Source organism: Motiliproteus sp. SC1-56 (genome assembly GCF_017309075.1).
In the GTDB taxonomy this organism is placed as follows: domain Bacteria; phylum Pseudomonadota; class Gammaproteobacteria; order Pseudomonadales; family Balneatricaceae; genus Motiliproteus.
This window is the reverse complement of sequence record NZ_JAEMGS010000009.1, coordinates 57,672-171,998: the sequence shown is the minus strand read 5'-3', so window position 1 is coordinate 171,998 and position 114,327 is coordinate 57,672. Positions and strand designations below refer to the sequence as shown.

Genomic DNA, 114,327 nt, shown 5'->3' with positions numbered 1-114,327 from the left:
CTGCGGGACATCGGTATCGACGCCTACCTGGTAGCCTCCAGCCTCAAAGGCGTGATGGCGCAGCGACTGGTGCGGCGCCTGTGCAAGCAGTGCCGTCAGGCCGCACCCATGACCGCCGAAGAGGCGCAGATGCTCAGCGCCCCCCACCTGGAAGGGAGCGAGTGCTTTCACGGGCGCGGCTGCGAGGCCTGCAACCACACCGGTTACCGGGGCCGGGTAGGGGTCTACGAACTGGTGGTCATGGACAGCGCCCTGGCACAACTGATCAACGAGCAGGCCGGCGAAGTGCAGATTCAACAGCACCTGCAGACCCGAATGAGCTCGCTGCTGGAGGAGGCCCACCGGCTGGTGGGGCAGGGCGTGACGTCGGTGAGCGAGGTGCTGCGTACCATCCGCAGCGACTGATCTATGGCCGCGTTCAAATACCACGCCCTTACCACCCAGGGGAAAGCACGCTCCGGAGTGATCGAAGCGGATTCCCCCCGCCAGGCCCGAGCCTTCCTGCGCGAGCGGGGGTTGCTGCCGACCGAGGTCAATGTCACCGGCACCGAGAAGCAGCAGCAAAGCCGTGGCTGGCGGCTTGAGCGCTCACTGTCCGGTCGTGATGTGGCCCTGATTACCCGCCAGCTCGCCACCTTGCTGGAGTCGGGGATGCCGCTTGAGGAGGCGCTCTTCGCCATTACCCGTCAGACCAACAGTCACCGGGTCAAGACCACGGTGCTGTCGGTGCGGGCGCGTATTCTGGAGGGGCAGAGCCTGGCCTCGGCCCTGGCCGACTACCCTCGCAGCTTCAACGATCTTTACCGCGCCATGGTGGCGGCGGGGGAGGAGTCGGGCCACCTGGCCGAGGTGCTGATCCGCCTGGCCGATCACGGTGAGCGGCTGCAGCGTATCCACAGCAAGGTGCAGGTGGCGCTGATCTACCCGGTGTTGCTGACCCTGGTGGCGGTCGGGGTGATCGTCCTGCTGATGACCTACGTGGTACCCAAGGTGGTGGAGCAGTTCGAGCACGCCGAACAGACCCTGCCCCTGCTGACCCGCCAACTGATCTTCGTCAGCGATGCCCTGCAGCATTACGGACTGCATGCCTTGGGTGTGCTGGCAGTGCTCGTTGTGCTGGCACGGTGGTGGCTGCGCGACCCGGGCCGGCGCAAGGCCTGGCATCGCCTGCAGCTGCGCCTGCCCCTGGTTCGCACCTTCGTGCTGGGTCAGCAGTCGCTGCAGTTCTCGCGCACCCTGGCGATTCTGGTCGGTAGCGGGCTCGATCTGCTGCAGAGCCTGCGGGTCTCCACCGGTCCCATGACCAATCTTCACCTCCGGCAGGCGGTGGTGAACGCTACCACCCTGGTGCGCGAAGGCTGCTCCCTGTCCCGGGCGTTGGAACAGTCGGGGCCGTTTCCTCCCCTTCTGATCTACATGATCGCCAACGGCGAGCGCAGCGGCGAACTGGAGAAGATGCTGGACAAGGCGGCGGAAAGCCAGGAAGCGGAGTTCGAGACCCGGGTGGCCTGGATTCTGGGCCTGTTCGAGCCGGCCCTGATTCTGGTGATGGGTGCCATCGTGCTCTGCATCGTGTTGGCGATCCTGCTACCCATTCTGGAACTGAACAACTTGACCTCGTTTTAAAGGGAGAAAAAGCGCCGATGGCGAAGATCGACAAGCGACGCGCGCAGGGCTTCACCCTGCTGGAAATCATGGTGGTTATCGTAATTCTGGGGCTGCTGGTGGCGGTGGTGGCCCCCAACGTGCTGCAGAACCAGGATAAGGCCATGGTGGAGAAGGCCCGTGCCGATGTGGCGCTGCTGGAGCAGGCGCTGGATCTCTACAAGCTGGACAACTTCAGTTACCCCACCACCGACCAGGGCCTGGAGGCGCTGGTAAACAAGCCCCAGAGCGGCCCCGAGCCCAAGCGTTACAACAGCGAGGGGTACATCAAGCGCCTGCCCACGGATCCCTGGGGCAATCCGTATCAATACCTGCAGCCCGGCGAACACGGCGCGGTGGACGTCTACTCGACGGGCGCCGACGGCGAGCTGGGTGGAGAAGGCCTTGCGGCAGATATCGGCAACTGGTAACAGCCGCGGCTTCACCCTCCTGGAGCTGATGCTGGTGGTGCTGATTATCGGCCTGCTGGCGGTGACGGTGTCCCTGGCGCTGCCGGATTCGACGCGCCAGCTGCTCGAGCGGGATGGGCGCCGGCTGTACGCCCAGATCGGCCTGGCCGCCGAACAGGCGGTCTACCGCAACCAGGACTACGGTTTGCGGGTGAACAGCCAGGAGTACGGTTTTTTCAGACGGCAGGGGGAAACCTGGACCCCCGTCGACCCGTTGTCGCGTCTGAGCGCGCAGCCTTTGGCCGAGGGGGTGAGGTTGAGCCTGGCCATGGGCGGACAGCGACTGGATCTCGACCAGGAGCAGCCCCAGGTGCTGATCGTCAGCGACGGACAGCTAAGTCCTTTCGCCTTGAGTCTCAGCCATCCGGACGTTGCCCGCACCCTGCAGATCGAGGCCAGTTTCGGCGGTGACCTGCGTCTGCGCGAGGTGACTCCGTGATACCAAGGGCTGAACGCGGCGTCACCCTGCTGGAGTTGTTGGTGGCGCTGTTTATCTTCTCCCTGGCGGCCGGCGCCCTGCTGAAGGTGGTGGGCGAGCAGGGGCGCCACGCCGAAGCGTTGGAAGTGCGCTACTTTGCGGAGTTGCTCGCTCACAACCACCTGGTTGCCCTGCACCTGCAACCGGCTTGGCCTGCGTTGGGAGAGCGCAGCGAGATCCTGGAGATGGCCGGGCGCAGCTTTCGTGTGATCGAGCAGGTGGAGAAGACCGATACGCCCACCGTGCGCCGGGTGACGGCGCGGGTGCGTCTTGCTGAGGGGTCCGCCTCGGTGCTCAGTGAACTCCAGGCTTTTATGGGGCCCACGCCGTGAAGCGGCAACATGACTTGGCGCGGGAACATGGCTTTACCCTGCTTGAAGCGCTGGTGGCCGTGGCGCTGCTGGCGGTGCTGGGGCTGGCGGCCGCACTGACCCTTAACAGCAGTATTCGCAGCGAGCGCATTGTCGGGAGCAGTATCGACGAACTGCAGCGCCTGCAGCGGTCTTTTCAGTGGTTGCGGCGGGACCTGGAGCAGGTGGTGACCCGGCGTGGCCGCACCGAGCAGGGCGACTACCGCGAGCAGTCGCTGGGCGCCAGTGAGTCGGGACAGGGTGTCGAGGAGGGGGTGGTGCTGGATTTTTACAAGACCGGGCGGCGCATCCTCACCCGGGTGCCGCCCAGCGCCCACCTGGAGCGGGTTCGCTACCGGCTCGAGCAGGGGCGGCTGATTCGCGACAGCTCGCCCTTTCCGGACGCGCCGGCCGGGGAGCGCTGGTACAGTGCCATCCTGATGGAGACGCTACTGGGGATGGAGGTGCGTTATTTCTCCGAACAGACCTGGCATGACCAGTGGCCGCCAACGACTGCCGGCCCTGACGCCGGCCCCCTGGCGCTGCCCCAGGCCTTGCAGATCACCCTGGAAACTGAACGCTACGGGCGGGTGGAGCAGACCGTGCTGCTTCACGAGAGCTTATGAAACGTGTAGGACCAACGCCGCCGGCAAACGCACGAGGGGTCGCCTTGGTGGTGGTATTGCTGGTGGTGGCGCTGATGTCGATTGTCGCCACCCAGCTCGGCTCCCGGGTCCACCTGAATATTCAGCAGGCTGGCAACCGCGCTCAGTACGAGCAGGCATACTGGTATGCCCTCGGGGGTGAGCGGCTGGCGCGGGGGCTGATCGAAGCGGCGCTGCAGGCCGACGACCGGATTCACCGTGACCAGGCCTGGAGCAGCGCCCTGTTGAGCTACCCCATCGACGGCGGCATGATGCAGCTACAGATCGATGATCAGCGCACCTGCTTCAACCTCAACGCCCTCTCGGTGCTGGTGACGCCCCAGGATGCGCAACAGGAGCAGCGTCCCAAAACCCTGCGCCAGTTCGAGCGCCTGTTTCAGCTGCTCGATATCGAAACCGCCCGTGCCCAGTCGATGATCGAGCCCCTACGGGACTGGCTGGATGCCGATACCCTGCCCACCGGCTTGGACGGGGCGGAGGATCTTTTCTACACCAACCTCTCGCCCCCCTACCTGCCGGCCAACGGCCCTTTGGTGGGGTTAAGCGAGCTTAATTTCATCGATGGTTTCCAGCCGCCGGGGGAAGCGGAGGAGACGCTGCAGGAGAAGCTGGCGCGGCTTCGGGCGCTGTTCTGTGCATTGCCCGATACCAACATGCAGCTCAACCTCAACACCCTTCAGCCAGACCAGTTCCCGGTACTGGCGGCTCTTTTTCAAGGTCAGTTGTCGGTGGACGAGGTGAAGGGGGTGATGGAGGGTCGCCCGACCGAGGGGTTTGCGGATGTGGACGCCTTCTGGTCGCAACTGCAGAGCGACGAGGAGCAGGCGGCGACGCTGGATCAGACGGTGAAGGAGCAGCTCAGCGTCTCCTCGGATTTTTTTCTGGCCAGGGTGGAAGTCAACTATTACGATTCTAATTTCATCCTGTATACAAGGATTTATGTGCGTGAAGGAAAACCGGTCACCTATCGGCGCCACTACGGAGTACTGAATGGATAAGCGGTTGCTGGTCAGGCTAGGGGTTACGCCGAATGACCCGATTGAGTGGCTCCTTTGGAGCCAGGATGAAGCACGGGCCCTGGAGAGCGGCGAGCTTTCAGGCCCTGAGGCGCTCAGTCAGCTGGGAGCGCTGGCGGTGGAGTCCCCCTGTTACGTGCTGGTGCCCCAGGAACAGGTGCTGTTGAGCGAGGTGCAACTACCTAATCGCAGTCGCGCCGCCCTGGATTCGGTGCCTTTTCAACTCGAAGAGCTGCTTTGCGAGGAGCCCCAGACCTATCACTTTGCCCTTGGTGAGGCGGGGGAAAGCAACCGCTATCCGGTGGCCGTGGTGCTGCGCGAGCAGATTCGCGCCTGGGCAGGGTGGCTGCGTGATGCGGCCTTACCGGTCAAGGGCGTATTCGCCGATGCCCAGGTGCTGGACGTGGAAGGCGACGCCCTGGTGGCCCTGTCCCAGGGAAACCGCCTGTTGATCAAGGGGCAAGGGTGCGCCGGCTTGGCGTTGCGGAGCGAGGAGCTGGAGAGCTGGCGGCCGCTGCTGGAAAAGAGCGCGGCGCTGAACACTCGGGAAACCACGCCCGAGCGGGCACCGCTGGAAACCCTGGCTGAAACCATGTCCCTGTCGGTTGGGGTCAACCTGCTGCAAGGGGCGTTCAAATTGCGGGACCCGGTGGCCGATCTGCTGAAGAACTGGCGGGTCCCGGCCATTCTTGGGCTGCTGCTGCTGGGGTTGGGCGTGGGTGCCCTGGTTGTCGAAAACGTACGGCTGGGCGCCCGCCTCGATGCACAGCAGGCGCAGGTGAACGCCGTCTACCGTGAGGCGCTTCCCGAGAGCCAGCGTATCGTGAATCCACGGGTTCAGATGGAGCGCGCCCTCGACCAGTTGCGCCTGGGCCAGCGGGGAGCACCGCTGTTGGGCGTTCTCGAAGAGACTATTCCCGCCTTCTCCGCGGCCCCCGGGCTAAGCCTGAAGGGGCTGCGTTACGAGCGCGGCCAAGCACAGCTGATAATGGAGCTGGAGGCGCCGGAATACCAGCGTTTGCAGGCCTTCAACGCCAAACTGCAAGAAGCGGGTCTTGCCAGCAAGCTGGGACGTTTCAGCACCCGCGAGGGGGTTACCCTGGGCCAGGTTTCTATCGAGGGAGTGCTCTAATATGCTCAGTGCCCGTTACCAACGCCTTTCCAGCCGGGAAAAGCTGCTGCTGTGGCTGGGGGGAATCACCGCTGCGCTGTTGCTGGGGTATCTTCTGATCTGGCGGCCGCTATCGGTTCAGAACCAGCAACTGCATCAGCAGGTGGCCGAAAAGCAGGCCTTGCTGGGATGGATGCAGAGCGCAGCGGCGGAGGTAAAGCAGCTACGACAGCACACCAGCGTCTCGAATACGGCTGGCATGCCCGTGCAGCAGCTGATCACCCGCCATGCCGCCCGCCTCAAGCTTAAGCCCGAGCGGATGCAGAGCCGCAGTGACCTGGAGGCAGACCTCTGGCTGGATGGCGCGGCTTTTAACTCAATAATGGCGCTGGTCGAGGCGTTGAGTCGCGACGGCGTGGCGGTGGAGAAAGCCAACCTGAGGGCCACCTCGAAGGCGGGCCAGGTAGACGCGCACCTGGTATTTTCCCGTTAGAGTTGGTTTGGGCGACGGCGCCTGCCTTCTGCAATACTTCCTGCAAAGATTCTTTGCGCCCTTCGGGTGCCGACTTCGCAATGGAGGCTTGCGATGTATACGCAGATGATGATCCCCGTCGATCTGGCGCACGTCGAACGCCTGGAAAAGGCGCTGCAGACCGGTGCCGACCTTGCCAAGCTTTATGACCTGCCGGTCTGTTACGTGGGTGTCACCGCTGATACCCCCGGTGCGGTTGCCCATAACCCCAACGAGTATGCGAAAAAGCTGCAGGCTTTCGGTCAGGCCCAGGCGGAGAAGTACGGGCTGAATAAGTTCAGCACCAGCGGCTATGTCTGCAATGATCCGGCGGTGGACTTGGATAAAACCCTGCTGAAAGCTGCAGACGAGCAGGGGGCTGACCTGGTTGTCATGGCTTCCCACGTACCGGGGCTGGTGGAGCACCTGTTCGCTTCTAACGCCGGCTACTTCGCCTCCTACGCCAAGGCTTCGGTGCTGGTGGTGCGCTAGATTGTTGGCAAGGGTCCAACGGCAAGGGTCCATCGGCAAAGGGCGGCATTCGCCGCGGAGTAACCGGCGCGTGTGGAGCACAGGCCTGTCTCCACTGGATAAAAAACCGCAGCGGCAGACCGGTGCGGTTTTTAGGTCTAAGGATCAGGGGTTGCCCTGTTCCTGTTCGGGACGCTTATCCTTGTCTTTCTCTTCCCCGCCGCAGGATCCGCAACAGCTCATCGTAATTGCCTCTGTTCAGAATAATGAAGATGCAAGCCTAACCGCCTGCCAGACGGCTGCCCTTGATACGGATCAAGCGCGAGCTTCTGCGGGTAGGGGCCGGTGCCGCGCCCCGACCGCAAGGGGCAAGGGGTCAGGGGCAAGGGATCAGGAGCAAGGGATCAGGAGCAAGGGATCAGGAGCAAGGGATCAGGAGCAAGGGATCAGGAGCAAGGGATCAGGAGCAAGGGATCAGGAGCAAGGGATCAGGAGCAAGGGATCAGCGCGCCAAGGAAGCCTGCGATTGAGTCTCAGGAGGCAGGGGCGTCTTCGCGGTTATCTTCACAGGGGTAAGCGCTCGCGTAGGCGCGAGCGACCAGCGCCAGCGCCGTCTGATCGCGTGTGGGCGGGGTGGCTTGCAACCACTGGATAACAAGGCGGTGTTGTTCGCCGAGTCCGATGTCGGCGGGCAAGCAGGCCTGTACTCCGTCAACCGGGCCGAGGGCCAGGGCGTCCTCTGCCGCCAGCAGGTAGCCGAAACAGCGCCCGGCCGCTGCCGCCGAACCGCCCCGGCACCAGTCTTCCAGGTCGCTTCGTTCAGTCAGGGCCGAGGCCGGGTGTGGGGCCAGGAGCAGGAGCGCCAGCGAGACACTGGCGGGGCTTGGAAATCCGTTATGCATGTGATCAGCATTCCCTTATTGGAAGATCAAAACCGGCGCATCGGGGCTGGCAGCCGGCCGCTATTTCAGTTCCGGTTCGCTGCCCGCTTGTTCGATTTTTCCCCGGCGCTGCAGCCAGCGGCCCAATTGCCAGCAGGCCAAGGCCCAGGTGGCGCCGGCTGTCCATCCCGCCAGCACGTCGGAGGGCCAGTGGACCCCCATGTAGACCCGGCTGATGCCCACCGCGATGGTCAGCAGCGCCGCCAGCGCGATGAAATATAGCTTGACCCGGCGCTGGTTCTCCACCCTTGCCAGCAGCGCCGCCAGGGTCAGGTAGGTGATTGCCGCCATCATGGAGTGGCCACTGGGAAAGCTGGTGGTGTAAACGTAGGACTCGTGTGGCACCAGGTCGGGCCGGGGACGGTCGAACCCGTACTTGAGCAGCAGGCTCAGAATCATGCCGCCGCCGACCGCGGCCGCCACCAGCAGGGCCGTACGGTGTTTCTTGACCAGTAACAGGTAGCCGATGACCGCCAGGGTCAGCGCCGTCAGCACGCCCATGCCGCCCAGGGCGGTAAAATCCCGGCCCAGCTCCTCCAGCCATTTCGGTCCGATGGGATCATGCAGGTCGGCGGGGTTTCGCATCGCCAGCAGCAGGGCTTCGTCCAGGTTCTGGGTTTCCCCTTCTCGCACTTCCTCGGCCAGCTTGATAAACCCCCAGGCTCCGCCGCCAATGACCAGTACCATTAGCAGCAGGGAAAGCTCCAGGTTGGCCGGCCAGCGGCTGTAACGGCTGAAAAAGTCGCGGCGGGGGGGCTTTGAGGGCTCATGATCGGTCATGGCGCGCTCCGTGTCAGTGTATTGCGGCACTCGGGGTCTTCGGCCCCCGCCGTCCGGGGCGGCGTCACCGGCCGCGGGGGTGCCAAAGAAGAATCGTCTCAGCGGTGGATGATTTCAAGCACGGGAGCTGGCTTTCACGACGATGCGGAGCCCGCCTTCGGGCGGGCTCCGCGGACGGGGGCTTGCAGCCCCCCTTCAGGCGCTGGCGCAGTGTGCCAAGGAGGGCGGTTCCTGCGAACGCCAGAAGCGATTGAGCAGGGGTTTGACGCTAATGCCGTGCAAGACGATGGAGAGGGTCACCACGATCAGCGTCAGGTGGGTCAGCTCCAGCGCCAGGTTTTCGGGCAGCCCGTGCTGGATGGCGTACATCAGGTAGTAGAGGGTGCCGATGCCGCGGACACCGAACCAGCCGATCATCCCCTTGAGTCTGTCGGGCGTGCGGCTGAAGGCCAGACCGATAAACACGCTGAGCGGGCGGGCAACCAGGAACAGAAAGAGGGCTGTTGCTACCGCCCGCAGGCTCCAGGAATCCAGGAACAGGGTGCCTCCCACAAGCAGAATGAGAATCACCACCGAGAGGCGCTCGAGGTGCTCTTTGAATACCAGTGAGCCGCCGCTGACGGTGGTGTTTGCCATGCTCCCGGCTTCGCCCGTGCCGGTTGGCTCGCAAGGTTGACAGAGCCGGTGCTCGTGGTGGCGCAGCGCCACGGCGGCGAAGAACACCGCCAGTGAGCCCCAGGCCTGCGCCAGATCGCTCAGGCCGTAGGTGGCGGCGATCAGGCCCAGGCCGATAAAGTCGTCCAGCAGCGGATAGTTAGGATCACGGCGGCGCAGCGCCCATCCCAGCTGTCCTGCGGCGGTTCCCAGCAGCAGGCCGATGGCAATGCCGGCTCCGGTGGCCCAGAGCACGTCGGTGAACATCCATTTCATGCCCAGTCCGCCGATTTCGTTCAGGCCCAGCAGCCCAAGGCCGAGCATGACGAAGGGGAAGGCGGTGCCGTCGTTCATGCCGGCTTCGCAGGTCAAATTGAAGCGCAGTCGGTCGCGGTCTCCGGGGTGGCGTATCTGTACGTCGCTGGCCAGTACTGGATCGGTCGGGGCGAGGATGGCGCCGAGCAGCACCGCCGCCCCCAGTGGCAGCCCCAGTACAAAATGGCCGAAGAGGCTCATGATGCCCACCGTTGCCGACATGGAGACAAAGGCCATCAGAATGGGGGCGCGCCAGCGGGGCAGGGAGATCGGCACCGGCATCTTGATGCCGGCGGCAAACAGGGATATCAGCACCGCGACTTCGGTCAGGATCTCCAGCAGGGCCGATTGCTTAAGCGGGTTGATGTGAAACAGGGACAATACGGTGGGGCCGACGGCAACTCCCACCGCAAGGTAGATAATGGCTGAGGTGACGGGAAGACGCTTGATGGAAGGTGCGGTAAAACCGATGACCAATAACAATGCACCGACCAATAGAAACCATTGGCTGTGATTCATGATTCATCCTTGATAATGACGGCAGGGAACGTTCGTTTCCCAAAAGGCGCGCATAAACAGCAATAAAAAGGGCTGCCCGCCAGCGCTGCAGCGGACAGCCCCGGGACAGGCTACTGGGAACTCTTATCTTCTGTCATCCCAGCGTCGCTTGACTCAGACTGCATCTCCTCAAACGCACTGAACTCAGCCTGATCAATGGTGCCGCTGCCGTCTCCGTCCAGCTGCATCCACTGGCTTTGAAGCTCAGGCGAGCTTTCAGCTTCCATGGCGCTGATCGCACCGTCTTGGTCTTGGTCCAGCATCTGGAACTGGCTGTGCCCTTTCTCTGCATCGCCGGCGACAACGGCAGACGAAAACAGTGCGGCGGTCATCAAGCCGGCAAGACCTGTGATTGAACGATGTTTCATGACTTCCTCCTTGGCGGTTTTCCGTGAACGTTCGCCAAGGGTATTGCAGGTGGCATGCCAGTTGCTCAAAGCTTTTGAAGATCAACAAATTGCCTAAATGGTGCCGGTTGAGCGGCTCGATTCTGGCGCAGGCTTTGTTGTTTTTTTCATACACTTTTTGCCATGTTTTTTTTAAGTTGTTGAAATAATTTGGATTTGGTCTGTTCCTTATTAGCGACAGCGGGCATTTCACCAGGTTAGAGGGGGCGTGATGGCAGCACGGCGTCAAGGCCGCCTTGGGGTCAATCGGGATCTTTCCCCACGGCATCTTCTTCGAAGGCGCTGAACTCGGCACGGTCTACGGTGCCGCTCTCGTCCGTGTCGTAGCGGGTCCACTGCCTGCTCAAGCGCCGGTCTTTGCTGCCTTCGCTGGCGCTCAACTGTCCGTCCTGGTTCTCATCCAACTTATCGAAGGCTTCCATGCGCAGGTGGAAAGGGTCGGTTTGAGCGGGTGCCGCATCGCCGGCGGCCAGGGCCGATGCGGAAAGCACCAGCGTTGCCGTCAATCCGGTCATGCGGGCCAGGGCCTGAATATTCATGATCGCACTCCCTGTGGATGTCCAGGTTCCACTGTGCTGAAGCTTAAACCGTGCCATTTGAAGATAACATTCTGATTTATATGGCCTAATGCACATAGGCAGCGCCCCTTGTCCAGTTGGATGGGCGCGATGGCCTGTCGCTGGCAAAAGACATAATCAGGCGAAAATTCGTATTTTCTTGATTTTAAAGCCTAATAATTGTTGTTGCCCGGCGACGCAGGCAAAGCCCGGCTCAGGGTCCATACTTCCCTCGGACCCAATCGCAGGCGTGCTTTCACTCCGGCAGCAGCCATGAAACAGCCCTTCCGACTTCCGCCCTCCTTTCCCATGCTGCTGCTGGTGGGGTTCGTGTTGGTGGCTATCCCCCTGATGGGAGGGATTGTCGGAATGAGCGATGCGTTGCGAAAGATGGCCAACGAGGGGCAACGGGCAGTTAACGTTACTGCCGACATCACCCGGCTCAGCCGTCAGCTCACCGAAAATGCCGAGGACCTTAAGTGGACGGCGGGCCAGTACTTCGTGCTTGAGGACCCCGCCCTGATTGAGCGCGTGCGCAGGGCCCACGAGGCGTTCGGCGCCTCCTTGGCGGGCCTGCGTCGTATCCCCTGGAGTTCGCAGCAGTTGGCGCTGTTGAGCCGCCTTGAAACCTTGGAAAAGGGACTGTTTGCGCGCCTGCAGGAGGCACCGGACACTGGGGTAAAACCCTTTGAGGCTTTCCGCCTGGATTTCGAGGGGCTGATGGAGGTGGTGATCGGTGTGGTGGATCAGGCGACCCAGGTGGTGAACGCCCAGGTCCTGAGCATGGACCGCACCGCCAGGGAGATTCAGCGGGTTTTGATGTGGCAGGTCGGTGGTTTGATTCTGCTCTCGGTCGTGCTCGCGGCGGTTCTGTCCAGGGTCCTCAGCCGCCCGGTGTTTGAATTGGCGGCGGCTATTCGCCGGCTGGGCCGTAATGATCTGGAAACCCGGCCCCGGGTGCGGGGGCCGCGGGACATGGTCTACCTGGGCCAGCAGCTGGATTGGCTTCGATCGCGGTTGCGCGAGCTGGAAGAGAAAAAACTGTTCTTTTTTCGCGAGGTCTCCCACGAGCTGAAGACACCCCTCACCAGTCTGGTGGAGGCCTCGGCTCTGCTGAACGATGACGTGGTGGGCCCGCTGGGTGAATCGCACCGGGAGATCGTCAGCATCATGCAGAGCAGCTCCGCGGAGTTGAAGCATCGGATCGAAGGCCTGCTGCGCTATAACGAGGCGCTGAACCAGCCCCGCACGGCCCCCTCTCTCTTCAGGCTGCGCGCCCTGCTCAGCGAGGTGGGCGAGAACTTCGATCTGCAGCGACACACCAAGCGGCTGCGCTGGGTGACCGAGGTACCCGACGTACAGCTGAGTTCGGACCCTGCACGCCTAGCCATCGTCCTGGAAAACCTGCTTGCGAACGCAGTCAAGTTCAGCCCCGAGGCGGGTACCGTCGCCGTGCGCGCAACCCAGGATCAGGGCTGGCTGTATCTGCAGGTGTCCGATGACGGCCCGGGTGTGGAGGAAGCAGAACACGAGCATCTGTTCCAGCCGTTTCACAAGGGGGCCCGAGCCCGGGAGAGCGGTTTGCAGAGCAGCGGCCTGGGGCTGGCCATCGCCAAGCGTTACATGGAAGAGCTGGGTGGCGAACTGAAGCAGGTCTCCCCGCCGGGGGAGGGCGCCTGTTTCGAGCTGGCGCTGCCCGTATCCAAGGAGGTCATGCCCCATGACGCAGCGAAAGCCTGAAGCCGCGCTGGGAGGCTGGTCGTGAGCGGCGTCCGGCGCTCGGTGCTGCTGGTGGATGATGACGCCAGCCTGTTACGCCTGCTCTCCATTCGGCTGCGTTCGGCGGGCTACCAGGTGCAGACGGCCAGTTGCGCAGAGCAAGCCCTGGCCCAGGTAGGCGTTTCCCGCCCCAGTGTGGTGATCACCGACCTGCGAATGGAGGGGATCGATGGCATGGCGCTGTTCAACGAACTTCACCGCCAGGACCCGGCGTTGCCGGTCATCGTGCTGACGGCCCACGGCACGATTCCGGATGCGGTGCAGGCGACCCAGCGGGGGCTCTTCGGGTACCTGACCAAGCCCTTTGAGGACCAGGCGCTGCTTGCCCTGCTGGCGCGGGCGGTGGCGATGCCGGGTTCGATGGCCGAGCCCGCAGCCCCGGTGACGGAGGTGGACGAAGACCGGCACTGGCGTCGGCAGATCATTACCGCCAGCCCGGCCATGGAGGCTCTGCTGGCCGAAGCGCGGCTGGTTGCCGCCAGCGATGTGAGCGTTCTGATCCAGGGCGCCTCGGGCACCGGTAAGGAGGTTCTGGCGCGGGCGCTGCATGAGGCGAGCCCGCGCTGCAACAAGCCTTTTGTGGCCATCAACTGCGCGGCGATCCCCGAGCAGCTGCTGGAATCGGAGCTTTTCGGCCACGCCAAGGGGGCTTTTACCGGCGCCGCCAGCGCCCATGCAGGGCTGTTTCAGAAGGGGGCGGGGGGCACCGTGTTCCTCGACGAGGTCGGTGATATGCCCTTGCCGTTACAGGCCAAACTGCTGCGCGTGCTGCAGGAAAAAGAGCTGCGACCGGTCGGTTCGACCCGCTCGATCGCAGTCGACGTGCGCATCATCGCCGCTACCCACCGCGATCTGCAGCGGGCCATTGCAGAAGAGACGTTTCGCGAGGACCTCTACTACCGGCTCAATGTGGTCAACCTGGCTATTCCGCCGTTGCGCCAGCGGCGAGAGGATATTCCCTTGCTGGCCCGCCATTTTCTTCGCACCCAGGGTGAAAAACACCCGCACCGGGTGACCGACTTCAGCAACGAGGCATTGGAACTGCTCACCGGCTGTGACTGGCCCGGCAACGTACGCCAGTTGTTGAACGTGGTTGAGCAGTGCTGCGTGCTTGGCACCACTCCCTTGGTGCCGGCCTCCCTGGTAAACCGGGCGTTGCACGAAAAGCCCAGCGGTATCCTCACCTATGCCGAGGCTAAGCAGCGGTTCGAGCGCGACTACCTGATCCAGCTTCTGAAAATCACCAACGGTCAGGTGACGGAAGCGGCGCGCTTGGCGGGCCGCAACCGGACCGAGTTCTATCGGCTGCTGCACCGAAACCAGTTGACCCCGGGAATGTTTAAAGCGGCGGATAACGGCGCCCCGCCTGCCGTACCCGGTTCGGGCGACTGAGCGCAGGGCGGCGAAAACCCCCGGGGACTTCGAACCGGGGGCTTTCGGGAGAGAAGCCGTTTAGCCGGACTTGAGCTTGAAGCGGGTGGTCAGCTGCTTCAGTTCGGCGGCCTTGCCGGCGACCTGCTGGCTGGTGTCGACGATGGCCCGGGTCTGCTGGGTAGTGTCGTTAACCGAGCCCGAGATGGCTTCCATGCTGGACGCCATCTCCTTGACGGTGCTGGAGAGCTCTTCAATCGCGACGGCAATCTGGTCGGTGCCGGAGGATGCAATCTCCACCTGTTGCTCTATGGTGGCGACGGCCTCGGCGGCATCGGCGCCGTGGGCGTTACCCTCTTCCGCGCGCTCCTTGCCTTGCTCGATCGCGGCAATGGCGCCCTGCGTGTCACTCTGCAGGCCGTGGACGATCGCGGTGATCTCATCGGAGGCCTTGACCGTCTTTTCTGCCAGCGCCCGTACTTCGTCGGCGACCACGGCGAAGCCGCGCCCGGCGTCACCGGCCCGGGCCGCCTCGATGGCGGCGTTAAGTGCCAGCAGGTTGGTCTGCTCGGCGACGCCGCGGATGACCTCGATGACCACGTCGATGCGTTGGGACTGCTCCCCCAGCTGCACCATCTTGTTCGCGGTCTCGGCCACCACCTGGGTCACGTCGTCCAGAGCGCGAATGGCGCGGGAAATCACCTGCCCCCCTTCGCGGGCGCTGCGGCGCGCCTCGCGGGTGGATTCGTTGACCTGGTGGGTCGTCTCCGCGACTTCGCTTACGGTGGCGCTCATCTCCTCGGTGGCGGCCGCGAGCGAGGTGGTGCGGTCGGCGACGTGCTGGTTCCCCTGGGCGATGTTATTCACCGCCCCGGAGAGGTCATGGGACAGTGCGCTCAGCTCGGTGCTGCTGTCTGCCACGTGGCTCACCACTTCCTGCAGACCGTCGCTCATGCGGTTGACCGAACGGGCCAGGTCGCCGAACTCATCACGGCCGCGGTCGTCCATCTTGACCCGCAGGTCGCCGGCGGCGACCTGCTCGAGGGTCTCCATGGTACGCCGCAGGCCCAGCCCCGCAGAGCGTCCGGTGGCCAGCAACAGGCCGGCGATCAGCCCCAGGGCCACGGCCAGGGTGCCCAGGATCATCGGCTTGGCCTCTGCGGCGGCACCCTGGGACCGGGCATGGGCCCGGGGCATCAGTTCGTCTTCGATCAGCCGCTCCAGTGAAGCCGCGGCCGCGATCAGGGTGCTCATCTCCCCGCTCAACTGCTGCTCGCGCAGCACCAGGTCTGCGTAGCCTTCACTGACCTGGCTAAATAGCGTTCCGTACTGGTCACTCAGGGCCACATACTTGTCGAAGCCAAAGTCCACCAGGTTCTGGCGAAGTTCCGCCAGTAGATCCTGGGCCTGCCGGGCGTCGGCAGGGGCGGCGGCCAGCAGGAAGTCCTTTTCAGCCTGGCGCACGGACTGGAAAATACCGGCCAGCCCGGAGAAGTTGGAAACCCCCCGGTTGAGCTCCTCGGCTGTGCGGTTCAACTCGCCCACCAAGCCCTCGGCGGGGGTCAGCCCGAAGTCCTGCTTGAGCGTCAGCCAGCTGTGAAAGGTCTGCAGGTAGCTGTCGAGCCCTTCCAGAATCGGTTGGATCAAGGGGGCGACCTCGGCTTCGGTCGCTGCCGTGGCCGCCTCAGCCAGTGCGTCCCGGTACTGCGTTGCCACCCTGTCCAGCTGGGCCTGAAGCGCCGGCAAGTTGTCCGGGCGCAGATGGGCGGCCCGGTCACTGGTGGCGTAGAGTTCGATCTGCAGCTCCATGCTGCTGTCAGCCAGTTCGCCCAGGCGGGTGAGGTGCTGCTGGGATTGCAAAATAGCGCTCATCGCCAGCAGCGACATCACGGCCAGACCGCCGATACAGACCAGGGCGATTAGCATCACGGAGGTGATTTTCTGTTTAAACGAGAGGGACATGACGACTCCGGTTGTAGCGAGAAGCGGGGTTCAGGTTGTTTATCACTATCGGCCGCGCAAATACACGCTTGATGGGTATGGTGACGCTACCGGGCCTGTTTTGGGGTGAATCTCACTTATTGAGTTCGTGTAGGGAAGGTCGGGCTAAGCGACCCCCTAGGGGGCCGCCGCGATCAGGTTAGGCACTGCGTGATGCAAGCCTTATTGCGGCCGCCCGGCTTCAGCCATGGGGGAGGCAGCATGCTGTCGCCGGGGGATCAGCAGGGCCAGCAGCAAGCCTATCAGGGCGCCCAGCACCAGGGCGGCGATGAGCTGCAGTGCGATGCGCTTGACCGCCGGGCTGTTCAGGGTGGCCGTGTCGGGGGGGGCGAGGGGCTCCCAGAGGACGCTGGTGGTGCTCAGCACCTGCTTTGATACCAGTTGGGCCACTGCCGACACCTGGGCTTGAACCTGGTTGGCCAGGGCGATGTGCTGTTTGAGGTGGTCGATAATCTCGTTCTTGTTCAGCAGCGCCTGTGTCGCGGCGTTTTCCGCGCTTAAACGGGACAGACGCATCTCTACCTCAAGAATTTTTTCCGAGATTTCAATGCGTTTGTTGATGATGGCTGCTCGTTGCTCGTTGCTCGGAGTCGGAGACGGACTTTCCGATTCGCAGCAACGAATCGAACATCTGGTCGGAGATCTGGGGCGCATAGACACCGCGGGCTTCCGAGCGGGCCAGCTCGTTTCCTCGTTGCGCCTGGAGATCCCGGGAAGCGGAGGCAATATCGGTATTGAGCAGCTCCAAGCTGTCGTCGTAGACCTGTACCAGGTTGCGCAGCCGGGTGAGCTCCAGCATGAGGTTGAGGCGCTTGGCGGCCAGCAGGGATTCGCTGATGCGGTCCGTTGAGCTTTCCTCCCGATCGATCGCCGGCGGCACCATGGAAATCAGGTCATTTAACTCGGTTTGAATCGAGTCAAGATTCAACGCGATCTCTGATAATTTCTGGGCATCGGCCCCGCTGAATGCGGATAGGTTAGCAACCCCGTAGTTCTGAAGATCTGCAATTGATAGATCAAGCAGCTTTAAATAGCCTTCGAAGCGAAAAACCTCCTTGATGATGCTGGCATGCTCGTCCAGCACAAAGGGGGCCCCTACCGCCTGGTATCTGATTTCCAAGACGCTTTTGTCGTTCACCGCTTGATGGGACCAGGCCTTGGGGATCGCCATCAGGTAGTTTTTTATCACCTCGGGGGGCGCGCTTGTTTTATTCGGGTCCACGTGCAGCACCGCGTATTTACGCGCTTCGCGCTGAATGTGGGCCAGCCCCTCATTCAGCGTTTCTATCTTGGCGTCGCTGAGCTTGCGCTGCTGAAGCTCTGCTTCAAGGGCTTCGCGCGCGCTGTGGGTCAGGCCGTTGCCCGGGTGAATGCGGGTTGCCGCCAGAATATCCTCGTGAGCCCCCACCGCGTCCGCGGCTTGGCGCAGCACTTCATTACCGGTCAGGTCGGCGATGATGAAGCGTTCTCCATTAGGATATTCTCCATTAGCGGCGCCTTCAAAAGTAAATATAACAGGGAGTTGATAAGCGGAAGGTAAATAAAACGAGTGTTTAAATAAATGGAAGCAGGCGACCAGAACCGCCATTAATGTAGAGGCGAAAACAATTAGCAGTTTTCGGCGCCACAATTTGTGAAATAAATCTCAAAGGTTAATTTCGTCGTGCTGTGGCTGCTCCATGCCAAGGGAGTTTGGTAGGTAGGGATTGATCTGCGACATATTTTTACTACTTGGGTCCTGGTTTTTATTTAGGTGGGCAGCGAGAAGGAATCTTATCCACGGCTAGATTTGAGAGGCTCTCTATATTCTCAAATAAAAACCCGGCAGGAAAGTTTATTTCCCTAGATGCGGTATCGGCGTTTTTTCCGGGATTGAATTTAAACTTCGGCCCGGCTCCGGCGTAGACCGGGCGGGAGGGGGCGGAGCCGGAAAGTCGGGCGAAGAATGAGGGTGGAGGCGTGAGAGAAGAGGAAACCGGCGCTTGGGTGCGGGGGCGCTCAAGGCAGGAGGGGGCCGCTCCTGGTGGAGCGGCTCACGCTTAAGTGGCCAGGGGGTTATTAGGTTACTGCCGTTCGATATATTCGGCGTCCTGGCTGGGGGGCGGCTTGCGGCGGGACTTTTTGGGAAGTGCGAAGTCGCTGAGGCCGCGGACCCGGATCGAAACCTCCGCAACCTGCGGCAACTGCTCGCGCAGGCTCTGTTCCAGCTCGGCGGCGATCAGCTCCGCCCGTTTGAGCGCGCAGTCCATGGAGGCGCGGGCGGTGACGAACGCATTGAGCCGTTGATCGGCTCGTTGCTCGGGCGGGAGACGGCTGAGCAGGTATTTTTTCTCGGTCAGAATGCGGGGCAGCAGGCCGGATGCGGCGCTGTCCTGCGCCAGCACGATATCGGCAAACAGCAGGGTGCGGTGGTCGTCCATGATCAGGGACTGGACCTTTTCACAGTGGTGGACCGCCGGACGGGCGGCGACCAGCGCTTCCAGGGCCCGTTCGGCCTTGCGGTCGCGGACATCGGTCAGGTAGCGCAGGTAGAGGGCGCCCAGGTAAAAGGCGACGGCCCCCATCAGGATCGCCACCAGCAGCGCCGCCAGGGCATCCCACAGCGGGTTGCCGGTGAGCCAAGTCAGCAGGATACCGAGCCCTGCAAGCAGCAGGCCTGCCAGTCCGGCAGTGCTCTGCACCACGATCACGGACAGGGTGATATCGCCGCCACTTTGTAAAAAACGGATCGGGTTGTTTTCGCCGTTATCCCGCATGCACTCGAGGTAGGCCGTGGCCGCCAGCCACAGGCTGTAGCCTTGGATCAGCAGCGCCCCTGTCAGCGCCAGCAGGGCCGGCCAGCCGACGGCGTCGCGGCTGCCGTCGCGGATCTCCAGCAGGTTCAGCAGCGCCCAGGCCAATCCCAGACCGCAGCCGATGGAAAAGAGCCCCACCGCGCTCCAGAGGTTGAGGCGGTAGTGCATCTGCCCGCCGCCATAGGCATAAACGTGGCGGGCCGCGGCGCCGTCGCGAGGGGTGCCGCGGTAAAGAATCACCTGGTTAACGGCGTCGAGCAGACTGTGCAGCGCTTCGCTGACCAGGGCGGCGGAACCGGTCAGCAGGCCGGTAATCAGCTTGAATAGACCGCCCGCACTGTATGAAGCCAGGGCGATTTTGATAATCCGGGCAGGGCTGGATGCAGCCATCGGTTGGGTTCCTTAAAACGTGGTGGTTCGGCTTTGGCTAGTGTAGGTCACGGGGGGCGGGGCTTGGCCCGCCGTGGCATGGGTCCTCGTACCCCGGTGCGGCTGGTCCGGACGGCTTTTCACGCCCGGGCTAGCCTTTGTTTTCCCCGCGGGGGAGGGCGGAGTCTGCGATCTTGTCGTCGCCCCGGGCGGGGGCCATGATCCCGTGCTTGAGCAGCGCCCGGAGAAACTCGGGGCGCTCCTGGAACCTGGCCAGGCGTAGCTCACCGGCATTTGCGCCCTGTTGCAGCAGCAACCGAAACAGGGGCAGGTGGTTCTGTTCCAGGCTCAGTACCAGCAGTGCGTAGGAATCCCTGCGGGCCATGTCGGGGCGCAGCAGGAGCAACTGGCGGATGCTTTCCCAGTTGGCGGCGGCGCCGGATTTGATCAGTTTACGCAGCGGGCTGTTGCCCGCTTGTGCGGGGGGCTCGTCTGCACCCGCGGCCAGCACCTTTACCATCAGCTCGGCATCACCTTCGGCGTAGTGCAGGGCATTGCGGCCCTTGTGGGTTGAAACGCCGGGGTCAGCCCCCGCCTGTAACAGCCTGTCCAGAATTTCGGGCCGCTGGTGGCTGACCGCCAACAGCAGGGGGGTCTTGCCGGTCCGGTCCCGGGCCTCAATGTCGGCGCCGCTTGCCAGTAGCGCCTCGACTACCGCGACCTGCCCGGCGGCGGCGGCCCGGTGCAGCGGGGTATAACCGAAAAGGTCGCGCCCGTCGACCGGCGCACCGGCCTTCAGCAGCAGACGGGTCATCGCCCTGTCACCGGCTTCGGCGGCCAGGTGCAGGGGCTGGCCACCGAGGTCGCGGCGTGAACCCGCGGAGAGAGGGGCGCCAATGTCGATCAGCCACTGTGCGGTCTTCACCTGACCACCGGTCACGGCCCAGTGCAGCAGGGTGCGGCCGTCCTCGGTGGCCTGGCCGGATTTGGCCGCCGTCAGTGCGCAACGGCGTAGTCGCGGTGTGCCCTTGAACGCGGAGCGGGCCAGCTCGGCAGGGCTGCAGTCGTCGGGTTTCAGCGCTGAAGCCGACGCGTGCGGGGCGTGATCAGCCCCGGGGGCGGCAGGGGCTGGTTCGTTGTCCAGGCAGTCACGGGAGTAGACGAGGGTGCCGTTACGTTCGCAGCTCGGCAGGGTGCTGGCGAGGGTGCCGGAGGCGAGGCTTAACAGCAAGAGCAGTACAACTATGGGCATTACAGCGGTTGACCTTATCGGGGTTCAAGTTGGGTTTTCTGACGCTCCAGGCGCTCGCGGATCAGGCGCAGGTGCAGACGCAGGTTGTACTGGGCGTCGGCATAGGATTTGGGAACCGGTACCTGCATTACCTCTTTTTCCACCTGCAGCAGATCGTCCAGCAGCGCTTTGGCTTCGGCCGGGGTTTTGATCTCTTCGGCCCGGAAGTCGAGCTCGCGCAGGCGGTCGTACCAGCGGTAGATTCGCGAGCGGATCCGCCAGCGGTAGGTGGGGGGCAGCACCTTGGAGAGGGGCAGCATCAGGGTGATGATCGGGATCGCCAGTACCATCAGCCGGTCCACCAGGCTGGCTGCCCAGAAAGGCATGTAGCGCTGCAGAAAAGGGGGGCCTTTGCGGTAAAACCGCTTGGCTTCTTCATTGAGGGGAAAATCAATGAAATCGGCGGAGGGGAACTGGTCAGTGGTCTCAAACAGACCGCCCCTGTCGTGTACCTGGCGCGCCACGTCGAGTAGCAGGGGAACCAGGGCCGGGTGAAAATTTTCCCCGACCACGAGGGTGGCGGCGGGCGCGAGCAGGTGGAAATCCCGCTCCGGAATGTTGGCGGCCAGGTCGACGCTGCCCTCGGGCAACTCCAGCGCCGAGAGAAAGCGGTGTCGGCGCTGGTAGGCCGGCGCCCGCGCGAAATCCATCAATTGGGCGTTCGGGTTGTTTAAAAGCTCTCTTAGCAGCTGGGAGCGGGGGGCGGTGACCAGAAAGAGGGCGTCGATCTCTCCCTGCTCCAGCGCTGTTGCGGCGGCTTTGCCGGCGAGCGCATGCAGGTCTGTGTTCGTTTCATTCAGGCCGTTTTCTGCCAGCAGGCGCTGCACCACCGCGCGGGTGCCGCTGCCCGGCGCGCCGACAGCCAGGCGCATGCCCGCGAGTTGTCGGAGTTTTGTGATCTCAAGCCCCGGGCGGTGAAATACCCAGAGCGGCTCAAAGTAGAGACTGCCCAACGCTTGCAGGGGAGCGTCGGGGTCATCGGGTTGAATGCCGCCCTGAATGAAGGCCAGGTCGACTTCCCCGGCCTGCAGCAGGCGCAGGTTTTCCACTGAGCCTGCACTGGCTACCACCTCCAGCTTCACCCCCTCGGGCACCAGCTGCTCGCGGTACTGCTGGGCAAATTGGAAGTAGGCGTTCTCCGGATTGCCGGTAGCGATACGGAGGTGGCGGGGCGGGGCGGGATCGACGAACTGGTAGGCGATAAAAAAGCCGATGACGAGCAGCAGCACACCACCGCCGTAGAGCAGGTAGCTTTCCCGGTGCGGGTGGCGGTGGGCGGGTGGCTTCATCGGCGGATCCTGTGAACGCTTTCAGGGAATTATGGCCAGCCGGCGAGGGGAATCAATAGACGCACATCAAGGGCTGGTGAATCAGCCGTCGCAAATTAGGGGCATAAAAAAACCGCGGCCTTAGGCCGCGGTTTTTGGACTCGGGGTCGACTCAGGGAAAGAGGTGCTTGACGCCGTCGCGCTCTTCTTTCAGTTCCTGCTCGGTGGCTTCCATCTTTTGACGGCTGAATTCACCGATTTCGATACCCTGGACGATTTCGTACTGGCCGTTCTTGCAGGTGACCGGGAAGGAGTAGATCAGGCCTTCTTCGATGCCGTAGCTGCCGTCGCTGGGAATGCCCATGCTGACCCAGTCGCCTTCGGCGCTGCCCAGCGCCCAGTCGCGCATGTGTTCGACGGCGGCGTTGGCGGCGGAAGCGGCGGAGGAGAGACCACGGGCCTGGATGATGGCGGCGCCGCGCTGCTGGACGCAGGGGATGAACTCGCTCTTGTACCAGTCCTCGTCAACCAGATCGGTAGCTGCCTGGCCATCGATCAGGGTGGTGCTGATATCGGGGTACTGGGTGGCGGAGTGGTTGCCCCAGATGGTGACCTTCTTCACGTCGGTGGTGTGCTTGCCGGTCTTGTTGGCCAGCTGCGCCAGGGCGCGGTTGTGGTCCAGGCGGGTCATCGCGGTGAACTGCTTGGGATCGAGGTCCGGCGCGTTCTTCTGGGCGATCAAAGCGTTGGTGTTGGCGGGGTTGCCGACAACCAGCACTTTGACGTCGCGGCTGGCGTGGTCGTTCAGGGCCTTACCCTGTACGGAGAAGATGGCGGCGTTGGCTTCCAGCAGGTCCTTACGCTCCATGCCGGGGCCGCGGGGGCGGGCACCGACCAGCAGGGCGTAATCGGCGTCCTTGAAGGCGACGTTGGCGTCGTCGGTCTGGACGATGCCCTGCAGCAAGGGGAAGGCGCAGTCTTCAAGTTCCATGGCCACACCCTTGAGGGCGTCCAGCGCCGGGGTGATCTCCAGCAGCTGAAGGATGACCGGCTGGTCATTGCCCAGCATCTGGCCGGAAGCGATGCGAATCAGCAGCGAGTAGCTGATCTGGCCGGCGGCACCGGTGACTGCGACGCGTACAGGTTGTTTCATGGAAGGTCCCCTTTCGTTGTTAAGGTTTTGAGGGCCCGCACCGCTGGTGGGGCTCCAGAAAGCTGGCGCGATTATAGCAGCAAGCGCAAAAAATTAGCGAGCGGGCGCCCGGGGATTAAGACCAATGGCGTAGGCTCCCAGCGCCCCGGCCCGCGCTAACCCTCGAGGTCCAGGGCGAGGCGAAAGCCCCAGCTGCTGAGGCTGGCGTTGGCCGGGTGGCGGTAGCGGCTGGCGGAGCGGATCAGCCTGGGGGTGTCGTACCAAGAACCCCCGCGCATCACCCGATACTGGCACTGGCCCTGGGTCCAGGCGCTGCCGTCATCGGGAGCCCGTGTGTAGGAGTCGTTGTAGCAGTCGGCGACCCACTCGTAGGCATTGCCGTTCATGTCGTAGAGGCCAAAGGGGTTGGGGTCGAAGCTGCCGGTGGGGGCGGTTTGCTTGCCGTCAAAGGGGGAGCCGCAACCGTCACAGGCAGCGTTTCCCTCGCCCACGGTATCGCCCCACCAGAAGCGGCTGGCGTTGCCGGCCCGGGCCGCGTATTCCCACTCGGCTTCCGAGGGCAGGCGGTAGGCGAGCCCGGTCTGGCGGCGTACCCAGTGGGCGTAGGCGTTGGCGTCGTTCCAGCTGACGTTGATAACCGGCCGCTCGCCTCGGCCCCAGCCTTCGTCGTCGGGCAGGTCGCGGCCGGTGCTGAGGGCGAACAGGTCGTACTCGGCGAAGGTGATTTCCTTCTCCGAGAGGGCGAAAGCCCGGGGAATGCTTACCGGGTGCACGGGCAACTCGTTGTCATCGCCGTCACCGTCGATGTCTCCCATGCGAAAGGTGCCCGCCGGCACCACCACCATGTTGGGTCCGAACACATCAGGAAGAATCTCATCTTTGAATACCGCACCGGCCTTGATTACCGCGCCTTCTGGAATCGTCTGCTCGTCCGCGGCCCTGCTCGTTAGGGCGGCGCGCGTCTCCACCGGTTTTGCGCGGGGCGGTGTCTTGACCGGTGCGGGCTCCAGGCTTTTCCGGTAACTGGCCAGCAGCTGGTTCAGGCCGTCCAGCAGCGCCGGGTCCGGCCGGGTCGATTCAAGATCTGCCAAGGCGTCGGCGAGCGCCTTCTCTCCCGCGGGGGAGGCTGGGGCTGCCAGCTGCCGCTGAATCTGTGCCACCTGGTCGAGCAGGGCGCGCAGGCTTCGCTTCTGCTGTTCATTGGCCAGCAGATAACCGGCGGCGGCACCGGCGGCAAACAGTAGCAGGCCGCCAGCCGCTGCGCGCCAGGCGCCGCTGCGCGCCGGCCTGGTCTGGGGGGCTGTAGATGACTCGGCTGGCGGGAGGCTCGTGCCCGTTCTGTCTTTCCCCCGGGATGGAACCGGTGTCGGCTCTTCGGTAAACAGCTGCTCGATCAGGGTGACGGCGCTGTCCGGGCGCTGCGCCGGGTCGGCGGCGAGCGCCCGGCGCAGCAGTGCCCACTGGCGCTCCGAAAAGCCCGGCGGCGCCGGCACCGCCTCGGGGTCGCGGCTCTCTACCGGAACTTCAGAAATAAACGGCGGACGTCCGGCAAACAGTTGATACACCAGGCAGGCAAAGGGGTAGATGTCGGCGCTGGCGGCGAGGGGCACCTGCTCATAGGCCTCGGGCGGGTGGTATTCGGTATTCAGCAGCCGGTGTCCCTGGCGCTGGATCTGCTGCAGCAACGGTTGGCGGAAGGCCAGGTTCACCAGCTTGGCGCCGGCCTCCCGGGTGATGATGATATTCCAGGGACTGAGGTCGCCGTGGGTGATGCCTTGCTGGTGGGCATAGTCCAGCCCCTGGGCGATCTGGGTCAGGATGATGCGTGCGCGCTCGGCGCTGAGCTGGTCGTAGCCGTCTTCCAGCAGGATGCGGGCGAGGCTGCGGGTAGCCACCGGCTCCATGGCGACAAACAGCCAGCCTTCGCGGCTCAGGAAGTACCCGTAGGTGCGGGCGATGTGGCGGTGCTCGAGTGGTTTGCAGCGGGTGACCTGGGTCTTGAAGGCCTCGACCGTGGCGGCCTCCTCCAGCAAGGCGGGATTCACGATCTCCAGGGCCACCCGGGTGTTGGCCTCGCTCTGCTCGCCCAGGCTCAGGTCATCGGCATGCCACACCTGGCCGATCGGACTGTTGCTGACCGGCTTGATGAGTTTGAACTGGTGGTGTTCAGGGCCGATGACCAGCCCTTTACGCAGGGTGGAAAAGTCGAGGGGAAAATCGTCGCTCATTACTTCCTTACACTCCGTTGCCGGGACAGCTGTAGTTTGCAGTTAATAGTAGTCCATCACCCTCTTGCGCCGCACTGTCCTCATCCCTCGGTGTCGAGCGGAGGAAAGCTTTTCACCAGCTGGTCGATCGCCTGCATCTGTTGCAGGTAGGGCTCGAGTTTGGCCAGGGGCAGGGCGCAGGGGCCGTCGCACTTGGCCTGCTCGGGATCGGGGTGGGCTTCGAGGAAGAGCCCGGCGATGCCCTGGGACATGCCGGCGCGGGCCAGTTGGGCGGCGAGCTGGCGGCGGCCGCCCGCCGAGTCGCTGCGCCCTCCTGGCATCTGCAGGGCGTGGGTGGCGTCGAAGATCAGCGGGTAGCCGAACGCCTTCATCACCGAGAACCCGAGCATATCCACCACCAGGTTGTTGTAGCCGAAGCAGGAGCCGCGTTCGCACAGGAGCAGTCGCTGGTTACCCGCCTCTTCGCACTTGCGCAGGATGTGCCCCATCTCCTGGGGGGCCAGGAACTGGGCCTTCTTGATGTTGATGGCGGCCCCCGTGCGGGCCATGGCCACCACTAGGTCGGTCTGCCGGGAGAGAAAGGCCGGCAGTTGAATGATATCGGCCACTTCGGCGGCGGGGGCGGCCTGGTGGGGTTCGTGAACGTCCGTGATGATGGGGACCTGAAACTGGGTCTTGATCTCCTGCAGCCACTTCAGCCCCTGCTCCAGGCCGGGGCCGCGAAACGAGTTGATGGAGGAACGGTTGGCCTTGTCGAAAGAGGCCTTGAACACGTAGGGAATGCCCAGGCGTTGCGTCACCTCCACGTAGTGCTCGGCGATTTTCATCGCTAGGTCACGGGACTCAAGCACATTCATGCCGCCAAACAGAACGAAAGGGTGCTGGTTGGAGATCTGCAGGCCGGCGACGTCGAGGGTCTTCTGGTTCATCGGTGGTCTCACTGGCTGTAGGGATAGTGGCGACATTATAGGGTAGAGCCGGGACCGAACCCAGCCCGGGGGTCAGGGGATCACGGTGGGGAAATCGGCGGCAAAGCTGGCGATCCACTCTCGGGCCGCTTGCTGGGTACTCAGCTGACGTCCTTCCCGTCGGCGGACGGCGGCCTGGTAGCAGTTGATGTGGCAGATCTGCTCCATGAGTCGCATTTTGAAGGCTTGCTCGGCATCCAGAAAACGCAACCCCAGCTCGTAATCGTCGCGGCCAAGGCGGTGCCAGGCGACCAGCATGTCGGCCCAGGCGTCGGGTTGGACGGTGGGGATGCGCACCCGCAGGAAACGTCCCACGGCCACCTTCTCCCGCCAGCGCAAGCGCAGGCCGCCCGCCGGCACCGGACCGCCGGGCGCCATGTCAGGCGGGGGGAGTGATTCCAGGGTGATGGGAATCTCCCGGGGGTGGTCGATATACTGGTCGTGTGGCATCAACGGTTCCCTGGCAATGGCTGGGCCCTCGGGGACGGGGACTGTGCTGGCGGTGATCGTCAGCCATTGATCCCCTGTCTCATAATTAGCCACAGCAAATGTGGTGCCATGTTCCGCCAGAGCACTTGAATGCAGCGTCTGAACGCGTCTTGAAAGGAGCAAACAAACTATGCGAGACGATATCCGCCCGGAGCGGGCGCGGGGGAGCGGCGAGGCCTTGCCGCCACGGGAGGAGGAGATCGCGGTCCAGGAAAAAGCCTGCCGCGCACTGGTGTCATCGTTTGACACGCTACTGCTGTCGACGTTGGACCAAGAGGGGGCGCCGGAGCTCAGTTACGCTCCGTTTGTGGAGGGTGCGGACGGCGTTTTCTGGATCTATATCAGCGCCTTGGCGGCTCACACCCGAAATTTGCGGAAAGATGCCCGTTGTGCGGTGCTCTTCATTCGCGACGAGCGGCAGAGCCGCAATCTTTTTGCCCGCGAGCGGCTCAGTCTGCAGTGCCGCGCCGAAATCGAGGATGTGAAGGGGGCCGCGGGGGCGGCAATGGTCAAGGCCCTGGAGGCGCGCCACGGCGAGACCGTCAGTCTGCTGCGGTCGCTGCCGGATTTTCAGCTGTTTCGCCTGACCCCGAAGCAGGGCCGTTACGTGGTGGGGTTCGGTCGCGCCTTCGAATGGCAGCCCGGCGGCGCACTGCAAGCGATCGGCCCGCCGGGGTCGGTTAGCTGAGCAGGGCGATGGCGAACCCGCCGCAGGCCAACAGCCCTCCCAGAGCTCCCCCTGCGGAGTAGCGGAATCGCCGTGCCAGGTATTTCTGACTGCGGGTCGAAAGAATAAAAGGATAGTGCCGGTTGGGGGGGCGGCTTAGAACGTGCATGGTCGGAACTTCGGCCAGCTTGCCGCGCCGCTTCGCCGCCTCGTGCTGGGCGGCCTGGCGCACCATTTCCCACTCCTTGAGGTCTATTTCGCCGTCGCGGTTGCGATCAAACTGCTTTAGCAGGTGCCGGTAGTCTTGCTTCCACTCGCGGATCACCTCGCCGGTCTGTTCCCGGTGGCCGGGTAGCTGGCGCCCACCGCCTACGGTTTGTAGGTGACCCAGTGCATAAATAACGTCGTGCCGATGGATGAACTTTTCCCTGTACCGGTAGCGACTCCCTCCCGCAGACAGGCTCAGAAGCGAAAGGCCCCCATGGGCGCTCTTTGCGGGATACTCGCTGTGGCCGTACCACGTCCGGCTGTGTTCGGTTATGACCTCGGCAGCCTCGGGATCGACAATACAGGTGTCGCTGTCGTCGTCGATCTGAAACCACTGCTCGCTGCTACCCTGGCGTACCGTCTGCCAACGACCGTGTTTACCGCTCTTGCGGTAGCGCTGTACCTTGTACTGATACCAGACACAGGGCACCTGGCTCAGTGGCGATAAAAGCTCCCCCGTCTCGCCTCCGATCACCGCGCCTTTGAGCTCCACGTAGCCCTGGGCGGCGGAGCGTATTTTGGAGGTCGGGGTATCTTCGATCAGCCGCGCCCGCCGCAGAAAGTAGAAGCACAGCACGGCCAGTATCAGCGCTGCCACGGCCGTGAGCGCCAGGAAGAAAGCGACCTCGTTGCCACCGAGGGACGCCTTCCACTGACTGAAGCTCACGAAAAGAGGGCCTTCATGTCCACGTCGGCCTTTTCGGCTTCGGAGAATTCCAGCAGGTCAAAATCCTTGAAGCCCAGCCCGCGGGCCACCATCAGGTCCGGGAACTGCTCGATGCGCACGTTATTGAGGTTAACAGAAGCATTGTAAAACTCGCGCCGGTCGGCGATATCCTGCTCCAGCCCGGTGATTCTCAGCTGCAGATGCTGAAAGGCTTCGCTGGCCTTGAGCTCTGGGTAGGCTTCGGCCAACGCGAACAGGTTGCCCAGCCCCAGCCGTAACTGGGTCTCGGCGGCGCCCAGGGCCTGGATGTTCCCCTCCTGACGCGCCTTGGAAACCGCCGACCGAGCCTGGGTCACCGCGGCCAGGGTCTCTTTTTCGTAGCCCATGTACTGCTTGCAGGTCTCCACCAGCTTGGGCAGCTCCTCGTGCCGTTGCTTGAGCAGCACGTCGATATTGGCCCAGGCCTTGGACACATTGTGCTTGAGGCTGACCAGGTTGTTGTAAATAAGCACGAGATAAAAAATCAGGACGCAGGTCAGGGCGATAATGATCAGGGTGGTGATATCCATATTCGGCTTCCTAGAGGTTCGCTGGAAATTCGCATAGTACCCCATCCCGGGCGGCAGGCCGGGACAAGGAAAGGAACCCTTGAGCTGGGTCAGGCTTGCGGAAAGAACTGGGCGCGGTGATTCGAGCGCGGGGGCGCCTACTTCGCTGTCGAGGTGTCAGCGAAAAACGGAAGTTGGAACATGACCGGCGCAAACGAAAAAGCCCCGCGTATGCGAGGCTTTCAAATTCGAATGGTGGTGAGGGGTGGATGGTTCCCCTTCGGGCCGTTGCGCGCCGCGCAACGTCGTCTCGCTTCGCTCGGCTCGAACCACCGAGGCGGTGGCTCTCACCCACCCCTTTTTTGGAGTGGGCCGCAAACGAAAAAGCCCCGCGCAGGCGGGGCTTTTAAATTCGAATGGTGGTGAGGGGTGGATTCGAACCACCGAAGCTTGCGCGTCAGATTTACAGTCTGATCCCTTTGGCCACTCGGGAACCTCACCACGGGAGGCGCGTATGGTAGGGATTTTTTTCTGGGCTGTAAAGGGCTTTTGCCGGTCAATTTACAGCCAGGGTCAGGTGGCGAATCAGCGTTATCAACGGCGCCGGGTAGACGCCGAACCAGAGGGTGGCCGCCACCAGGATTCCGGTCACCGTGTGGCTGCTCCAGTGAGGTGCGCTCGCTTCGTCGGACTCGGGGCCGGCATCCTGGTGGGTCATCATCAGAATGACCCGCAGGTAGTAAAACAGACCGATGCCGCTGGCGATCACTACCACCAGCAGGACCAGCCACAAGGACTCCTCTACCGCCGCGGCGAAGATATAGAACTTGCCGACAAAACCGATGGTCAGCGGAATGCCCGCCAGGGAGAGCATGGCCAGGGTCAGGGTGGTGGCCAGCCAGGGGTGGCGCCAGAACAGCCCCCGGCAATCTTCCAGGGTTTCGGCTTCGCGGTCCTCGCCCGAGAGTCGCACCAACACGGCAAAGGCCGCCAGGGTGGAAAACAGGTAGGCCACCAGGTAATAACTTACCGCCTCCACGGCCAGCGCCGTGCCGAGCGACTGGCTGACGGCCAGCAGCGCGACCAGCAGGTAACCGAAGTGGCCGATGGAAGAGTAGGCGAGCAGGCGCTTGAGGTTGTCCTGCAGCAGCGCCAGCAGGTTGCCCGCCAGCATGGAGGCGATGGCGATCAGGGTGAGCGCCCACACCAGCGGGCCGATCAGGTAGCCCTCGCTGAGCAGGTAGAACCGTAGCAGCAGGGCAAAGAGCGCCCCTTTGGCCAGGGTCGCCAGCAGCGCGGTGGCGGGTAGTGGAGCCCCCTGGTAAACATCCGGGGTCCAGAAGTGGAAGGGCACCAGGGAGAGCTTGAAGGCGATGCCGGCCAGGGCCAGGATCAGGCCGGTGAGGAGTAGCGGGTTTTGCGGCCCCGGCAGGCGGATCAGGCCCGGTTCGAGGGGGGCGAAGGCCAGGGTGCCGCTGTGCAGGTAGATCAGGGCGATGCCGAACAGCAGCATGGCCGAAGCGGCGCCGGAGAGCACCAGGTATTTGACCGCCGCCTCCAGGGACGGGGTAAACCCGGGCTTGAACGGGTAGCCGACCATAATCACCAGGGGTAGCGACAGCAGTTCCAGCCCCAGGAAAAGCGAGACAAAGTGGTTGCTGGCCACCAGCACCAGTGCCCCCATGACCGCGAGCAGAAACAGCAGGTAGAACTCGTCGTTAAGTGAGGTTTGCCGACGCCAGTGCTCGTGGCACAGGGGCAGCAGCAACAGCGCCGTGACCAAGGTGAGGCCGCTGAAAAACAGCGCGTAGCTGTCCATGATCAGCAGCGGGGTAGCCTGCTGAGGAAGGACTCCGGCCACCGGCAGCAGGCTGACCAGCGCCAGCAACAGGCCGCCCATGGCGAGGGCAAAGCTGAGCTGGAGGTTGCGGTAGAAACCAATCAACAGCACCAGCCCCACCGCCGTCAGAGCGAGAAGGATCAGGGGGAGCAGGCTGAAAAGTGCGTCGGCGGTCATGGTCAGCGCTGGCTCCAGTGTACGGTTTCCAGGGAGACGGCGGCGGTCCGTTGCAACTGATCCAGCACCGGCCCGAGACTGTCGATCAGCGGTTGCGGATAGAGACCCATCCACAGCAGCCCCAGCATCATCACCGCCATGGCGGTCACTTCACGGCGGTCAAAATCCACCAGGGCGGGGGCGCTGGGCGCCGGCCCGTGAAAGGCTTTCTGAATCATGATCAGGGCATAGACGGCGGCGGTAATCAGCCCCAGCGCCGCGATCAAGGTCATGGGCAGGTTGACCTGAAAACTGCCGGCGAGCACCAGGAACTCGGCCACGAAGTTACCCAGGCCCGGCATGCCAAGCGAGGCCATGGCGAAAAACAGGGCGATAAAACCGATGCGCGGCGCGTAGCGCCACAGACCACCCATTCGGGACAGCTCCCGCGTGTGCAGCCGCTGCTGCAGGGCACCGGCGAGCATAAAGAGGGCCGCCGAGCTCAGGCCGTGGGTGAGCATCTGCAGCACGGCTCCCTGCAGCGCCAGGCTGTTCCAGGCATAGACGCCCAGCAGCACGAACCCCATGTGGCTGATGCTGGTGTAGGCGATCAGGCGCTTGAGGTCGGTCTGGGCAAAAGCCACCACCGCGGCGTAGAGGATCCCCGCGACGCCGAGCCCCATGGCGATGGGACCGAAGCTGGTCAGGCTGTCGGGAAACAGCGGGATCAGAAAGCGGATCAGCCCGTAGGCGCCGGTCTTAAGCAGCACGCCGGCGAGGATAATGCTGCCCGCGGTCGGTGCCTGGGTGTGGGCGTCCGGCAGCCAGGTGTGGAGGGGGAAGGCGGGGAGCTTGACCACGAAGGCGATAAAGAACCCCAGCATCAGCCAGAATCCGTGGGGGCTGCGATCGCCGCTGCCCAGCAGGTCGAAGTAACTGAAGCTGTAGCTACCCTGCTCCTGCTGGTGGAGAAAGGCCAGCCCTAAAATTCCGACCAGCATCAGCAGGCTGCTGGCCTGGGTGTAGATAAAAAACTTGATGGCCGCGTAGTGGCGCGCCTCGTGGCCCCAGATCCCGATCAGAAAGTACATCGGGATCAGCATCACTTCCCAGAAGAAGAAGAACAGGAACAGGTCCAGGGCGGTAAAGACCCCCACCACGCCGGCCAGGCTCCAGAGCAGGTTGGCGTAATAGAACCCTTCCTGCTGCTCGATCTCCCACCAGGAAGCCGCCACTGCCACCAGCCCCAGCACGAGGGTGAGCAGCAGCAGCAAGAGGCTGAGCCCGTCCAGCCCCAACAGCAGCTGAATGCCGAAGCGGGGAATCCAGGCGTGCTGTTCCAGCAGCAGCCAGGCCCCTTCGCCGGGCTGCCAGGGACCGCCCGTCGCCCGCCCCAGCAACGGCAGCAGCCAGAGCAGGGCCAGCCCCAGCACCGCCAGCGCCACCCAGCGGGCCGCCTGGGGGTGCAGGCGCCCCAGCCCCGCGGCCAGCAGGCCGCCGCCCAGCAGCAGGGTGATCAGCCAGCTCAGCACGGGCGGGCTCTTGTCATGTCAGCACTCCCATTCCGATCAGAAAGGCCAGTCCCAGTCCCATCAGGCTGGCGTACCAGCGCAACTGGCCGTTCTGGGTTTCGGCCAGCAACTGGTGACTGTAACGGCTCAGGCCTGCAGTGCCGCGGCTGATCAGGTCGGCGGCATCGTCGCGGTTTGTCTTGGCCAGCCAGATGAAGGGGGTCCGTAGAAAACGGTCGTAGAGCCAGTCAAAGCCGCCGCCGCTTTGGGCCAGAATCTGCAGCCGGCGGGAACCACGAAATTTCAGCAGTTGCGTCAGGCGCTCGGGACGGGCGAGGTAAAAATGGTAGGCCAGGTAGACCCCGAGCAGCGGCACGCCGATTCCCACGGCCTCCACCAGCATCGGCGGGTGGGCTTCGGTTGCGGGCAATACCCCGTCGAGGGGCAGGCTCAGGGCGCCGCCGAACAGGGAGAGGAGCGCCAGTACCAGGAGTACCGCGGGCATGCGGGCCTTGATCGTTGGGGGCATATCCAGCGGCTGCGGCGGGGTCTGCAGCGGCCCGAAAAAGACAACGAACATAAGCCGGAAACTGTAGAGGGCGGTGAGCCCGGCCCCCAGCAGGGCGCCGAGCCAGAGCAGCGCGGAGCTTTCCCAGGCCTGGGCCAGAATCGGCTCCTTGCTGAAAAAACCGGAGGTCAGCGGCAGTGCCGCCAGGCAGGCGCTGCCCACCAGAAAGCAGCCGAACAGCAGGGGCGTGCGCCGGTAAAGGCCGCCCATGGCGCGGATATCCTGCTGGTGGTGCAGGGCCAGGATCAGCGAACCGGCGCTCAGAAACAGCAGCGCCTTAAAAAAGGCATGGGTCACTAGGTGAAAAATTCCCGCCGACCAGGCGCCTACGCCCAGGGCCAGGAACATGTAACCGATCTGGCTGATGGTGGAATAGGCCAGGATCCGCTTGATATCGGTCTGTGCCAGGGCGCTGTATCCGGCCAGCAGCAGGGTCAGCACCCCCACCACCGCCACGAGGGTCTGCGCCGCGGGGGCCAGCAGGAAGAGGTCGTGGGTGCGGGCAATCAGGTAGACGCCGGCGGTGACCATGGTGGCGGCGTGGATCAGGGCGCTGACCGGCGTGGGGCCGGCCATGGCATCGGGCAGCCAGTTCTGCAAAGGCAACTGGGCGGATTTTCCCACCGCCCCACCCAGCAACAAGAGGGCGCAGGCCGTGGCCAGGGTGCTTCCGTCGGGCCAGCGTTCAGGCGCGGCGGAGAGCACCTGCTGAATATCCAGGGTGCCGAATTCGCGCACCAGCAGAAACAGGCCGATGGCCATGGCGGTGTCGCCGACCCGGGTGATCACGAAGGCCTTGCGGGCGGCGGCGCCGTTGGCCGGGTCCTGGTACCAGAAGCCGATCAGCAGGTAGCTGCAAAGGCCCACGCCTTCCCAACCCAGGTAGAGCAGCAGCAGGTTATCCGCCAGCACCAGCACCAGCATGGCGGCGAGGAACAGGTTCATGGAGGCGAAAAAGCGACTGTAATCGGGGTCGGGGTGCATGTAGGCCGAGGCGTAGAGATGGATCAGAAAACCCACCCCGGTCACCACCAGCAACATCACCAGCGACAGTCCGTCCAGGTAAAAGGAGAAGCCCGGTTGCAGGCTGCCGATGGCAAACCATTGCCAGAGATGCTGGCTGTAGGTCGTCCCCATATCAAAGCCGGCGGCGATGGCAAAGGCGATGAGGGCGGCCAGCCCCACCGAACCGACGCCCAGGGCGGCAACCGCGGCCCGGGGCAGGCGTCCCTGGGTAAGTATCAGCAGCAGGCTGCTGGCCAGGGGAAGGGCGGGTATCAGCCAGAGCAGTTTCAGCATGGTCAGCCCCGCATCCGGTTCAGGCTGTCCACATCCAGGGTGCGGTTGCGCCGCTGCATCTGCACCACCAGTGCAAGACCCACCGCCACTTCGGCGCCGGCCAGGGCGAGGATCAGCAGGAACATCACCTGGCCGTCGGGCTGCTGCCAGGCGGATCCGGCGACCACGAAGGCCAGGGCGACACCGTTGAGCATGATCTCCAGGCTCATCAGCATGAAGATCAGGTTGCGTCGCACCAGCACGCCCACCAACCCGGTCAGGAATATCAGGGCGGCCAGCAGCAGGGCATGGTTGAGCAGCGGGCTCATCGCTCCGCCTCCACGGTGTCATCCTGGTCGGCGCGGCGCAGATAGGGCCGGGCCAGGTGATAGGCGCCCACCAGCGCCGCCAGCAGCAGCAAAGAGGCGAGTTCAACCGCCAGCAGGTAGGGGCCGAACAGGGCCGCCCCCACCCTTTGCGGCGGTACCCAGTGGGGCTCCAGCGCGGGGCCGGCGCTCAGCACCAGCAGCAGTTCGGCCAGCAGCCCTCCCGCCAGCAGGCCGGGGCCTATCCAGATGCCCTTGGGCAGCCAGCCCCGCTCCTGCAGCAGGGTGGGGCGCCCCAGGTTGAGCATCATGATGACAAAGATAAACATGACCATGACGGCACCGGCATAGACCAGTACCTCCAGCGCGGCGGCAAAAGGGGCCCCGAGCAGGAAGAACAATAGCGCCACCGCCAGCTGCGCCACCACCAGGTAGAGGAGGGCATGCACTGCGTGCACCCGGGTGATCACCATGAGGGTGGCGAACAGAGCGATGGCGGCGGCGGGGTAGAAGAGCAGGCTCATGGCAGCAGGCTCCGCACGTTGACCGGTTCGGCCTCGGTTTCGCCGGTGCCCCGTTCCTTGACGCCCACGTCCTTGCCGGCCCGACGGTAGAAGTTGTAATCGTGGTACTTGCCGGTGCCGCTGATCAGCAGGTGCTCCTTTTCATACACCAGGTTCTGGCGGTCGTATTCGCACAGTTCCACATCGGGGGTGAGTTGAATGGCGTAGGTGGGGCAGGCTTCCTCGCACAGGCCGCAGAGAATGCAGCGGGAGAAATTGATGCGGAAAAACTCGGCGCGCCAGCGCCCGCGTTCGTCCTGGGTCTGCTGCAGGGCGATACAGTCCACCGGGCAGACCGCCGCGCAGAGGTTGCAGGCCACGCAGCGCTCCTCCCCGTCTGGGTCGCGGGTGAGTACGATCCGGCCCCGGTAACGGGGGGCCAGGTAGGGCTTCTCCTCGGGGTAGGAGACGGTGTCGGGCTTTACTGTGCTGTGCTTGAACACCTCCCAGATCGTGCGTAGCTGGCTTAACATCAAAGACCTCCTGCCAGCGCCACGGCGCCGGTGATCATCAGGTTCAACAGGGCCAGGGGCAGCATCAGCTTCCAGCCGATGCTCATCAGCTGGTCGAAGCGGGGGCGCGGCAGGGCGGCCCGCAGCAGAATGATAAAGGCCACCAGCAGCGCGGTTTTGAGCACGAACCACACGAAGGGCGGCAGCCAGGGCCCTTGCCATCCCCCCAGGAACAGGATCACGGTGATCGCGGCGATGAGGAGCACCCCCAGGTATTCGCCCACGAAGAACAGGCCGAATTTCATTCCCGAGTACTCGGTGTGAAAGCCGGCGATGATCTCGTGTTCGGCCTCGGGCAGGTCAAAGGGCAGGCGATGACTCTCGGCGAGCCCGGCCACCAGGAAAACCAGAAAGCCCAGAAACTGGGGCACGATATACCAGAGCCCCTGCTGGGCCAGCACGATTTCCCGCAGGTTGAAAGAGCCGGCGAGCATCACCACCCCCATCAGCGAGAGCCCCATGAAGACGTCGTAGCTGATCATCTGCGCCGCCGAACGCATCCCCCCCAGCAGCGAATACTTGTTGTTGGAGGACCAGCCGGCAAGGATGGTGCTGTAGGCGGCCAGCGCGCTCATCGCGAGAAAAAAGAGCAGCCCCACATTCAGGTCCACGATCGCCAGGGTCGGGGTGAAGGGCACTACCGCCAGCGCCATCAGCATGGTGATCACCACCACGCAGGGGGCGAAGATAAACACCGGCTTCTCGGCAAAAGGCGGAACCCAGTCCTCCTTGAAGAAGATCTTGATCATGTCCGCCACGGACTGAAGGATGCCGAAGGGGCCGACCCGGTTGGGGCCGAGCCGGTCCTGCCAGAGCCCCAGCAGTCGCCGCTCGGCCCAGATCAACAGGGCGGCCAGCACCAGCAGCACCGTGATGGTGGTGCCGATCTGGGCCAGTACCCGGAACACGTCAGCCATCGGTGGGCTCCGGGTGGTCGGTGGCGATCAACGGATCGGACCCCAGGGAGCGAAGGCTCACCCGGGTGGGGCCGGTGCCCAGGGGCGGGCAGGTCGGCGGCAGCAGCGCGATGCCCCGGGCGACCCGGGGATCGACGCGCAGGGGCAGCTCGGTCGCCGCGGACGCGCCCCGTACCAGCACCCGGTCGCCGTCGGCGACGGACCAGGCCGGGGCGTCGTCCGGGTGGATCCGCAGGCAGGGCAGGGCTGCGCGCTGGAACACAGGGGCGGCGAGGTTACTGAGCTCCTCCCCACCGAAGATAGCGGGCTGAACGACCGCCAGCAGCCCCTGTGCTTCCGTGTCCACAGGCAAAGGCCGGTGCCAGCCGTTATCCCGGCAAACCAGATCGAGCCGCATTCCGCTCTCGCCGCCGCGCAGGGGGCCGTCCACCGCGTCCTTGAACTTGTGGACCGCCTGATTGGAGTTCCAGCCCGGGTACCAGCTGAAGGGCAGGCGCGCGCCAATGCCGGATTGACGGCTCAGCCAGGGGGCCGGCGCGCCTTCCATGCTGAAGGTGAGGCAGGAGTCGTGATCCTGGGGCTGCTGATCTTCGCGTACGTCCAGATTGGCGCCGGCGGCGGTGCGTCCGCTGTTGCGGTGGGGCATTCGGGGCACCGCCAAGCGGGTGAAGGGGTGCGCGGCGCTCGGCAGCGCCTGGCTGAGGGGGGCCAGTTCGGGGGCAGCGGTAACGCAGGTGGCCAGTGCGTCGGCGGGGGAAGCAAAGCCTTTCAGGGCGCGGTGGCCGGCCACCGCCGCCAGCCACTGCCAGCTGTTGCGGCGCTCGGCATGGAGGGCGTGAACCGGGAACAGGGGCTGGGCCCGCCCCTCGTTGTTGATCAGGGTGCCCTGGCTTTCGGCGAAACTGGTGGCAGGCAACACCAGGTCGGCGGCGTTCAGGGTGGGCGAGGGGATGCTGTCGATGACGATGCGCTGGGTCAGGCGCTCAAGAAACCCCTGCACCAGCGGGCCGGGAGCACGGCGAAACAGGTCGTTCTCCAGAATGATCGCCCCCACTGGACCGTGCTCGCTCAAAGCGAACGCCTGCTCCAGGTCCGCCTCGGCAGCGTCCTGGGTCAGCAGGGTCAGGCCCAGGCTGTTGCACTCGGCAAACACGGGGATCAGCGCCGGTGGGCAGGCCTCTGCCGGGCGTGCATTGAGCAGCGCCCGGGCCACCTGCCCGGCGGCTTCGACCAGGGGAAGGGCGCCGCTGCTGGGGCCGGTGACGATCAGCGGCCGTTTGGCATGCAGCAGCGCCTCGGCAATTTTCTCTGCCAGCGACTGGGCCTGCTCATCGAGCCCTTCCGGGGCGGGCGCCTCGGGGCAGAGGCAGTGGGCGACGGCAAAGGCCAGGGCCGCCTGCTCCTGGGGGCTGGCCCGGTAGGTCGCCTCGGCAATGGGATCGAGGCGGGTCGCGGTCACGTGGCTGATGAAAAGGGGATGGCGGGCGTTCTGCCCGGCGATTTGCACCGATTGCGCCTGCCAGGGGGGGATGTTCAGCGCTGCCGCCCGGTCCCGGCCGGCGCCCCGAACCGCCTGGCGTACGCTCAGGGCCATCCGCGGGGCGCTCTGGGTAATGTCTTCGCCCAGCAGCAACAACGCATCGCACGCCTCGATCTCCCGCAGGCTCGGGGTATTCACGCCGGGCAAGCGCAGCAGCTCAAGCAGCGCGCGATTGAGGGCGTTCGGGTGGCTGCCAAGGCCGGTGAAGAAATGATCCGCGCCCACCAGCTCCCGCAGCGCGAGGTTGCTCTCCAGGGTGGCGCGGGGCGAGCCGATGCCGATCCAGCGTTCCGTAGTCTCCAGGCGCCGGGCCAGCTCGGCCAGACCCTCGCTGGCGGCCACCGGCCGCAGGCGGCCGTTCTCGCGCACCAGCGGTTGCTGGGGGCGCTCGGGGTGATTGACATGGCCGAAACCGAATCGGCCCCGGTCGCAGAGAAAGTAACCGTTAATGCCGTGGTGGTAGCGGTTCTGGACCCGCTTCAGACGCCCGTAGCGCTCGCCCGGGCTGATGTTGCAGCCCAGGCTGCAGTGCACGCAGATCGAGGGCGCGTGCTGCAGGTCCCACTTACGGGTGTAGCTCTGGCTCAGCGGCTTGTCGGTGAACACGCCGGTGGGACAGACTTCCACCAGGTTGCCGGCGAACTCGCTTTCCAAGGGGCCGTCGCTGGCGCGACCGAAGTAGGTGTGGTTGCGCGAGGCGAGCGCGTGCAGGTCTTCGCCCCCCGCGTAGTCGCGGTAAAAGCGCAGGCAGCGGTAGCAGGTGATGCAGCGGTTCATCTCGTGGTTGATGAACGGCCCCAGGTCCTGGTTGACAAAGGTCCGCTTGCGGCCTCGGTAACGGCGATGGTGATGGCCGCTCATCACGGTCATATCCTGCAGGTGGCACTCCCCGCCCTCCTCGCAGACCGGACAGTCGTGGGGGTGGTTGGTCATCAGCGCTTCGATGACCCCGGCGCGAAAATGGCGCGCCTTATCGGCCTTGAGGGAGAGAATCTGACCGTCCGCCACCGCCGTCATGCAGCCCATCACCAGGCGTCCCTGCCGGTCCTCTTCGTCCCGGTACTGCAGCAGTGCGCACTGGCGGCAGGCGCCCACGGAGCCCAGCGCCGGGTGCCAGCAGAAATAGGGCAGGTTGAGCCCCAGGCCGAGGCAGGCCTGGAGCAGGTTGAGCCCCTCCTTCACCTCGTACGCCTGGCCGTCGATACGGATTCTGGGCATCACTCTTGCTCCCGGTTCCGGCACGCGGGGCCGCACCGGGCCCGTTCTGTAAAAGCGTAGTCAATGTCAATCATGGTAGGGGCAGCTCCCCCGAGCGATGTGGGCGTCGAAGTCCTCCCGGAACAGCCGCAGGGCGCTCTGAATGGGGGCCGCGGCCCCCGGCGCCAGGGCGCAGAACGTATTGCCGGGGCCTGCCTGGTCGCAGAGATCGAGCAGGGTATCGAGGTCTTCGGGGCGCCCGCGGCCGGCGTCGATCTCGGTCAGTAACTGTTCGGCCCAGGGCAGGCCGTCGCGACAGGGCGTGCACCAGCCGCAGGATTCCTGGGCGAAAAAATGGGTGAGGTTTTGCACCATGGCCACCGGGCAGGTGCGGTCATCCAGCAGGATCAGCGAGCCGGTGCCCAGGCGGCTGCCGGCCTTGCCGATCACGTCGTAGTCCATGGCCAGCTCCAGGCTTTGCGGGAGCAGAAAGTCGGTGGATGCGCCGCCAGGCTGGAAGCCGCGCAGCCGGTAACCCTCGGCCATGCCTCCTGCACACTGCTCGAAAATCTCCGCGATGGGGGTGCCCATGGGAAGCTCCCAGAGGCCGGGGGTGCGCACGTTGCCGGTGACGGCGAACAACTTGGTGCCGGCGTCTTCATGGCGCCCCAGCGCCCGGTACCAGGCCGCCCCTTCTGCCAGGATGGCGGGCAGGTTGCAAAGGGTCTCGCAGTTGTTGACCACCGTGGGCTGGCCGAACAGGCCGCTGACCTGGGGAAAGGGGGGCTTGGTGCGGGGATTGGCCCGGCGCCCTTCGAGCGCGTTGATCAGGGCGGTCTCCTCGCCGCAGATATAGCGGCCTGCGCTGGTATGCAGGTAGAGCTCCATGCTGAAAGGGCCGCCCAGGATATTGCTGCCAAGACAACCCTCGTCGTAGGCCTCTTGCAGCGCCCGCTGCAGGTGAGCGGCGGCGCGGGTGTACTCGCCGCGCAGGAAAATGAAGGCAATGGAGGCGCCGAGGGCATAGCCCGCGATGGCCATCCCCTCGATCAGCAGGTGCGGGTTGGCCTCCATCAGCAGGCGGTCCTTAAAGGTGCCGGGCTCCATCTCGTCGGCGTTGCAGATCAGGTAGCGGGGCTTTGGCGCACCCACGCCCCGGGGCATGAAGCTCCACTTGATACCGGTGGGGAAGCCCGCGCCGCCCCGCCCGCGCAGGTTGGCGTCCTTAACTTGCTGAAGCACCCCTTCGGGGTCGAGGTTCTTGATCGCCTGTTGCAGGCCCCGGTAGCCGCCGGCGCTGCGGTACTCGGCGAGGGTAAGGGGACGGCGGTCGTCGCGCAGGGCGCCGGTCAGTGGCTTATCCATCCTCGCCCCCCGGTGCCTGCAACTGGTCGAGGAGGCGGTCGATCTTCTCCGGGGTCAGGTTGCCGTGCTGTTGGTGGTCGATCATCAGGGTGGGGGCCCGGTCGCAGTCGCCGAGACAGACCGTGGGGAGCAGGGTGAACTGGCCGTCGGCGCTGGTCTCGCCCGGCTTGATACCGAGGCGTTGGCACAGGCGGCGGTTGAGGTCGTCCCGCCCTTTTATCCAGCAGCAGACGCTGTCACAGAGCAGGATCACGTGGCGTCCCACGGGCTGGCGGAAGATCAGGTTGTAGAACGTGGCTACCCCTTCCAGCTCGCCCACCGGCATCTGCAGCAGCTCGGCCAGCGCCTGCAGGCTGCCATCAGAGACCCAGCCCCGGTGCTTTTGCACCACTTTCAGTCCCTCGATGGCGGCGGCCCGACGCTCAGGGTAGTGGGCGCACTCTGCCTCGATCTCCTGTCGTTCGAGGGGGCTCAGTTCGGGTCCCAGGTGCATAAGGCCTCCTCAGCGGTCCACGTCGGCCATGACGAAATCGATGCTGGCGATGATGGCGATCAGGTCTGAAACCATCAGCCCGCGGCTGATCAGGGGAATCATCTGCAGGTGGGCGAAGGAGGGGGTGCGGATACGGGTCCGGTAACTGACCGTGTCGCCGTCGCTGATCAGGTGGTAGCTGTTGTTGCCCTTGGTCGCCTCCACCCCGACCGAGGCCTCTCCCGGGGGGATCACCGGCCCCCAGCTGACCCCGAGGAAGTGGTCGATCAGGGTTTCGATGTCCTCCATGGTCCGCTCCTTGGGGGGCGGCGTGGTCAGGGGGTGATCCGCTTTATAGGGGCCTTCGGGCATGTGCTCCAGGCACTGGCGGATGATGCGCAGGCTCTGGCGGATCTCGTCCACCCGCACCCGGCAGCGGTCGTAGCAGTCGCCGTTGGCGGCGGTGCAGACCTCGAAGTCGTAGTTTTCGTACCCCGAGTAGGGGCGGTGTTTGCGCCAGTCCCAGTCGAGCCCCGTGGCCCTGAGACCGGGGCCAGTGACGCCCCACTCGATGGCCTCGGCAGTGCTGTAAGTGCCGATGCCGACGGTGCGCTGTTTGAGCAGGCCGTTGTCCATTACCATCTTTTCGTACTGGTCGAGCCGGGCCGGCAGGTAATCGATGAACTCGCGCACCATCCGCTCCCACCCCCGGGGCAGGTCCTGGGCCACGCCGCCGATCCGGAACCAGCCCGGGTGCATCCGGGCCCCGGTGATCGCCTCGATAATGCCGAACAGCTTTTCGCGGTCGATGAACATGTAGAAAATGGGGGAGAGCTGGCCCACGTCCTGGGAAAAGGTGCCGTAGAAAACCAGGTGGCTGGCGATGCGGAACAGCTCGCTAAGCATCACGCGGATGCACTTGACTCGCTCCGGCACCTGTATGCCGGCCAGCTTCTCCACCGCCAGCACGTAGGGCAGGTTGTTCATCACCCCGCCCAGGTAGTCGATACGGTCGGTGTAGGGGATGAAACTGTGCCAGGACTGGCGCTCACCCATCTTCTCGGCAGCGCGGTGGTGGAAACCGATCTCCGGCACGCAGTCGACGATCTCTTCGCCGTCGAGCTGCAGAATAATGCGGAACACACCGTGCACGCTGGGGTGGTTGGGGCCGAGGTTGAGAAACATGAAATCGGTGTTGTCGCCGTGGCGCGCCATGCCCCAGTAGGCCGGGTCGAAGCGCAGCGCCTCCTGCTCCTTCTCCTGGCGCTCGCTGGGCAGGCGAAAAGGCGGTAGCTCGGTGGCCCGGGCGGGGTGGTCCTTGCGCAAGGGGTGGCCTTCCCAGGTGGGCGGGGTGAGAATGCGGCGCAGGTGGGGGTGGCCCCGGAACTCGATGCCGAACATGTCCCAGGCCTCGCACTCGTACCAGGCGGCCGCGGGCCACAGGGAGGTGATTGAGGGCAGACCCAAGTCGTCCTCTGACAGGGCTACCTTGAGCCTGAGGTCCTGGTTGCGGTCATAGGAGAGCAGGTGATAGACCAGAGCATAGTCGGCCTCGGGCTGGCCCTCGCGATGGGCGCGGCGGCGCTCGTCGATGCCGAACAGATCGTAAAGGCAGAGAAAAGGGCCCTCGATCTCGAGCTTGAGAAAACGCAGCACATCCAGCAGGCGGTCGCGGGGCAGCCACAGGGTCGGTATCTGATCGGCGGTTTTCTGAGAAAGTAGAGGCTCGCCCTCGAAGCGGTTGAGCAACTCCTGTTCGATGCCGATGCGCTGGTCCATGGGGCGTCCTAGGTCTGGTCCGGGGTCTTCAGCTCGGTGGCCGCCATGCGCGCGGCATTTTTCCGATCCCGCTCGCTGGGCTTGTCCATGCGCTCAATGCCCTGGGGGCCGACCACCCAGCTCAGGGGGCGGCGCTCCCGGCCGATCTGCTCCTGCAGCAGGTTGAGCCCCTGCAAAAGGGCTTCAGGGCGGGGCGGGCAGCCGGGTACGTAAACGTCCACAGGCAGAATGCGGTCCACCCCCTGGACCACGCTGTAGATGTCGTACATGCCGCCGGAATTGGCGCACGAACCCATGGAGATGACCCAGCGCGGTTCCATCAGCTGCTCGTAAAGCCGTTTCACCACGGGGGCCATCTTGCGAAACACCGTGCCGGAGATAACGATCAGGTCGGCTTCTCTGGGCGTACCGCGAATCACTTCGGCCCCGAAGCGGGCGATGTCGTGGCGGCTGGTAAAGGCGGTGGCCATCTCCACGTAGCAGCATGAAAGTCCGAAGTTGAAGGGCCAGACCGAATGTTTTCGCCCCCAGGCTACCATGTCCTGGAGTTTTACCATCATCAGGTTGCGGCGGATCTGTTCCTCCATGGGTTCGCTGGCGGCAATCAGGGCCTCGTTCGGTGTCTGTAGCTGCCATCCCATGGGGCTTACTCCCTGTTTGGCCGGGTCGGTGGCGCCTCGCCTTCGAGCACCCGGCTATGGCCCTGCAGCGGGGCTAGCCGCTTGCGGGCCTGGCCTTTGGGCCCCCAGTCGAGGCCGCCCAGGCGCCATAAATAGACCAGGGCGGCGAGTAGGATCAGGATGAAAACCAGGATCTCTACGTAGCCGGTCCAGCCGGAGGCGCGAAACGAAATGGCGTAGGCGTAGATAAAGGCCGCTTCCAGGTCGAATATCACGAACAGGATGGCCATGAGGAAGTAGGGGGTCGAGAAGCGGATATGGGTGTCGCCGATATGCACGATGCCCGATTCAAAGGGCTCGCCGGTGGCCCGTTCCCGGTGCCGCTCCCCGAGCAGGTGGGAGACGCCCAGGATAAAAAGCACCAGCAACAGCACCGCCAGGAAATAGGCGGCCAGGGGCCAGAGCGGTTGCAGCTGGGCGCTGAGTTCGCGCAAGGCGCACTCCCTCCTTCCGGTCGACTCGGGGCGGGGCGCGAACAGCCGGCCAGCGACGGTGGCCTCTCGCCCCGAGGGTCGCTCATGAAAGTGTAGGCCAACTTGTTTAAATAAAAAGCAGTGCCCGTGCAGGGCTTCTTTTTACAGGTAAAACAGCGCCTTCGAACCGCCAGAGGCGCATATCTGAGCTAACCTCTGAGTGAGGGCAGAGCGATCTGCCGGTATCGATAAATAAGCAACTGCTGGGGAGGGAATTCGCCATGAGATCGGTCAAAGTGAGCGATTACATGACCAAGTATGTGGTGACTTTCACACCGGACACCGACCTGTTCAAAGCGATCGGCACCCTGCTTGAGCGCAAGATCTCAGCAGCGCCGGTGCTGGACAAAGAGGGCAAGGTGGTGGGCATCCTGACGGAATGGGACTGCCTTCAGCGGATACTGCGCGGTAGCTACCACGAAGAGGTGGGGGGCCGGGTGGGCGACTGTATGAGCACCGACGTGCACTGCATTGCCCCCAATGACGGGGTGATCGATGTCGCCGAGACGATGACTGCACAGGGCTGGCGCCGCTCGATGCCGGTGATGGACAACGGCAAGCTGGTGGGAATTCTCAGCTGCCCGGATGTGCTGCGGGTGGTGTACGACTTCGACGAGCATACCGGGGAGCCTATCCGCGGGCGGGCCTGAATCAGCCCGCCGGCGAGAAGGTGACGGTATAGGTCCCCTGCCAGGGGGGGACCGGTCGTGCGCCGAAGTCGAACATGCGGATGCGGGCCAGCAGCTTGCGGGTCAGCGCATCATCATCCAGTCCGCTGCGACGGATCGTCACGGCGCTGACCTCGCCGGAGGGCGCGATGGTCAGCTCAAATACCACATCGCCCGCCAACCCCAGGTTTTTCCGCAAAGCCCTTCGGTACAGGGCGTAAAAGGCATCCTTGTTACGATCGAAGACGCGGGCGATCTCCTCCCGGGTGCGCTCGCCGCGGCTTTGCTCCGCGGCGGCGACGAGATCCTCGGCCGGGGTGGCCACGGCCGTGCCCTCACGCTCGGAAAGCGCCTGGCGCTGGGGTTTGTCCACCTTGCTGAGTTCGATGCCGCCGCTGTCCTGTGCCGCCCGCGCCGCGATCAGATCCTGCTCCGGGCGGGTGCTGGTGCTGGCGCTGCTGCGTTCCAGCTTCTGGGATCTCAGCGCATCGACACTGGCCAGCGCCTTGAGGCTGTCCAGGCTTTTTTTCATCGCCAACACGCCGCTTTTCGAGGCTTGTTCGCGGGCTTGCTCAATCTGCTTGGGCGTCGGCGGCGTTTTTTTCGCCACTTGCGGCTTGGGTTTGGGTGCGGGGGCCGGTTCGGGCTTGGGTGCCGGTTTGGGCGCTGCAGGTGGCGCGACCGGACTCACGGCCTTGGATTCGGTCTTGGGTTTGGCCTCTGGGGTCGGCTCCGGCTCAGGCGTGGGCGCCTTGGGCGGTGGTGGCGGCTCTTTTTCCAGGATCATCCGGGCTAGGCGGGGGGGCACCTTTTCCAGTGCTTCGCGCTCGGGCTCGGGGAGCTCGATCAGCCAGGCCGCGCTAAAGAGGGACAGTAGCAGGCCGAAGCTGAGCAGGCTGGCCCAGCGCAGGCGCCGGCGGTCTTCGTCGGGTTCGTTCCAGGGCAGCGGCGGCAGGTTGGGTTTCGTTGCGGGCGTCACGAGGCCGGTTTCTCCCCGGCTTTGCCGACCACGGCCAGGGAGATCTGCCCAAAGCCGGCCTGGTTGGCGCTGGACATGATCCTCTGCAGCAGGGCGAAGGGTATGTCGCGGTCCGCCATCAGGGTGATGGCTCTCGCCCCGGGTTCCTGCTCCGGGTTGCGCTCGGCCTGGTAGCGCAGCTCCGCTTCCAGGCTGGGAATGCGGTCACCGCCCGGGTCCGTGTCAAGGTCGGTGACCTTGCGCCCCTGAACCACGATGCTGCGACCATCTACCTGCACCACCAGAGTCTCGTCCAGGGGCGTTTCCACACTGGCCTCGGGCAGCTTCAGTGCCTGTCCCTGGGGCTGTTGCACGTCGCTGGAGTTGACCAGCAGGAAAAACACCAGGATGGTGAAGATGTCCATCAGGGACACCAGGTTGAGCATCGGCGGCTTGCGCTTGCGGGCCCGTTGCAGGCGACGGGTACGGTGGGATGGCTGTTTCATAACGGTTTCATCCCTGCTCAGCTCGGCTGACTGTCCGTGGCGCCCAGCGCGATATCGGGAAACAGCTCGAGCCGGTAACCCGGGCCGCTTTCTTCTATCTGCATGGCTCGCACCGCATCCATGACCTCAATAATGCGGGCGTAGGGGATCTGGGCCTCGCTGAGGATGCTGATCTGGGTCAGCGCCGGGTAGCGGTTCTTCAGCGGCCGCAGCCGTGCCTGAAGTTCCTGGGTGTCGGGTTCGCCGCCGTCAAGATCGGGAATCAGGGCATCGCGACGGCCGTCTACCTGGAGGCTGATGCCGGTCGCGCGCAGCTCCAGGGTCAGGGCGGGCAGTCGCTTGTCCGGCTCGGCCTGGGCCTCGGCGCTGGCGGCGGGCAGATAGAGCTCGAACATGGTGAGGTGGTTGAAGGCGGCGGAAAGCAGCAGAAAGGGGATCAGCACCACCATCAGGTTCATAAAGGCGGTGACGTCGATCTCCGGGGGTTCGTGGCTGCGTCGCAAGCGGCGATGGCGCATCCCCTCAGCCCTCCCGTTGCTCGCTTTGAGCCTTCTCGGGGAACAAGCCGCGGTTGATCTGAATGATATTGGCCAGCTTGATGGTGGCCATGTCCATGCTTTCGATGATCTCGGTGGTCTTGTTGGTCAGCAAGGCATGCAGCAGCAACAGGGGGATGGCAGCGACCAGGCCGAAGGCGGTGGTGTTCATGGCCACGGAAATACTGCTGGAGAGGAGGTTGGCCTTCTCCGCGGGGTCGGCGTTGGCCACCGCTGAAAACGCGGAAATCAGCCCGATGATGGTGCCGAGCAGCCCCAGCAGGGTAGCGATGTTGGCAAAAGTGGCCAGGTAGGGGGTGCGCTTTTCCAGGCGGGGGATGATCTCCATCAGCCCCTCTTCCAGCATCCGCTCAACGTCGTCGACGCGACGCCCGGCCTGCAGGTGGCTCAGGGCATAGGCCACCATATTGGACAGGTGGGCCTTGGAGTCGCGCACGTACGCCAGCGCCTCGCTGACCTTGCCTTCCATCATCAACGGCTGCACCCGGTTCCAGGCGCGGCGGTTGTGGCTGCGGATGCGGGCCAGGAACAGGAAACGCTCCAGGGCGATGGCCAGACCCAGCGCCAGGGTCAGCATGATCGGGTACATGAACAGGCCGCCGTCTTGAATAAACCGGATCAGGGTATTGAGGAATTCCATGGCTGCTTTAAATACCTGTAACTGAGTGGATGGGACAGCTGCGATTGGGGAGCAAGCGTCGGTGCAGGCACCGGAGAGGGTCGCGCGTGACCTTCCTTGTCTTCGCTTGCCGCAGGCGGCTGAAAACTGCTAATCCTTGTTTTGGATGGGGATTATAAGGCAAAGCGGGCGGCGGAAAAAGCTAGGGGCCGGCCTGCCTTGCATCCGCTTTCAGCTCGCACTCCGCGGGGCGAGCGCCCTTTTCCCAGGTCCCGTCACAGGGCCCCAGGGGCTCCAGTGTCGGATTGTCCAGCACCGGCTCGAGCTGCGGCTGCGGTCGCGGCGCGCGCCAAGGCACCACGTACAGCACCGCGGGTAGCTCCTGGTCGCCGGTGATGGTCATACCCGGGCCGCCGGGTTCCTGAGCCGGCAGCGCGGGCGACACCAGCAAGGGGAAAGCGCAGAGCAGGGGGGCGATCCGTCTCATTGCCGGGGCTCCTCTATCCGCATCTCCAAATCCTGCAGCCAGTAGTTGACCCGGGGGTCGGCCGGCTCTGCCAGGGCCAGGTAGCGTTGGTAGTGGTGGCGGGCCTGGGTCCACTGCTTGAGGTAGATATCGCAGAGAATGGCCAGGTTCAGGTGGGCCGCGGGGTAATCGGGGTCCAGGGCCAGGGCCTGTTCGTAGGCGCGCCTCGCCTCGAGAAAAGCGCCCTGGCGTCGAAGCAATGAGCCTTCCAGGTTGTGGGCGCGGGGGTCTTCCGGGGCCAGGCTGAGCGCTCGCTGCACGTGTGCAAGGGCCGCGGCGTTGTTCTCCCGATGGTTGTCGATAAGGGCCAGGTTGAGGTGCAGCCCGGGGGTGTCCCCAATGCGTTGTAACAGCGCCTCCAGTTTCTGCTCGGCGGCTTCGTAATCTTCTGCGTTCATCAGCTGCACCGCCGCGTCGAAGTCGGCCCGATCCGTCGGGCTGATGGCGGGGGCCGGTGGCGTGGCGGGGGGCTTCGGCGCCTGGGCGCTGCAGCCGGCCAGCAGCAGGGTCAGGGCCAGCAGGGCGTTATTGAATCTCGGCGACAACGTCATCGATTACCTCGGTCTTGTCATAGCGGGAGGGCATCAGTTCGCGCAGGCGCTCCAGGCTTTCGGCCATGGCGGGGGTGAAAATCCCCTCCTGGATTCGATCCAAATTAAGCTCGTGCAGGGTGATGGCCTTCTCCTCGAAGGGAATGGCCTCCTCCTCCAGCAGAATGTCGTACTGCTCCAGCGCCAGCTCGTCGAGCTCCCGCGGGCGTTCGGAGTTCATCAGGGAGCGGGCCAGCTCGATATAGATCTCACCGATCAGCGCGGTGGCTTGGGTTGCGTGTTCGGCCAGGCCGTAATCGGTGGTCCGGGTGAGGGCTTCGATGCTCCGCTCCATCGCCGCCTTCTTTTGTGCCAGCGAACGCTCCAGGGGCAGGGTCAGCGGGATGCGGTCGTACTCGGTCTTGGCCTGCCGGGCCAGCGCCAGGCTGGCCTCTGAGGCCAGAAAGCGGCTGCGGGGTGTCGCTGCGGCCCCGGCAGATTCGTGGGCAGTGATGATGGCTTTGCGAATGGCGTTCGGGTCACGGCTCACCTGGGGGAGCTCCGCCAACCGAAGCAGCTGCCGGCGCGCCTCCATGGCGGTGTCCAGGGGGCGGGGAAAGCGCTGGATGTACAGCTCGTATCCGCGCGCCGTGAGGGCCGGGTTGCCGGCCTTTTCGTGCAGTTCGGCGGCTCGCCAGAGGGCGTCCCGCCCCAAGGGGGTCTCCCCTTCCCGCTCAAAAATGCCCCGCAGCTCCTCGGCGGCGCGCTGCCACTGGGCCGTCTCTTCAAAGGCTACCACCAGTTTGTCGGGGACGGTGGCCTGTAGGGGGTGCCCTTGGAAGCGCTCGCGAAAGGCTTCGAGCTGCTCGATGGCCCGGCGCCAGTGTTTGCCGGCCATAAGCAGGCGCGCGGCCTCAAAGGCGGCCTTGGGAACGAGGGGGCTCTGGGGCACGGCGCGCTGCAGGCGCAGATAGTGATCGATGGCCCCGTTTTGATCGCCGGTCGCGAGGGCCTGTTCGGCCTGCTTGTAGATGGATTCAGCCATGCGGCGGATAAAAGCATCGACCTCGGGTTGCGGGGGGGCAAGGGCCAGGGTTTGGCGGTAGGCGGACTCCGCCTCGGCGTAGCGTTCGAGATCAAAGGCGCTGTGGGCGATGACCCGCCACAGGCGCAGGGCCAGGGCCTGCGGCGGATTGTCGGCGAGGCGCCGCGCCGTGGTCAGTGCTTGGTCGGGGGAGGCGTCGATCAGCAGTTCTTCGGCGAGCTTGGTGATCACCTCCGGCGTTTGGCTGGCCTCGGGGTAACGGTCGATAAAAGCGTGGCTGCGGCGAATGCTGCGCTCCAGCCAAGACCGCTTTTGGGCTGCGGGAGCGGTCTGAAAGAGGCTCTGGTAGGCCAGCAGCTCCGCGTAGGCGGCCTCATGGCGTTTCGCGTACCCGGGGTACTGGTAACCTGCCAGGGTATAGGCCTCGGCGGCCTCGGCATGGCGGCCCTGCTCGCTGAGGGCTTCGGCCAGCAGAAACTGCATGTGGGCGGCCTGGGGGTGGTCGGGCAGCGCCTGGATAAAGTGGCGGTATCCGCTGAGCGCACGCTCGTAATCGGCAGGTGCCTTGCTTTTCTGGCCCCGGGCATGGGCGCGCTGGGCCAGCAGCGGCAGGTAGTCGGCCAGGTAGGTGCGCAGTTTCTGCCGCACGCTGTCATCAGCCGCCTGCCAGTAGCTGGAATCGGCCCCGAAACGCTGAACGAACGCCTCCCGCGCGGGCCACAGCTGGCTGATAAAGCCGGCGTGTTGGAAGACGCGGACACGGGCGGCCTGGTAGTCGGGGGCGGCGGGGGCATCGGGGAAGCGGGCCAGCAACTGGCGGTAGCTCTCGGCGGCATCGGTATAGCGTTCTTTCTCCTCCATGTAGGCGGCCTGGGTCTCGAGCAGTGTTTGCTCCAGGGTGGAGGGGGGCTGGTCGGCAAAGTGCGCTGCAAGCGGGTCGACCCCGCCGAGGTGGGAAAAACTCATGGCGCTGACCCGTAGCAGGTCATCGACCAGGGAGCGCTGCTGTTCGCGTTCGGGCCAGTGTGACTTGAGAAGGGGCAGCAGCTGGGCCAGGGCCAGGCGGTATTCACCCAGCTTGAACTGGCTCCAGCCGAGCTTGTGGCGAGCGCGGGCGCTGAACTCGCCCTGCGGCCAGCGGCTCAGCAGCTGGTCGTAGCGCTGCGCCGCCTCGTGATAATGGCCGAGGCTGAAGTGATTTTCGGCGATGCGAAACAGGGTTTCCTGGTTCTTGGGGTGCTCGGGATAGAGCGCGGCGAGGCGTTTCAGGCGGTCCAGGGCGGATTCGAGGTCGCCGGTCAGACTGTACGCATGGGCCAGGTGGTAGAGCAGTACCGCCGGATCTTCCGGCGGCGCGCGCTGGGCCTCGAGCAGCTCTTCGTAATAGCGGATGGCCTGCGCAAAGGAGCCTGTAAAACCGCTCGGGTCGGGGGTTCCCGCCGCCCGGCGTTCGGCGCTGGCCAGGTGGAGATCGGCCAGCAGGCGCTTGGCACGGTGGCGCACCTCCGGGTTGAAAGCCTCCTCGGTCAGCAGGCGAAGGGCTTCGAAAGCGTTCGTGGAGTGGGGCACGGCGGCGGCCGTCTCCAGGCGATTGACATTGACTTCACCGGAGCCGGCAACGCTGAGATTGAAGCGGGGCTGTGGCTGGGGATGATCGATCTCTTCCGCCTGCAGCAGGGTCCGGTCTGCGAGCCACAGCACTTGTTGCTCGATGCCGCGGGTCATGCGCAGTGCCTCCTGCTGCAGCAGGAGGCCAAGCCGGGGCCGCAGCAGCCGGTCCAGTTCCGCCAATTGCTGACCCATCGCCCCGGCGCGCTGGGTCAGCCGAATCAGGCGCGCGGCGCTCTTTTCAACCTGCGCATGGCTGAGTTGGTCGACCAGTTCTCGGCGCTCGGCCAGGTCCTGGGCCAGCGCAGGCCGCGCTTGCGCCGGGTCCGGATGGCCGTTCACCATCCAGGGCGCCCCGCCGTGTTGCCACTCGGACATGCCCCGAAAAATGTCGTAGCGGTCTTGCCAGGGACTTGGCTGCCCGACCAGGTCGCTCAGGTCCTGTTCGAACTCGGCCTGCCCGGAGCTGGCGATCTCGGGGGGCAGGCGGTAGATCTTTGAAGGCTGCAGCTCGGGGTGCAGGCTGGCCAGTGACTGCAGGTGACCGTAGCCCCGGTCAAACAGGGGCTGGTACCGGGGCAGCAGCTCCTGAGTGCGCTTAAGCAGGCGGCGCAGGGTGCCCAGTCGCTCGATTTCGGCAATCAGCACCCAGGCCTCGCGTCCCAGGCGCCGGCGCAGGCGATCACCTTCGCTGTCCAGTTGGCCGTTTAGCAGCTGCTCGAGAAATTCGGGGGAAGAGAGGTGCAGGGCCAGGGCCTGAGTCTGGCGCAGGGTGGCCAGCAAGTCAGGAAGTCGTCGTTCGCCCAGCTCCAGCACCTGCCGCGAGGCGCCTAGTTGCTCCAGGGTGTTCAGCAGCGCCGTTTCATGGTGAGCAAGTCGGGACTGGGTCGGTTGCAGGGAGAGCTGCAGCAGTGCCGGCAAGGCACCGGCGGGGTCGCCGCCGTGGCGTTTCAGGTCAGCCTCCACCTGGCGTGCCTGGGGGTAGAGAGGGTGGTCGATGGCAAACCTGCGCAGTCGTTTCAGAGCGGCGGAAAGCTTGCCCTGGCGGGCGTGAAGTCGGGTCTCCAGGAGGCGGGTTCGTTCCCCCAGCCGGCTTCGGGTCTGGTCGTTGTCATCCAGCCAGTCGTTCAGCTGCTGAAGTGTTCGCTCGGCGTCGCCGAGGCGCGATTGGCGCAGCTGCAACAGGGCCAGGTTATAACGTGCCAGGGGCCACAGAAGACTCTCCGCGCTGATCGACCGAAACTGTTGTTCGGCGGCCTGGTCCTGACCCTGCCGTATCCGCAGGTTGCCCTGCAGCAGCAGCGCCTGTTGCCGGTGCTCGAAGTTTAGCGGTGTGGATAGCCGCTTCAGGGCGTCCTCCGTGGCTTGCCACTCTCCCTGCTGGTAGAAGCTAAGGGACCGTTGCAGCCAGGCATCGTTGAGAACGTCCAGGGTATAGACCTTGCTGGGCGGGTGAAGCAGTTCGCGCCTTCCGCCCAGGGGTTGGGTATGGGATTCAAGCAGCCCTTCCATCAGCAGCCCGTCAAGGGCTACCCTTTCCAGCCCTTCAAGGCCTTCGATGGCGCCGGCCTTGGCATCGGCCCAGGCCTGATAGAACGTCTCGCTCGGCTCCCAGCGCAGCAGAAAAAGGGACTCCCTTGGATCCACCGCGAACGCACGGACACCCCAGACCGTGATCAGCAGTCCGGCCAGGCAGGCGGCGACCTTGGCGGGCCTCAAGCCGCTTACCTCCACACCTTGTGGCCGACCTGGCCGGCGTCGATATTCAGCTCCACGAACAGGGGCTGGGAGCCCTTTTCGATGGTGAATTCGGTGCTCATCGCCGGTTGGCCGGGGCGCCCCATGCCGTATACCTGGGCCTGGATCAGATGAAAGCCGGGGGGAATCAGGGTGGTGTAGAGCACCTGGTAGGCACGGTCCATGAATTTCTCAATATCGCCGACGCTGTAGCGGTGGGTCTTGACCGGTGTCTCGTCGATGCTGAGTTCGAGGCGCTCAAGCAGCACCTGGGGTTTGTGCCCCTGGGTCAGCATCACCACCAGCAGGTTGGTCTGGGGAAACAGCAGGGATGATTCGGTGACGTAGAGCTCGTGAATCAGGTCCAGGGCGGCGTTCTGGGCGGCGCGGCTCTGCTGCAGCAAGGGCTCCGCCTGGGCCGTGAGAGACAGCATCCAGGCCAGCAGCAGAACCCAAATGCGCCTGAACGGGCGACGGCGGGAAAAACGGGAAGCCATCCTCATACATCATCCTTAAGGGTGGGCGGCAGTAGACGGCATAAACGGCCAGTACCGGGGGTGAAACAGCGCGCCTACAGAGCCGGTATTCTAACCAGCGCCGCGGCTAATAAAAAGCCCGTGCTAGGAAGGCTACTCCGGCTTATCGGGGTATTCGCACAGGTCTTCGATCAGGCAGGCTCCGCAGCGGGGCTTGCGCGCGGTGCAGGTGTAGCGGCCATGGAGAATCAGCCAGTGGTGGGCATCCTGCAGGAACTCCCGGGGCACCAGGCGCAGGAGTTTTTTCTCCACCTCCAGCACGGTCTTGCCGGGGGCGATGCGGGTGCGGTTGGAGACCCGGAAAATGTGGGTGTCTACGGCCATGGTGGGCTGGCCGAAGGCGGTGTTGAGGACCACGTTGGCGGTTTTCCGTCCCACCCCGGGCAGCGCCTCGAGCGCTTCCCGGGTATCGGGCACCTCGCCCGCGTGGTGCTCGAGCAGTGCCCGGCAGGTCTTGATCACGTTTTCGGCCTTGCTGTTAAACAGGCCGATGGTCTTGATGTAGCCCTTGAGCCCTTCGACTCCGAGATCGAGTATCTGCCGGGGGGTGTTGGCCACCGGAAAGAGCTTGGCGGTGGCTTTGTTGACGCCCACGTCGGTGGCCTGGGCGGAGAGTATCACCGCCACCAGCAGCTCAAAGGGGGTGTCGTAGTTCAGCTCGGTGGTGGGCGTCGGGTTATCCGCCCGCCAGCGCTCGAAAATCTGCTGTCGCTTGGTCCGGTTCATGGTGCTCAGCCCGTGACCCGCACCCGCTTGCTGCCGCTGGCAACGGCGGGCGTGGCCCGGGCCGCCCGCCGTTGGTCAAGGCGCTGGTCGATCACATTTTTCAGGGCGATGATCAGCCCCATGCCGACAAACGCCCCGGGCGGCAGGATGGCAAACAGAAAGCCCTGGTAGTCCCCCACCAGGGTCAGCTTCCAGTGAGCGGCCGCCGGGCCGAACAGCAGCTGCATGTCGGCGAAGAGGGTGCCTTGTCCCAGAGCCTCACGCAGGCCGCCCAGAAGCAGGAGCACGGCGCTGAAGCCGAGTCCCATCATCGCCCCGTCCAGTACTGCAGGCAGTACCGGGTTCTTGCTGGCGAAGGCGTCGGCGCGGCCGAGAATGGCGCAGTTGGTGACGATCAGCGGAATGAAAATGCCCAGAATCTGGTAAAGATCAAAGGTAAAGGCCTGCATCAGCAGCTCGACGCAGGTGACGAAGGAGGCAATGATCATTACAAAAGCGGGCAGGCGCACGGTGCTCGGGACGAGATTGCGCACCAGGGAAACACAGAGATTGGAGGCGATCAGCACCAGGGTGGTGGCGATTCCCAGCCCCAGGGCGTTGACCACCGAGCCGGTGACGGCCAGCAGCGGGCAGAGGCCCAGCAGCTGCACCAGGGCCGGGTTGTTGTGCCAGAGCCCGTCGAGGGTGATTTTTCGGTAATCAGCCATGGTCAGGCTCCTTGATCAGGATGGTGGGGCCGGCGCTGTCTTGCTCCTGCAGCAGGGCGGCGCGGTGCTCGCCGAACAACAGGATCGCCTTCTCGACCGCCTCGGTCACCGCGCGCGGGGTGATGGTGGCGCCGGTAAACTGGTCAAAGCGCCCGCCGTCTTTTTTAACCGCCCACGTGGGGTCGTTGGGGCCCGCCAGCCGCTCGCCGGTAAAGCCCAGGACCCAGTCCGACTTCTTCAGCTCCACCTTGTCGCCGAGACCCGGGGTCTCGTGGTGCTCAAGAACCCGTACGCCGGCTACCGAGCCGTCGGCATGAATGCCGGTGACCAGCTTGATGGGACCGGTATAGCCGTCGGCGGCGATGGTGGGAATGAGCACGGTGCGCACCCGTCCGTCACGGCGGGCGAGGTGGACGTCAACCCCCTGGGGGTAACCGATGCTCGGTGCGCTGGCAATGTGCTGGGTGTCGTGGAGCAGGTCGTTCTCCACCTCGCTTTCGGGCACGATTTCGTACAGGGCTCGCGCCTGGGCCGCTTCGCGATTTTCGGCGATCCGCGCCTGGGTGGCGTTCTGGGTCAGGGCGATGGCGCCGGCGGTGATGATGGCGACCACGGCCAGCCCCAGGCTGTTGGTTCTGATTGCGCTGAAAAGAGCCATGTTACCCCCTGATTCCTTTGTTGGCTTTCTTGTGGCCGTAGGTTCGGGGGCGGGTGTAGTAATCCAGGAAGGGCACTGCGAGGTTCATCAGCAGCACCGCGAACGCCACGGCATCGGGGTAGTTGCCCCAGCTGCGGATAATGTAAATCAGCAGGCCGATGCAGAATCCGTAAACCAGCTTGCCCTTGTTACTGGTGGCAGCGGTGGCGGGGTCCGTGGCGATGAAAAAGGCCCCCAGCATGGTCGCCCCCATGGTGAGGTGGAAGAGCGGCGGGGCGAAGTTGCTGGGGTCGGAACCGTAGAAAAAGCCCGACACCATGAAAAGTGCGAACAGTATGGCCACCGGAATGTGCCAAGTAATGATGCGCCGCACCAGCAGGTAGAGACCGCCGAGCAGGTAGGCCAGGCTCACGGCCTGCCAGGCGCCGAAGCTGTCCTTGAGTCCGGCCACCTGCGCCCAGAGCTCTTCCTGGGTGAGGGCCCCCTTGTTCTTGAACGTGTCCAGGGGGGTGGCGTGGGTAAAGGCATCGGGCAGGGGGGTGAGCTCGAAAATCACCTTCAGGGTCGCCAGCAGGCCCGGGTTGTCGCCGCTCAGGGAGACCGGAGGCGCCCACTGGGTCATCTGCACCGGAAAGGCGATCAGTAGCAGCGCATAGCCCACCATGGCCGGGTTGAAGGGATTCTGGCCGAGACCACCGTAGAGCTGCTTGGCCAGGACAATGGCCACGAACATCCCCACCAGGGTGACCCACCAGGGGGTATAGGGCGGCAGCGCCAGACCGAGCAGAACCGCGGTCAGCACCGCGCTGTAATCCTTCAGGTAGAAGGCCACCGGTCGGCGGCGCAGTTTGATGACGGCGGCCTCGAAAACCAACGCCAGCACGCTCGCCCAGAGCACGTTGACCAGCGGTCCCCAGCCGAAATACCAGACCAGCGCCGCGAGTCCCGGCAGAGTGGCCAGGATCACCTGCCGCATAACGCCGCCGACATGGCCGGGGCGCCCGGTGTGGGGTGAGCTGGTGTGTATCAGGGTCATGGCGTCACGCGTCCTCTACCGCACCCGCTCGGGGCTGGGCGTCTTGCAAGGCCCGCTCGGCGTCCGCGGCCTTCTGCCGCAGCCCCGCGAGGGCCGTTTCCAGTTGATCGGCCGAAGCCAGCCCCTTCTCACGGGCGTCCGCCAGGGCTTTCTCGGTCTTCTTCACCTTGGTCCGGGCGATGGCCGCGGCGCTCTTGAGCGCCTTGAGGTCTGCCTCAACGGGGCTTGCCGGCTGGGCCGCTTCGGCCTCCGCCAGGGCCCGGGCCGCTTTCTCGGCCTGGGCCTCGAGTTCGCGGACCTGGGGCTCAAACTCGGCTATCTGCTCCGTGTCGCCGGTTTCGCGGGCATCGCTCAGCGCGCGCTGGGCTTTTTTCAGCTTGGTGCGCGCTACCGCCGCGGCGGTCTTGAGGGCCTTGATGTCCAGTGCCGGGGAGGCCGTGTCTTCCTCTTGGCCGCTAGCGGCGGCTCGCTCTGCCTCTTCGAAAGCCCGTTGGGCCTCGTCGGCCTTGGCGCGGAGGGTGGCCAGGGAGTCCCGCAGTTTCTCGGCACTGGGGGCGCCCTTTTGCTCAGCCTCGGTGAGGGCCTTTTCGGTCTTGCTGACCTTGGTGCGGGCCACAGCGGCGGCTACCTTCAGGGCTTTGAGGTCGGGCTCTTTGGAAGGATCTGCCTGGGCTTGCTGCTGCGCCTGCTGCAGCTGCTTCTCGAGGGCGTCGCTGCGGGCCTGGGCGGCCGCGACCTCGGCCGCCAGGGCTTGGCTGTCTCCTTCGCCGGTGGCCTCGGCCTGCTCCAGTGCCTTTTGCGCCTTCTTCAGCTTGGTGCGGGCCACGGCCGCCTGGGTCTTGAGCTGCTTGAGCTGGGCCTCCGGGTCGCTTGCCTGCGCGCCGGCGTTGGTAGCCGCGGGCTGGGGTCTACTGGTCTGGGCACGGGCGGCTGCTTCGGCACGCTCGCGCCGCTTGCGGGCCTTCTCCTCTTTTTCCTGCTCAAGGCGCGCCTGGCGGGCCTCGAAACGCTGCCGGGCCTGCTCGGCCTTGCGCTGTTCGACCTGCTCCTTGCGGATCTCCCCCTTGGCAAAGCGGTAATACTGAACCAGGGGAATGTTGCTGGGGCAGACATAGGCACAGGCCCCGCACTCGATGCAATCCATCAAGTTGTAGTCCAGGGCCTTGCCGAACTCGCGGCCCTTGGCGAACCAGTGCAGCTGCTGGGGCAGCAGGCTGGCCGGGCACACCTGCTCGCACTGACCGCAGCGGATGCAGTTCTGCGCCGGCGGCGCCGGGGGAAACTCCTCCTGCGTGCCGGCGATCAGGCAGTTGCTGGTCTTGATCAGGGGCACACCGGGCTGGTCCAGGGTGTAGCCCATCATGGGCCCGCCCATGATCAGCCGCGACAGGCGCTCGCGGTCCACGCCGGCCTCGTCGAGCAGGTGGGACACCGGGGTGCCCAGCAGAACCTCGTAGTTGCCGGGCCGCTCGGCGGCGTCCCCGGTGAGTGTGGTGATACGGGATATCAGCGGCTCGCCCGCGTGCACGGCGCGGTAGACCGCGGCCAGGGTGCCGACGTTCTGCACCACGATGCCGATATCGGCGGGAATCTGGCCATGGGGGACTTCCACCCCGGTGAGCAGTTTGATGAGCTGGCGCTCGCCGCCGCTGGGGTACTTGGTGGGCACCACCACCACCTCGATATCCAGCGGGCTTCGGGCGGCGGCGGCGTTGATCGCCATGGCCGCCTCGGGCTTGTTGTCCTCGATGCCGATCAGCACGTGGGTGGGCTGGATCAGGTGGGTGGCAATCTCCAGTCCGCCGATCACCTCTTCGGCGCGCGCTCGCATCAAGGTGTCATCGGCGGTGATGTAAGGCTCGCACTCCACGCCGTTGGCGATCAGGGTGGTGACGATATGGTCGTCCGACAGGTGCAGTTTGATGTCGGTGGGAAAACCGGCGCCGCCCATGCCGGCAAGGCCCGCGACACGGATCTTCTCCGCAACATCTTTCTTGCTTGCGGCACGAAAATCTTCGATGCCCTCGAGCTCGGCCCAGCGCTCTTCGCCGTCGGGTTCGATCACGATGCACAACGCATCCATCCCCGAGGCGTGGGGGACCGGGTACATGCCGATGTCGCTCACGGTGCCCGAAGTCGGTGCGTGGTGAAAGACGCTGACGTGGCTGCCGGGATCGGCAATACACTGCCCCTTGAGCACCTTTTCTCCCACGTTCACCCGGGGCACGGCGGGGGTGCCGATGTTCTGCTGCAGCGGCAGGATCAGACGCTCGGGCAGGGACAGGGGCTGCAGGGGCTGTTGCAGGGACTGCTGCTTGTTTTCCGGCGGGTGAATGCCGCCTTGAAAGCTCCAGATACGGCTCATGTGGTGCTCCCGGTGACCGCGGCGCGGTGACCCCGGTCGGTGGCGATGATCTGTACCCCCGGCCGGGGCTCCGACCAGCTCCAGCTGGCGAGGGTGGGCTCGATGGGGATCATGTCGATGCAGTCCACCGGGCAGGGCTCAACGCAGAGGTCACAGCCGGTACACTCGGAAATGATCACCGTGTGCATCTGCTTGGCCGCTCCGAGGATGGCGTCGACCGGGCAGGCCTGAATGCACTTGGTGCAGCCGATGCACTCGTCCTCGCGAATGTAGGCCACTGCCCGGGGCTTCTCTTCGCCGTGTTCGGCGTCCAGCGGCTGCGGCTCCACGTCCAGCAGATCGGCCAGGGCGTCGATGGTGCTCTGCCCCCCCGGGGGGCACTTGTTGATGGCTTCGCCGTTGGCGATGGCTTCGGCGTAGGGGCGGCAGCCCGGGTGGCCGCATTGTCCGCACTGGGTTTGGGGCAGCAGCTCGTCTATCTGGTCAACGATGGGATTGCCCTCGACCTTGAACCGGATGGAGGCAAAACCCAGCAGGGCGCCAAACACCAGGGCCAGGCCAAGCAGGGCGAAGATGGCGATCAGGATGCTTTCCATGGGGCTCCCTAGAACTGCACCAGGCCGGTGAACCCGAGAAAGGCCAGTGACATCAGGCCGGCGGTGATCATGCCGATGGCCGAGCCGCGAAACGGCCCCGGGACGTCCGCCACGGCGATACGCTCGCGCAGCGCGGAGAAGAGGATCAGTGCCAGGGAGAAGCCGGCGGCAGCGCCGAAACCGTAGAAGATCGACTCCAGAAAACCGTTCTGCTTCTTGATGTTGAGCAGGGCCACCCCCAGCACCGCGCAGTTGGTGGTGATCAGCGGCAGAAAAATGCCCAGTACCCGGTAGAGCAGGGGGCTGGTCTTGTGCACCACCATCTCGGTGAACTGGACCACCACGGCGATGACGAGGATAAAGCTGATGGTCTGCAGGAAGGCCAGGTCCAGGGGCAGCAGCAGGTACTGGTAGACCAGGTAGGCGCAGACCGAGGAGAGGGTCAGCACAAAGGTGGTGGCCAGGGACATGCCCATGGCGGTCTCCAGTTTGTTGGAGACGCCCATGAACGGGCACAGGCCCAGGAACTGCGCCAGAACGAAATTGTTGACCAGTACGGTGCTGACCAGGATCAGCAGGTAATCAAGCATGGGGTTGCGGCCTGTCTACAGCAACAAGGTGCCAAAGTGAAACCCGCGGCGCCCGCCCAGGGAGGGCGGTGCGCGGCGAGGGGCGCTATTCTAGCTCGAATCGGCTCAGGCGTCATGCCGGGGCAGAGCCGCCCCGGCGCATGGGTCAGATGTAGCGGCCTTGTTTCAGCACCGTGAGTGCTTCTCTGACCGCCGCCTCGGGGTCCTGTTCCTCAAGGCTCACCTTCAGCTCCGCGTAGGCCGGGGCCTCGGGAACCAGGCACAGGCAGATCAGGCCGCTGTTGACCATCAGCTCGGCGACCGCGTCCAGGCGCATGCAGGCCTGGTCGCGATCGGCGCTGTCGCCGCCCAGGTCCTGGTTGACCGCCTGTTGCAGGATGGCGTCGCTGATGACGGTGACGGCACGGCCCTGGCCGAACAGCTGCTTCTCCAGGGTGTAGGCGGCGGCATCCCGCTGTTCGGCATGCCCCCCGTGCAGGTAGAGCTTGACGGGGCGCTGGCCGAAGCGGCGACCACGCTGCTCCTGGGTGATCTGGGGCTGGTCGCTGAGCTCAAAGTGCTCGGCGTCCACCAGCTGGCTGGCGCCGCTGCGCACCATGCCGGCGCCGACGGTGAGGTTGGTCAGGCGGTCCACCACGATAAAGGCGCCGGTACCGGGGTGGGTGCCGTAGTCATCGGCCACCACCGGGCGGTCCAGGCTCAGCTCGCAACGGCCGATCTCGTTCAGCGCCAGGCGCTCGCCGTCCTCTTTCTGCAGGGTGTTGACGTCCACCTTGTACCTCAGGTGGGCGACGTTGCCCGGCACCGTGGTGGTGCCGATCTTGATCAGGTACTCCTTGCCCGGCTCCATGGCCGCTTCGTTCATCCACACCAGGTCGGCGTCGAACTTGTTGTAGACTGCCGGCACCTTGTCGCTGTGAACGATAATATCCCCGCGGCTGACGTCGATTTCGTCCTCCAGGGTCAGGGTGACCGACATGGGCGGGTAGGCCTCCTCCAGGTCGCCGTCGTAGGTGACGATGGATTTGACGGTGCTGCTCTTGCCGGAGGGCAGTACGGTGACGGCGTCCCCGGGGCGCACCCGGCCCGAGGCCAGGGTGCCGCAGTAACCGCGAAAATCCAGGTTCGGGCGGTTGACGTACTGGACCGGGAAACGCAGGTCGTTGAGGTTGCGGTCGGCGGCAATCTGGATGTTTTCCAGCAGCCCCATCAGCGGCTCACCCTGATACCAGGGCATGTGCCCGGAGTGGTTGACCACGTTGTCGCCCTTGAGGGCGGACAGCGGCACGAAGTGGACGTCCTTCATGTTGAGGCCCTGGGTGAAGGTCTCGAAGTCGGCCTTGATCTCTTCAAACACTGCCTCGCTGTAATCCACCAGGTCCATCTTGTTTACCGCGATGATGGTGTGCTTGATGCCCAGCAGGGAGGTGATGAAACTGTGGCGCTTGGTCTGGGTCTGCACGCCGTGGCGGGCGTCGATCAGGATCACCGCCAGGTCGCAGGTGGAGGCGCCGGTGGCCATGTTGCGGGTGTATTGCTCGTGGCCGGGGGTGTCGGCGATGATGAACTTGCGCTTGGCGGTGGAGAAGTAACGGTAGGCGACATCGATGGTGATGCCCTGCTCGCGCTCGGCCTGCAGGCCGTCCACCAGCAGCGCCAGGTCCACCTCTTCGCCGGTGGTGCCGGACTTGATGCTGTCGGACTTGATCGACTCCAGCTGGTCTTCGTAAATCATCTTGGAATCGTGCAGCAGGCGCCCGATCAGGGTGCTCTTGCCGTCGTCGACGTTGCCGCAGGTGAGCAGGCGCAGCAGCTCCTTCTGCTCGTGCTGGGCCAGGTAGGCGTGAATGTCGGCGCTGATCAGTTCGGATTGGTGACTCATTGTCTCGCTCGTCTCAAAATGCTCGGTTCGGTCCTGAAGCTTGTGGGGCGGGCAACGGCCCCCTAGAAGTAGCCTTCCTTCTTCTTCTGCTCCATGGAGCCTGAGGAATCGTGGTCGATGGCGCGGCCCTGGCGTTCAGAGGTGGTGGTCAGCAGCATCTCCTGAATTACCTCGGGCAGGGTGTCGGCCTCGGACTCGATGGCCCCGGTCAGGGGGTAGCAGCCCAGGGTGCGGAAGCGGATCGGCTTCATCATCGGCTTTTCCCCGGCCTCCAGGGGCATGCGCTCGTCGTCGACCATGATCAGCATGCCGTCGCGCTCAACCACCGGGCGCTTCTTGGACAGGTAGAGGGGGACGATGGGGATGCTCTCCAGGTGGATGTACTGCCAGATATCGAGCTCGGTCCAGTTGGAGAGCGGGAAGACACGGATGCTCTCCCCCTTGTCGATGCGGGCGTTGTAGAGGCTCCACAGTTCCGGGCGCTGGTTCTTGGGATCCCAGCGGTGGTTCTTGTCGCGGAAGGAGAACACCCGCTCCTTGGCGCGTGACTTCTCCTCGTCGCGGCGGGCTCCGCCGAAGGCGGCGTCGAAACCGTACTTGTCCAGGGCCTGCTTCAGCGATGCCGTCTTCATGATGTCGGTGTGCTTTTTGGAGCCGTGGGTGAAGGGATTGATCCCCATCTCCACCCCTTCCTGGTTGATATGCACGATCAGATCCATGCCCGCCTCTTCGGCCATGCGGTCGCGGAACTCGATCATCTCGCGGAATTTCCAGGTGGTGTCCACGTGCATCAGGGGAAACGGCGGCTTGCCGGGATAGAACGCCTTGCGGGTCAGGTGCAGCATCACCGAGGAGTCCTTGCCGATGGAGTAGAGCATCACCGGCCGCTCAAACTCGGCGGCCACTTCGCGGATGATTTGGATGCTCTCAGCTTCCAGTTGCTTGAGGTGAGTCAGTCGTTGTTCTGCAATTACGCTCATGATTCGGCTCTGTGAATAGGCTTTCGACGTACGCATTTTGGGGTTCGGGCGGGTGCCGGTGATGCACAGCCCGCGCCAGTATAGACCGATAGTGTACTGACAACACCGATAAAATAAAAAAGAATAAATTAGAATCTTTTTAGATCTGGACGCTATATGAGGGGGCCGGGTTTGTGGCTGGCGAGAATTGGGTTTGTCGGGTTTAGATAACTTATCGGTCTACATAAATTTCTAATTATTCTTTTGAGTTATATATGGAAGTGCCTATTATGCCACGCTGAATTCCGAGTGTTTTGATGGACTTTGTACATGGAACTGGCATACAGCATCGCAGGGCTGGTGGTCGGCTTTATCGTCGGCCTGACCGGCATCGGGGGGGGCGCCCTGATGACGCCCATTCTGATTGCCGGTTTCGGCATCAGCCCGGCGGTGGCGGTCAGCACCGATCTGCTTTACGCCGCCATCACCAAGGCTGGCGGCGTCTGGCCCTATGCCCGCAAGAAGTTGGTGCACTGGCGGGTGGTCTTTGCCTTGCTGACGGGCAGCATTCCGGGTTCCTTGATCACCCTCTGGCTGCTGAGCGGCATCGAGGCGATGGAGTCCATCGAACACCTGATCAACCTGACCCTGGGGGTGAGCCTGGTGCTGACCTCCATTGCCGTGTTTCTGCGCAGCCGCATCCGCGACTACGTGACCCACGTCGACGCGCCACGGCTCAGGCCCCTGGTGCGGCGCTGGCGTATGACCCTGACCAGCGTCGCCGGCCTGTTGCTGGGCGGGCTGGTCACCCTCTCCAGCGTGGGTGCCGGCGCGCTGGGTACTGCCTTGCTGATCATCTTGTTTCCCCATATGACCATGCCTATGATCGTGGCCACCGATCTGGTTCACGCGGTGGTGCTGACCGGGGTGGCGGGGGTGGGCCACTGGCAGCTGGGCTTCCTGGATACCACCCTGCTGGCTTACCTGCTGATCGGCTCCCTGCCCGGAGTCTATGTGGGGGGACATCTGGGCACCCGCTTGTCGCCGAGGCTCATGCAGCCCATTATGGGCAGCCTGCTGCTCTTTATCGGCCTGCGTTTTGTGCTGGTAGGCTGAGCAACACTCTTTGCGGCCCTTGGACGGTCGCCGGACCGGGCGAGCAATCGCCCACGAGGTAATTAAAGGTAAAGATCGATGTACCAATACAGCGAACAGGACCAGAGACTGATCGAAGAACGGGCCGAGCAGTTCCGGGACCAGACCCGGCGCTACCTGGCCGGGGAGATTCCCGAGGACGAGTACCGGGTGCTGCGGCTGCAGAATGGTCTCTACATCCAGACCCACGCCCCCATGCTGCGGGTGGCGATCAACTACGGCCTGCTCTCTTCCGCCCAGCTGCGCGGGCTGGCCGAGGTGGCGCGCAAGTACGACAAGGGCTACGCCCACATCACCACCCGCCAGAACATTCAGTTCAACTGGCCGGCCCTGGAGCAGGTGCCGGACATTCTGGCGGATCTTGCCAAGGTGCAGATGCACGCCATCCAGACCTCGGGAAGCTGCATTCGCAGCGTCACTTCCGACCACTTTTCCGGCGTCTTTGATGATGAGATCGAGGACCCGCGCCCCTGGAGCGAAATCATTCGCCAGTGGGCCGCGCTGCACCCCGAGTTCGCTTACCTGCCGCGCAAGTTCAAGATTGCCGTCACCGGCTCTGCCCAGGACCGGGCCGCTACCCAGGTACACGACATCGGCGTGCGCCTGGTGCGCAACGACGAAGGGCGGGTCGGGTTCGAGGTGCTGGTCGGCGGCGGCCTCGGGCGGACCCCGATGATCGGCAAGCAGATCCGTCCGTTCCTGGAAAAGGAGGACCTGCTCACTTACCTGGAGGCGATCCTGCGGGTCTACAACTTGCGGGGACGCCGGGACAACAAGTACAAGGCGCGGATCAAGATCCTGGTGGACGCCATGGGCGCCGATGCCTTCCGTGATGAGGTGGAGGCCGAGTGGGACCGGATCAAGGATTCCGACCTGCGCCTGACGGAGGCGGAGATGGAGCGGGTGAGGGGGCATTTCCCCGCGCACCCCTACCAAAACGATGCCAGCGAGGACACCAGTTATCCCGAGCGGCTGGCCAGCGACCGGGACTTCGCCATCTGGATCGAGCGCAACACGGTCGACCACAAGGTGCCCGGCTACCGCGCCGTCACCCTGACCCTGAAGGACTTCCTCAAGGCCCCGGGAGACGTCACCGACGCCCAGATGGACCTCATTGCGGACCTCGCCGATCGCTACAACTTCGGTGAAATCCGCACCACCCACCAGCAGAACATGGTTCTGGCCCACATCAAACAGGCGGATCTCTATCCCCTGTGGCAGGCGCTGGCCGAGGCGGGGCTGGCCCGTCCCGTGGTGGGCACCATTAACGATATGATCGTCTGCCCGGGGCTGGACTTCTGCAGCCTGGCTAACGCCTACACCCTGGGGGTCGCGCGCCAGATCCAGGAGCGCTTTGACGACCTGGATTACCTCTACGACCTGGGGGAGATGCGCCTCAACATGTCCGGCTGCATCAACGCCTGTGCCCATCACCACGTGGGCCATATCGGCATTCTCGGGGTGGACAAGAAGGGCGAGTCCTATTACCAGTTCACCCTCGGCGGCTCCTCCCGGGAGGATGTCTCCCTGGGCAAGGTGCTGGGCAAGTCCATTCCCAGCGAGGAAGTGGCCGACACCCTGGAGAAGATTATCGGCGTCTTTATTGAGAACCGCCTCGAGGGCGAGCGTTTTATCGATTGTGTGCGCCGCATCGGCAATGCACCCTTTAAGGAGCGAGTCTATGCCTCTCATCATTAATCAGCAGCGGGTTAACGACGACACCTGGCTGCGGGTCAGCGAAGAGCAACCCCTGCCGTCCGCCGGCGATCGATTAGTTCCCTGGGCGCTCTGGTGCGAGCACAAGGCGACCCTGAAAGCCGCCGAGGGGCGCCTTGGCGTGCTGATCGAGCCTGATCAGGAGCTGGAAGCGCTGGCGCCGGACCTGCCGGACCTTGCGCTGGTGGCGATTAACTTCCCCAGCTTTGCCGACGGCCGTGGCTTCAGCCTCGCCCGCCTGCTGCGGGAAAAGTATGGTTTTACAGGGCAGGTGCGTGCGGTGGGCGCAGTGAGCTGGGACCGCTTGCGGTTTATGGCCCGCTGCGGCTTCGACGCCCTGGAGGTACCGGAGGAGCGGTATAGCGACGACATGCTGCAGGCCTTTGACGAGATCAGCGTGCGTTATCAGGGGGCGGCGGACGATCCCCGGCCGCTGTTCCGTCGTTAATTGCGAGCAGAACGAGGACAACATGGTGAGTGAAACGTTGGACAGCGGCCTGCAGGCCAAGGTGGAGCAGTCGGTCGCCCTGCTGAAAGAGGCGCTGCGTGAGTACGGCGCGGTGACCTTTGCTAACAGCCTGGGCGCGGAGGATGTGGTGATCACCGACCTGATCTGCCGCCATGTGCCCGATATCGAGATTTTCAGCCTGGACACGGGACGCCTGCCCGAGGAGACCCTGCGCCTGCTGTCGGCCATCGAGAGCCGTTACGAGACCAAGATCAAGGTCTACTTCCCCGAATCCGCCAGCGTTGAGAAGTATGTCAACGAGTACGGCATCAACGCCTTTTACGAGAGCCAGGAGCTGCGCAAGGCCTGCTGTCACATGCGCAAAGTGGAGCCTCTGCAGCGGGCCCTGGCCGGTAAAAAAGCCTGGATCACCGGCATCCGTCGCGAGCAGGCGGTAACCCGGGATGACGTCGCCCACAGCCAGTGGGATGCGGCCAACGGCCTGCAGAAGATCAACCCCCTGGCAGACTGGAGCGAAAAAGAGGTCTGGGCCTACATTCGGGCCCGGGACATCCCCTACAATGAGCTCCATGATCAGCACTACCCCAGCATCGGCTGTGCCCCCTGCACCCGGGCCATCTCCATGGGCGAGGATGTGCGGGCCGGCCGCTGGTGGTGGGAGGATCCCGAAGCCAAGGAGTGCGGCCTGCACGCCGCGAGCGTCACGCCGCTCAGGTTCAAACCCTAGGACGAGGCGCTTCCGGTGCCCGCTTGAACCCGCCTGGGAGAGGTGGCCGTGAAGTACCTGCCGCTCTTTTTTAACCTTAAAGACCGTCCCTGCCTGCTGGTGGGCGGTGGCGCGGTGGCGCTGCGCAAGGCGCGGCTGCTGCAAAGCGCCGGGGCCCGCGTCACGGTGGTGGCGCCGGCCGTGGCCGCGGAGCTGGCCGAGCTGGCTGCCAGCGGCGGCGGTGCCGTGGTGGAAGGGCACTATCGGGAGACGTTGCTCGAGGGTAAGGCCCTGGTTATCGCCGCCACCGACGACGAGGCGGTGAACCAGGCCGTGCACCGGGACGCGACCCGCCGCGGGGTGCCGGTGAACGTGGTGGACAACCCGCCCCTGTGCAGCTTTATCTTCCCCGCCATCGTCGACCGCTCGCCCATCGTCGTGGCGATCTCCAGCGGTGGCCAGTCGCCGGTCCTGGCCCGGCTGTTGCGGGCCCGCCTTGAAACCCTGATTCCCAAGGCCTACAGCCGGCTCGGCGCCCTGGTGGGAGGTTACCGTGAGCGGGTTAGAGACCGCTTCGGCGATATCAACCAACGTCGCGGCTTTTGGGAGCGGGTGCTGCAGGGCCCGGTGGCGGAGAGCGTCCTGGCCGGACGTGAGGAGGAGGCGGCAACGCTGTTGGAGGCAGAGCTGGAAAAGGATGCGCCAGCGCCCGCCGTCGGTGAGGTTTACCTGGTGGGCGCCGGCCCCGGGGACCCTGAACTGCTGACCTTCAAGGCACTGCGCCTGATGCAGCAGGCAGATGTGGTGCTTTACGACCGCCTGGTTTCACCCGAGGTGGTGGACCTGTGCCGGCGCGACGCAGACCGTATCTACGTTGGCAAGGAACGCTCCAACCACGCCGTGCCCCAGGAGGGGATCAATGCGCTGCTGGTGCGTCTGGCGCGCGAAGGCAAGCGGGTGTTGCGGCTAAAGGGGGGAGACCCTTTTATCTTTGGTCGTGGCGGCGAGGAGCTGGAGGAGTTGTCCGCCCAGGGCATCCCTTTCCAGGTGGTGCCGGGGATTACCGCCGCGTCAGCCAGCGCCGCCTACGGGGGCATTCCTCTCACGCACCGCGATTACGCCCAGTCGGTCAAGTTTGTGACCGGTCAGTTGAAGAACCGCACTTCGGATCTGAACTGGCCCGAGCTGGTCCACGATCACCAGACGATTGTCTTTTACATGGGGCTGCACCGTATTGAGCACCTGTGCCGGCAGATGATTCTGCATGGTAAAGCCCCTGAGACCCCCGTTGCCGTGGTGCAGGCTGCTTCCACCCCCCGCCAGAAAGTGCTGACGGCGACCCTGGAAACCCTTGGCGAGGCACTGGCCCGCAACCCCATGGAGCCGCCGAGCCTGATTATCGTCGGCGAAGTGGTGGAGCTGCACGCCAAGCTGGCCTGGTTCAATGAGAAGGCCCGCGAGGCCCGGTTTGCCCCCCTGGCGCTGCGCGAGCCCTAGCCGCAAATACGGCGGCTTTGTTCTTCGATTTAGCCCGTTTCCCTCTGCCCTCTGCCCTTTAACCTCGCCCTCGGCGCAGGCAGCGAGCTATTGCGCCGCGGGAGGGATGGAAGGGGATCCTGCAGAACTGGTGGTGATTGACATTGGCGGGAGCGAGGCGGCGGCGGTTGAGATGATGGCCGCTGAGCCAGTCGCTGCCGGGGTGGTGGCTGGCGCCGCGGCGCCTTCAGTCGCTACCGGGGCGGCGGGGGAGGCCGCTGCAAGCGAAGTGACGGCCGCCATGGCGCTCACCTCAGAGGATGCCGTTGCGCTCGAAACCGAAGGGGTTGCGGCGCTGACGGTAGAGCTGACCGCGGCGGACGTTGACGCGGGGTCCGGCTCGGGCATTTTCAAGGGGTCCGGCTCTTCTACCTGCACCTGGACCAGGTCAAAGCAGGGGTGGGACGGGTCGGAGCCACCCCACCAGTTGCGGGCCCAGGGTTCGAGCTCGTTGATCCGCATCATTGCCTGCAGCTCTTTGACGTAGTGGCTGCCGCGGGCGGAGTAGTGGTCCAGCCCCGCTGCCAGGGCTCGACCTTCCAGCGGCTGGCCCTCGCGGTTCAGGCAGCGGCGGATGGCCCGCAGCTCCGCGTAACTGGCGTTGCCGTTGAGGTTGGTGAAATAGCTGTGAACCCCTTCGGCGACCGAATCAAAGGCCGCCACCTCGTGGCTGTCCTCGGCGCTGCGCCGCAGGGGGGGCAGGCCGCAGCCGGGGCTGAAGCACCACTGGCCGAACAGGTTGTTGCCCTGGCGGGCAAAGCGCGAGGTGCCCCAGGCGGATTCGTTGGCGGCCTGGGCCAGGACCAGCGCCGGTGGCAGCGGGCCGAGTTTGCGTTGCAGGGTCTGCAACTGGGCCGGGGCGTGCGCGTCGTCGACGCGGTAGCGCTCGGCCAGCCCCTGCAGCCACTCCCGGTCTTCGGGGTGCAGTTTGCCCTGCTCCTTATGCAGGCTGGAGAGCTGCTCCAGGTGCTCGTGCAGGGCTTCAATGTGACGGTTCTGCTGCTCCACCAGAGGGCGCATGTAGGCGAAGAAGGCGGCCTTTTTCGTCGTGACGTCCTTCACGGCGCCGAAATCGGGCAGCGGAGGGCTTTCCAGAGGCGGGTTCAGGGGCGGTGGGTTCTCCGCGCGCGTCAGCGTCGGCTCGGCGGCTTTCTCGGCGACAGGCTCGGAGGGTTGGCAACCGCCCAGAAACAGCAGGGCGGCGATCAGGGGAGTGAAGGTACAGCGCATAAATCAGGCCCGGGAGACGAATTTTCCGGTTTGGGTATTGATTTTGACCTGCTCGCCGGTGCCGAGGTACTCGGGCACCTGGATCTCCAGGCCGGTGGCGAAGCGGGCGGGTTTGGTGCGGGCGCTGGCGGAGGCACCTTTGATGGCGGGCGCCGTCTCCTCTACCGTCATCACCACGGTAGCGGGCAGGGCGAGGGCGATCATGCGGCCCTCGACGAGCAGGGCCGTCAGTCCCTCGATGCCGTCATACAGGTAGGGCAGGGCCTCGCTCAGCTCGTCGCCGCCGAGCTGGTACTGGCTGTAATCCTCGCTGTCCATGAAGGTGTAGCTGTCATCCTCCTGAAACAGGAGCTGCACCGCCCGGCGCTGCAGGTCGGCGTCCTTCAACTGGTCGTCACCGGTCAGGCTCTGCTCCAGTTTCTGGCCGTCGGGAACCCGGCTGAAGCGAATCTTGTAGAGGGTCTGGGCGCCCCGCGAGGAGGGGGACTTCACATCAATCTGTTTGGCGATATAGAGCTGGTCGTCAATGCTGACCACCTGGCCCCGCTTGAGGTCGCAGGCCTTGGGCATACCCGGTGTCTCCGTGGTTAGGATGAAAAAAAGACCGCTATTGTAACCCAGACCGTGCTGGACGCCAGTTACCAGGCGACCACCAGGTCGTCCTGCTGAATATTGCGCGCACCGGTGTCCTCGGCGATCTTACCGGTGGAGAAGAGGGGGTAGACTTCGTTGACCACCAGGCTGTTGCGGGTCGGCTCTACGCGGATGTGGGTTTCTCCCCGGGGGTCGTAGAACATGGACCGGCGTTCCACCTGCAACTGGTCCCCCGGTCGAATACCGGCCACGCTGCCGGCGTTGAAGGTGATCGACTGCTGATCGGTCTCGACAATACGGGCCCGGAAGGGCTCGCACTTGAGCTGGCGTTGAATTTCCTGACTGGCCTTTTCGATGACCTGGGCCACCTTGCGACCGTAGTCGGTCCGGATGAAGGCGGGGCTGTTAAAGCCGGTGCGGGCCTGCTTGTCCAGATTCCAGAGTCCCGCCTGGCGGTAGCTGCGGTTAAACAGCAGGGCGCCGGAAAAGCCATCGTGGATGAAGATATCCACGGCAAAGCTGCGCAGGTGCTGACTTCCCAGGTAGTCCAGCTGATCGTACCAGTCCACCAGCAGGTTGTTGCTGCGGTTGTGCTCGGGATCGAACATGCCGATGTCCCGAACCACCCCCGAAACAATAAATTGTACGTCCAGGTCACGGAAGCTCTGAAGGCTGTTGGTCAGCGCGCCCCGGTGCTGCTGCTGGGTGCTGGCGGTGGTCGGGTTTGGCTGCGCCTGCAGGTGGCTTGCATTCAGGGTGTGCAGGTGCGCCTGCCGACCCAGGGTCTCGGCCAGGACGCGGGGCAACACCTGCTCCACGTCATGCAGTGCGCCGCGGTTGGCCTGCAAGGGGTGCTCGAGCGGAAAGGCGGCAAAGGCCACCGACTTGCGGTAGTGGCGGCCGGGGCCCTCGTTAGGGCAGTTCTCCTCGAGGCCGACCTCGGCTTGAATCCGCACCATCAGCATCGCGCCCTGCACCTGTTCCTCGAGAACCCTGACGTTGCTGATGCTGCCGAGCGAGCGTACCTGCAGGTTGTCTACGGTGAGCACGCCCTGCTCGATTGTCTGGGTGCTGCTGATCTGGGCGCCGGCCTGGAGCATGGCCTGCTGGGTGGCGTCGCGCAGGGCGTCGTGACGGGCGGACTCCAGGTCTTGATTGCGGATCAGGCCCCGGCCCTCGGCTTCGACGGTTAGCGACTCGGCGCGGACCGGCGTCAGGGTAAAAGAAAGTGCCATCAACAGCAGGAAAGTGAGTCGCATAACCGCTCGTTCAGAAATGTGGGTTTCAGCCGCTAAAAAAGGTACGGCCTTTGGCGGGGTGATGCAATAGACCCGGGCACCTGCAGGTGTTCGCCGCAGGGCTTTGTGATAGATTCAACGCCACAGAATTTTATGGGCAGGGGACCAATGAAAGGCATGGGAAAAGCGCTTGGCGTAGCAGTGCTGCTGATCACGGTGGCCGGTTGTGTGCAACAACCCGTGCCGGTGGTGGTCACCGGGCCGGTGCAAACCCATGTACTGTCGGTCCCCGAGCCCCATTCGGCCCTATCGCCAGAGCCGGCCTCCGGTCGCGCCGCGCTGAAGGCGCCGGTGGCGCCGCTGGGAGAAGCGGTCCGACGCATGGCCGAGCAGTTGGAGGCGGGGTTGCGGGAGAAGGGGATCCGCACCCTGCCGATCGCCATTACCCCCTTTGTGGCGCTGGAAGCGGCGCCGTCGCCGGGTGTCTTGGGGAACGAGATCGCCGAGGGCTTTTTTCACGAGCTCCAGGCCCGCGGCTTCAACCTGATCGACCACACCGCCATCGCTTTTCAGACCGGCCATGCGCCCAAGCATCCGCAGGCGCTCAGTGATTTCTACCGCGAGCACCGGATCAGTTATGTGCTCAGCGGAACCTACAGCACCCATTCCGATGGGGTGGTGATCCAGGCCCGGCTGCTGGACAGCGTGTCGCGCCAGGTCGCCGCGACCGGGCAGGCGAGGGTGCCGAGCGCCGCACTGGAGGGGGGGCTGCCGGGCTACAATCCGCTCAGCAGCCAGCAGGGGATGATTATCGAAAACGGCGGAGTACCGGCCCAATGAAAAGAAACAGCCCGATGTTGCGGTTCGGGGCCCTGCTGCTGAGCGTCGCCCTGCTTAGCGGTTGCGATACCCTCCAGCAAAAATACCATGACGCCCAGCTACGCAACGCCGCCGAGCGCCACAGCCATGCGCAGCTCGCCAATGCCGAGCCCAACCTGGTTCGCGTTACCGGTTATGCTCCCATCAGCCTGCAACCCGGTATGACGCCCAATCAGAAACTGCTGAACGCCATGCGCGCTTCCAAACTTCGCGCCTACCAGGAACTGGCCGCGGTGGTACACGGCCAGTACCTGTTTGGCACTACCCAGGTGCGGGACATGGTGGTGCAGGATGACCAGTTCAACGCCGCCGTGGCGGGAATCGTTCGCGGCGCCCGGGTGGTCAAGGCCTACCCGGTGCAGGAGGATACCTACGCGACTATTCTCGAGCTCGACATCAATCAGGTCCAGCGGGCCTACGTGGACATGCGCTAACGTAGGCCGGTTACTCAGTTATCAACCGGGGCGCCGACCCCTTAGGCGCTCTTTGTCTTCGCTGTCTCTCTACTTCCTCTTCTTTTTGCTTTGCCCCCGGCGCCTGCCGATGACAAGGGCGCGGGTGATGCTTCGCGCCGAATGTGCTGCCTGCTGAGCTTAGTGACGGGGTCGGAGCGCTGGCTGCAGGGCGTTATGGTATTCGCTCAACAGCGTGTCAATAATTATTGACGTTAACGTAAAATGGCGTTAGCGTTCCCCTGTTCCTCACAAGGGAATGGGCCACCGGCTTACCCAAGCCGGCCAACAATAAAACAAGTAAAAAACCGTTGCTGTGATCCAGCGATGGGAGGATATCCATGTCCGTTTTCAGTCACCCGGCGTTTGACCGCCACCAGAATGTCTCCTTTTTCCACGATAGCGAAACCGGCCTGCGGGCCATCGTCGCCATTCATAACACCAACCGAGGCCCCGCACTGGGCGGCTGTCGCATGTGGCCTTATGCCAGCGACGAAGAAGCCCTGCGTGACGTGCTTCGTCTCTCCAAGGGCATGACCTATAAGTCCGCCCTCGCCAACCTCGAACTGGGCGGCGGCAAATCGGTGATCATCGGCGACCCGCGCCAGCATAAGAGCGAGGCCCTGCTGCGGGCCATGGGGCGTTTTCTGAACCAGCTGGGCGGTGACTATATTGCCGCCGAGGATTCCGGCACCAGCGTAGAAGACCTCAAGATCATGGCGCTGGAAACCGACCATGTGGCGGGCGTGCGGGATAAGGTCAACCTCGACGGCAGCGTGCGCAGCGGTGATCCGTCACCTTCCACCGCCTTTGGCACCTTTATCGGACTGCGCGAAGCGGTGCGCCACCGTACCGGACGTACCGATCTTGAAGGCCTGCGGGTGGCGGTGCAGGGAATCGGCAGCGTCGGCTACCGCCTGGCCGAATACCTTCACGAAGCCGGGGCCCAACTCTGGGTGACCGATATTCACCAGGACAGTATCGATCGTGCCGTCGATGAGCTGGGTGCCACCGCGGTGCCGGCCGAAGAGATCATCGGGCTGGAGGTGGATGTCTTCGCCCCCTGCGCCCTGGGCGCCGTGCTCGACGACGCCAGTATCCCCAAGCTGCGGGCCGGGATTGTCGCCGGGGCGGCCAACAATCAGCTGGCCGAGGAGCGCCACGGCGAAATCCTGCAGCAGCGCGGCGTGCTCTACGCCCCTGATTTTGTCATCAACGCCGGCGGAATCATTGACGTCGGTTTTGAGCGCCAGGGACACGATCCGGCCCGGCTGCAGCGCCATATCGAGGGGATCGGCGACACCCTGCGGGAGATTTTTGAGCGCTCGGATGCCGAGCAGCTTCCCACCAGCATGATCGCCAACCGCTTGGCCGAAGAGCGCTTTATGAAGGTCTGAATCCAGGCTGATTATTACGGCCAATTGACCTAAGACAAGTACAATCCCCCACAGGGCTTGTGCTTGTCTTTGTTTGTGGCATTATCGGCGCCTTACTTCGATGTTATGGCGACAGGAGGTTGCACGGTGCCGATACGGAAATTGCAGGCAAGGGTTGATCAGGATCTCTCCTATTTGATCTGGCAGGGCCAGGTGTACAACCTGGGTCCGCAGGAGCTGCGACAGCGCTTCGGCAAGCTGGCCGAGGGCTACCGCAAGGTTGTCGATGCCAGTGACGCCGATTCCCTTGAGAAGTTGTTGGACCGGTCCGCGGCGAGCCTGGGCTGAAGCCGCTATCGCCTGTCCATTCCCTTTCGAATCCCCTTAGCCCCGAGCCGCTTCTTACGGCGGGTACTGCCAGATTCGCTTCCACAAACCCGGCAGACGGCCCATATCCTGGCGGACCGGGCGTTGCTGCGCGGGCCTAGCCCGTGGATGCGGGTTGCCCCGTTCACCGACTTTAAAGCTGAATACATACGTCGGTTCCAGCCCCATTCGCAGATCGCTGATCACGATGTCCTGCCCATCCGCCCCGACTTTGTAAAAACCTTTGGTAAACCACTGCAGGCGCTCTACCGGCCAGTGGTGCTCCAGCCCTGAAAGCAGGGCGGGTTCGCTGCGATAGGCCTTGAACAGAATGGGCCGCTCGCCGTCGAGAAGGGAGTGAAACCCCTCCCGGTAGCCGTTGTCTGTCATCACCAGCACCCGCCACAGCAGCGTATTGAGGGGGGCCGGTTGCACCAGCACCTGACGGTGGGGAAGCGCCATGGCGGCGAGCTGGCGGTGCGTACGCAGCTCCACCCACTGCTGGGCGGCGCCACTCCAGGCAAGGTAGAGCGTACTCAGAAGCAGCCCGACGGCATTGCCGCGCCGTGCCAGGTGCGGGCGACGCCGAAGCAGCAAAAAGGCCGCCAGGCCGGCCAGCAGCGGCAGGGTATAGAGCGGGTCGATGATGAAAATGCTGCCCAGACCGAACGGGGTCGTGTCCAGGGGCCAGAACAGCTGGGTGCCATAGATGGTAAAGGCGTCCAGCAACGGGTGGGTGAGCAGTACTGCCGCCACCAGAAACAGCCAGCCGCCCCGGTCGGGGGCCTCGGGGTGGAAGCGTCGGATGAGCCAGGCGAGAAAAGGGGAGATCGCCGCCAGCACCAGCAGCGAGTGGCTGAAGCTGCGGTGGTAGGTAAAATCGGCCACGGGGCCGCCGAAGGATATCAGGACGTCGAGGTCGGGCAGGGTACCGAGCGCGCTCCCCCACAGGGCGGCGCGGTAGCCAATTTTGTGACCCAGTACCGCGGTACCGATGGCCGCCCCAAGGGCTGCCTGCGACAGCGAATCCAACTCCGATTCCCCCAGTTTGACCTTTCCAGTCTAACAGTAGCGAACACCCGCTAACTAGCCGCGATCAGCTGAGCGCGCCGCGCAGCAACAGCTGGTAGAGTCGGTCGCGGGGCGACCGGGGGCGACTCAGTTGCATCCGTTCCAGACAGGCACGGGTCTGGGCGTCGGGCGCGCCCGCCTTGAGTCCCCGCAACGCCATCCTGGCCAGCTCCCGGGGGGCGCCGCGCAGCAGCGACAGGGCCTTTAGGGCCTCGGCCAGACGCTCTTCGGTGGGGCTAAAATCACTGCCCAGGGGAAACACCGGCAGCAGCCCTTTGTCCCGGGCTGGGCCAAGCCAGTCGGCCAGGCGCTGGGGGGTATTGTGGCGGTAACGCTCGGGGAGGCTGTAGTCTGCCGCGAGCTTACCGGCCTGTTTGGCCTTGTCGGTCAACTCGGCTTGAAACCGGCTGTCGGTAATGGCCAGCGTGCGGGCAATCACCTCTGCATCGCTCACCCCTCGCAGGTTCGCCACCCCGTACTCGGTCACCAGCAGGTCGCGCAGGTGACGGGGAAGGGTGCAGTGACCGTACTGCCAGCGAAGGTTGCTGCGGGCGCGCCCTTGCTCGGTGCGGGTGGCCGGCAGGGTGATAGCCGAGCGGGCGCCCGGCAGGTCCATGGACATGGCGGCGAAGTTGTACTGCCCGCCCACGCCGCTCACTACCTTTCCCTCTTCTAGGCCGTCCGACACCACCGCGCCCAGCAGGGTGGCCATCATGGCGCTGTTGACGAAGCGCGCCCCCCGGCGGGCCGCTCGTCGCGCCTCGGTGTCCGGATACAGGCGGTTGGTGAACGAGATCGGCATCATGGCGATCTTCGCCCGGGTTGCGGGCGGCAGCTCCTCTAAGGCCCGATAAAAACGCGGACTGCCGATGAAGAAGCCCGCGTGCAGCAGCACGCCGTCCACTTCGCGGGCGATAACGCCCGCCTGGATCAGGTTGATAAAGCCGTCCACCAGCATCTCGCTGAGCCCGTAGAGTCCGGTTTCAAACGGTGCGAGGTGGTTGAGGTCGGCGCCAGCGGGGTGCGGGTTGGCCAGCTCGCTGGCCTGCAGTGCGCGATAGGCCGCGTTGTCGGTGTGGCGCAGGCAAAGCCCGTGGCAGATGGCATCGCTGATGGCGCCGATGCCGATCTGCAGGGTGCCGCCGTCGGGAACCAGGCGCGCAACCTGCAGGCCGATGGCGTGCTCCTGGAGGGCGACCGGCTGCTGGGGCGGGGCGTAGAGCGGGAACTGGACGGCGTCTCCGTCGAGCAGGTAATCGAAGTCAGCAACCGGTCGTTCCGCGGCGCCGCCCATGTAGGGCAGCTCCCGGTTGATCTGGCCCACGGCGACAAAGTTGGCGCGCCCGGCGGCGCGGGCCTGGAACAGGTCGACGCTCAGGTCCGGGTTGCAGCTGAAGCTCAACCGCTCCGGGTCGGGGCCCTGCTCCGTCGCCACCAGTTGGCCGATCAGGTTGATGCCTATCCCGATGAGCAGCTCCACCGCCTGGGTGTAATTGGCGCATTGATAGCTGCGCTGTGCCGCGGGGGTGTGCAGCCAGCGACCGGGCATCAGGAAGAACTCATGGACCTGGATATTGCTCGGCAGGGGCTGGGTGCGCAGGTGCTGGGTGTAACGCAGGGGCGGGTAGCGGGCGAAAAACTTGTCGGCGATGGGGTCAAGAAAGCGCTTTCCCAGCTCGCTGCCGGGGCTCGGTATCTCCAGCGTCAGGGCAGTGAAGATGGTCAGTGAGAGCCCGGTGTCGGACAGGGCCCGGTCAAAGAGGGCATTGGCCAGGTGGTTGGCCTTTCCCAGCCCCAGGGGCAGGGCCAGCACGATCCGCTTGCCCAGCCGGGCGATCAGGGCATCGACCAGCCGTTCGGGATCCTCGTAGGAGGGTGGGCGTTCAGGGGTCATGGGTCGCTCCAGCCGGGGTCGGGTTTGAAACGTTCGCCGTGGCGCTGGCGCAGCTGCTCAAGCCGATCGGCAATTTCGCGGTAGCCTCGTTGCCTGGCGTAGTGCAGCGGGCCGCCGCGGAAGGGGGCGAAACCGGTGCCGAAAATCACCGCCCCATCGAGCAGGTCGTGGTCTTCGATCACCCCCTCGCGAAGGCAACTCATGCAGGCATTCAATAACGGCAGTAGCAGGCGGTCTTGCAATCCGGCGGGGGGATCGTCTGCGTCCGCCTTCTCCGCTTTGCCTGCTTCCCAGCGGTAAAACCCTTGGCCGGTCTTCTGTCCAAGCTCGTTTCTGTCCACCATCTCGTGGAGGCAGGTGGGAATCGGCGTCATCGGGGCTTGCAGGCGTTCGGCCAGCATCTGCGCCACGTCCAGGCAAATATCCAACCCTACCCGGTCGGCAAGCTCCAGCGGCCCAAGGGGCATGCCGAATACCTTGGCCGCGCGGTCGATGGTCTCGGGGGCCAGCCCCTCGTCGAGAAGGGTCACGGCCTCCAGCAGGTAGGGCATCAGCACCCGGTTGACCAGAAACCCCGGCGCACTGGCCACCGGCGCCGGACGGCGGTCGATCTGCCCGGCAAAGGCCCGGGCCCGCGCCAGGGTCTCCTCACTGGCGCCAGCGGGCGCGACTACCTCCACCAGCAGCATGTGGGCGACGGGATTAAAGAAGTGCAGCCCCACAAACCGTGTCGTATCCGCCAGCGTCTGCTGTAACTCCTCAAGGGGAATACTGGAGGTGTTGGTGGCCAGCAGGGTGCCGGGTTTGAGCCGGGGCTCGATCTCGGCGTAAACCGCTCGCTTGAGGTCAGCCTTCTCCGGAACTGCTTCAATCACGAGGTCAGCCCGGCTGACGCCCTGGTTGTCCGGGTCCGGCACCAGCCGGTCCAGCACGGCCCGGGTCCGGGTCTCATCGAGGTGTTTGCGTCGACAAAGCTCGGCGGTTCTTGCCACCGTTTTGGCCAGGCTGTCGGCCTTGGGGTCGTGAAGACTGACGGCAAGCCCTTTGTAGGCGCACCAGGCGGCGATATCGGCGCCCATGGTGCCGGCGCCGATCACGTGGACCCAGCGTACGGGGCCCGCATCACCGCGGGTGAGCGCTTTCAGCTTCTCCTGCAGGAAGAAGACGCGGACTAGGTTCTGCGCGGTGTCGGTGTGAAGTAACTTGGCGAAGGAGCGGGTTTCAGCCTGGCGCATGGCGTCGGCGTCGCCCCCGTGCGCCTGCCAGAGATCGATCAGGGCGCTGGGGGCGGGGTAGTGCGTGGGGTCTGCCTTCTCCGCGGTTTTGGCCCGCATCTGGCGGGCCACGATCTGGCGGGCTGCTCGGGTGTTCAACAGCTTTGATTTGAGCCTACGCGGGCGGCGGCTGAGGGAACCTTCCCGGGCCGCCCGCAGCGCGCCCTCCAGGTGGCGCTCTTCAATCACTGCATCGACCAGCCCCGCCTGGTAAGCGCGCCGGGCATTGAGCGTCTTACCGGTCAGCATCAGGGTCATGGCCTGCAACGGGTCGATCAAATGAGGCAGGCGGGCGGTGCCGCCGAGGCCCGGGTGCAGTCCGAGCAGGATCTCCGGCAAGCCCAGGCGGGCATCGGGCAGGGCCAGGCGCAGATCACAGCACAGCGCAAGCTCCAGCCCACCTCCGAGGCAGTGGCCATGAATCACCGCCAGCGTCGGGAAATTCAGCTGTTCAAGCCGGTTGACAATAGCGTGGGCCCTTTGCAGCTGCTGGACCACGGCGGCCTCGCCTTCCAGCCGGCGAAATTCGCCGATATCAGCGCCGAGGCAGAAGTCCCCGGCTTTGGCCGAACGCAGCACCAGTGCGGAGGGGGGCGAAGCCTCGAGTTGGGCCAGGATTTGATCGAGCTCCTCGAGCAGGGGGCCGGAAAGGGTGTTGACGCTGCTCTGGGCCTGGTCCATCAGGAGCCAGGCGACCCCCTGGGCATCCAGGCGCAGTTGCCAATGCTGGAGCTCGGGGCTACTGAGTGAAGGCGCGGGCCCCATGACCGGCGCCCGGGTCTGCAGGTAACCGAAAATGGGTCCGCTCATCGGCCGGCCTCCGGGTTTTCGATCAACAGGGCGCCGGACTGGCCGCCGCCGATGCATTGTGTGGCGATCCCGAGTCTCTGTTCGGTGCGCCTGAGGGCGTAGGCCAGGTGCAGGACGATGCGGGTGCCGCTGGCGCCCACCGGGTGGCCCAGGCTGATGGCGCCGCCGTCGATATTGAGGCGGCGGCGGTCCAGCTGGCCCAGGGCCTGCTCAAGGCCCAGAGCCTGGCGGCAGAAATCGGCGTCCGCCATCGCCTTGAGGCAGGCCAGCACCTGCGCGGCGAACGCCTCGTTGAGCTCCCACAGGTCGATCGCATCGAGTGCCAGCTCCCGGCGTCGCAGCAGCCCGGCGACGGCCGCCACCGGTGCCAGCCCCATGATTTCCGGGTCCAGACCGGCCCAGTGGCTGTCCACCAGCCGGGCCAGGGGTTTTAGGCCGTGGCGTTGCACTGCGGTATCGGAGGCCAGCAGCACCCAACTGGCGCCGTCGCTCACCTGGGAGCTGTTGCCGGCGGTGACCTGGCCGTAGGGACGTTCGAACACCGGCCTGAGCCGGGCCAAGCTCTGGGGTGAGCTGTCCGGGCGCACGCCGTCATCCTGGGCGTACAGGGTGCCGTCGGGGGCAATGGCCGGCGGGACTTCCTGGGCGAGAAACCCTTCCTCGTGTGCCCTGGCCAGGCGCTGGTGGCTCTCCACGGCGTAGGTGTCCGCCTCTTCCCGGGTCACCCGGAACAAGTGGGCGAGCACTTCGGCAGTTTCCCCCATATTAAGTCCGGCGACCGGGTCGGTGAGCCCCTGCTGCAAGGCGACCACCGGCTTGAACAGGCCCGGACGCAGGCGGCCCAGGAGCTTAGCCCGCTCTTTCAGGGTGCGGGCCTGGCGCAGCTCGGCCAGCCAGGAGACCGCACGGGGGTGCAGTTGCAGCGGCGCGTGGCTGAGTGACTCGGCACCCCCGGCCAGCACCAGTTCGCGCTCGCCGTTGCGAATCAGTCCCCAGGCAGTGTCGATGGACTGCATGCCCGAGCCGCAGTTGATCTGCACGGTGAAGGCCGGCACCGCTTCCCCGAGTCCCAGGCGCAGAGCCGCGACCCGTGCAGGGTTCATCTCGGTGCCGAGCACGTTGACGCAGCCAAGCACCACCTGGTCGATGGCCCTGGGCGCGAAGCGCTGACGCAGCAGCAGCGGGCGACCGCACTGGACCGCCAGGTCCACCGGGGTAAAGGGGCCGGGCTTGCCCCGCACCTTGAGAAACGGGGTGCGGGTACCGTCGACCAGGTACACGGCCCGGCCGTCTCGGGCCTTGTCGGACGCGTTATCGATCGCTGGCATCGGCGGCTTTCCGGGTGTCGCTGGCGGACGCTGAGGGGGTGGGTGATGGGGTGGGGGTAAAGTTGCTTTCGCCCAGGATCCCGGGCGGGAAATCGTCCACGGCGATGACCCGGTCGCTGAGCGCCTGGGCTTGCTCCAGGCGTTCGGCCTGGTGGTCGCTGATCAGGCCCCGTCGCAACGCTTCCCGGGGATCGTCGCAGCCGGCCTTGTGCAGGCGCTCGCGCAGGGGGGCCGTCTCGGTCACAAACTGGAAACAGCGCTCGAGCTCCGCCAGGGCGCCGCTGGCACCGGCCTCCAGAAAGAGCCCGGGAGTGAGCCTTTCCCGGTCCGGACCGGGATCCAGTAGCAGTCGCGCGCAGCGCTTGGTAAGTCGGTCCGAGGGCCCCTGGTGACGGACTCCCAGGGGCTGTACCAGCAGCTTCAGACAGACGGCCAACGGCCGGTTGGGAAGGTTCGCCAGCACCCCCTGGATGGATCGATCCAGCGTGGCCAGGCCACGCGCCAGGTTGTACTCCACCAGCGCTCGGTCGGCCGCCTGGCGACCTTCGTCCTGCCAGCGCTTGAGTACCGCCGACAGCAGGTAGAGTTCGGCCAGCATGTCGCCCAGCCGCGCCGAGAGCATCTCGCGCCGCTTCAGATCGCCCCCCAGGGTCAGCAAGGCGCCGTCGGCAAGCAGAGCGAGGACGGCGCTGTAGCGGCTCAGCTGGCGGAAATAGCCGTGCTGGCTGCCCCGGTCCGGTGACGGGGCGAATAACCCGCCGGACCAGCTGCGAATCCAGGCGCGAAACAGGGTGCGGGTGGTGTGGGCGGCATGGCCCCAGAACGCCTCGTCAAAGGCGTCGAGGGCCCGGGACGGGTTCTCCTCCTCGAGCGCCAGCATCTCCTTGAGGAGCCAGGGGTGGCAGCGGATGGCACCCTGGCCGAAGATGATCATGCTGCGGGTGAGGATATTGGCCCCCTCGACGGTAATGCTCACCGGCACCGCGCGGTAGAGATCGCTGAGGTAGTTGCCGGGGCCGTCGATGACCGCCTTGCCGGCGTGGACATCCAGGGCGTGGTCGATGCTCTCGCGCATGCGATAGGTGGTGTGCACCTTCATGATCGCCGAGACTACCGAGGGCTTGTAACCTTGATCCAGGCCGGCGCAGGTGAGGCGTCGCGCCGCTTCCACCATGTAGGCGTCGGCGGCGAGGACGCCGAGCCGCTCCTGTACCCCCTCAAACTCGCCGATGGGAATGCCGAACTGGTGGCGGATGCGGGCGTAGGCGCCGGTGGTGCGGGCGGCCAGGGCGGTGGCGGCGGCCGCCAGCGAGGGCAGGGAGATGCCCCGGCCGGCGGCGAGGGCGCTCATCAGCATCGGCCAGCCTTTCCCGACCTGCTCGACCCCGCCGATGACGTAATCCAGGGGAATGAATACGTCCTGCCCCTCGGTGGGACCGTTCTGAAAGAACTGCATGGCGGCCAGGTGGCGCCGCCCGGTGGTGACGCCGGGCAGGTCGGTGGGTACCAGGGCCAGGGTGATGCCGCGCCTTGTCTCCTCGCCGAGCAGGTGGTCCGGGTCTTCGAGCTTGAAGGCCAGCCCCAGCACTGTCGCCACCGGGCTCAGGGTGATATAGCGCTTGCTCCACTGCAGCCGAATGCCGAGCACTTCCTGACCCTTGAAGGTGCCACGGCAGACGCGGCCGCGATCACGCATGGCGGCCGCGTCCGATCCCGCCTCGCTGCTGGTGAGGCCGAAGCAGGGCAGCTCGCGGCCGTCGGCCAGCCGCGGCAGCCAGTAATCGCGCTGCGCCTGGGTACCGAAGTGCATCAGCAACTCCCCCGGACCGAGGGAGTTTGGCACCATCACGGTGACGGCGGTCACCACCGAGCGCGAGGCGATGCGGCGCACCACCTCGGAGTTGGCAAAGGCGGAAAACGCCAGGCCCCCGTACTCGCGGGGGATAATCATGGCGAAAAAGCCATTGTCCTTGAGGTAGTCCCACACCTCGGGAGGCAGGTCACCCCGCTGCCGGTTGATCTCCCACTCGTCCAGCATGGCGCAGAGCCGGTCTACCGGACCGTTCAGAAACGCCTGCTCCTCGTCGCTGAGGGTCGCCGGCGGCGTATCCAGGAGCTGGTCCCAGTCCGGGTGGCCGCTGAACAGCGCCTGGTCCCACCACACATCTCCCGCCGTCAGGGCTTCGCGTTCCGTGTCCGAGAGGCCGGGGAGCGCCGCCTTGGCCCGCTTGAAGATCGGCCGGCTGAGGCGGTTACGGCGAAACTGTTGCAACGACTTCATTGGGGAGCTCCGTCAAAGGGGGGCACAAAAGCAGGTGATGGGACCGGTGAGGCATGGGGAGGCCAATCCCGTTGCTATTAGTCTGGCACTCCTCGACGGGGATGCCAGCCGCATCGGGGGGCTAGGTTGCTTGAGTGCCAATGGAACCGGGTATGCCGGGGCGCGTTGGATGGGGGGGGACTGATATAGAAGGCGCCGGGGTTGCGGGTGAGGAGGCGGCGTTGGGCGCGCCAGGCGCGGAATTGGCGTTAATCCTTTGAATCCGGCCCGCGCCTGGCGGTGCGGCCATGGGCGGCTAAGACCTGGGCGTAGATGCGGCTCATGTCAGCGCCAAAGGCCTCGATGCGATGGGCCTGGGCGAGGGCGCGGCCATTGGCGGCCAGCTCAAGGCGCAACGGCTCGTCGTTGAGCAGTTGCGCCACCCGCTCACGCCAGCGGCGCCGGTTCAAGGGGGTTTTGAATCCATTCTGGCCCTCGCTGACCACATCGTCGATGCCGCTGGAGCGCACCGCGACCACCGGCATGCCGGCGGCCATGGCTTCCAAGATCACCATGCCCTGGGTTTCGGACTGGGAGGCGAACACAAACAGATCCCCAAGGGCGCAGTAGACGGGGATTTCCTCGGGGGGCACGGCCCCGACCAGGGTGACTCGGTCTGTAAGCCCCAGGTGGCGAATCCGGGCCTCGAGTTGGGCCCGCTCGGGGCCTTCACCGATCAGCAGCAGCCGGTAAGCGGGCACATCGTTGGCGGAGAGCTCGGCCAGGGCATCGAGCATGAAGGCCAGGTTCTTCTCCTTACCCAGGCGGGAAATGGTGATCAGCACCCGCGCCTGACCCAGCTCCAGTTGGTCGCGCAGACGCTGGGCATGGTCCGGGTCCACCCGCTGAAAGCGTTCGAAGTCGATACCGGTCGGGCGCACGAAGATGGGGCGTTTGACGCCGATCATGCGCAGGTAGTCCTCGGCCGAGGCGGTGGGGACCACTACGCCGTCACAGCGGTTGGCAAAGCGCCGCACCAGCAGGTGTGAGAGCAAATTGCGAAACAGCGGGTCGGGAAGCGGCACATAGTGGGAGTAGTGCTCCAACCGGGTGTGGTAGGTGTAGACCACCGGTACGTCCAGGCGTCGGGCGAGGTAATGGCCGACGCTGCCGAGCCAGAAGGGGTGGTGGACGTGGACCAGTTGGGGGCGAAAGCGCCGCACCGCGCGGCCGATCCCCGGGGAGAAGATGTTGGCCAGGCGAAACTGCTTCTTGGCGCCAAACGGCAGCAGCACCGGCACCCGGTGGACCCTGTCGGATTCGTCCCTGTTGCCCTGGTACTGGGGCGCGATGACCAGCACCTGGTGGTGCAGCGCCCTGAGTCCGCGGCAGAGGCGGTGGATCGAGATGGGAACGCCGCCGATAAAGGGCAGGTAGTTGTTGGTGAACTGGGCGACCCGCAGGGGACGATCCAGCCACGGGCTCGGGTCGAGGTCGAAATCCGGGTAGTAATTGCGCTCGACAAACAGGGTCCTGCGCAGCCAAAGGGCGGCCAGGAGCATCAAACTCAGCAGCAGAATAAAGTTCAGGTAGCCCACGTAGAAAAGGGAGTGAATGAAAAACCACAGGCTTTCCAGCGTCCGCCAGAAGGGGTGTTGTCCCCTCTCAAGCGCGACCGGCTCGATGCTGACTTTATCCCCGGCGACACCTACCTCAACGTAGTGATAACGGCTGCGCGTGTTATTGAGTAGCAGGCCGCCGGCGCCCCCGGTCAGCACATAGCGGGTGTTCGTTTGCTGCTGGCGGCTGTAAAGGGGGAGGTTGGCGGAAAACACGGCGTCGACCTCCTGCTTTTCGATCAGGCCGGTAAACAACCGGCGATAGGGCGCGGGGAACAAGTCGTCGTCGTCCAGGTTGAGCACGCCCTGGGTATTCACCGCGCGCAAGGGGTGAGCGCTGAAAAGAAACAGGTGGTCGCGCCGAGCGGCGAGCAACTCTTCTTCGAGCCAGCGCAGCTGCCATTCAAGGTCGGTCTTGCCGGTGCTGTCGAGAAAAATAAAGCGGCTGTTGCCGGCGGCGAAGGAGAACAGGTAGGGGCCGAAATGATCGTAGAACCGAAAGCTCCCCAAACGGCTGTGTTCATTCTCGCCAAAGGTGATCAGGTAGGGGATCTTAAGGTGGCTCAGGGTCCGGTAGAGGGCCCGGTATTTGTCCTCTCCCCCGCTGCTGACGGCGTTCCCCGCCGAGACCATGAAGTCGACGCCGCTTTGATTGAGCATGGGGATGATCTGGCGCTCGAAGAGGCCCACGGAGTTGTTGATATTGCCCACCACGGCAAAGCGGTAATGGTCCCGCCCCTCCAGCAGGGCTTCGATCCGCTCCACCTGGTCAGCGTGGACGGAGACGAAGTCCTGCTCGAAAAAGTTGAGGTAGATTTTGTAGATGACCAGCACCGCTACCAACAGCAGGTTGGCGTAGAAGAGCCAGCGGGCGGTGCCGGCCCTAAGCATTGGTGTTTCTCCGGGCCAGGGTATGCAGGCTCAGAGGGACGCCAATGAGCATGCCCAGATGGATGGTGAGAAAGCGCCAGGCCAGTATCACCAGCACCAGGTCGGCCTGTCCCACCAGTTTGGCGAATAGCAGTCCGAAAGCCCCTTCGGCGATACCGGCGGCCCCGGGGGTGGGGGCGAAATACATGATGAAGGTGGTTACGGTCATCAGGCCGAGCACGGTTGCGTAATCGATGGCATAGCCCAGCGACCAGAGCAGTAGCGCCGGGAACGAAAATAGGCTGAGTAAAAACAGCAGGCTGAAGAGTAGTGCGAGCAGCACGGCTTGGCGCGGGCCTTTGCGAAAGGCCCGCAATGCGACGGTAAAGCGGATCATCTCCCGCCGCAGACCAAAGCGCCAGCGACGCAGGCGCGGCGCTCCGATCAGGTGCAGGCGGTGCAGCAGTCGGAGGATGAGATCCAACAGGTGGATGAACCAGCCCCGTCGCAACAGCAGCAGGGTGAAAAACCCCACGTAAAGGGCCGCGGCCGCGCCGAGAAAGAAGGTCCAGTGACCGTGGAGGGGGTTGCGCTTAAGGGCGTCGAGAAACAGGAACAGGAAAGGCGCCGGAACAAAAATCATTGCGCTGGCCAGCAGGGTGCGAAGGGTCGTTGCAGCGGTGGCGGCTCCCACGTGTACCCCTTCGCGGCGCAGGTACCAGACCTGGGCCAGGCCGCCGCCGGTGGCCATGGGCGTGAGGTTGGACACCAGCAGGTTGATAAACACCAGGGGGGCGAGGCGGCGCCTGGGAATGGCGTACCCCAGCGCCTTGAGGACGAAGAACAGCCGCAGTCCGTCGCTGCAGTAATAGACCGTCAGCAGGGCAACGCACCCCAGCACCAGGGGCGCGCTCCACAGCCGTTCGGCGCCTAGCGGAAAACGCCCGTCCAGCTCGGTGTAAATGGTGTAGGGAACGGCGGTGCTCAGAAGTAGAAAGAGCGCGGTGAACAAAGACCATTTTGGCCACCCGCGGGCGCCGAAACCGGCCTTGCGCAGCAGGCTGGTTGAGTCAAGAGCGGGGGCCGCTTCAGGCCCTTGAGTTCTCCTGCCGATGGCGCCTTTCCTTTGCTGCCGGCCCACAGCGGATGCGGTCGTTATCGTCAGCCGCTGCTTTGAGGGCTTTAAAAACGGAAAAGGCCGATCAGTAAGTTACTGATCGGCCTTCCGAAAATTGGTAGCGGGGGCCAGATTTGAACTGACGACCTTCGGGTTATGAGCCCGACGAGCTACCAGGCTGCTCCACCCCGCATCAACGTGGGACGCATTATAGGGAGCCGGTTTGGAGCTGTCTAGACCCGGCGCGGTATTTTTTAGTCCGCCGGGCCCCGGTGTACACCGAGGTGGCACCGTTAGTTCCTCCTAGCACCTCTTCCCCTAAAGTCTAAGCTTGGCGTTCATTACGCCGGGAGAGTCGACCAAATGGTTAATAAACAGAGAAAAAGCTGAATTTTTCGTGCATTTATAAGGGAAATCAGGGGGTGCAAGAGCGCGTGCGATTGAATATTATTGGCTGGCTTGCTAGACCCCCTAGAGAATAAGGTAGGATAGCAACACGGGTGGCTCAGCAGGGGCTGACCATCGCACAAGGACACGCATTTAGGAGGAAGTTGAATGACTCAAAGGATCGCACTGGTTACCGGCGGCACAGGGGGCATCGGTTCAGCAATTTGTCAGGCGCTGGCTGATAAGGGAATGAAAGTCGTTGCTGGCTACAGCAACGAGGAGAAGGCCAAAGCGTGGCAGGAAGAGCAGAAAGGTGCCGGTTACGACTTCCTGATCCAGCACGTCGACGTGACCAGCCTCGAGTCCTGTCAGCAGGCCGTGGCCGAGATCACTGAAAAGGCGGGCGGTAGCATTGATGTACTGGTCAACAATGCCGGCATCACCCGCGACGGCTTCTTCAAGAAGATGGACTGGGATCAGTGGCACGCGGTGCTGAACACCAACCTGGACAGCGCCTTCAACATGACCCGCCCGGTCATCGAAGCGATGCTGGAGCAGAAGTGGGGCCGGATCATCAACATCTCCTCCGTCAACGGCGAGAAGGGCCAGATGGGTCAGGCCAACTACTCGGCCGCCAAAGCCGGTCTGCATGGCTTCACCAAGGCCCTGGCGCAGGAAGGCGCCCGTAACGGGGTGACCGTCAACACCATTTCACCCGGCTACATTCTGACCCCGATGGTGGCCAAGATCGACCAGGCCATCCAGGACAAGATCGTCGCCCAGATCCCGGTGGGCCGTATGGGCCAGCCGGCGGAGATCGGCCGTGCCGTGGCCTTCCTGGCCGATGAGGAAGCCGGCTACATCACCGGTTCCAACCTCTCCATCAATGGCGGCCAGCACATGCACTGACGCATGGCGTTCGCCAAGCAATCTCAAAAAGCTCCTTCGGGAGCTTTTTTTTTGCGCTGACGTCTCCTTGCCGGCAGGAATTCCCGCTGTTCTGGGCAAACTGCTGTTTTCCATCGGTGTTTGTCATCGAACGGTCACCTGCGTCTGGCACAGTGAAAATTGGCGATTTTTGGGGCTGTTGCCAATAATCAAGCGTTTGCTCGACAAACTTAGGACGTGCATCAATACTGCTTTGAAGCTGGATGTTAATTAAACAGCTGGCTAGGGCCGGTCTGACGTATTGCCAGCCCGTTAGAAGGGGAATCCAAGAGAGGACATAGGCATGCGATTTGAAAAGACCCTGATGGCTTCGGCGCTGACAGCGGCCTTGGTTGTACCGACCGCGGCGTCGGCGGATGAGCTGAGCGACCTGAAAGCCCAGATGAACGAGTTGATGAACCGGATTGAGACGCTCGAGGCGATGGAGCGGACTGAGCACAGCGATCCCGCTCATGCGGGGCAGTCAACCCGGGCCACCGGCCGTCCGGCGGTCAACGGTGACGGGGCGGCGGATTGGAAGCCCACCATCATTTCCGGCAACGACAAGGTGCGGGTGTCCCTGTCGGGGCACATCAACCGGGCGGTCATGGCCTACGACGATGGGGAAAACAGCGACGTCCACCACGTCGATAACGAAAACTCCAATACGCGCTTTCGGATTATCGGCGAGTACGATGCTTCCGATACCTTCAGCGTGGGGTCGGTGATCGAGGTGGAGTTCGAGTCCAACTCAAGCTCTGACGTGTTTCAAAATTCCAGGGAGTCTGATCACAGCGAAAACAACTTCGCCCAGCGCAAGTTCGAGATCTACTTCGCCGACAAGGGCTGGGGCAAGCTCTCCCTGGGGCAGGGGGATACCGCCAGTAACGGCACCTCCGAGGTGGACCTTTCCGGCACCGGTCTGGCCGGGTACTCCTCGGTGGGTGATGTGGGCAGTAGATTGAGGTTCTATGACAAAAATAGCAATGGCTTTGTCAGTGACAGCACTGATTTAGTTGTAATCAGCGATGGCTTTACCAATATGGACGGCCTCTCGCGGCAGGATCGGATCCGTTACGACACCCCCGCCATCGCCGGCTTTACCTTCTCGGTCAGCCACGCAGAGGATGACGGGCTTGATGCGGCGGTGCGCTACAAGGGGGATTTGGGTGGGCTCAAGGTGGCCGGCGCCCTCGCCTTTGCCGACAACCAGAGCGATAGCCCAATCGACAACCAGGTCAATGGTTCGATCTCGGTGGCCATGGACAACGGCTTCAACCTCACCTTTGCCAGTGGTCAGCAGGACCGGAAAAGAGGAAGTGGCGATCCGCAGTTTTATTACACCAAGCTCGGCTACAAGATGGGCGCCTCGGCGTACTCGGTTGATTACTACAGCTCCGACGATGTCAGTGCCAACGGGAACGAGGGGACCAGCATGGGCTTCCAGTACGTTCGCAATATCACCGAGTGGGCCACCGAGGCATACTTCCAACTGCGCCAGTTTGAGATGGAGGATAACCGCAGTACCGACTATGACGATATCTGGCACGTCATGGCCGGTGCCCGGGTGAAGTTCTAAACTCCATGGTCTTTAAACGGCTTGGCTGGGCGTTCGCGGTGCTGCTGCTGGCAGGCTGCGGCGCTCAGCCCTTTGATTACCAGAGCGATCGGGAGATCCCCGCAGGGCCGGGCCTGGTCAGCGGGCAGGACGGGGTGTTCGGGCAGCCGCCACGGAGGGCTGAATAAGCTACAGGCTCAACTCCCCAACCTCTCTCAGCGAGCTACCGCGCTCAAAACGACAAGGCCTGGCGCTTAGCGATGCAGGCCTTGCTTTCTTTCCAAACCGTTTCTTACCAAAACGTTTCTTACCAAAACGCTTCTTTCTAGGTTGAGTTGGCCCCGGCTCAGCCGGTCTGCTGCTGCCGTTCTTCCGGTGGGTAGATATAGGGCGCCGGGCGGCGGATATGGAAGCCCTGGGCGTAGGTGATGTTGATCGCCTTCACCGCCTCCAGCACTTCTGCGCTCTCCACGTATTCGGCTATGGTGCGGGCCTTGAGCTCGTGGGCCAGGTCCGTAATACAGCGCACCACGGCGTTGTCCTTGCTGTCGTTGACCATGTTGGCGATAAATTCCCCTTCGATCTTCACGAAGTCGATGGGGAAGTGCTTGAGGTAGTGGAAGGACGAGAAGCCCGAGCCGAAATCATCAATCGCCAGGTTGAAGCCTTCCGCTTTCAGGCTCTGGACGAACTTCTCCAGCATGGTCATGTTCTTCACGGTATCTCGCTCGGTGATCTCAAACACCACCCGCTGCGGCGGAATACCGGCTTCGGCGACGATGCGTTTCACCTCGGGCACAAATTCGCTCAGCACCAGAGAGCGCGGGGACATGTTGACGAAGACCAGACCGTCAAAGCCCTCTTTCTGGACCTGGCTGAAGGCTTTCTCCATCACCGCGAAATCGAGGTTGTGAATCACTCCCATGTTTTCCGCGATTTCAATGAACTCGTGGGCGCCCATCACGTTATCGCCCTCCAGCTGAATCCGGCTCAGCACCTCCACGGCTTCTATTTTCCCGGAGGCATTACCCATCAGCGGCTGGAAGTAGGGGATGACCCGCTTCTCCTTGATGGCCTTGCTGATCATCAGGCTCTTCTCGCTGATGTCCTTGAACACCTCGATGACGTCGTCCTCGCTGGGAACGTAGACCCGGTTCTTACCCAGCGCCTTGGCCTTGTACATCATGTTGTCGGCAAACATGAACAGGTCCTTGCTGCTGGACGCGTGCTCGGGGTAGTTGGCCAGTCCGATGGACAGGCCGGTCTCAAGGTCGTCTCCCGAGGGCGCTTTGAGCTGCAGGTTCTCCAGGCTTCGGAGCAGGCGCTGGGCCACCTCCTGAGTCTGCTCCACGGACGCCTCGGGGAGTATCACGGTGAACTCGTCGCCGCCGTAACGGGCCAGCATATCGCCGGCGCGCAGAGCCTCGCGCATGGCGCGCGAGAGCTCCTGCAGGAACTTGTCGCCAAAGCTGTGGCCGTAGCTGTCGTTGATTGACTTGAAGTTGTCCAGGTCCACCACCAGCAGCCCGAAGTTGTAGTCCTTGCGGTGGGCGCGCATCACTTCGTAGTTGAGCATTTCCCAGAAGATGCGCTGGTTGTGCAGGTCGGTGAGGGGGTCGCGGGTGGCGTAGTATTCCAGGTCCTTGGTGTATTTGTAGATGGCCTTGACCGAGCCGACCACGTTCATCAGGGTCGAGAGAATACTCTCCATTACCAGGCGGCGGCTTTCGTCCTGACTGATATCCACGTGCACGCCGATGCCGACGATACCGCCGATTTTGGGCGCTTCCAGGAACAGGGACTTGGTCTGCAGCTGCACGTCTTCGAGCTGCAGGTCCACCACGGCGCCATTACGGTCGGCGATGCTGTGGTTGATGCTCAGGGTCATCAGGTTGCGAAACAGGGGGGAAGCGTCCAACGCCTTCTTGATTTCCGACTCCATCAATGCTCGGGTCTCGTCACTGGGCGGTCCGGACCAGAAAATCTCCAGGTCGAAAATCTCCTCGTCCACCTTGAAGATGGAGAAGAGGTTGTAGGCGCGCATCACCGTGTTGATGTCGTTGAGCAGGATGTTCACGTATTCCCGCCAGTCGCGCACCACTTCGGAGGTGATCACGAACTTCTCTAGCAGGCGGATCTCGAACTCCAGCAGTTCGCGGTCTACCGCGATATCGCGCATGCGGTCGCCCAAGCCTTCCACCTTGGCATAGACCCGGTTGAGCTCGCTGAATCCGAGGTCGGTGGTCTGCAGCTCCAGGTGCTTGAGGTCCGATACCCGGTGCACCCGATCGATATTCGCCTCCAGGTGCTGAATCGAGTGGTTGATGCGGCGGTTCATGAAGAAAATCACCACCACCGCCAACAGGAAGGGGATCGGGGCCAGGTAGATCAGCCGCGAGACCAGGTCGTTCTGGGCGTGGTGCAGCATGGGGCCGAGATTCTGGCGGACCTCGATCAAGCCCAGCAGTTCGCCTGGCTTGGCGTTGCTGTGGCAGCCCAGGCACTCGGCCCGGGCCAGCAGCGGGTAGCTGTAACGCAGGGTGGCGCCCTCTTCGGCAAAATGGGCGCTCTTGGTCTCCAGGGTGCGTCGGTTGAAGGCGTCAAAGGCTTTCTGGTCGATGGCGCCGAACTTCTCGGTGACCCGGTCGGCCCGGTAGACCTCGATGCTGTAGCTGTGCTCGCTGCTGGTGCGTTGCAGGTTGTCGATAAAGGTCTCTACCTGGTCCCGGTTCCAGCCCTGTTGCATGATCTGGAACATGGAGTTGAAGGTGTTGAGCGCCAGCTGGTTGGAGACGGCGATGGCGTTGCTCTTTACCGCATTGGTATAGGCCTGGGACGCCGCCCAGTAGATGAGAAAAAAGCCCAGCACGGAAAAGACGAACGCGGTGCGCAGGAGATAGGCCTTGAGGGAGCGGTTGTGCTTCATAGCGTATTCTACCCACCCGATACCGGCGGTGTGCCCGGCACCCGTAATGAGAGTGGCAAGCTATCCATGAAACTTCGTAAACCGGCCAAATCCCTGGCGGGCTGAGGTGAAAGCGAGCAAAGCTCAGATTGTAACCTGTTTAGTCCTTGGCGCGCTTGTGGGTTTGTTGATACAGGTCAAGCCAGCAGGGCTTGGGCAAGCGGGTTGGGAGCCCCGCCCGAAAAGCCGGTTTTCGGGCGGGGAGGGCGCGGGGTAAGGCCCGGGTCAGAGGTTCTGCTCGGCGTACTCCGCCAGCGGGCTGCGCACCACGCTTTCAAGGTGGATGGTGGCCGCTCCGTCGTAGTCCTTGAACCGCTCGACGATGTAGGTGAGTCCCGAGGTCAGGGGGGTCAGGTAGTTGGAGTCGATCTGCGCCAGGTTACCCAGGCAGATCATCTTGGTGCCCTTGCCACAGCGGGTCAGGATGGTCTTGAGCTGGGACGGGGTGAGGTTCTGACTCTCGTCGACGATCACCAGGGCGTCCTGAATGCTGCGTCCGCGGATGAAGTTGAGGGACTTGAACTGGATGTTGGCCTTCTCGATGGTGTACTTGATGCTGCTCTGGGGCTGCTCGTCGTGTTCGTGCATGGCTTCCAGGTTATCCTGGATCGCCGCCAGCCAGGGGGTCATCTTCTCCTCCTCGGTGCCGGGAAGAAAACCGATGTCCTCGGCCACGGGCGGCGTGCTACGGGTTACCAGTACCTTGTTGTAGCGGCCCTGCTCGATCACCATCTCCAGACAGCAGGCCAGTGCGATCAGCGTCTTACCGGATCCGGCCGCACCGTTGAGAATGCACAGGTCGATGCTGGGGTCGGAGAGGGCGTCCATGGCAAAGGCCTGGGGCATATCGAGGGGGCTGATGCCCCAGCACTCCTGGTCCATGAGAAAGGGCTGGCCGATGTCCAGCAGGGTGATCTCCTCTTCGTCGATGGCGCAGATGCGGGCGGCGAACTCCTCGTCATCGTAAAGGTACTCGTTGAGAAAGGCTTCGGGGAAGACGCTCAGGGGAACCCGGTGATAGGTATGCCCGTCCCGCTGCTCGGTCTTCACCTCTTCGACCTTGTCCCAGAAATTGCCCTCGACTTTCTTGTAGCCGGCGGTCAGCAGGTCGAGGTCGGAGATCAGCTGGTCGGTGCGGTAGTCTTCGACCCGCTTGAGGCCCGCCCCCAGCGCCTTGAGGCGCATGTTGATGTCCTTGGTGACGAGAATCACCTGGCGGTCGCGGTTGATGGATTGCAGGTGCAGGGCGGTGTTGATGATGTGGTTGTCGTTGTTGCTCTGGTCCGGCAAAAAGCCCTTGTGGACCGCCAGTTCGTGGTCGGGGAAGATGGAAAGCTTGCCCAGCTTGCGGTCGGGATCGGCGGTGGGCAGGTTGATGGGCACGCCGCTGGTGATCTCCTCGGGAGACTCGGCGGCGCTGAGGATTCGGTCGATGGCGCGGATGGCGATGCGCGCCTCCTGGGCCACGTTCTTCTTGCGGTCCTTGATGCTGTCGAGCTCCTCGAGCACGGTAATGGGAACCACAATGTCGTGCTCCTCGAACTGGGTCAGACAGTCCGGATCGTGGAGCAGGACGTTGGTATCAAGAATGTATTGCTTGGCTGCGCTCATCTAATAAGTCTCCTTGACCACTGCGCCGGCAAAAGCCGGGGTTTCCAACAGCTAGAGTACCAATTATCTTTGGTAGAGGAACCTCCTCTTTGCAGCCGGACCGCCCCATGACTCAGTTTCGCTCCATCGTCGTGCTCACCGGAGCCGGTGTCTCCGCCGAATCCGGGCTGAAGACCTTTCGCGCCAGCGACGGTCTCTGGGAAAACCACCGGGTGGAGGACGTGGCCACCCCGGAAGGCTTCGCCCGCGACCCGGTGCTGGTACACCGCTTCTACAACGAGCGCAGGCGTCAGCTGTTGCACCTGGATACGCAGCCCAATGCGGCCCACCAGGCCCTGGCCGAGCTGGAGCGGGACTTCCCCGGCGATTGCCTGCTGGTGACCCAGAACATCGACAACCTGCACGAGCGGGCCGGCTCCCGGAACCTGGTGCACATGCACGGCGAGCTGTTGCAGGCCCGTTGCACGCGCTCGGGGCGGAGGCACCCGGTGCAGGCGGACCTGGGCCTGGAGAGCATCTGTCAGTGCTGCAACCAGTCCGGCACTTTGCGGCCCGATATCGTCTGGTTCGGCGAGATACCCCGGCAGATGGAGCGGATCTACGCAGCGTTGAGCAGCTGCGACCTGTTTATTGCCATCGGCACCTCGGGAGCGGTTTACCCCGCGGCCGGCTTCGTCGAGGCGGCGACCGAGGCGGGGGCTCACACCGTGGAACTCAACCTGGAGCCTTCCCGGCGCGGTTCGGCGTTTTCCGAGCAGCACTACGGGCTTGCCAGTGAGGTGGTGCCGGCCTACCTGAAGGCCCTGCGCTGATGGGGTGGGCGCAACGCGTGCTGCCCCCCCGTGACGTGGTCCTGCTGGCGCTGTGCCAGGCGCTGCTGGTGACGGGCAACGTCCTGCTGGTGTCGGTGACGGCGTTGATCGGTGACCGGTTGGCCGCCAGCCCGTCGCTGGCAACCTTGCCGGTGGCGGTGCAGTTTGGCGGCATGATGGTGGCCACTCTGCCGGCGTCGCTGTTTATGAAGCGCTTTGGACGGCGCCTGGGTTTCGTGCTGGGTAACCTGGTGGGGATGGGCGGGGCGCTGGTCTGTCTGCTGGGGCTGCACCAGGCCTCGCTGCCGGTGTTTTGTCTCGGTACCGGCCTGCTCGGCGTGTGCATCGGCACCAGCCAGTTGTATCGCTTTGCCGCGGTGGATGCATCGCCTCCGGAGCAAAAGGAGCGGGCCATCTCCCTGGTGATGGCCGGCGGGGTGGTGGCTGCCGTGCTGGGGCCGAACCTGGCGGTGTGGACCCGCACCTGGTTGCCGGAAACCCTCTACGGGGGAAGTTTCCTGGGGTTGGTGCTGCTCTATTTGCTGGCGCTGGCTCTGCTGGCGGCGGTGCGTATTCCACCGCCCTCGCAGGAGGAGGCGAGCGGGCCGCAGCGCGCCCTGCCGACCGTGGCCCGGCAGCCCGTGTTCCTGGTGGCTGTGGCCGGCGCCATGGTCGCCTACGCAGTCATGGCGTTGATCATGACCGCAACGCCCTTGGCCATGGCGGACCGGAGCCTGAGTTTCGCCGCGACCGCCATGGTCATCCAGTGGCATGTGCTGGGCATGTTCGCCCCCTCCTTCGTCACCGGCAGGTTGGTGAGTCGGTTTGGGGCACCGAACATCATGATCCTGGGCAGCGCCCTGATGCTGGCCTGTATTTTCATCAACCTGCTCGGCAGCAGCCGGGCCCACTTCACGGTCGCGTTACTGCTGCTGGGGGTTGGTTGGAATTTTCTCTATATCGCCGCCACCAGTCTGGTGACCGAAGCCTACCGCCCTGCCGAGAAGGCCAAGGTTCAGGGGGTGAACGACCTGTTGGTCTCCTCAATGGTGACCTTGGCCACCTTTTTTGCCGGCGCGCTGCATAACGGTTTTGGCTGGGAACCGGTCAACCTGGCCATGCTGGGGCCGCTGTTACTGGTGATTGTCGCGGTGCTCGGATACCGTCGGCAGTTGCAGACGGCTCCTCGCAGGAGTTTTTGAGCACAATCTTTCTTCTTGATATTAAAAGATTTTATTCCTGTTTTGGTGCAATTGGCTATAGTTTAGTGAGCCGGTCGGGGATCACAAAGTGGTTGACAGAACCCGCTCGGCACCCGGCTTGGGAACCCATCCCGAAGCTGTTGTTGGAGACACTTATGAGCGGAAATCAGCGGGTGAACGCCAGCGTCACTCCCGAAGGCAATCTGGACACCCTCTCTCAATTTGAAATTCTTAAACTGCAGGACAAGAGCCATAGCGGCCTCTACCAGCTGTTTCGAAAATGCGCTCTGGCGGTGCTCAACTGCGGCAGTGAGCTGGATGACAGCCGCGAGGTGATGGCGCTCTACCGGGCCTTTGATATTCGCATCAGCCAGAAGCACCGTGGCATTCAGCTGGACCTGATCGATGCGCCGGCCAGCGCCTTTGTGGATGGCCAGCTGATAACCGGTATTCGGGACAACCTGTTCTCGGTACTGCGCGACATTTTGTACGTGGGCGACGAGCTGGATCTGAGCCGCGAGGGGCTTTCACGCTCGGCAGCCGTCACCAACGAGATCTTTCACATTCTGCGCCATGCCGATGCCCTCAAGCCCCGTATCAAGCCGAATCTCGTGGTCTGCTGGGGGGGGCATTCGATCAACCGCGAGGAGTACCTTTATACCAAGGAGGTGGGGTACCAGCTGGGGCTGCGCGGTATGGATATCTGCACCGGCTGCGGTCCCGGCGCCATGAAAGGCCCGATGAAGGGGGCGACCATCGCCCACGCCAAGCAGCGCATTCACAACGGACGTTACGTCGGGGTTTCGGAGCCGGGGATCATCGCCGCCGAGTCGCCTAATCCGATCGTGAATGAGCTGATTATCATGCCGGACATTGAAAAGCGCCTGGAGGCCTTTGTGCGCCTGGGGCACGGGATCATTGTATTCCCCGGCGGGGCGGGCACCTGCGAGGAGATCCTGTTTATTCTCGGTGTGCTGCTCGATGAGCGGAACCGGTCAATTCCCATGCCCGTGATCTTCACCGGGCCGGAGTCCGCCGCCGACTATTTCGCTTCCGTGGATCGTTTTATTCGCCAGACCCTGGGAGAGGCGGTGGCGAGCCGTTACCGGGTGGTTATCGGCAACCCCGAGGAGGTGGCTCGACAAATGAAGGAGGGGCTGCAGCAGGTGACCGAGCACCGTCGCCATTGCGGCGAGTCTTACCACTTCAACTGGCAGCTGCAGATTGATTATGAGCTGTTTCAGCAGCCCTTTGAGCCCAGCCACGAAAACATGGCCCAGCTTGACCTGCACCGTGAGCAGCCGGTGCATGTGCTGGCGGCCCAGTTAAGGCGGGCGTTATCGGGAATCGTGGCCGGCAACGTCAAGGAGGGCGGCATTCAGGCGATAGAGGCCCACGGGCCTTTTGAACTGAGTGGCGATGCGGCGCTGATGCGCTCACTGGATCAGCTGCTGCGCTCCTTTGCCGAGCAGCGGCGGATGAAGCTCAACTACGCCGAGTACGAGCCCTGCTATCGCATTCAGCATTGAGCGGAGCAGGGGGCGCTCGATAAGCAGGGGCTTTGAAGAAATACCAGGCAGAAAAAAGCCGGCGCGGTGCGCCGGCTTTTTTACTGCGGGGAGGGATTACAGCCGCTCGAATACGGTGGCGATCCCCTGGCCACCGCCGATGCACATGGTGACCAGTGCGTAGCGGCCGTTGATGCGCTCCAGCTCGTAGAGGGCCTTGGTGGCAATGAAGGCGCCCGAACAGCCGACCGGGTGACCCAGGGCAATGGCGCCGCCGTTGGGGTTGGTCTTGTTCATGTCCAGTCCCAGCCCCTTGGCGACCGCCAGTGCCTGGGCGGCGAAGGCTTCGTTGGACTCGATCACGTCCATCTGATCCAGCGAGAGGCCGGCGCGCTGCAGTGCCAACTTGGAGGCGGGAATCGGACCCTCGCCCATGATGTGGTTCGGAACCCCGGCAACCGCGTAGGAGACCAGGCGCGCCATGGGCTTGTAGCCGTCCTTCTCGGCAGCATCGGCGCCGCCCAGTACCAGCATTGCGGCACCGTCGTTGATGCCCGAGGCGTTACCGGCGGTAACGGTGCCGTCCTTTTTGAAGGCCGGGCGCATCTGCGCCAGCTTCTCAGCGGTGGTGCCGGGCTTGGGGTGCTCGTCGGTGTCGAAGACGGTTTCACCCTTGCGGCTCTTCAGCGTGATGGGCACGATCTGCGACTTGAAGCGCCCTTCCTCGATGGCCACGGCTGCGCGACGCTGGGATTCGGCGGCGAAGGCGTCCTGCTCTTCACGGCTGATCTCCCACTTCTCGGCGAGGTTTTCAGCGGTGATGCCCATGTGGCCGACACCAAAGGGGTCGGTCAGGGTGGCCACCATGGAGTCCACCAGAGTGGTGTCGCCCATGCGGGCGCCGTTGCGCATGGCCGGGGACAGGTAGGCGCCTCGTGACATCACCTCGACACCGCCGCCGACGCCGTAGTCGCAGTCACCCAGCATGATCGCCTGGGCGGTGGAGACCACGCCCTGAAGCCCCGAGCTGCACAGGCGGTTCACCGCCATGGCCACGGAATCCATCGGCAGGCCCGCCTGGATGGACGCCACACGGGCGACATAGGCGAAGCGGGATTCGGTGGGGATACAGTTGCCGACGGTTACGTAGTTGACCTTCTGCGGATCAACGCCCGAGCGGCTGACGGCCTCTTTCATTACCGTCCCGGCCAGCTCCGCCGGCTCCATGCCGCTCAGCGAGCCACCAAAGCCGCCAATTGCGGAACGGGCCGCGCTCAGAACGTAGACATCACGATTTGCCATTTATTTACTCCCTGCGTTTATACGCTTGCGTTATTGTGGTGCCAAAGTTGCCTTACATTAACAGAGCGGCGACGTCGACAGCAGAGGGGGATCCCCCCTCCTTTGGTCTAAGCTGAGTTCCGTATCGGCACCGTTAAAACGGCTCGCCAGCCGGCCCTGGGTCAAGCAATCGGGGTAATACTTATAGTCGACTTTAACCTACGGGAGGGGGAAAGCGGAAATTGGCCGTATGAGGGAGGAGAGATGTGTCGGCTGTGTTTTGTTCTCCACTGGTTTTAAAGTTCTTTTATTTCAGTTGTTTGTCTTCTGTGTGGGATGCCTTGGCGGGCTTGGCTGGGCTATGCTAGGGGATAGGCGACCCCTTGTTTCTTGATTGATCAGCAGAGGACCTTGTTCGCAGATGTGTGAATTGCTGGGTATGAGTGCCAATGTTCCAACCGATATCTGTTTCAGTTTTACCGGGTTGATGCAGCGTGGGGGGCGTACCGGCCCCCACAAGGACGGCTGGGGGATCGCCTTTTACGAGGGGCCCGGCGTGCGCACTTTTCATGATCCCAACCCCAGTGTGGACTCGCGCATCGCTCACCTCGTACGCGAGTACCCAATCAAAAGCCACGTGGTGATCAGCCACATTCGCCAGGCGAACGTGGGACGGGTCTGCCTGGAAAACACCCATCCTTTTTCCCGCGAGCTCTGGGGGCAGGCCTGGAGTTATGCTCATAACGGTCAGCTGGATGCGGGCGTATTCGAGCTGTCGTTGGGCGCCTACCGGCCTATCGGCAGCACTGACAGCGAGTACGCCTTCTGCTGGCTGCTGGGCAAGGTGCGCGAGGCGTTCCCCGATCCCCCGGAGGATGTTCGCGAGGTGGCGCTGTTCATCCGCCGCCACTGCGACCGCCTGCGGGAGTTGGGGGTATTCAACATGCTGCTGACCGACTCGCGCTACCTCTTCGTCTATTGCTCCACCAAGCTGAGCTGGATTACCCGTCGGGCGCCCTTCGGGCGAGCTTCGCTCACCGATGCCGAGATGGTGGTGGATTTCTGCCAGGAGACCCAGCCCGAGGACGTGGTGACCGTCGTGGCAACGGTGCCGCTGACGGATGACGAGGTCTGGACCCCGATGGAGCCCGGAGAGATGGCCCTGTTCCACGACGGGCTCAAGATCACTTTATAGGGCGTAGGGCGGCGGCAGACAAACGCAGCGTCACAATTTTTCTTCCCACGGGTAGGCTTTTGTTGAATTATCAAGTTTCGTTAGACTAAAGTCGGCAGTAATGCCTGTCAGGGTCCATAGAGAAACGATAATAAAAAGGGAGTGGCCGTGAATCTGTTTGACGGGGCAATCGAGGAGCGGGGCGATATCGATTACGACCACTATCAGTCGTTGGTGGAGTTGATCGACACGGCCTGCGACCGCTTTCCCGACGCCCCCGCTGTCTCCAATTTGGGGCGTACCCTTAGCTATCGGGAGCTGCAGCAGGCGACGCGGGACTTCGCCGCCTACCTGCAGCACCATACAACCCTCGAGCCCGGCGACCGCATTGCAATTCAGCTGCCCAACCTGATTCAGTACCCCGTCGCACTCTTTGGCGCGCTGCGGGCCGGGCTGGTGGTGGTCAACACCAATCCGCTCTACAGCAGCGCAGAAATGCTGACCCAGTTCCAGGACAGTGGCGCTCGCGCCCTGGTGGTACTGGCTAACCTGGCCCACCAGGTGGAGGAGATCATTGATGACACTGCGCTTGAGACGGTGATCATCACCCAGGTGGGCGATGCGCACCCGCCCGCCCGTCGACTGTTCATCAACAGCCTGCTGCGACACGTCAAGCGTATGGTGCCCGAATACAACCTGCCGGGCGCCATTTCTTATACCCAGGTCATGAAAGAGGGAGGGCAGTGCGGGGCCTTTGAGCCGCCGGAGTTGACCCAGGATGACCTGGCATTGCTGCAGTACACCGGCGGCACCACCGGGATCCCCAAGGGGGCCATGCTCTCCCACCGCAACATTCTGGCCAATATGCTCCAGGTTAAAGCGCTGCTGGAGCGCCTGACTTCACCGGGCCGCGAGGTGGTGATCGCGCCCCTGCCGCTTTACCACATCTATTCCTTTACCCTGAACTGCGTGTTGATGCCGGAGATTGGCGGCCACGTGGTGCTGATCACCAACCCTCGGGATATCCCCGCGTTCGTGCGCGAGCTGCGACGCTGGCGCTTTACCATCCTGAGCGGCCTCAATACCCTCTTCGTGGCTCTTTGCAAGAACCCTCGCTTTCGGGAGCTGGATTTCTCCTCTTTGAAGCTGACCCTCTCCGGCGGTATGCCGCTGACCGTCTCGGTCGCCCGGGAGTGGGAGTCGGTCACCGGCTGCCCGGTGGTGGAAGGCTATGGACTGACCGAGACCTCGCCCATTGTTTCGGTCAATCCGCCCGAAAGCATTCAGTTGGGGACCATCGGGCTGCCCATCGCCGATACCGAGGTCAGGCTGGTGGATGCCGACGGTACCCTGGTGCCGCGCGGCGGCATGGGCGAGCTGCAGGTGCGGGGACCGCAGGTGATGCAGGGCTACTGGAACCGGCCCCAGGAGACCCGGCAGGCGCTGGATCCTGACGGCTGGTTCCGTACCGGTGACGTGGCCCAGGTAGAGGAGGACGGCTACCTGCGCATCGTGGACCGCAAAAAGGACATGATCATCGTCTCGGGCTTTAACGTTTATCCCAACGAGCTGGAAAAGGTCATCGCCGGCCACCCGGACATTGACGAGTGCGCGGTGGTGGGGTTGCCGGATGAAACCCAGGGGGAGCGGATCAAGGTCTATGTCAGCAGCCGCAACCCGGAGCTGACGGTCAAGGACGTGCGGGACTACTGCCGCGAGCGCCTCACCCCCTACAAGGTGCCCCAGGTGGTCGAGTTTCGCAGTGAACTGCCCAAGAGTGCGGTGGGTAAAGTGCTGCGCCGGGTGCTGCGCGATGAAGAGGCGCATAAGCGCCCCGCCAGTGGCAACGGTCAGGGCGCCAGCGGGAGCTGAGTCTTGCCTTCAGTCCCTCTGCTTCAGGTGGGCCAGCAGCGCCTGGGCCGGGTGGGGGAGGTGCTGGTTGTCCAGGCGTTTGACCTGGCTGCGACAGGAATATCCCGTGGCCAGCAGCCGCTCGGGTGCCTCGCTGCGGCTCAGGATCTCCCCCCAGCTTAACCGGTAGATACGCTCCGAGGTCTCCCGATTGGCGGTTTCGTGCCCGTAGGTGCCCGCCATGCCGCAACAGCCCGCCGCGACCACCTCCAGTTCCAGCCCCAGGGTTTTGAATATCGCCTGCCACTGCCCCAGCGCGGGAGCGGCATTGGTCTTCTCGGTGCAGTGGGCCAGCAGCCGGTAAGGGGGTGTGTGGGCGCTGCGGGCCGCCGCCTGCAGCGCGCTTTGCTGCTCCGCCAGCCACTCCTGTAACAGGGCGACCGGCGGCAATTCAAGCTCCGGCAGCGCCTTGGCGTACTCCTGACGGTAGGTGAGGGTCATGGACGGGTCGATGCCCACCAGGGGCACGCCGAAGGGGCTCAGGGCCAGCAGCTTCTCGGCGTTGCGCCGGGCGCTGCGCTCAAACTGCTTCAGGAAACCGTGCACATGCAGCGGCTTGCCGTTGGGGGCATAGGGGGCGACCAGTACCTCGAATCCGAGCCGGGTCAACAGATCCACGCAGTCGAGCACCAGCGGCGTTTCGAAATAGCTGGTGAAGGCATCCTGCACCAGGATCACCGCTCGCTCGCGACGGCTCTGGGAAAGCCGGCCCAGGGTTTCGGGGGTGGCCCACTCGATTCCCCGTTCCACCAGTCCCTGGCGCAGGCTGTGCTTGCAGATGCTGGGGCTGTCCACCATTCCCACTCGGTCGCGCATCAGGCGCTGCAGAGTGGGGTTGTTCATGGCCCAGTTGTAAGGGGCGGGCCAGCGAGCGAGCAGCGGTATCATGTACTCCAGCCCGCCGATGAGGTAGTCCTTCACCGGGCGCAGGTAGCGCCCGTAGTAGAGCTCCATGAACTGGGAGCGAAACTCCGGTACGTTGACCTTGATCGGGCACTGGGAGGCGCAGGATTTACAGGCCAGGCAGCCGCTCATGGCCGCCATGACCTCGTGGGAGTAATCGTAGTCGCCGCGGCGCTTACCCAGGGTGTTGCGCAGCCGCTGGAGCAGGCGGCTGCCGGGCAGGGCGTCGCGCAGCTTGCGGCTCTCGGCCACCGGGTTGCTGCCCTTGTCGCTCAACAGGCGCAGCCACTCGCGCACCAGGGAGGCGCGCCCCTTGGGCGAGTGGATCCGCTCCCGGGTACCCTTCCATGAAGGGCACATGGCGTCGTCCGGGTCGTAGTTGTAGCAGGCGCCGTTGCCGTTGCAGAACATCGCTTCGCGAAAATGACCGCGCACCGCCGACGGAATCTGCCGGTCGTGCTGGCCGCGGGTGGGCACTTCATCGATTTTCAGCAGTTGCGCCCCGCTTTGGGCCGGCGTGCAGATTTTGCCCGGGTTGAGCTGGTTGCGGGGGTCAAAGGCGGCCTTGAGTGCCTGCAGGCAGCGGTAGAGCTCGGGGCCGAACACCTCCGGCGTGTACTCCGAGCGCACCCCCTTGCCGTGTTCACCCCAGAGCAGCCCCCGGTACTTGGTGGTCAGCGCCACCACGGCATCGGTGATGGGCCGGATGGCCGCTTCCTGGGCCGGGTCTTTCATGTCGATGGCCGGGCGCACGTGCAGCACGCCGGCGTCCACGTGGCCGAACATGCCGTACTCCATGCCGTGGCTGTCGAGCAGGGCGCGGAACTCGGCGATGTAGTCGGCCAGGTTCTCCGGCGGCACCGCCGTGTCCTCGACAAAGGGGATCGGTCGCTTGTCGCCCTCGGCGTTGCCCAGCAGCCCCACCGCTTTCTTGCGCATGGTCCAGATCTTATTGATCTCGGCGTGTCCCTGCACCGTGCTGTAGCCGAAACTCTTGCCGGGCTGGCCCAGCACCGGTTGCAGCTGCTGCTCGAGACGCGCCAGCCCGGCCGACAGCGCGGTTTCGGTGTCGGCGGTGTACTCCACCAGGTTGATGCCGGCGATGGGGCGGCCTTCCTCCGCGGGGAAGTAGTCGCTTACCGTATCCCAGACGATATCGTTCATGGCCAGGTTGAGCACCCGGGAATCGATGGTCTCGATAGAGGTGGGGCCGGCGGCCATCAGGCTCTGGGCATCGCGCAGAGCGCTGTCGAAACTGTCGTAGCGCAGGGCCACCAGGGCGGCGTGCTTGGGAATCGGCAGCACGTTGAGCTTGGCCTCGGCGATCAGCGCCAGGGTGCCTTCGCTGCCGCAGAGCAGTGCGTTGAGGTCGAAGCGCCCCTGTTTGTCGTAGATATGGGCCAGGTCATAACCGGTGAGACAGCGGTTGAGCTTGGGAAAGCGCTCCTCGATCAGCCCCCGGTTGTCCCGGTAAAGCCCATCTGCGAGCCGGTGCAGCTCGCCCACCCGGTCCTCACGTGCCTGGACCTCCCTGAGGCGCTCTTCGTCGAGGGGCTCGGAGCGCCAGACGGTACCGTCCAGCAGCACGCTGGTCAGCGCCAGCACGTGGTCGCGGGTCTTGCCGTACAGGCAGGAGCCCTGGCCGCTGGCGTCGGTGTTGATCATGCCGCCGACGGTGGCGCGGTTGCTGGTGGAGAGCTCCGGGGCGAAAAAAAGCCCGTAGGGCTTGAGCGCCGCGTTGAGCTGATCCTTGACCACGCCGCTCTGAACCCGCACCCAGCGCTCCTCGGCGTTGATCTCCAGGATCTGGTTCATGTGCCGGGAAACGTCCACCACCAGCCCGTCGGTCAGCGACTGGGCGTTGGTGCCGGTGCCGCCGCCCCTTGGTCCGAGCACGATATTGCTGAAGGCGGGCTCGTCAGCCAGCCGGGCGATCAGCTGAAGATCCTCCAGGTGGCGCGGGTAGAGTACGCCCTGGGGCAGCAGTTGATAGATGCTGTTGTCGGTCCCCAGCACCACCCGGCTGGCGTAATCGGGGTTCAGGTCGCCTTCAAATCCGCGGGCTTTGAGGGTGTCGATAAAGCGCAGGTAGTGGGCCTGGGTAGGGGTGGCGGAGGCGAGTCTGGGGATCATAGCGTATGGGCTCGACAGCAGTTCCAGTGGGTTCGAGGCGGCTAGTTTATCAGCCCGGGAAGCAAAGCCGTAGCCTTGGCGCCTTGGCTGTTTTTTGTCACCGCCCGGGCTCTGCCCCTATAATCGGCCTCCCGCAGTCTTTGATGTTTTAACGCCGTGAGTGACCCCTTCTCGACCTACAGCCAGACCCTTGAGCAATGCCTGATCGCCGATCGCCCGGCCCTTGGCAAAATCCTCGCCGGTATGCGCCGCAACGCCCGGGCGGGCAAGCCCTTTGATCGCCTGCAGGCGCGCTTCGAGGCCAAGGCCCAGGCCTCGCAGGCGCGGGTGGCGGAGCGGGGGGCGCTGAGTGCGCCGCCGGTTTACGACGAGGCGCTGCCGATCGCGGCCAAGCGTGAAGTCATTCTGCAGCTGATCGAGCGCCACCAGGTGGTGGTGCTGGCCGGGGAGACCGGCTCGGGGAAAACCACCCAGATCCCCAAGTTCTGCCTGGAGCTGGGGCGCGGGCGCTTCGGCCTGATCGGTCACACGCAACCACGGCGCCTGGCGGCCCGGGCGGTGGCCGGACGCATCGCCGAAGAGCTCAACGTGGCCCTGGGCACCACCGTGGGTTACCAGGTGCGCTTCAGCGATGAAACCGGCCCCCAGAGCCGCGTCAAACTGATGACCGACGGTATCCTGCTGGCCGAGATTCAGCACGACCCAGACCTTCGCCGGTACGACACCCTGATCATCGACGAGGCCCACGAGCGTAGCCTTAACATCGATTTTCTGCTCGGCTACCTCAAACGGCTGCTGCCGCGGCGGCCGGATCTGAAGCTGATCATCACCTCTGCGACCATCGATCTCGAGCGTTTCTCCAGACATTTCAACGACGCTCCCATCATCGAAGTGTCCGGGCGGACCTACCCGGTGGAGGTGCGCTACCGCCCCCTGGAGGAGCTGCGTGACGGCGACGGCGACCAGGAACTGAGCATTCAGCAGGGGGTGCTGGCGGCGGTGCGCGAGCTTGAGCAGTTGGAACGGGAGAGAAAACAGTCCTCCCGCGGCGATGTCCTGGTGTTTCTCAGCGGCGAGCGGGAGATTCGCGAGACCGCCGAGGTTCTGCGTCGGGCGCAGTTGCGCGATACCCAGGTGCTGCCCCTCTACGCTCGGCTGAGCAATGCCGAGCAGAACCTCATCTTCCACCCCAGCGGGCGTGGGCGGCGCATCGTCTTGGCCACCAACGTGGCGGAAACCTCGCTTACGGTGCCCGGGATCCGTTACGTGGTTGACCCCGGCTACGCCCGCATCAGCCGTTACAGTTATCGCTCCAAGGTCCAGCGCCTGCCGGTGGAGCCGGTCTCCCAGGCCAGTGCCAACCAGCGCAAGGGGCGCTGCGGACGGGTCGCCGAAGGGGTCTGCATTCGACTCTACAGCGAGGAGGATTTTCTCTCCCGGCCCGCCTTTACCGACGCGGAGATCCTGCGCACCAACCTCGCCTCGGTAATCCTGCAGATGCAGGAGGCCGGCATGGGTGAGATGGCCGACTTTCCCTTTATCGACCCGCCGGATTCGCGGCTGGTGCGCGACGGGGTGCGTCTGTTGCAGGAGCTGGGGGCGCTCGACGAAAAGGGGCGTCTCACCGCCACCGGCCGGCGCCTGGCCCGTCTGCCGGTGGACCCCAGGCTCGGGCGCATGGTGTTGGAAGGGGCGGCCCGGGCTTGTCTCAGCGAAATCCTGGTGATCGCCAGCGTGCTGGGGTTGCAGGACCCCCGCGAGCGTCCCCTGGACAAGCAGCAGCAGGCGGATGAGAAACACCGCGCCTACCTGGATAAAGAGTCCGACTTTATGGGCTTCCTCAATCTCTGGAATCACTACGAGGAACAGCGCCAAAGCCTTAGCCAGGGGCAGTTGCGAAAATACTGCGCTAAACAATTTCTCTCCTTTATGCGCATGCGCGAGTGGCGTGACCTTCACCGCCAGCTCCATCTTGCCTGCAAGGATCTGAACCTGCCGCTTAACCGCCAGTCCGCCGACTACGGGGCCATCCACCGCGCCCTGCTGGCGGGCCTGCTGGGGCAGATCGGCCAGCGCCAGGAGGGGCGTGAGTACCTGGGGGCGCGCAACCGCAAGTTTCACATCTGGCCCGGTTCGGCGCTTGCCAAAGGCAAGGCAAAGTGGGTGATGGTGGCGGAGCTGGTGGAGACCAGCCGCCTGTTTGGGCGTACCGCGGCGCGCATCGAACCCCAGTGGATCGAACCCTTGGCGGGCACTCTGGCCAAGCGCAGCTACTTCGAACCCCACTGGGAGAAGAAGCCGGCCCAGGTGGTTGCCTACGAGCAGCTGAGCCTTTACGGGCTGGTATTCGTGCCCAGGCGCCGGGTTCATTACGGCGCGGTCGAACCGGAAGAGGCTCAGCAGATCTTTGTTCGCGCAGCCCTGGTGGAAGGGGAGTTCAACACTCGGGCCCCGTTCTTTGCCCATAACCGCGCTCTGTTGAAAGAGGTGGAGGCGCTGGAGGAGAAGTCGCGGCGGCGGGATATCCTGATCGACGAGGAGCAGCTCTACGAATTCTACCGGGAGAAGCTGCTCAAGCACGGTGGCGAACGGGTGGTCAACGGCGCCGGCTTTGAAAAATGGCGCCAAACCCTGGAGGCCGAGAATCCGAAGGCGCTCTTTGTCTCCCGCGAAGACCTGATGCGTCATGATGCCGCCACCGTGACCGAGGCCCGCTACCCCGACCATTTAACTTGGGAGCGGTTACGCTTTCGGCTTCATTACCACTTTGCCCCGGGCACCGAGGATGACGGTGTTTCCATTGATGTGCCGGCCGGCGCCCTTAAGCGGTTGCCCGCCGCGCGCCTGCAGTGGCTGGTGCCGGGGATGTTGCGGGACAAGTGCATCGCACTGCTCAAAGGACTGCCCAAACAGTGGCGCAAGAACTTCGTGCCCATTCCGGATTATGTGGATGCACTGTTAGAGCGGATCGTCCCGGGAGACGAAACCCTGACCGTGGTCCTGGGCCGGGAGCTGAGAAAGATGACCGGTGTCCTGATTCCCGAAGAGGTCTGGGAAGCGGTCACCCTGGACCCCCATTACCGGTTCAATATTCGGGTGCTGGACAGTGATGGCCGGCTGCTGGGACAGGGGCGGGACCTGGAGGCGTTGGAGCGGCGCTTCAGTGCCGAGGCGACCGCTACCCTGGAGGTCGCTGATTCGCCCTGGGAACGCCGCGACATTACAGCTTGGGACTTCGGCGACCTGCCGGCGCAGGTGGAGCTGGAGCAGGCGGGAATGAAAGTGCCGGCGTTCCCGGGGCTCTGGGTCGATGGCGAAACCCTGTGCCTGAGACTCTATGACGTGCCGGAGGAGGCCAGTGCCGGGCATTGCCTGGGGGTTGTGCGCCTGCTGCAGATGCGCCAGAAAACCCAGCTTCGCGAGTTGCGTAAAAGGATGCCGCAGTTTGAGCAGAACGCCTTGCTCTTCTCCGGGGCCGGGCGCAAGGAGGTGCTCTGGCAGGATCTGCTCGATGCCGTTTTTCTGCGCACCTATATAAAGGAAGCGGCAGACCCTCTGGTGAATCCCGAAGGTGGGCTGGCGCCGGGCCAGGGAAATGCTTCGCTGCCCCGCACCGAGGCTGAATTTGACCAAGTCTACGAGCAGGGCCGCGGCGAACTGATTCCGCAGGCTGAAGCCCTGGACCTCGAGGTCAACCGGTTGCTCAAGCGCTACCAGAAACTGAGCAAACAGTTGGGCGGTCGGATTGAACTGGCCTGGGCACCGGTTCTTAACGACGTCAAACAACAGCTGGCGGGACTGATCTACCCCGGCTTTGTCAGCGCCACCCCGGCGCCTTTCCTGGCCCGCTACCCCTTATACCTGGAGGCCATCGAGGAGCGCCTGGATAAGTTTAAGAGCAACCTTAACCAACAGCGCTTTTTCAGCGAGCAACTGCAGGGGTTCTGGCAGCGCTACCAACAGCGACTGGAGCGAGGGGAGGCCCGGGCGCGCAGCGATGTCCAGCTGCACCGTTACCGCTGGATGCTGGAGGAGTACCGAGTATCACTGTTCGCGCAAAAGCTCGGGACCCTTTGGCCTGTGTCCGAAAAAAGGCTTGAAAAACAGTGGCGCGCCTGCCAAACCGGGGAGTCTTGACCCCCTCCGGTAAATCATGCTTGAATGTCGACATTTTGGGGGTTGGAGCAGTTTGGTTTCCAGGTCCCCGAATGAATCGCCGAATCGGTGATTGCGTGCCAGGGAAGGGGATTAAAGCGTTGTTGGCTTTAATCCGGTTGAATAAAAAAACGACTGACGCGCGCCTGGGTACATTCGATGGCTTTAATTTAAGCGGTTAATTGAGCGTAATCAGTAAAGCGCAAGAAAAAATAAGAAAACGCACCTGTTTTTTTATTCTCAGGTCTACATTTTTTGTTTTGCCTGGGTTAGAGTTGAGAACGATTGGAATTCAGCCATCTCTCAGATGGGCCCGTCAGGCGGGTGATCGAGGGAAGGCTTTTAAAAAGAAAGTTCGTTTTAACTACTAGTATGTTAAAAACTGAAGGGGAAACTTTAATGAAGAAGTCACTGATTGCTCTGGCTGTTGCCGGCGCTATGACTGCTCCGATGATTGCTCAGGCCGACGCTACTCTGTACGGCTACCTGGAAACTCGTCTGACCGCGGACGAAGATTCTGACCTGCAAGTTGCCGCCACCAAGGTTGGCCTGGGTGTTCGTGGCGTTGCTGACAACGATTTCGACGGCCTGGAAACCGGTTACCAGATGGAAATGCGTTTCAAGGCTGGTAACTCCAACGCTGACTCCTCTGATCCTTCTGAAGGTGAAACTGAAGTTCACAAGGCCAACGCATGGCTGGAAGGTGGCTTCGGTCGTCTGACCGCCGGTCTGCAGAACAACCCCGCTGAGCGTGGTGTTTGGTCTATCTCTAACCGCGCCAACGCTACCTTCATCGACCAGCAGGACAACATCAACAACGCCCTGGTCTACACCACGCCTAACATGGGTGGTCTGGAGCTGGAAGTCGGTATCGCCATGGACGCAAGCATGGGCGGCGGCGAGGATATCGTCCTGTCTAACGGCAAGCCTGGGAAGAAAGACGGTGACGACGTAGATGTGGCCGTATTCGGCGCCAACTACAGCATCATGGGTCTGAACCTGGGTCTGGGCTACGCCAACTACGAAGGCGCTGACGATGACGAAACCAGCAAAGACGGTGGCGACATCATCTCTGTTCAGGCTAACTACAGCATCGACGCCCTGACTCTGGGTGCTTCCTGGCAGGAGCGCGACTACGACAACAACGTGCAGGACGTTGAAGGTTGGCTGGTTGGCGCCGGCTTCGCCTTCGGCAAGGCCAGCGTTTACGGCGAGTGGACCGAGCGTGACTTCGACAACGCCGGCGACGACGAAGGCTACGTCATCGGTGCCCGTTACAAGCTGGGCTCCAAGGCTATGGTTCAGCTGGAAACTGCCCAGTTCGACGAGAAGGGAGACCTGACCACTCTGGAATACCAGCTGAACTTCTAAGTTTTCTTAGAAAAGCTGATGCCAGCGAAAAGGGTCCCCTCGGGGACCCTTTTTTATTGCCTGCAAAAAAACCGCGACCAAGGTCTTGGCGAGAAGCGGGTCCAGGGTGATGGTTGCTGGGAAGCTTGCGGTGACTTTTGGTATGATGCGCTCTGGTATTGTGGGCTGAAAGGGCTGTGGTTTCGGTGGTTGTTTTTAGAAAAGTCATTTTTTGTCTTTGGGTCGTTCTGCTTTCCCAATCGGTAGCGGCCCAAGCCGAGGTTGATCCCTGGGAGGGCTTCAACCGCAGTATGTTCGCCTTCAATGAGACGCTGGACAAGTACCTGCTGCTGCCGCTCACCAAGGGCTATCGAGCGGTTACGCCTGACGTGGTGGAGAAGGGGGTTCACAACTTCTTTGGCAATCTGGGCGACTTTAACAGTCTCTTCAATAACCTGTTTCAGCTGAAACTTGCCGGAGCGGCGCAGGATGGTGCGCGTCTTGCGGCCAATACGGTTCTTGGGCTTGGGGGAATTCTCGATGTGGCGACTCCTTTGGGGTTGCCGAAACAGGATGAGGATTTTGGACAGGCCCTGGGGTACTGGGGTGTGAAGAGTGGCCCCTATCTGGTGTTGCCATTCTTTGGGCCGAGCACGTTGCGCGATGGAATTGGGCGAATCCCGGACGCCTATATCAACTCTGTTATCTATTTTGACGATGAGGGGTTGCGTTATTTTCTGCTGGGGCTGCGTACCATCGATCAGCGCTCTCAAATAATGGAAGCGGAGCGTCTGATTAGCGGGGATCGCTACACCTTTATACGAGATGCGTATTTACAGCGACGTGAATTTTTGGTTAATGACGGTAAGGTGGAGCGCATCTACGAGGACGATGGATTTTAGCGCCAGGTATTCGGGCGGAGTAAACCCCTTGAGTTAAACGGGGTTATGAATAGGCGGGAAGCGAATTGGCGAATTCGATGAAACAAAACCTGTATTGCCTGCTGGTTGTCGAAGATGACCTGGATGCTTCTGCAATTGCTGAAGTTCGGGAAATATTTTCCGCGGCGGATATTCGGGTCTGTCAGGCCAACACGCGGGAAGCCGTTGATGCGGCGTTGGAAGAAGGCAAGCCCGATATGCTGTTCAGCGTCACCCCCTTTGATGGTGACGAGAACTGGATCGAGAGCCTGGTGGAGCGCGTCAAGCCGAATCCGGTGGTGGCGCTCTCCCGCGAGAGCGGTTATGCCCAGGTGATTCGGGCGCTGCGCCAGGGCGCGAGCGATTTCTTTACCTTGCCGGTGCGCGACCGTGCGGAGCTGGCGCGCTCCATACGGCGGCAGGGACGGCGGGCCAAGGTGATCGCCGACAGTGCCTATTTCCGTGAGGAGCTGGAGCAGAGCCTGGCCCTGTTGCGTGAAGACCAGCAGGCCGGGCGCCACGTGCAGCAAAAAATGCTGCCCCCCACCGAGATGGTGATCAACGATTACCGCTTTGAGTACCGGGTTAAACCCTCGTTGTTTCTCAGCGGCGATTTCATCGACTTTTTTCGCATTTCTGACTCGCTGGCGATGTTCTACCTGGCGGACATTTCGGGGCACGGGGCCTCCTCGGCCTTTGTCACCGTGTTGCTGAAGAACATGACCAATCGCCTGCTTCGAAACTACAACCGCGGTTCCAGCTTTCATATTCTTTCGCCCACGGATGTCCTCTCCCGAATCAACAAGGAGCTCCTGGACACGGGGCTTGGCAAGCACCTGACCATTTTCGTTGGGCTGCTCGACCGGATCGAGAACACCTTGCAGTACGGCGTCGGAGGCCACTTTCCGATGCCGATCCTGCAGCAGGGGGGCAAGGCGGAGTTTTTGCCGGGAAGCGGCATGCCTGTAGGACTGTTTGACGATGCCCAGTTCGACGGGCGGATCGTGGAACTTGAGGAGCAGTTCACCCTCACCCTGTTCTCCGACGGTATCCTGGAGATACTCGATCAACCGGATTTGAAGGCCAAGGAAAAATGCTTGCTGGATGCCGCAGCGCGGGGCTATGATGACCTACGCGACCTGTCCCGCCTCCTTGGAATTGACGAAGTGGAAGAAGCGCCGGATGATATCGCGGCCCTGAGCGTTTCTAGAGTTGTTTGACCATGCAGAGTGGCAAAATCCTGTTTGCAGAACAGGACGGTAATTACGTTCTAAAATTCGTCGGCGATGTGCGGCTGACCCTCTGCTCGACATTGGATCAGTTCCTTGAGCAGATGTTGCATAACGAAGGTTTCAAGACGGTCATTATCGACCTGACAGAGACCGAGGGCATCGACAGCACCTCCCTGGGGCTGCTGGCCAAAATTTCCGTCAAGATGAAACAGCAGCACCAGCTGCGCCCGACCATCGTTTCCACCAACGACGATATCAGCCGTATCTTGCTGAGCATGGGCTTTGATAAGGTGTTCATCCTCATCAAGGAAGCGGTGCAGCAGGAAACCCAGCTCAAAGAATTGTCGGTGATGCAGGCCTCGGAGGAGCAGGTTCGCTCCAAGGTGCTTGACGCGCACCGCACCCTGATGGAGCTTAACGAGCACAACCGCGAATCTTTTCGTGATCTGGTCCGTTCCCTGGAGTCCGACTGAACTCCTGTATTTCCTCCGAATTTTCCCCGCCTTGACCTCATTCCGGACTCGTGGGAGTCTATATTTATCAATCTGATGCTTCCGTTCCGGAGGGTTAAGCTTGGATATTAATCAGGAAGTCGAGCGGCTGCGTGAGATCCCGATGCTCTCCAAGGTAGAGACTTCCCGGCTTAAGCTGCTCGCCTTTACCAGCCGCCTGGTTCAGTACGAGGACCGTGAGGCCTTGTTTCATGTCGGTGACCCTGCCGATAGCGTTTACCTGGTGATGGAGGGGGAGGTGGAAATCCTGGCCGAAACCGAGGGCGGCGAGACGACCACCCTGGTGCGGGGAGAAAACGCCCTGATCGGCGAGATGGCGGTGATCTCCAAGCAGGAGCGGAGCGCCTCGGTACGGGCGCGCGGAAACGTGCTGGTGCTGCGCATCGAGGATGATGTCTTTCTGCAGCTGCTGACCGGCAATGCCGAAGTGGCGCTGGACGTGATGCGCCAGCTCAGTGACAAGCTGGCTGAGGCCCACCATGCGAATGAGCAGCTGCAGAACCAGCTGTTTGCTCTCAAGGCGGTGCAGGCTGGAGGTGAGGATGGATAGGGCCCGCTTTATCGCCCTGTGGCAGCGCACCCACGATATGGCCGCCTGCTGCCGTGGCGAGGAGGCTTTTGAGCAGCTTGACCGCCGCTATAACGAGTGCTGCCGTCACTACCACGACGGTGAGCACATCAAGCAGATGCTTGAATGGTTCGACCCGTACCGGGGTGAGGCGCAGGACCCGGATGCGGTGGAGCTGGCCATCTGGTTTCACGATGCCTGTTACGGCAATGAGCCTCAGGGTCATGAGTCCCGCAGTGCTGCGCTTTTTCGCTCCCTGAGCGGGGAGGGTATGCCCACTCGCCGCCAGCAACGGGTGGTGGACCTGATCATGGCGACCACTCACCAGGGGCCACCGGGCACCGATGACGAAGCGTTGGTGGTGGATGTTGATCTTTCGAGCTTCGCCCGCTCCTGGCACGCGTTCCTGAAGGATACGGTGCGCTGTCGCGCCGAGAAGCAGGATGTCGGTGACCAGGAGTTCTGCACCTGTCAGTTGGGGTT

At 63.7% G+C, this 114,327-nt stretch carries 99 protein-coding genes, 2 tRNA genes and 1 other RNA gene (2 of these 102 running past the window's edge); 38 read left to right on the top strand and 64 right to left on the bottom strand.

The window, feature by feature from the left end; all coding sequences use genetic code 11:
* The 10 genes from gspE to JGZ97_RS11925 all read left to right on the top strand — a co-directional run.
* Positions 1-405, top strand: partial view of a type II secretion system ATPase GspE gene (gene gspE, locus JGZ97_RS11970; RefSeq protein ID WP_207062855.1) — the 3' portion only. The gene continues 1,134 nt to the left of window position 1, outside the view; 405 of the gene's 1,539 nt are visible here — the last part of the coding sequence; its start codon lies beyond the left edge, outside the window; the stop codon is at positions 403-405.
* Positions 406-408: 3 nt separating this feature from the next.
* Complete coding sequence (gene gspF, locus JGZ97_RS11965) at positions 409-1,626, top strand: type II secretion system inner membrane protein GspF (protein ID WP_207062854.1); 1,218 nt, start codon at positions 409-411, stop codon at positions 1,624-1,626.
* Positions 1,627-1,643: 17 nt separating this feature from the next.
* Positions 1,644-2,075 carry a type II secretion system major pseudopilin GspG gene (gspG, locus tag JGZ97_RS11960; protein ID WP_207062853.1) on the top strand — a complete coding sequence of 144 codons (432 nt, stop codon included), beginning with the start codon at positions 1,644-1,646 and terminating at the stop codon, positions 2,073-2,075.
* Positions 2,050-2,553 (top strand): type II secretion system minor pseudopilin GspH, encoded by a 504-nt coding sequence (gspH, locus tag JGZ97_RS11955; protein WP_207062852.1) that lies wholly within the window; start codon positions 2,050-2,052, stop codon positions 2,551-2,553. Before gspG ends, gspH begins: the two co-directional genes overlap by 26 nt.
* Positions 2,550-2,924 (top strand): type II secretion system minor pseudopilin GspI, encoded by a 375-nt coding sequence (gspI, locus tag JGZ97_RS11950; RefSeq protein ID WP_207062851.1) that lies wholly within the window; start codon positions 2,550-2,552, stop codon positions 2,922-2,924. Before gspH ends, gspI begins: the two co-directional genes overlap by 4 nt.
* Positions 2,921-3,568 carry a type II secretion system minor pseudopilin GspJ gene (gene gspJ, locus JGZ97_RS11945; protein WP_207062850.1) on the top strand — a complete coding sequence of 216 codons (648 nt, stop codon included), beginning with the start codon at positions 2,921-2,923 and terminating at the stop codon, positions 3,566-3,568. Before gspI ends, gspJ begins: the two co-directional genes overlap by 4 nt.
* Positions 3,565-4,605: a type II secretion system minor pseudopilin GspK gene (gspK, locus tag JGZ97_RS11940; RefSeq protein ID WP_207062849.1), complete on the top strand. Its 1,041-nt coding sequence runs from the start codon at positions 3,565-3,567 to the stop codon at positions 4,603-4,605. Before gspJ ends, gspK begins: the two co-directional genes overlap by 4 nt.
* The gene (gene gspL, locus JGZ97_RS11935) at positions 4,598-5,755 is read left to right on the top strand and encodes a type II secretion system protein GspL (protein WP_207062848.1); all 1,158 of its coding nucleotides are present in this window, start codon (positions 4,598-4,600) and stop codon (positions 5,753-5,755) included. Before gspK ends, gspL begins: the two co-directional genes overlap by 8 nt.
* A gap of 1 nt (position 5,756) precedes the next feature.
* On the top strand, positions 5,757-6,227 hold the full coding sequence (gene gspM / locus JGZ97_RS11930; RefSeq protein ID WP_207062847.1) for a type II secretion system protein GspM: 471 nt from the start codon (positions 5,757-5,759) through the stop codon (positions 6,225-6,227).
* Positions 6,228-6,320: 93 nt separating this feature from the next.
* Positions 6,321-6,737, top strand: a complete 417-nt coding sequence (locus tag JGZ97_RS11925) for a universal stress protein (RefSeq protein ID WP_207062846.1) — start codon at positions 6,321-6,323, stop codon at positions 6,735-6,737.
* A gap of 512 nt (positions 6,738-7,249) precedes the next feature.
* On the opposite strand, the gene JGZ97_RS11920 is transcribed toward JGZ97_RS11925, so the two are convergent.
* The 5 genes from JGZ97_RS11920 to JGZ97_RS11900 all read right to left on the bottom strand — a co-directional run bounded on the left by JGZ97_RS11920 (position 7,250) and on the right by JGZ97_RS11900 (position 10,910).
* Entirely contained in the window at positions 7,250-7,618 is a 369-nt protein-coding gene (locus JGZ97_RS11920; protein WP_207062845.1) for a Rap1a/Tai family immunity protein, read from the bottom strand.
* 60 nt (positions 7,619-7,678) lie between these two features.
* Positions 7,679-8,437 carry a phosphatase PAP2 family protein gene (locus JGZ97_RS11915; RefSeq protein ID WP_207062844.1) on the bottom strand — a complete coding sequence of 253 codons (759 nt, stop codon included), beginning with the start codon at positions 8,435-8,437 and terminating at the stop codon, positions 7,679-7,681.
* A 195-nt stretch (positions 8,438-8,632) separates the two neighbouring features.
* Positions 8,633-9,925 (bottom strand): sodium:proton antiporter, encoded by a 1,293-nt coding sequence (locus JGZ97_RS11910; RefSeq protein WP_207062843.1) that lies wholly within the window; start codon positions 9,923-9,925, stop codon positions 8,633-8,635.
* A gap of 110 nt (positions 9,926-10,035) precedes the next feature.
* Positions 10,036-10,332, bottom strand: a complete 297-nt coding sequence (locus JGZ97_RS11905; RefSeq protein WP_207062884.1) for a hypothetical protein — start codon at positions 10,330-10,332, stop codon at positions 10,036-10,038.
* Positions 10,333-10,613: 281 nt separating this feature from the next.
* On the bottom strand, positions 10,614-10,910 hold the full coding sequence (locus JGZ97_RS11900; RefSeq protein ID WP_207062842.1) for a hypothetical protein: 297 nt from the start codon (positions 10,908-10,910) through the stop codon (positions 10,614-10,616).
* Between the two features lie 291 nt (positions 10,911-11,201).
* Between JGZ97_RS11900 and JGZ97_RS11895 the strand changes: the two genes are divergently transcribed.
* Both JGZ97_RS11895 and JGZ97_RS11890 read left to right on the top strand, forming a co-directional pair.
* Positions 11,202-12,668, top strand: a complete 1,467-nt coding sequence (locus tag JGZ97_RS11895) for a HAMP domain-containing sensor histidine kinase (RefSeq protein ID WP_207062841.1) — start codon at positions 11,202-11,204, stop codon at positions 12,666-12,668.
* Positions 12,669-12,689: 21 nt separating this feature from the next.
* Positions 12,690-14,099: a sigma 54-interacting transcriptional regulator gene (locus tag JGZ97_RS11890; RefSeq protein WP_370584050.1), complete on the top strand. Its 1,410-nt coding sequence runs from the start codon at positions 12,690-12,692 to the stop codon at positions 14,097-14,099.
* Positions 14,100-14,159: 60 nt separating this feature from the next.
* Here the strand turns inward: JGZ97_RS11890 and JGZ97_RS11885 are convergent, their stop codons facing one another.
* The 10 genes from JGZ97_RS11885 to JGZ97_RS11840 all read right to left on the bottom strand — a co-directional run bounded on the left by JGZ97_RS11885 (position 14,160) and on the right by JGZ97_RS11840 (position 26,601).
* Positions 14,160-16,040, bottom strand: a complete 1,881-nt coding sequence (locus JGZ97_RS11885; RefSeq protein WP_207062840.1) for a methyl-accepting chemotaxis protein — start codon at positions 16,038-16,040, stop codon at positions 14,160-14,162.
* 201 nt (positions 16,041-16,241) lie between these two features.
* Positions 16,242-16,595 (bottom strand): hypothetical protein, encoded by a 354-nt coding sequence (locus tag JGZ97_RS11880; protein ID WP_207062839.1) that lies wholly within the window; start codon positions 16,593-16,595, stop codon positions 16,242-16,244.
* 28 nt (positions 16,596-16,623) lie between these two features.
* The gene (locus JGZ97_RS11875) at positions 16,624-17,667 is read right to left on the bottom strand and encodes a hypothetical protein (protein WP_207062838.1); all 1,044 of its coding nucleotides are present in this window, start codon (positions 17,665-17,667) and stop codon (positions 16,624-16,626) included.
* A gap of 475 nt (positions 17,668-18,142) precedes the next feature.
* Positions 18,143-19,264, bottom strand: a complete 1,122-nt coding sequence (locus JGZ97_RS11870; RefSeq protein WP_207062837.1) for a cation transporter — start codon at positions 19,262-19,264, stop codon at positions 18,143-18,145.
* A 130-nt stretch (positions 19,265-19,394) separates the two neighbouring features.
* Positions 19,395-20,495 carry an ankyrin repeat domain-containing protein gene (locus tag JGZ97_RS11865; RefSeq protein ID WP_207062836.1) on the bottom strand — a complete coding sequence of 367 codons (1,101 nt, stop codon included), beginning with the start codon at positions 20,493-20,495 and terminating at the stop codon, positions 19,395-19,397.
* Positions 20,496-20,509: 14 nt separating this feature from the next.
* Positions 20,510-21,823, bottom strand: a complete 1,314-nt coding sequence (locus JGZ97_RS11860) for a TAXI family TRAP transporter solute-binding subunit (protein WP_207062835.1) — start codon at positions 21,821-21,823, stop codon at positions 20,510-20,512.
* 151 nt (positions 21,824-21,974) lie between these two features.
* On the bottom strand, positions 21,975-22,955 hold the full coding sequence (locus JGZ97_RS11855; RefSeq protein ID WP_207062834.1) for a malate dehydrogenase: 981 nt from the start codon (positions 22,953-22,955) through the stop codon (positions 21,975-21,977).
* Between the two features lie 155 nt (positions 22,956-23,110).
* Complete coding sequence (locus JGZ97_RS11850) at positions 23,111-25,183, bottom strand: bifunctional serine/threonine-protein kinase/formylglycine-generating enzyme family protein (RefSeq protein WP_207062833.1); 2,073 nt, start codon at positions 25,181-25,183, stop codon at positions 23,111-23,113.
* 80 nt (positions 25,184-25,263) lie between these two features.
* Complete coding sequence (gene kdsA / locus JGZ97_RS11845) at positions 25,264-26,112, bottom strand: 3-deoxy-8-phosphooctulonate synthase (protein ID WP_207062832.1); 849 nt, start codon at positions 26,110-26,112, stop codon at positions 25,264-25,266.
* A 72-nt stretch (positions 26,113-26,184) separates the two neighbouring features.
* Positions 26,185-26,601, bottom strand: a complete 417-nt coding sequence (locus JGZ97_RS11840) for a hypothetical protein (RefSeq protein ID WP_207062831.1) — start codon at positions 26,599-26,601, stop codon at positions 26,185-26,187.
* Positions 26,602-26,770: 169 nt separating this feature from the next.
* On the opposite strand from JGZ97_RS11840, the gene JGZ97_RS11835 reads away from it, so the two are divergent.
* The gene (locus tag JGZ97_RS11835; protein WP_207062830.1) at positions 26,771-27,328 is read left to right on the top strand and encodes a HugZ family protein; all 558 of its coding nucleotides are present in this window, start codon (positions 26,771-26,773) and stop codon (positions 27,326-27,328) included.
* Here the strand turns inward: JGZ97_RS11835 and JGZ97_RS11830 are convergent.
* The 17 genes from JGZ97_RS11830 to JGZ97_RS11750 form a co-directional block, all read right to left on the bottom strand.
* On the bottom strand, positions 27,321-28,241 hold the full coding sequence (locus JGZ97_RS11830) for a GIDE domain-containing protein (RefSeq protein ID WP_207062829.1): 921 nt from the start codon (positions 28,239-28,241) through the stop codon (positions 27,321-27,323). The genes JGZ97_RS11835 and JGZ97_RS11830 overlap by 8 nt on opposite strands.
* The gene (locus JGZ97_RS11825; protein ID WP_207062828.1) at positions 28,238-28,810 is read right to left on the bottom strand and encodes a LemA family protein; all 573 of its coding nucleotides are present in this window, start codon (positions 28,808-28,810) and stop codon (positions 28,238-28,240) included. The genes JGZ97_RS11830 and JGZ97_RS11825 overlap by 4 nt, the downstream gene beginning before the upstream one ends.
* A gap of 232 nt (positions 28,811-29,042) precedes the next feature.
* Positions 29,043-29,161: non-coding RNA, RtT sRNA (locus JGZ97_RS11820), on the bottom strand.
* A 45-nt stretch (positions 29,162-29,206) separates the two neighbouring features.
* Positions 29,207-29,290: transfer RNA gene (locus JGZ97_RS11815), tRNA-Tyr, on the bottom strand.
* A 55-nt stretch (positions 29,291-29,345) separates the two neighbouring features.
* Positions 29,346-30,806, bottom strand: coding sequence for an NADH-quinone oxidoreductase subunit N (locus JGZ97_RS11810; RefSeq protein ID WP_207062827.1), 1,461 nt, complete (start codon positions 30,804-30,806; stop codon positions 29,346-29,348).
* Between the two features lie 2 nt (positions 30,807-30,808).
* Positions 30,809-32,317: an NADH-quinone oxidoreductase subunit M gene (locus tag JGZ97_RS11805; RefSeq protein ID WP_207062826.1), complete on the bottom strand. Its 1,509-nt coding sequence runs from the start codon at positions 32,315-32,317 to the stop codon at positions 30,809-30,811.
* 13 nt (positions 32,318-32,330) lie between these two features.
* Positions 32,331-34,163, bottom strand: a complete 1,833-nt coding sequence (gene nuoL, locus JGZ97_RS11800) for an NADH-quinone oxidoreductase subunit L (protein ID WP_242521709.1) — start codon at positions 34,161-34,163, stop codon at positions 32,331-32,333.
* A 2-nt stretch (positions 34,164-34,165) separates the two neighbouring features.
* Positions 34,166-34,471, bottom strand: a complete 306-nt coding sequence (gene nuoK / locus JGZ97_RS11795; RefSeq protein WP_207062825.1) for an NADH-quinone oxidoreductase subunit NuoK — start codon at positions 34,469-34,471, stop codon at positions 34,166-34,168.
* Positions 34,468-34,992, bottom strand: a complete 525-nt coding sequence (gene nuoJ, locus JGZ97_RS11790; RefSeq protein WP_207062824.1) for an NADH-quinone oxidoreductase subunit J — start codon at positions 34,990-34,992, stop codon at positions 34,468-34,470. The genes nuoK and nuoJ overlap by 4 nt, the downstream gene beginning before the upstream one ends.
* Positions 34,989-35,504 (bottom strand): NADH-quinone oxidoreductase subunit NuoI, encoded by a 516-nt coding sequence (gene nuoI / locus JGZ97_RS11785; RefSeq protein WP_207062823.1) that lies wholly within the window; start codon positions 35,502-35,504, stop codon positions 34,989-34,991. Before nuoI ends, nuoJ begins: the two co-directional genes overlap by 4 nt.
* Positions 35,504-36,460 carry an NADH-quinone oxidoreductase subunit NuoH gene (gene nuoH, locus JGZ97_RS11780; RefSeq protein ID WP_207062822.1) on the bottom strand — a complete coding sequence of 319 codons (957 nt, stop codon included), beginning with the start codon at positions 36,458-36,460 and terminating at the stop codon, positions 35,504-35,506. Before nuoH ends, nuoI begins: the two co-directional genes overlap by 1 nt.
* Positions 36,453-39,218: an NADH-quinone oxidoreductase subunit NuoG gene (gene nuoG / locus JGZ97_RS11775; protein WP_207062821.1), complete on the bottom strand. Its 2,766-nt coding sequence runs from the start codon at positions 39,216-39,218 to the stop codon at positions 36,453-36,455. Before nuoG ends, nuoH begins: the two co-directional genes overlap by 8 nt.
* A gap of 66 nt (positions 39,219-39,284) precedes the next feature.
* On the bottom strand, positions 39,285-40,562 hold the full coding sequence (gene nuoF, locus JGZ97_RS11770; RefSeq protein ID WP_207062820.1) for an NADH-quinone oxidoreductase subunit NuoF: 1,278 nt from the start codon (positions 40,560-40,562) through the stop codon (positions 39,285-39,287).
* Entirely contained in the window at positions 40,555-41,055 is a 501-nt protein-coding gene (gene nuoE / locus JGZ97_RS11765; RefSeq protein ID WP_207062819.1) for an NADH-quinone oxidoreductase subunit NuoE, read from the bottom strand. The genes nuoF and nuoE overlap by 8 nt, the downstream gene beginning before the upstream one ends.
* Positions 41,056-41,064: 9 nt before the next feature.
* Positions 41,065-42,813, bottom strand: coding sequence for an NADH-quinone oxidoreductase subunit C/D (gene nuoC / locus JGZ97_RS11760; protein WP_207062818.1), 1,749 nt, complete (start codon positions 42,811-42,813; stop codon positions 41,065-41,067).
* A gap of 8 nt (positions 42,814-42,821) precedes the next feature.
* Positions 42,822-43,454, bottom strand: coding sequence for an NADH-quinone oxidoreductase subunit B (locus tag JGZ97_RS11755; protein ID WP_207062817.1), 633 nt, complete (start codon positions 43,452-43,454; stop codon positions 42,822-42,824).
* 5 nt (positions 43,455-43,459) lie between these two features.
* Positions 43,460-43,927: an NADH-quinone oxidoreductase subunit A gene (locus tag JGZ97_RS11750; protein WP_207062816.1), complete on the bottom strand. Its 468-nt coding sequence runs from the start codon at positions 43,925-43,927 to the stop codon at positions 43,460-43,462.
* A gap of 260 nt (positions 43,928-44,187) precedes the next feature.
* On the opposite strand from JGZ97_RS11750, the gene JGZ97_RS11745 reads away from it, so the two are divergent.
* Positions 44,188-44,616, top strand: a complete 429-nt coding sequence (locus JGZ97_RS11745) for a CBS domain-containing protein (RefSeq protein WP_207062815.1) — start codon at positions 44,188-44,190, stop codon at positions 44,614-44,616.
* A 1-nt stretch (position 44,617) separates the two neighbouring features.
* Here the strand turns inward: JGZ97_RS11745 and JGZ97_RS18505 are convergent, their stop codons facing one another.
* The 17 genes from JGZ97_RS18505 to cysD form a co-directional block, all read right to left on the bottom strand.
* Entirely contained in the window at positions 44,618-45,613 is a 996-nt protein-coding gene (locus JGZ97_RS18505) for an AgmX/PglI C-terminal domain-containing protein (protein ID WP_207062814.1), read from the bottom strand.
* Positions 45,610-46,098: a biopolymer transporter ExbD gene (locus tag JGZ97_RS11735; protein ID WP_207062813.1), complete on the bottom strand. Its 489-nt coding sequence runs from the start codon at positions 46,096-46,098 to the stop codon at positions 45,610-45,612. Before JGZ97_RS11735 ends, JGZ97_RS18505 begins: the two co-directional genes overlap by 4 nt.
* 17 nt (positions 46,099-46,115) lie before the next feature.
* A complete protein-coding gene (locus JGZ97_RS11730) occupies positions 46,116-46,616 on the bottom strand; it encodes a biopolymer transporter ExbD (protein ID WP_207062812.1) in 501 nt (166 codons plus the stop codon).
* A 4-nt stretch (positions 46,617-46,620) separates the two neighbouring features.
* The gene (locus JGZ97_RS11725; RefSeq protein ID WP_207062811.1) at positions 46,621-47,295 is read right to left on the bottom strand and encodes a MotA/TolQ/ExbB proton channel family protein; all 675 of its coding nucleotides are present in this window, start codon (positions 47,293-47,295) and stop codon (positions 46,621-46,623) included.
* A gap of 181 nt (positions 47,296-47,476) precedes the next feature.
* Entirely contained in the window at positions 47,477-47,761 is a 285-nt protein-coding gene (locus JGZ97_RS11720; protein WP_207062810.1) for a hypothetical protein, read from the bottom strand.
* Entirely contained in the window at positions 47,758-48,351 is a 594-nt protein-coding gene (locus JGZ97_RS11715) for a tetratricopeptide repeat protein (RefSeq protein ID WP_207062809.1), read from the bottom strand. Before JGZ97_RS11715 ends, JGZ97_RS11720 begins: the two co-directional genes overlap by 4 nt.
* Complete coding sequence (locus JGZ97_RS11710; RefSeq protein WP_207062808.1) at positions 48,326-52,702, bottom strand: tetratricopeptide repeat protein; 4,377 nt, start codon at positions 52,700-52,702, stop codon at positions 48,326-48,328. The genes JGZ97_RS11715 and JGZ97_RS11710 overlap by 26 nt, the downstream gene beginning before the upstream one ends.
* Before the next feature lie 5 nt (positions 52,703-52,707).
* Positions 52,708-53,223, bottom strand: a complete 516-nt coding sequence (locus JGZ97_RS11705) for a hypothetical protein (protein ID WP_207062807.1) — start codon at positions 53,221-53,223, stop codon at positions 52,708-52,710.
* A gap of 126 nt (positions 53,224-53,349) precedes the next feature.
* Entirely contained in the window at positions 53,350-53,982 is a 633-nt protein-coding gene (gene nth, locus JGZ97_RS11700) for an endonuclease III (protein ID WP_207062806.1), read from the bottom strand.
* A 5-nt stretch (positions 53,983-53,987) separates the two neighbouring features.
* The gene (locus JGZ97_RS11695; protein WP_207062805.1) at positions 53,988-54,689 is read right to left on the bottom strand and encodes an electron transport complex subunit E; all 702 of its coding nucleotides are present in this window, start codon (positions 54,687-54,689) and stop codon (positions 53,988-53,990) included.
* Positions 54,682-55,347 (bottom strand): electron transport complex subunit RsxG, encoded by a 666-nt coding sequence (gene rsxG / locus JGZ97_RS11690; protein ID WP_207062804.1) that lies wholly within the window; start codon positions 55,345-55,347, stop codon positions 54,682-54,684. The genes JGZ97_RS11695 and rsxG overlap by 8 nt, the downstream gene beginning before the upstream one ends.
* A 1-nt stretch (position 55,348) precedes the next feature.
* Entirely contained in the window at positions 55,349-56,383 is a 1,035-nt protein-coding gene (rsxD, locus tag JGZ97_RS11685) for an electron transport complex subunit RsxD (protein ID WP_207062803.1), read from the bottom strand.
* A gap of 4 nt (positions 56,384-56,387) precedes the next feature.
* Positions 56,388-58,748, bottom strand: a complete 2,361-nt coding sequence (gene rsxC / locus JGZ97_RS11680; RefSeq protein ID WP_207062802.1) for an electron transport complex subunit RsxC — start codon at positions 58,746-58,748, stop codon at positions 56,388-56,390.
* Positions 58,745-59,344: an electron transport complex subunit RsxB gene (gene rsxB / locus JGZ97_RS11675; RefSeq protein WP_207062801.1), complete on the bottom strand. Its 600-nt coding sequence runs from the start codon at positions 59,342-59,344 to the stop codon at positions 58,745-58,747. Before rsxB ends, rsxC begins: the two co-directional genes overlap by 4 nt.
* 8 nt (positions 59,345-59,352) lie before the next feature.
* Positions 59,353-59,934 carry an electron transport complex subunit RsxA gene (rsxA, locus tag JGZ97_RS11670; protein WP_207062800.1) on the bottom strand — a complete coding sequence of 194 codons (582 nt, stop codon included), beginning with the start codon at positions 59,932-59,934 and terminating at the stop codon, positions 59,353-59,355.
* Positions 59,935-60,079: 145 nt separating this feature from the next.
* Positions 60,080-61,816, bottom strand: coding sequence for a sulfate adenylyltransferase subunit CysN (gene cysN / locus JGZ97_RS11665; protein ID WP_207062799.1), 1,737 nt, complete (start codon positions 61,814-61,816; stop codon positions 60,080-60,082).
* Positions 61,817-61,878: 62 nt separating this feature from the next.
* Entirely contained in the window at positions 61,879-62,796 is a 918-nt protein-coding gene (cysD, locus tag JGZ97_RS11660; RefSeq protein ID WP_242521708.1) for a sulfate adenylyltransferase subunit CysD, read from the bottom strand.
* A 309-nt stretch (positions 62,797-63,105) separates the two neighbouring features.
* Between cysD and JGZ97_RS11655 the strand changes: the two genes are divergently transcribed.
* The 5 genes from JGZ97_RS11655 to cysG all read left to right on the top strand — a co-directional run bounded on the left by JGZ97_RS11655 (position 63,106) and on the right by cysG (position 68,318).
* Positions 63,106-63,891 carry a sulfite exporter TauE/SafE family protein gene (locus JGZ97_RS11655; RefSeq protein ID WP_207062798.1) on the top strand — a complete coding sequence of 262 codons (786 nt, stop codon included), beginning with the start codon at positions 63,106-63,108 and terminating at the stop codon, positions 63,889-63,891.
* Between the two features lie 78 nt (positions 63,892-63,969).
* Positions 63,970-65,628 carry a nitrite/sulfite reductase gene (locus JGZ97_RS11650; RefSeq protein ID WP_207062797.1) on the top strand — a complete coding sequence of 553 codons (1,659 nt, stop codon included), beginning with the start codon at positions 63,970-63,972 and terminating at the stop codon, positions 65,626-65,628.
* Positions 65,612-66,094, top strand: a complete 483-nt coding sequence (locus JGZ97_RS11645) for a DUF934 domain-containing protein (protein ID WP_207062796.1) — start codon at positions 65,612-65,614, stop codon at positions 66,092-66,094. Before JGZ97_RS11650 ends, JGZ97_RS11645 begins: the two co-directional genes overlap by 17 nt.
* Positions 66,095-66,119: 25 nt before the next feature.
* Positions 66,120-66,842: a phosphoadenylyl-sulfate reductase gene (locus JGZ97_RS11640; protein ID WP_207062795.1), complete on the top strand. Its 723-nt coding sequence runs from the start codon at positions 66,120-66,122 to the stop codon at positions 66,840-66,842.
* A gap of 48 nt (positions 66,843-66,890) precedes the next feature.
* On the top strand, positions 66,891-68,318 hold the full coding sequence (gene cysG / locus JGZ97_RS11635; protein ID WP_207062794.1) for a siroheme synthase CysG: 1,428 nt from the start codon (positions 66,891-66,893) through the stop codon (positions 68,316-68,318).
* Between the two features lie 87 nt (positions 68,319-68,405).
* Here cysG and JGZ97_RS11630 read toward each other — a convergent pair whose 3' ends face one another.
* The 3 genes from JGZ97_RS11630 to JGZ97_RS11620 form a co-directional block, all read right to left on the bottom strand.
* The gene (locus tag JGZ97_RS11630) at positions 68,406-69,587 is read right to left on the bottom strand and encodes a glucosaminidase domain-containing protein (protein ID WP_207062793.1); all 1,182 of its coding nucleotides are present in this window, start codon (positions 69,585-69,587) and stop codon (positions 68,406-68,408) included.
* Between the two features lie 3 nt (positions 69,588-69,590).
* Complete coding sequence (gene yeiP, locus JGZ97_RS11625) at positions 69,591-70,157, bottom strand: elongation factor P-like protein YeiP (protein WP_207062792.1); 567 nt, start codon at positions 70,155-70,157, stop codon at positions 69,591-69,593.
* 68 nt (positions 70,158-70,225) lie between these two features.
* Positions 70,226-71,440, bottom strand: a complete 1,215-nt coding sequence (locus JGZ97_RS11620; RefSeq protein WP_207062791.1) for a flagellar assembly protein T N-terminal domain-containing protein — start codon at positions 71,438-71,440, stop codon at positions 70,226-70,228.
* A 156-nt stretch (positions 71,441-71,596) separates the two neighbouring features.
* Here JGZ97_RS11620 and JGZ97_RS11615 point away from each other — a divergent pair, with 156 nt between their 5' ends.
* From JGZ97_RS11615 to JGZ97_RS11600, 4 genes are all read left to right on the top strand, one after another.
* Entirely contained in the window at positions 71,597-72,259 is a 663-nt protein-coding gene (locus JGZ97_RS11615) for a FlgO family outer membrane protein (protein WP_207062790.1), read from the top strand.
* On the top strand, positions 72,256-72,732 hold the full coding sequence (locus JGZ97_RS11610; RefSeq protein WP_242521707.1) for an LPP20 family lipoprotein: 477 nt from the start codon (positions 72,256-72,258) through the stop codon (positions 72,730-72,732). Before JGZ97_RS11615 ends, JGZ97_RS11610 begins: the two co-directional genes overlap by 4 nt.
* Positions 72,733-73,091: 359 nt before the next feature.
* Positions 73,092-74,147, top strand: coding sequence for a Glu/Leu/Phe/Val dehydrogenase dimerization domain-containing protein (locus JGZ97_RS11605; RefSeq protein ID WP_207062789.1), 1,056 nt, complete (start codon positions 73,092-73,094; stop codon positions 74,145-74,147).
* A 126-nt stretch (positions 74,148-74,273) separates the two neighbouring features.
* The gene (locus tag JGZ97_RS11600; protein ID WP_207062788.1) at positions 74,274-74,474 is read left to right on the top strand and encodes a hypothetical protein; all 201 of its coding nucleotides are present in this window, start codon (positions 74,274-74,276) and stop codon (positions 74,472-74,474) included.
* Positions 74,475-74,528: 54 nt separating this feature from the next.
* Here JGZ97_RS11600 and JGZ97_RS11595 read toward each other — a convergent pair whose 3' ends face one another.
* The 8 genes from JGZ97_RS11595 to JGZ97_RS11560 form a co-directional block, all read right to left on the bottom strand.
* A complete protein-coding gene (locus JGZ97_RS11595; protein ID WP_207062787.1) occupies positions 74,529-75,524 on the bottom strand; it encodes a metal-dependent hydrolase in 996 nt (331 codons plus the stop codon).
* Positions 75,525-75,588: 64 nt separating this feature from the next.
* A complete protein-coding gene (locus JGZ97_RS11590) occupies positions 75,589-77,457 on the bottom strand; it encodes an acetyl-CoA hydrolase/transferase C-terminal domain-containing protein (RefSeq protein ID WP_207062786.1) in 1,869 nt (622 codons plus the stop codon).
* Complete coding sequence (locus JGZ97_RS11585; RefSeq protein ID WP_207062785.1) at positions 77,454-79,541, bottom strand: 3-hydroxyacyl-CoA dehydrogenase NAD-binding domain-containing protein; 2,088 nt, start codon at positions 79,539-79,541, stop codon at positions 77,454-77,456. The genes JGZ97_RS11590 and JGZ97_RS11585 overlap by 4 nt, the downstream gene beginning before the upstream one ends.
* Positions 79,538-80,869 (bottom strand): acetyl-CoA C-acetyltransferase, encoded by a 1,332-nt coding sequence (locus tag JGZ97_RS11580; RefSeq protein ID WP_207062784.1) that lies wholly within the window; start codon positions 80,867-80,869, stop codon positions 79,538-79,540. Before JGZ97_RS11580 ends, JGZ97_RS11585 begins: the two co-directional genes overlap by 4 nt.
* Positions 80,853-83,150: an acyl-CoA dehydrogenase gene (locus JGZ97_RS11575; protein WP_207062783.1), complete on the bottom strand. Its 2,298-nt coding sequence runs from the start codon at positions 83,148-83,150 to the stop codon at positions 80,853-80,855. The genes JGZ97_RS11580 and JGZ97_RS11575 overlap by 17 nt, the downstream gene beginning before the upstream one ends.
* A gap of 248 nt (positions 83,151-83,398) precedes the next feature.
* Positions 83,399-85,639: a glycosyltransferase gene (locus JGZ97_RS11570; protein ID WP_207062782.1), complete on the bottom strand. Its 2,241-nt coding sequence runs from the start codon at positions 85,637-85,639 to the stop codon at positions 83,399-83,401.
* A complete protein-coding gene (locus JGZ97_RS11565) occupies positions 85,632-86,630 on the bottom strand; it encodes a lysylphosphatidylglycerol synthase transmembrane domain-containing protein (protein ID WP_207062781.1) in 999 nt (332 codons plus the stop codon). Before JGZ97_RS11565 ends, JGZ97_RS11570 begins: the two co-directional genes overlap by 8 nt.
* Positions 86,631-86,851: 221 nt before the next feature.
* Positions 86,852-86,928 (bottom strand) — tRNA-Met (locus tag JGZ97_RS11560).
* 362 nt (positions 86,929-87,290) lie between these two features.
* Here JGZ97_RS11560 and phbB point away from each other — a divergent pair.
* The 3 genes from phbB (at position 87,291) to JGZ97_RS11545 (ending at position 89,795) form a co-directional block, all read left to right on the top strand.
* The gene (gene phbB / locus JGZ97_RS11555) at positions 87,291-88,031 is read left to right on the top strand and encodes an acetoacetyl-CoA reductase (protein ID WP_207062780.1); all 741 of its coding nucleotides are present in this window, start codon (positions 87,291-87,293) and stop codon (positions 88,029-88,031) included.
* 322 nt (positions 88,032-88,353) lie between these two features.
* Complete coding sequence (locus JGZ97_RS11550; protein ID WP_207062779.1) at positions 88,354-89,628, top strand: porin; 1,275 nt, start codon at positions 88,354-88,356, stop codon at positions 89,626-89,628.
* A 5-nt stretch (positions 89,629-89,633) separates the two neighbouring features.
* Positions 89,634-89,795, top strand: a complete 162-nt coding sequence (locus tag JGZ97_RS11545) for a hypothetical protein (RefSeq protein ID WP_207062778.1) — start codon at positions 89,634-89,636, stop codon at positions 89,793-89,795.
* Between the two features lie 158 nt (positions 89,796-89,953).
* On the opposite strand, the gene JGZ97_RS11540 is transcribed toward JGZ97_RS11545, so the two are convergent.
* Together JGZ97_RS11540 and JGZ97_RS11535 are read right to left on the bottom strand one after the other, a co-directional pair.
* Positions 89,954-92,533 carry a bifunctional diguanylate cyclase/phosphodiesterase gene (locus JGZ97_RS11540; protein ID WP_207062777.1) on the bottom strand — a complete coding sequence of 860 codons (2,580 nt, stop codon included), beginning with the start codon at positions 92,531-92,533 and terminating at the stop codon, positions 89,954-89,956.
* Between the two features lie 264 nt (positions 92,534-92,797).
* Positions 92,798-94,183, bottom strand: a complete 1,386-nt coding sequence (locus JGZ97_RS11535) for a PhoH family protein (protein ID WP_207062776.1) — start codon at positions 94,181-94,183, stop codon at positions 92,798-92,800.
* Between the two features lie 107 nt (positions 94,184-94,290).
* On the opposite strand from JGZ97_RS11535, the gene cobB reads away from it, so the two are divergent.
* The 3 genes from cobB to ppnN all read left to right on the top strand — a co-directional run bounded on the left by cobB (position 94,291) and on the right by ppnN (position 97,726).
* The gene (gene cobB, locus JGZ97_RS11530) at positions 94,291-94,995 is read left to right on the top strand and encodes a Sir2 family NAD+-dependent deacetylase (RefSeq protein ID WP_207062775.1); all 705 of its coding nucleotides are present in this window, start codon (positions 94,291-94,293) and stop codon (positions 94,993-94,995) included.
* Positions 94,995-96,197: an MFS transporter gene (locus JGZ97_RS11525; protein WP_207062774.1), complete on the top strand. Its 1,203-nt coding sequence runs from the start codon at positions 94,995-94,997 to the stop codon at positions 96,195-96,197. The genes cobB and JGZ97_RS11525 overlap by 1 nt, the downstream gene beginning before the upstream one ends.
* A 155-nt stretch (positions 96,198-96,352) precedes the next feature.
* On the top strand, positions 96,353-97,726 hold the full coding sequence (ppnN, locus tag JGZ97_RS11520) for a nucleotide 5'-monophosphate nucleosidase PpnN (protein WP_242521706.1): 1,374 nt from the start codon (positions 96,353-96,355) through the stop codon (positions 97,724-97,726).
* Between the two features lie 96 nt (positions 97,727-97,822).
* Here ppnN and JGZ97_RS11515 read toward each other — a convergent pair whose 3' ends face one another.
* Positions 97,823-99,007 carry an acetyl-CoA C-acyltransferase family protein gene (locus tag JGZ97_RS11515; protein ID WP_207062773.1) on the bottom strand — a complete coding sequence of 395 codons (1,185 nt, stop codon included), beginning with the start codon at positions 99,005-99,007 and terminating at the stop codon, positions 97,823-97,825.
* Between the two features lie 400 nt (positions 99,008-99,407).
* Here JGZ97_RS11515 and JGZ97_RS11510 point away from each other — a divergent pair, with 400 nt between their 5' ends.
* Positions 99,408-100,181, top strand: a complete 774-nt coding sequence (locus JGZ97_RS11510; RefSeq protein WP_207062772.1) for a class II glutamine amidotransferase — start codon at positions 99,408-99,410, stop codon at positions 100,179-100,181.
* Between the two features lie 147 nt (positions 100,182-100,328).
* On the top strand, positions 100,329-102,032 hold the full coding sequence (locus JGZ97_RS11505; RefSeq protein ID WP_370584049.1) for an AMP-binding protein: 1,704 nt from the start codon (positions 100,329-100,331) through the stop codon (positions 102,030-102,032).
* A gap of 9 nt (positions 102,033-102,041) precedes the next feature.
* Here the strand turns inward: JGZ97_RS11505 and JGZ97_RS11500 are convergent, their stop codons facing one another.
* Positions 102,042-105,107 (bottom strand): FAD-binding and (Fe-S)-binding domain-containing protein, encoded by a 3,066-nt coding sequence (locus JGZ97_RS11500; protein ID WP_207062770.1) that lies wholly within the window; start codon positions 105,105-105,107, stop codon positions 102,042-102,044.
* A 156-nt stretch (positions 105,108-105,263) separates the two neighbouring features.
* Here JGZ97_RS11500 and hrpA point away from each other — a divergent pair, with 156 nt between their 5' ends.
* The 7 genes from hrpA to JGZ97_RS11465 form a co-directional block, all read left to right on the top strand.
* A complete protein-coding gene (gene hrpA, locus JGZ97_RS11495; protein WP_207062769.1) occupies positions 105,264-109,244 on the top strand; it encodes an ATP-dependent RNA helicase HrpA in 3,981 nt (1,326 codons plus the stop codon).
* A gap of 417 nt (positions 109,245-109,661) precedes the next feature.
* Positions 109,662-110,633, top strand: a complete 972-nt coding sequence (locus JGZ97_RS11490; protein WP_207062768.1) for a porin — start codon at positions 109,662-109,664, stop codon at positions 110,631-110,633.
* A gap of 176 nt (positions 110,634-110,809) precedes the next feature.
* Positions 110,810-111,514 carry a VacJ family lipoprotein gene (locus tag JGZ97_RS11485; RefSeq protein WP_370584048.1) on the top strand — a complete coding sequence of 235 codons (705 nt, stop codon included), beginning with the start codon at positions 110,810-110,812 and terminating at the stop codon, positions 111,512-111,514.
* A 77-nt stretch (positions 111,515-111,591) separates the two neighbouring features.
* Entirely contained in the window at positions 111,592-112,752 is a 1,161-nt protein-coding gene (locus JGZ97_RS11480; protein ID WP_207062767.1) for a PP2C family protein-serine/threonine phosphatase, read from the top strand.
* A 2-nt stretch (positions 112,753-112,754) separates the two neighbouring features.
* Complete coding sequence (locus JGZ97_RS11475) at positions 112,755-113,237, top strand: STAS domain-containing protein (protein ID WP_207062766.1); 483 nt, start codon at positions 112,755-112,757, stop codon at positions 113,235-113,237.
* A gap of 100 nt (positions 113,238-113,337) precedes the next feature.
* Entirely contained in the window at positions 113,338-113,826 is a 489-nt protein-coding gene (locus JGZ97_RS11470; protein ID WP_207062765.1) for a Crp/Fnr family transcriptional regulator, read from the top strand.
* Positions 113,819-114,327, top strand: the 5' portion of a protein-coding gene (locus JGZ97_RS11465; protein ID WP_207062764.1) for a hypothetical protein. It continues 148 nt past the right edge of the window; 509 of the gene's 657 nt are visible here — the first part of the coding sequence; its start codon is at positions 113,819-113,821; its stop codon lies off the right edge, out of view. The genes JGZ97_RS11470 and JGZ97_RS11465 overlap by 8 nt, the downstream gene beginning before the upstream one ends.

Bases quoted from the DNA above. Each gene is read 5' to 3' on its own strand.
- gspF (WP_207062854.1), top strand. From the start codon at position 409: ATGGCCGCGTTCAAATACCACGCCCTTACCACCCAGGGGAAAGCACGC.
- gspG (WP_207062853.1), top strand. From the start codon at position 1,644: ATGGCGAAGATCGACAAGCGACGCGCGCAGGGCTTCACCCTGCTGGAA.
- gspK (WP_207062849.1), top strand. From the start codon at position 3,565: ATGAAACGTGTAGGACCAACGCCGCCGGCAAACGCACGAGGGGTCGCC.
- gspL (WP_207062848.1), top strand. From the start codon at position 4,598: ATGGATAAGCGGTTGCTGGTCAGGCTAGGGGTTACGCCGAATGACCCG.
- gspM (WP_207062847.1), top strand. From the start codon at position 5,757: ATGCTCAGTGCCCGTTACCAACGCCTTTCCAGCCGGGAAAAGCTGCTG.
- JGZ97_RS11925 (WP_207062846.1), top strand. From the start codon at position 6,321: ATGTATACGCAGATGATGATCCCCGTCGATCTGGCGCACGTCGAACGC.
- JGZ97_RS11920 (WP_207062845.1), bottom strand. From the start codon at position 7,618: ATGCATAACGGATTTCCAAGCCCCGCCAGTGTCTCGCTGGCGCTCCTG.
- JGZ97_RS11915 (WP_207062844.1), bottom strand. From the start codon at position 8,437: ATGACCGATCATGAGCCCTCAAAGCCCCCCCGCCGCGACTTTTTCAGC.
- JGZ97_RS11910 (WP_207062843.1), bottom strand. From the start codon at position 9,925: ATGAATCACAGCCAATGGTTTCTATTGGTCGGTGCATTGTTATTGGTC.
- JGZ97_RS11905 (WP_207062884.1), bottom strand. From the start codon at position 10,332: ATGAAACATCGTTCAATCACAGGTCTTGCCGGCTTGATGACCGCCGCA.
- JGZ97_RS11900 (WP_207062842.1), bottom strand. From the start codon at position 10,910: ATGAATATTCAGGCCCTGGCCCGCATGACCGGATTGACGGCAACGCTG.
- JGZ97_RS11895 (WP_207062841.1), top strand. From the start codon at position 11,202: ATGAAACAGCCCTTCCGACTTCCGCCCTCCTTTCCCATGCTGCTGCTG.
- JGZ97_RS11885 (WP_207062840.1), bottom strand. From the start codon at position 16,040: ATGTCCCTCTCGTTTAAACAGAAAATCACCTCCGTGATGCTAATCGCC.
- JGZ97_RS11880 (WP_207062839.1), bottom strand. From the start codon at position 16,595: ATGCGTCTGTCCCGTTTAAGCGCGGAAAACGCCGCGACACAGGCGCTG.
- JGZ97_RS11875 (WP_207062838.1), bottom strand. From the start codon at position 17,667: ATGGCGGTTCTGGTCGCCTGCTTCCATTTATTTAAACACTCGTTTTAT.
- JGZ97_RS11870 (WP_207062837.1), bottom strand. From the start codon at position 19,264: ATGGCTGCATCCAGCCCTGCCCGGATTATCAAAATCGCCCTGGCTTCA.
- JGZ97_RS11865 (WP_207062836.1), bottom strand. From the start codon at position 20,495: ATGCCCATAGTTGTACTGCTCTTGCTGTTAAGCCTCGCCTCCGGCACC.
- JGZ97_RS11860 (WP_207062835.1), bottom strand. From the start codon at position 21,823: ATGAAGCCACCCGCCCACCGCCACCCGCACCGGGAAAGCTACCTGCTC.
- JGZ97_RS11855 (WP_207062834.1), bottom strand. From the start codon at position 22,955: ATGAAACAACCTGTACGCGTCGCAGTCACCGGTGCCGCCGGCCAGATC.
- JGZ97_RS11850 (WP_207062833.1), bottom strand. From the start codon at position 25,183: ATGAGCGACGATTTTCCCCTCGACTTTTCCACCCTGCGTAAAGGGCTG.
- kdsA (WP_207062832.1), bottom strand. From the start codon at position 26,112: ATGAACCAGAAGACCCTCGACGTCGCCGGCCTGCAGATCTCCAACCAG.
- JGZ97_RS11840 (WP_207062831.1), bottom strand. From the start codon at position 26,601: ATGCCACACGACCAGTATATCGACCACCCCCGGGAGATTCCCATCACC.
- JGZ97_RS11835 (WP_207062830.1), top strand. From the start codon at position 26,771: ATGCGAGACGATATCCGCCCGGAGCGGGCGCGGGGGAGCGGCGAGGCC.
- JGZ97_RS11825 (WP_207062828.1), bottom strand. From the start codon at position 28,810: ATGGATATCACCACCCTGATCATTATCGCCCTGACCTGCGTCCTGATT.
- JGZ97_RS11810 (WP_207062827.1), bottom strand. From the start codon at position 30,806: ATGACCGCCGACGCACTTTTCAGCCTGCTCCCCCTGATCCTTCTCGCT.
- nuoL (WP_242521709.1), bottom strand. From the start codon at position 34,163: ATGCTGAAACTGCTCTGGCTGATACCCGCCCTTCCCCTGGCCAGCAGC.
- nuoK (WP_207062825.1), bottom strand. From the start codon at position 34,471: ATGAGCCCGCTGCTCAACCATGCCCTGCTGCTGGCCGCCCTGATATTC.
- nuoJ (WP_207062824.1), bottom strand. From the start codon at position 34,992: ATGAGCCTGCTCTTCTACCCCGCCGCCGCCATCGCTCTGTTCGCCACC.
- nuoI (WP_207062823.1), bottom strand. From the start codon at position 35,504: ATGTTAAGCCAGCTACGCACGATCTGGGAGGTGTTCAAGCACAGCACA.
- nuoH (WP_207062822.1), bottom strand. From the start codon at position 36,460: ATGGCTGACGTGTTCCGGGTACTGGCCCAGATCGGCACCACCATCACG.
- nuoG (WP_207062821.1), bottom strand. From the start codon at position 39,218: ATGCCCAGAATCCGTATCGACGGCCAGGCGTACGAGGTGAAGGAGGGG.
- nuoF (WP_207062820.1), bottom strand. From the start codon at position 40,562: ATGGATAAGCCACTGACCGGCGCCCTGCGCGACGACCGCCGTCCCCTT.
- nuoE (WP_207062819.1), bottom strand. From the start codon at position 41,055: ATGCACCTGGGACCCGAACTGAGCCCCCTCGAACGACAGGAGATCGAG.
- nuoC (WP_207062818.1), bottom strand. From the start codon at position 42,813: ATGGACCAGCGCATCGGCATCGAACAGGAGTTGCTCAACCGCTTCGAG.
- JGZ97_RS11755 (WP_207062817.1), bottom strand. From the start codon at position 43,454: ATGGGATGGCAGCTACAGACACCGAACGAGGCCCTGATTGCCGCCAGC.
- JGZ97_RS11745 (WP_207062815.1), top strand. From the start codon at position 44,188: ATGAGATCGGTCAAAGTGAGCGATTACATGACCAAGTATGTGGTGACT.
- JGZ97_RS11735 (WP_207062813.1), bottom strand. From the start codon at position 46,098: ATGAAACAGCCATCCCACCGTACCCGTCGCCTGCAACGGGCCCGCAAG.
- JGZ97_RS11730 (WP_207062812.1), bottom strand. From the start codon at position 46,616: ATGCGCCATCGCCGCTTGCGACGCAGCCACGAACCCCCGGAGATCGAC.
- JGZ97_RS11725 (WP_207062811.1), bottom strand. From the start codon at position 47,295: ATGGAATTCCTCAATACCCTGATCCGGTTTATTCAAGACGGCGGCCTG.
- JGZ97_RS11720 (WP_207062810.1), bottom strand. From the start codon at position 47,761: ATGAGACGGATCGCCCCCCTGCTCTGCGCTTTCCCCTTGCTGGTGTCG.
- JGZ97_RS11715 (WP_207062809.1), bottom strand. From the start codon at position 48,351: ATGACGTTGTCGCCGAGATTCAATAACGCCCTGCTGGCCCTGACCCTG.
- JGZ97_RS11705 (WP_207062807.1), bottom strand. From the start codon at position 53,223: ATGAGGATGGCTTCCCGTTTTTCCCGCCGTCGCCCGTTCAGGCGCATT.
- nth (WP_207062806.1), bottom strand. From the start codon at position 53,982: ATGAACCGGACCAAGCGACAGCAGATTTTCGAGCGCTGGCGGGCGGAT.
- JGZ97_RS11695 (WP_207062805.1), bottom strand. From the start codon at position 54,689: ATGGCTGATTACCGAAAAATCACCCTCGACGGGCTCTGGCACAACAAC.
- rsxG (WP_207062804.1), bottom strand. From the start codon at position 55,347: ATGGCTCTTTTCAGCGCAATCAGAACCAACAGCCTGGGGCTGGCCGTG.
- rsxD (WP_207062803.1), bottom strand. From the start codon at position 56,383: ATGACCCTGATACACACCAGCTCACCCCACACCGGGCGCCCCGGCCAT.
- rsxC (WP_207062802.1), bottom strand. From the start codon at position 58,748: ATGAGCCGTATCTGGAGCTTTCAAGGCGGCATTCACCCGCCGGAAAAC.
- rsxB (WP_207062801.1), bottom strand. From the start codon at position 59,344: ATGGAAAGCATCCTGATCGCCATCTTCGCCCTGCTTGGCCTGGCCCTG.
- rsxA (WP_207062800.1), bottom strand. From the start codon at position 59,934: ATGCTTGATTACCTGCTGATCCTGGTCAGCACCGTACTGGTCAACAAT.
- cysN (WP_207062799.1), bottom strand. From the start codon at position 61,816: ATGAGTCACCAATCCGAACTGATCAGCGCCGACATTCACGCCTACCTG.
- cysD (WP_242521708.1), bottom strand. From the start codon at position 62,796: ATGAGCGTAATTGCAGAACAACGACTGACTCACCTCAAGCAACTGGAA.
- JGZ97_RS11655 (WP_207062798.1), top strand. From the start codon at position 63,106: ATGGAACTGGCATACAGCATCGCAGGGCTGGTGGTCGGCTTTATCGTC.
- JGZ97_RS11650 (WP_207062797.1), top strand. From the start codon at position 63,970: ATGTACCAATACAGCGAACAGGACCAGAGACTGATCGAAGAACGGGCC.
- JGZ97_RS11645 (WP_207062796.1), top strand. From the start codon at position 65,612: ATGCCTCTCATCATTAATCAGCAGCGGGTTAACGACGACACCTGGCTG.
- JGZ97_RS11630 (WP_207062793.1), bottom strand. From the start codon at position 69,587: ATGCGCTGTACCTTCACTCCCCTGATCGCCGCCCTGCTGTTTCTGGGC.
- yeiP (WP_207062792.1), bottom strand. From the start codon at position 70,157: ATGCCCAAGGCCTGCGACCTCAAGCGGGGCCAGGTGGTCAGCATTGAC.
- JGZ97_RS11620 (WP_207062791.1), bottom strand. From the start codon at position 71,440: ATGCGACTCACTTTCCTGCTGTTGATGGCACTTTCTTTTACCCTGACG.
- JGZ97_RS11615 (WP_207062790.1), top strand. From the start codon at position 71,597: ATGGGAAAAGCGCTTGGCGTAGCAGTGCTGCTGATCACGGTGGCCGGT.
- JGZ97_RS11610 (WP_242521707.1), top strand. From the start codon at position 72,256: ATGAAAAGAAACAGCCCGATGTTGCGGTTCGGGGCCCTGCTGCTGAGC.
- JGZ97_RS11605 (WP_207062789.1), top strand. From the start codon at position 73,092: ATGTCCGTTTTCAGTCACCCGGCGTTTGACCGCCACCAGAATGTCTCC.
- JGZ97_RS11590 (WP_207062786.1), bottom strand. From the start codon at position 77,457: ATGACCCCTGAACGCCCACCCTCCTACGAGGATCCCGAACGGCTGGTC.
- JGZ97_RS11585 (WP_207062785.1), bottom strand. From the start codon at position 79,541: ATGAGCGGACCCATTTTCGGTTACCTGCAGACCCGGGCGCCGGTCATG.
- JGZ97_RS11580 (WP_207062784.1), bottom strand. From the start codon at position 80,869: ATGCCAGCGATCGATAACGCGTCCGACAAGGCCCGAGACGGCCGGGCC.
- JGZ97_RS11575 (WP_207062783.1), bottom strand. From the start codon at position 83,150: ATGAAGTCGTTGCAACAGTTTCGCCGTAACCGCCTCAGCCGGCCGATC.
- JGZ97_RS11570 (WP_207062782.1), bottom strand. From the start codon at position 85,639: ATGCTTAGGGCCGGCACCGCCCGCTGGCTCTTCTACGCCAACCTGCTG.
- phbB (WP_207062780.1), top strand. From the start codon at position 87,291: ATGACTCAAAGGATCGCACTGGTTACCGGCGGCACAGGGGGCATCGGT.
- JGZ97_RS11550 (WP_207062779.1), top strand. From the start codon at position 88,354: ATGCGATTTGAAAAGACCCTGATGGCTTCGGCGCTGACAGCGGCCTTG.
- JGZ97_RS11545 (WP_207062778.1), top strand. From the start codon at position 89,634: ATGGTCTTTAAACGGCTTGGCTGGGCGTTCGCGGTGCTGCTGCTGGCA.
- JGZ97_RS11540 (WP_207062777.1), bottom strand. From the start codon at position 92,533: ATGAAGCACAACCGCTCCCTCAAGGCCTATCTCCTGCGCACCGCGTTC.
- JGZ97_RS11535 (WP_207062776.1), bottom strand. From the start codon at position 94,183: ATGAGCGCAGCCAAGCAATACATTCTTGATACCAACGTCCTGCTCCAC.
- cobB (WP_207062775.1), top strand. From the start codon at position 94,291: ATGACTCAGTTTCGCTCCATCGTCGTGCTCACCGGAGCCGGTGTCTCC.
- JGZ97_RS11525 (WP_207062774.1), top strand. From the start codon at position 94,995: ATGGGGTGGGCGCAACGCGTGCTGCCCCCCCGTGACGTGGTCCTGCTG.
- ppnN (WP_242521706.1), top strand. From the start codon at position 96,353: ATGAGCGGAAATCAGCGGGTGAACGCCAGCGTCACTCCCGAAGGCAAT.
- JGZ97_RS11515 (WP_207062773.1), bottom strand. From the start codon at position 99,007: ATGGCAAATCGTGATGTCTACGTTCTGAGCGCGGCCCGTTCCGCAATT.
- JGZ97_RS11510 (WP_207062772.1), top strand. From the start codon at position 99,408: ATGTGTGAATTGCTGGGTATGAGTGCCAATGTTCCAACCGATATCTGT.
- JGZ97_RS11500 (WP_207062770.1), bottom strand. From the start codon at position 105,107: ATGATCCCCAGACTCGCCTCCGCCACCCCTACCCAGGCCCACTACCTG.
- JGZ97_RS11490 (WP_207062768.1), top strand. From the start codon at position 109,662: ATGAAGAAGTCACTGATTGCTCTGGCTGTTGCCGGCGCTATGACTGCT.
- JGZ97_RS11480 (WP_207062767.1), top strand. From the start codon at position 111,592: ATGAAACAAAACCTGTATTGCCTGCTGGTTGTCGAAGATGACCTGGAT.
- JGZ97_RS11475 (WP_207062766.1), top strand. From the start codon at position 112,755: ATGCAGAGTGGCAAAATCCTGTTTGCAGAACAGGACGGTAATTACGTT.